The following is a 115,343-nucleotide window of genomic DNA, read 5'->3' as shown; positions in this document are numbered from 1 at the left end:
TCCCGCTTCGCGAAGTCGGTCACCATCGTCCACCGCCGTGACACGCTCCGCGCCTCCAAGGCGATGCAGGAGCGCGCCTTCGCCGACCCGAAGATCAAGTTCGCCTGGGACAGCGAGGTCGCCGGGGTCCACGGGGAGCAGAAGCTTTCCGGTCTGACCCTGCGCAACACCAAGACCGGAGAGACCTCCGAGCTGGCGGTCACCGGCCTCTTCATCGCTGTCGGCCACGACCCGCGGACCGAGCTCTTCAAGGGTCAGCTCGACCTCGACGAGGAGGGCTACCTCAAGGTGCAGGCCCCCTCGACCCGCACCAACCTCACGGGCGTCTTCGGTGCCGGCGACGTCGTCGACCACACCTACCGTCAGGCCATCACCGCGGCGGGCACCGGTTGCTCGGCCGCGCTCGACGCCGAACGCTTCCTGGCCGCCCTGGCGGACGAGAAGCTCGCCGAGCCGGAGAAGACCCCGGCCGTCTGAACTGCTCCACCCACACCCCACCCTGTAGTTAAGGAGGCCGCCGTGGCCGGCGCGCTGAAGACCGTTACCGACGCTACCTTCGAGGAAGAGGTCCTCAAGAGCGGCAAGCCCGTTCTCGTGGACTTCTGGGCCGCCTGGTGCGGCCCGTGCCGCCAGATCGCCCCTTCGCTGGAGGCCATCGCTGCTGAGTACGACGAGATCGAGATCGTGAAGCTCAACATCGACGAGAACCCCGAAACCGCTGCGAAGTACGGCGTGATGTCCATTCCGACGCTCAACGTCTACCAGGGTGGCGAGGTCGCCAAGACCATCGTCGGTGCCAAGCCCAAGGCCGCGATCATCCGCGACCTGGAGGACTTCATCGTCGCGAAGTAAGCACCACCCGCTCCGTGTGCACCCCAGTAGTACGCACGGAGCATGTTTCACGTGAAACGGGTCGGCCTCGTCAAGAGGCCGACCCGTTCTGCTGTACCCGTTTCGCTGTGCCGGACGCTCAATGCTGACGATCCCTCGGTCCTGACAATCCCTCGGCCGTCAGAGCGGCCGGAGCACGGGGTCCTTCTGCACCACTCCCAACAGCCGGTCCAACGCCAGCTCGACGTCTTCCCGCCAGGAGAGCGTTGTCCGCAGATCCAGCCGCAGACGCGGGTGGACGGGGTGAGGCCGGACCGTCTTGAAGCCCACCGCCAGAAGGTGATCCGCCGGGAGGAGACACGCGGGTTCCTTCCACCGCGCTTCGCCGAAGGCTTCGATCGCTTTGAAGCCCCGCTGCAGCAGGTCCTTTGCCACCGTCTGGACCATGACCCTTCCGAGCCCTTGCCGCTGGTACGCGGGGTCGATCCATCCGGTGATCAGCTGCACGGCGTCCGGCGACACCGGGCTGGTGGGAAAGGCGATGGAGCGTGGTACGTAGGCCGGCGGGGCGTAGAGCACATAGCCCACCGGCACCTCGTCGACGTAGACCAGGCGACCGCAGGAGCCCCACTCCAGGAGGACGGCGGAGAGCCAGGATTCCTTAGCCGTCTCCGACTCGCCCGCCTTGATCGCGGCGTCCGCCCTGACGGGGTCCAACTCCCAGAACACGCAGGACCGACAGCGCTGGGGGAGATCCGGAAGGTTGTCCAGGGTGAGCGGTACGAGCCGACGCCCCATGAAGGCGATCCCTCACTTCCTTGGATCCCGGGAGATACGCCCTTCCAGATCGCATCGTATCGACGCGGACAGAAAGCGCCTACCCGGGAACGAGCAAAGGACGGGTCCTGTTCCGCTGCCGGAACAGGACCCGTCCTTCCACGCGGTACCGGGACCGTCAGCCCGCCGCTTCGTCCTCGGCCGGTTTCGCGGGGGCGCCGCTCTCGAGCACCCGTCCCTCACCCGGTGCGAGGCTGCCGAGGATGCGGTTGAGATCTTCCATCGAGGCGAACTCGACGACGATCTTCCCCTTCTTCTGGCCGAGGTCGACCTTCACCCGGGTCTCGAACCGGTCCGAGAGCCGTGACGCCAGATCACTCAGCGCAGGTGAGACCAGACTTCCCGCCCTCGGCCCCTTCGGCTTCGCGGAGCGGGTGCTCTTCGACTCCATGACCTTGACGATCTCTTCGGTCGAACGCACCGAGAGTCCCTCGCGCACGATGCGACGGGAGAGGTCCTCCTGCTCCTGGGGGTCCTCCAGCGAGAGCAACGCGCGCGCATGGCCTGCTGAGAGAACTCCGGCCGCCACCCTGCTCCGCACGGAAAGCGGCAGGCGCAGCAGGCGCAGCGTGTTGGAGACCTGGGGTCGCGAGCGGCCGATTCGATCGGCCAGCTGCTCCTGGGTGCAGTTGAACTCCTTCAACAGCTGGGAATAGGCGGCGGCCTCCTCCAGCGGGTTGAGCTGAGCCCGATGCAGGTTCTCGAGGAGAGCGTCCAGCAGAAGCTTGTCGTCCTCCGTCTCCCGGACGATCGCGGGGATCCGTTCCAGGCCCGCCTCCCGGCTGGCCCGTAGCCGCCGCTCACCCATGATGAGCTCGTACTGGTCGGTCCCGACCTGACGCACCACGACGGGCTGGAGGAGCCCCACCTCCTTGATCGAGGTGACCAGCTCGTCGAGCGCCACCTCGTCGAACACCTCGCGAGGCTGCTGCGGGTTGGGGCGGATCGACTCCGGCAGCAGTTCGGCGAAGTACGCGCCGACCGGGCCCGGCTCCGACTGCTCCAGCGGCGGTTCCGGTGACTTCGGCTCGGGCACCAGAGGTCCGTCAGGAAGAGCGGACAGCTTCGCTGCCGGCACTCCCCGCTCGGCGGCCAGCACCTGTCCGGGCCCCTGGGGCACCACCTGCTTCTCCGTGGGAGCTGCCGGGATCAACGCAGCGAGGCCACGCCCCAGCCCTCGACGACGGTCACTCACTGGATGCCCTCCGAAATGCTCCGCTGGGTGCTCTGATTGCCCACGTGGGCGGGCTGGGGCTCGTACCGCACTCCGACGCCCCGCAGCGCAATCTCGCGCGCCGCTTCGAGGTACGACAGCGACCCGCTCGATCCCGGATCGTATGTCAGCACGGTCTGTCCGTAGCTCGGAGCCTCCGAGATGCGTACGGACCTCGGAATGCTCGTCCGCAGCACCTCCTTGCCGAAGTGGCTGCGCACCTCCTCCGCGACCTGGGACGCGAGCCGAGTCCTGCCGTCGTACATGGTGAGCAGAATCGTGGACACATGGAGATCAGGGTTGAGGTGACCACGCACCAGTTCGACGTTCCGCAGCAACTGCCCCAGACCCTCGAGTGCGTAGTACTCGCACTGAATGGGGATCAGCACCTCGGCTCCGGCCACCATCGCATTGACCGTCAGTAGCCCGAGGGAGGGCGGGCAGTCGATGAGGATGTAGTCGAGCGGCTGCTCGTACGCCTGGATGGCGCGCTGGAGTCGGCTCTCGCGTGCCACCAGGGAGACCAACTCGATCTCCGCACCGGCGAGGTCGATGGTGGCGGGGGCGCAGAAGAGTCCCTCTACGTCCGGGACGGGCTGCACGACTTCGGAGAGCGGCATGCTCTCCACCAGGACGTCGTAGACCGAGGGGACCTCGGCATGGTGGTCGATCCCCAGAGCCGTCGAGGCATTTCCCTGTGGATCGAGGTCGATCACCAGAACGCGGGCACCGTGCAGAGCGAGCGAGGCGGCAAGGTTGACGGTCGACGTCGTCTTGCCCACACCGCCCTTCTGGTTGGCGACCACCATGACGCGCGTCCGGTCGGGCCGTGGCAGACCCTCGCCGGCACGGCCCAGGGCCTCCACCGCCAGCTGGGCCGCACGGCCAATAGGGGTGTCATCCATCGGCGGCGGTGTTTCACGTGAAACACCGTCCCCCAAGGATTCGGTTCGGGGACCGGGGACCGGATCGGTCATCGGTCCCGCGATGTTGGCGTCGGACCGCAAGGATTCACTCTCCTCGACTTCAGGCTCGCAATGAACAGAGCCTGCCATGCTTTCGGGGTTGTGAACCAGCGAGGCCCGCTGTTCTGTGGATGGCTCCACCGATGTGGACAACTTGGTAGCTCGTTCGGGGTTGCGGTCCCGCGGCGTGGCAGCCGCACGGCCACGGCCGATGATTCCCTGCAACAGAGAGCGACGTTTCACGTGAAACACGATGCCTCTGCGGGGCAACTACCCAGCACCGACACTCCGCGTGGTGAGGTCAGGGCTACTTCTGTGGAGCATCGCTCCGCAAGCCACCAGACCGGACCTCGGCAAGGTTGCGCGTCGGCCGCTCCCCCGTCCCGTCCGTGAAAGGCGATTCAACGCCGACGGCGCGTACGCCCCACCCGGGCCGCCTTGGCCCTCTTTGCGGCGAACCTCACACCGCCCGGGCTCTCACCCACGACCACCCGGACCACCGTCGTCGTGGGGTCCACCACACCGGTCCCGGCGTGCAGCACCTCGGTCTCCACCACACCCAGCTTGCTCAGCGCAGCGCGCGCGCCGTTGATCTCCTCTTCGGCGGTGTCGCCCTTGAGCGCCAGCATCTCGCCGTACGGGCGCAGCAGCGGCACGCCCCAGCCGGCGAGGCGGTCCAGCGGTGCGACCGCCCGTGCCGTGACGACGTGGACCGGCTGAAGCTTTCCCAGCACCTCTTCGGCCCGGCCCCGGACGACCGTCACATGATCCAGGCCGAGCAGTTCCACGACCTCCTGGAGGAAGTTCGTCCGCCGGAGCAGCGGTTCCAGCAGCGTGATCTTCAGGTCGGGACGCACCAGCGCCAGCGGGATTCCGGGCAGCCCTGCCCCGGAGCCCACGTCGCACACCGTGACGTCCCGGGGGACCACCTCGGAGAGCACGGCGCAGTTCAGCAGGTGCCGCTCCCACAGACGTGGGACCTCACGCGGACCGATCAGTCCACGCTTGACACCCGCGTCCGCGAGCAGCTCCGCGTACCTGACCGCCTCCGGGAAGAACTCACCGAAAACCGCCTGGGCCGCCTCAGGTGCCTGAGGGAGCGCTGCTTCCTCCGTCACGGGGACCGTCCTTCCCTACCGCACTACCGCACTGTGGATGGCTGACTATCAGGCTGACAAAGATCGGCCCCGCCTGCGAACAGACGGGGCCGACAGAACACGTTCCGGTCAGGCCGGAAGGACGACGACGAAGCGCTGGGGCTCCTCGCCCTCGGACTCGCTCCGCAGACCGGCCGCCGCGATCGCGTCATGCACGACCTTGCGCTCGAACGGCGTCATCGGCTCCAGTCGCACCGGCTCGCCGGAGCTCTTGACCTCGTCCGCGGCCTTCGCGCCGAGCGCCGCCAGGACCTCGCGCTTCTTGGCCCGGAAACCCGCGATGTCCAGCATCAGGCGGCTGCGGTCACCGGTCTCCCGGTGCACCGCGAGCCGGGTCAGCTCCTGGAGCGCCTCCAGCACCTCGCCGTCGCGTCCCACCAGCTTCTGCAGTTCACGCGCCGACTCGCTGATGATCGAAACCGCTGCCCGGTCCGCCTCGACGTCCATGTCGATGTCGCCGTCGAGATCGGCGATGTCGAGGAGGCCTTCGAGGTAGTCAGCCGCGATCTCGCCTTCCTGCTCGAGGCGGGTCAAGGTGTCGCTGCCCTCAGCGGCCGTGGAGATGGTGCCTTCCGACACGGATGGACTCCCTTACTTCTTGGACGGGTGCTTGGGCCGCTGCGGGCCCTTGCGCGGTCCGGACTTTGCCTGGCGTGAGGAGCCCGACGCGGGCTTGGCCGCCGGCTTCGACTTGTCGTCCTGCTTCTGGAGCGAGGTCTTGGCCTCCGAGGTGTCACCGGAGTCCGGTTCCTTGGCCGCCTCGGTCTGACCGACGGTGGCCGTCCTCTGCGCCTTGCTCTGCCGCTTGGGCTGCTGCCGGCGCTGGGTGGTTCCCTCGGTCTCGGCCACGGACGACTCGCTCTTCGCCACGGTCCCGTCCTCCTGGGCGGCAAGGCCCAGCTTGGAGAGTCCGTTGATGAACTTGCGCTCGATGTCGTTGCGCTCCGTGCCCTTGGCGAAGATGCGCTTGACGGTGTTCCGACGCGTCCGGCCGCGTACCTCGCCGTGCTGGGTGATGCTCTTCAGCAGGCGTCCGAGGTACTGCTCCTGGGCCTTGCTGCCCGGTGTCGGGTTCTGGTTGATCACATACATCTGCTGACCCATGGTCCAGACGTTGGTAGTCAGCCAGTAGACGAGGACACCGACGGGGAAATTGATGCCCATCACGGCGAAGATCAGCGGGAAGACGTACATCAGCATCTTCTGCTGCTGCATGTACGGGGTCTTCACCGAGAGGTCGACGTTCTTCGTCATCAACTGGCGCTGGGTGAAGAACTGCGAGGCCGACATCATGATGATCATGACCGCGGTGACGACCCGGACGTCGACGAGCGAGGCACCGAGCGCCTGCACCTCGGCGGAGCTGTTCATGAACTTCGCCGCGAGCGGGGCGCCGACGATGTGGGCCTGCCGCGCACTGTCGAGCAGCGGCTGGTCGATGACGCCGATCGTCTTGCCGTTGGCGATGGCCGCGAGCACGTGGTAGAGGGCGAAGAAGAACGGGGACTGCGCCAGGATCGGAAGGCACGAGGAGAGGGGGTTGGTACCCGTCTCCTTGTACAGCTTCATCATCTCTTCGGACTGACGCTGCTTGTCGTTCTTGTAGCGCTCCTGGATCGCCTTCATCTTCGGCTGGAGCACCTGCATGTTCCGCGTCGACTTGATCTGCTTCACGAAGAGCGGGACCAGGCAGATGCGGATCAGGATCACGAGGGACACGATGGACAGGCCCCAGGCCCAGCCCGTGTCTGCACCGAAGATCGCCCCGTACACCTTGTGGAACTGGACGATCACCCATGAGACGGGTGTGGTGATAAAGCTGAACAGACTGGCAATCGTGTCCACTAATCAGGCTCCTTGAGCTTTGGGCGAGGTCTCTGTGGCCGGACCCGGTGTCACGGCTGCCGCAGCTGTCGCGGTCGTCGCGTCCCCGGGGGACACATCAGTGGCGGAGTCCCCGCCCTTGTCACCGCGCAGCGCGTTGCGCAGCAGTTCGTGCCAGCGCGGACGCTTGCGCGGCGGGACATGGTCCACACCGCCCGGCGACCACGGATTGCATCGCAGAATGCGCCAGGCGGTCAGCGCTGTTCCCTTGACCGCCCCATGCCGGTCTATCGCCGTGAATCCGTAGTGCGAGCACGACGGGTAGTAGCGGCAGACAGGGCCCAGCAGCGGGCTGATCGTCCACTGGTACAGCTTGATGAGAGCCAGCAGCGGGTACTTCATCGCGCGCCCCCTCCCAGCAGCCGCGCGAAGGCGGCGTCCAGGTCTCGGGTCAGCTGAGCGTGGTCGGCGTCACCCGAACCGGGCAACGCGCGCACCACGACCAGGCTACCGGGGGGCAGCTGAGCCAGCCGGTCTCGAACCAGGTGGCGTAGCCGACGCTTCACAGCGGTGCGGACGACCGCACCACCCACGGCTTTGCTGACGACGAAACCCGCACGCGGTGGGGGAGGGGTCTCCCCCGACACGTGCGGGTCCGTAGTACCGCTGCGTAGATGGACGACGAGCAGAGGGCGACCAGCCCTGCGTCCTCGTCGTACCGCGGTCGCGAAGTCCTCGCGCCGCCTCAGCCGATTCTCGGTAGGCAGCACGTCATGACCTGTTGATGATCAGGCGGACAGGCTGCTGCGACCCTTGCCACGGCGGTTCGCGAGAATCGCGCGGCCGGCACGGGTACGCATACGCAGCCGGAAGCCGTGGGTCTTGGCGCGACGGCGGTTGTTCGGCTGGAAGGTGCGCTTGCTCACTCGGGGGCTCCAGAATAAATCGGGTGGTGGCGAAACATCGCCTGGCTGTCACCGTGCGCCCACGAGGAACTCGCGTAAACGCCTTAGTGCACCGCTTCACGATCACAGATCGTGATCTTTGCCCATCGGAGGCAGGCGGCAGCAGCCATCGACAACTCGACCTGGTCACGGTACGCGCGGCTACGCCATCCGGTCAAACTGACCGCGAGCGACCCCCCGCTATGCACAGGCTGTGGACAACAACTTGAACCGGGCGGGTCGCCGTGACTACCGTGACTGAACTCCGGTTTCTTTTCGTTCCCCCCTGCCGGGCCCGACCCGACCCGACCCATTCCGTCCCGGGAGACACATTTTCGTGGGACATGCGAGAGAGCGTGCCTTGTGGCTGACGTACCTGCCGATCTTGCCGCAGTGTGGCCACGCGTGCTGGAACATCTCCTCGGGGAGGGCCAGCAGGGCATCGAGCCGAAGGACAAGCAGTGGATCGAGCGCTGCCAGCCGCTCGCGCTGGTCGCCGACACCGCGCTGCTCGCCGTACCGAACGAGTGGGGCAAGCGGGTCCTCGAGGGCCGGCTCGCGCCGCTCATCAGCGAGACGCTGACCCGCGAGTGCGGCCGGACCATCCGGATCGCGATCACGGTCGACGACTCGGCCGGTGAGCCGCCGACCCCTCCTGCGCCGCCCCTGCACCAGACCCAGCAGGGCCGGCAGAACCACCGGTACGCGAACCCGCCCCACGACGAGCAGCAGCACGGCGACCCGTACGACCCGTACGGTCACCGTCCGCAGGATGACGGGATGCCGACCGCCCGCCCCGCGTATCCGGAGTACCAGCAGCGCCCCGAGCCGGGTGCCTGGCCGCGTACCCAGGAGGACCTCTCCTGGCAGCAGCCACGGCACGGCGGCTACCAGGACCGGGAGCAGCAGGCCGACCAGTGGCGCGAGCCGTACGGCACCGGGCGTCCGCAGCAGCCCTCGCACGACTACCGGCCGCAGCCGCCGGAGCGTCAGGGGTACGAGTCCCAGCGGCCCGAACGGCACGACCTCCAGGACCAGCAGCACCGGCAGGGCCGGGCCGGCGGCGGGATGCCGGGTCCGGGTGCGCAGCCGTCCCCCGCGCCCGGTCCGGGCGAGCCGCACGCACGGCTGAACCCCAAGTACCTCTTCGACACCTTCGTCATCGGCGCGTCCAACCGGTTCGCGCACGCGGCGGCGGTGGCGGTGGCCGAGGCACCGGCGAAGGCGTACAACCCGCTCTTCATCTACGGGGAGTCCGGGCTCGGCAAGACCCATCTGCTGCACGCCATCGGGCATTACGCGCGGAGCCTCTACCCGGGGACCCGGGTGCGGTACGTGAGCTCCGAGGAGTTCACCAACGAGTTCATCAACTCGATCCGCGACGGCAAGGGCGACACCTTCCGCAAGCGCTACCGCGACGTGGACATCCTGCTCGTCGACGACATCCAGTTCCTGGCGAGCAAGGAGTCGACGCAGGAGGAGTTCTTCCACACCTTCAACACGCTGCACAACGCGAACAAGCAGATCGTGCTCTCCTCGGACCGGCCGCCCAAACAGCTGGTGACGCTGGAGGACCGGCTGCGGAACCGGTTCGAGTGGGGCCTCACCACCGACGTGCAGCCGCCCGAACTGGAGACGCGGATCGCGATCCTGCGCAAGAAGGCGGTGCAGGAGCAGCTGAACGCCCCGCCGGAGGTGCTGGAGTTCATCGCGTCCCGGATCTCACGGAACATCCGTGAGCTGGAAGGCGCGCTGATCCGGGTGACGGCGTTCGCGAGCCTGAACCGGCAGCCGGTGGACCTGGGGCTGACCGAGATCGTGCTGAAGGACCTGATCCCCGGTGGGGAGGACTCGGCACCGGAGATCACCGCGCCCGCGATCATGGCGGCCACCGCCGACTACTTCGGGCTGACGGTCGAGGACCTCTGCGGATCGTCGCGCAGCCGCGTGCTGGTGACCGCCCGGCAGATCGCCATGTACCTCTGCCGCGAACTGACGGATCTCTCACTGCCGAAGATCGGCGCGCAGTTCGGCGGTCGCGACCACACCACGGTCATGCACGCGGACCGCAAGATCCGCGCGCTGATGGCGGAGCGCCGCTCCATCTACAACCAGGTCACCGAGCTCACCAACCGCATCAAGAACGGCTGACAGCCCGCCGGTCCCGTTCGGGGGACGAGCGGCACACGGGCACCCGCCCCGGCGCGCTCCGCCCACAGGGAGTGGACAACGAGGCGCCCCGCCAGACCTTTTCACGGTCCGGTGGGGCGCCTTCCGTCGTTCCCGGGGCGCCTTCCGTCGTTCCCGGGGCGCCTGGGGAGCAGCGGTTCCGGGATGCACCGGCGGCGTCCGCGAGGCGCCATCGGCGGCGGGCCGACGACTGCTCGTCATTCCTTCCGGAGCTCGTGGAAACGCTCCAGGAGCAGCTCCGACGGGAGCGTCCACGGAGCCGAACGGAGCCGATTCGGGTCCGTGACGGCCCGGGGAGCCCTCGTTCCGGCCGCTCGCGGGGCTTGTCGCTGTTCGAACAGAAGGTCACAGAAGAGCGGACACGGTGCTTCTCCACAGATGTGCCGGAAATCTTCTCTCCACAGCCTGGGGACCACGAAGTTGTCCAGATTGCGTCCACAGGACCGACTGTCGATACTCCATCAGGCCAGGTCAACTGCCTGGGGATTTGTGGTCAACCTTGATCCACAGCCTGTGGATAAATATTCTGTCCACAGGACCTCATCCAGGTTGTCCACCGCCAACTCACAGGATCAGGTCTCTTGTCCCCAGGAGGAACCCTCTTCTCCACACCGCTGTCCACTGTTCGGCAACACGACACCCCTCCTCACTGCCGAGAGTGAAAGGCGTCACACCAAGGTGGCTGATTGGGCTGTGGGGAACCGGGGTAAAGCTGGGGACGGCCCTGGGGAGAAGTACCCCCGCCCTGTGCATCGGGTGTGCAGAACTTTCGTGTGTCCACAGAAGTGCCTGGTTATCCACTGACTGCACCCACAGGGTCGGTGGACAAAAAATTGGCTCTGACCTGCGCAAATGACGTTATCCACGGTTTCCACAGGGCCTACTACTACTACCCCTCAGAGTTAGCCAGGAATCAGCTTCGAAGTGGGGGCTGTGCACAACTTGGCTCGCTGGGCTCTCGGACCGCTGCGGGCGACTTGACCCCGAGCAGCGACGAGTGTCGGTGCCGTACGTCAGACTGGACCCCGGCGTCCTCCCCGGCCCCCCGGCCGACGGACCCGATCGACGACGAAGGCCAGCAGGGCGAGCGAGCAACAGCAGGAGGCGGTTCCGGTGAAGATCCGGGTGGAGCGCGATGTACTCGCGGAGGCGGTGGCCTGGGTGGCCCGCAGCCTCCCGGCCCGTCCGCCGGCGCCCGTCCTCGCGGGCCTTCTGCTGAAGGCCGAGGACGGTGCCCTCAGCTTCTCCAGCTTCGACTACGAGGTCTCGGCGAAGGTCTCCGTCGACGCGGAGATCGAGGAGGACGGCACGGTCCTGGTCTCCGGGCGCCTGCTCGCCGACATCTGCCGCGCTCTGCCCAACCGCCCGGTGGAGATCTCCACCGACGGGGTGCGCGCGACCGTGGTCTGCGGCTCCTCGCGCTTCACCCTCCACACACTGCCTGTGGAGGAGTACCCGGCGCTGCCGCAGATGCCGACCGCGACCGGCACGGTGCCCGGTGAGGTCTTCGCCTCCGCCGCAGCCCAGGTCGCCATCGCCGCAGGCCGCGACGACACCCTCCCGGTGCTCACCGGTGTGCGCATCGAGATCGAGGGCGAGACGGTCACGCTCGCCTCGACCGACCGGTACCGCTTCGCCGTCCGCGAGTTCCAGTGGAAGCCGGAGAACCCGGACGCCTCCGCGGTGGCCCTGGTGCCGGCCAAGACGCTCCTGGACACCGCAAAGGCGCTCACCAGCGGCGACACGGTCACCCTGGCGCTCTCCGGCGCCGGTGCGGGCGAGGGCCTGATCGGTTTCGAGGGCGCCGGCCGTCGCACGACCACCCGTCTGCTCGAAGGCGACCTGCCGAAGTACCGCACGCTCTTCCCGACCGAGTTCAACTCCGTCGCCGTGATCGAGACCGCCCCGTTCGTCGAGGCCGTCAAGCGCGTGGCCCTCGTCGCCGAGCGGAACACCCCGGTGCGGCTCAGCTTCGAACAGGGCGTGCTCATCCTGGAGGCCGGTTCCTCCGACGACGCACAGGCTGTGGAGCGCGTCGACGCGGTGCTGGAGGGCGACGACATCTCGATCGCCTTCAACCCGACCTTCCTGCTGGACGGGCTGAGCGCCATCGACTCCCCGGTCGCCCAGCTCTCCTTCACCACGTCCACGAAGCCCGCCCTGCTCAGCGGCCGTCCGGCCGTCGACGCCGAGGCGAACGACGCGTACAAGTACCTGATCATGCCGGTCCGCCTCTCCGGCTGACGCTGATCGGTACCCGTACCCACGACCAGGGATGCGGCGGGCAGGCTCGGCGCTGAGCTTGCCCGCCGCTCCGTGTTCCGGTGCCGGGCGTAGGCTCGGACATGGGAACGTATCGGCACAACGCTTAAGGAATCTCTGATGGAGCTCGGTCTCGTCGGCCTCGGCAAGATGGGCGGCAACATGCGCGAGCGCATCCGCCGCGCAGGCCACACCGTCATCGGTTACGACCGGAACCCGGACGTCGCCGATGTCCACAGCCTCGAAGAGCTTGTGGGCAAGCTGAAGGGCCCGCGTGTCGTCTGGGTCATGGTCCCGGCCGGCGCCGCGACGCAGTCCACCATCGACGAGCTGTCGGAGCTGCTCCAGCCCGGCGACATCGTCGTCGACGGCGGCAACAGCCGCTGGACCGACGACGAGAAGCACGCCGTCGAGCTGGGCATCAAGGGCATCGGCTTCGTCGACTGCGGCGTCTCCGGTGGTGTCTGGGGCCTGGAGAACGGCTACGCCCTGATGTACGGCGGCAAGCCCGAGGACGTCGCGAAGGTGCAGCCCGTCTTCGACGCCCTGAAGCCGGAGGGCGAGTTCGGTTCCGTCCACGCGGGCAAGGTCGGCGCCGGCCACTTCGCGAAGATGGTCCATAACGGCATCGAGTACGCCATGATGCAGGCCTACGCCGAGGGCTGGGAGCTCCTGGAGAAGGTCGACTCCGTCACCGACGTGCGCGAGGTCTTCCGCTCCTGGCAGGAAGGCACCGTCATCCGTTCCTGGCTGCTCGACCTCGCGGTCAACGCCCTGAACGACGACGAGCACCTCGACGGCCTGCGCGGCTACGCCGCCGACTCGGGCGAGGGCCGCTGGACGGTCGAGGCCGCGATCGACAACGCGGTGCCGCTGCCCGCGATCACCGCGTCGCTCTTCGCGCGCTTCGCCTCGCGCCAGGACGACTCGCCGCAGATGAAGATGATCGCCGCGCTGCGCAACCAGTTCGGTGGCCACGCGGTCGAGAACAAGAAGTAGTACGCACACGGAGCAGGACGGACGGAAGGCCCGCGACCATGCACGTCACGCATCTCTCGCTGGCCGACTTCCGCTCGTACGCCCGGGTCGAGGTACCTCTCGACCCGGGCGTCACCGTGTTCGTGGGGGCCAACGGGCAGGGCAAGACCAACCTCGTCGAGGCGGTCGGCTATCTCGCCGCCCTCGGCAGCCACCGGGTCTCCTCGGACGCCCCCCTGGTGCGCATCGGCGCCGAGCGTGCTGTCGTCCGGGCCGCGGTGACCCAGGGCGAACGCTCCCAGCTGATCGAACTGGAGCTCAACCCCGGGCGTGCCAACCGTGCCCGGATCAACCGGTCCTCGCAGGTCAGACCGCGGGACGTGCTGGGCATCCTGCGGACCGTGCTGTTCGCCCCCGAGGACCTTGCCCTGGTCAAGGGCGACCCGGGTGAGCGCCGCCGCTTCCTGGACGAGCTGGTCACCGCCCGCTCCCCCCGGATGGCGGGCGTCCGCTCCGACTACGACCGGGTGCTGAAGCAGCGCAACACCCTGCTGAAGTCCGCCGCGATGGCCCGCCGCCACGGCGGCCGTTCCATGGACATGTCGACGCTCGACATCTGGGACCAGCACCTGGCCCAGGTCGGCGCCGAGCTGCTCGCGCACCGGCTGGATCTGATCGCCGTGCTCCAGCCGCTCACCGACAAGGCGTACGGCGACGTCGCCCCGGGCGGCGGTCCGGTGGGCCTGGAGTACCGCGGCTCGGTGGGCGAGAACCCGGGGCGGACCCGTGAGGAGCTGTACGAACAGCTGCTGGCCGCGCTCGCCGGCGTGCGGAAGCAGGAGATCGAGCGGGGGGTGACCCTCGTCGGCCCGCACCGGGACGATCTGCTGCTGGGCCTGCGCGGGATGCCCGCCAAGGGGTACGCGAGCCACGGGGAGTCCTGGTCGTACGCGCTGGCGCTGCGGCTGGCCTCGTACGAGCTGCTGCGGGCCGAGGGCAACGAGCCGGTGCTGGTCCTCGACGACGTCTTCGCCGAGCTGGACGCGCGGCGCCGCGAGCGCCTCGCGGAGCTGGTGGCCCCGGCCGAGCAGGTGCTGGTGACGGCCGCGGTCGACGACGACGTGCCGGGGGTGCTCACGGGCACCCGGTACGCGGTCGCGGGGGGCGAGGTGACCCGGCTGTGAGCGCCTCCGGGGGCCGTGAGCCGGGCGCTGCCGACGGCGCCGCCGCCAGGGATGCGGCCGGTGGCGAAACGTCCGCCGGCAGGACGTCCTCCGGCCAGGCGCCCGAGCCGTCCGGGGTGGACCTGGCCCGGGTGGCGCTGCGGGCCGCGAAGGAGCAGGCCGCGGCGCGGGGCGCCGCCGCCCAGCAGCGTAAACAGGCCAGACGCGGCGGCGGCCTGCGCTCCGGCGCCCGGTCGGACGGCAGGGACCCGCTGGCGCTCGGCTCGGCGATCAACCGGCTGATCACGGAACGCGGCTGGGAGACGCCCGCCGCGGTGGGCGGGGTGATGGGCCGCTGGCCGCAGATCGTCGGCGAGGATCTGGCCAAACACTGTGTGCCCCTGAAGTACGACGAGGCCCCCGAGGCCCGGGTGCTGACCGTCCAGTGCAGTTCGACCGCCTGGGCGACGCAGCTGCGGCTGCTCGCGCCCCAGCTGGTGGCGCGGCTCAACGCCGATCTCGGGCAGGGCACGGTCCGCATGATCAAGGTGCTGGGGCCCGGCGGCCCGCAGCGCACGTACGGGCGGCTGCGCGCGCCCGGTTCGACCGGTCCCGGCGACACGTACGGCTGACCGGCCGCAGTCCAGCAGCGGAACGATCCCGCCCCTACCCCCTGTGAGCTGGGCTTTCTCCGCCCACCGCCCTGGAGTGACCACGTCCGCGGCACAGCCGTCGGGCCCTTTGGGCTGCCCGGGGCCCGTACTGCCCGGCTGGCTCCGGAGACCTGGAGGCTTCCGGCTTGTGCCGTTGTGCGGGGGTTGAAACCTCCGGGGGCCGAGCGGGTGTCCCTCACCGTAGCGGAGGGTTGACAGGCAGAAGCGCTCAATGCCCGCGTGAGCCTCTCAGAGCCCCGTCCTGAATATGGGGAGTCGTCAGCCGCTGGTTGAGGGCGGCACATGCGGACTCAGGTACCGCCAAACCCCCATTCGGGTCGGCGCTAGCGGTAGACTGATGAACAATCCCGCTACTGAGCGGGTGTCGTCGATTACCAGCCGAACGACGCAGCCGCTCCCGCCTGCCGGAGAACGGCCTGTGCTGTGCCAGAAAGGGCGCTTCGTGGCCGATTCCGGCAACCCCAACGAGAACAACCCGTCCACAGCCGGCGAACACGGCGAGGTCACCGCCTCGTACGACGCCAGCGCGATCACCGTCCTCGAAGGACTGGACGCGGTCCGCAAGCGACCTGGCATGTACATCGGTTCGACCGGTGAGCGTGGACTCCACCACCTGGTGCAGGAGGTCGTCGACAACTCCGTCGACGAGGCTCTCGCCGGGCACGCCGACACGATCGACGTCACGATCCTCGCCGACGGCGGCGTCCGGGTCGTCGACAACGGCCGCGGCATCCCGGTGGGCATCGTGCCCTCCGAGGGCAAGCCCGCCGTCGAGGTCGTCCTGACGGTCCTGCACGCGGGCGGCAAGTTCGGCGGCGGCGGTTACGCCGTCTCCGGCGGTCTGCACGGTGTCGGCGTCTCCGTCGTCAACGCCCTCTCCACCCGTGTCGCCGTCGAGGTGAAGACCGACGGCCACCGCTGGACGCAGGACTACAAGCTGGGTGTGCCGACGGCGCCCCTGGCGAAGCACGAGGCCACCGAGGAGACCGGCACCTCGGTCAGCTTCTGGGCCGACGGCGACGTCTTCGACACCACCGAGTACTCCTTCGAGACCCTCGCGCGCCGCTTCCAGGAGATGGCGTTCCTCAACAAGGGCCTCACGCTCAAGCTCACCGATGAACGCGAGTCGGCGAAGGCGACCGTGGGTGCCGACGAGGCCGAGGCCACCGCCACCGCGGAGGAACCGCCGGCGCGCACGGTCACGTACCACTACGAGGGCGGCATCGTCGACTTCGTGAAGTACCTGAATTCGCGCAAGGGCGACCTGATCCACCAGTCGGTGATCGACATCGAGGCCGAGGACAAGGACCGCCTTCTCTCGGCCGAGATCGCGATGCAGTGGAACACGCAGTACACCGAGGGCGTGTACTCCTTCGCGAACACGATCCACACGCACGAGGGCGGCACTCACGAAGAGGGCTTCCGCGCCGCGCTGACCTCGCTGGTCAACCGGTACGCGCGCGACAAGAAGCTGCTCCGCGAGAAGGACGACAACCTCACCGGCGAGGACGTCCGCGAGGGTCTGACCGCGATCATCTCGGTGAAGCTGGGCGAGCCGCAGTTCGAAGGCCAGACGAAGACCAAGCTGGGCAACACCGAGGCGAAGACCTTCGTCCAGAAGGTCGTCCACGAGCAGCTCACGGACTGGTTCGACCGGAACCCGAACGAGGCCGCCGACATCATCCGCAAGGGCATCGCCGCCTCGACCGCCCGGGTGGCGGCCCGCAAGGCGCGCGACCTGACCCGCCGCAAGGGTCTGCTGGAGTCGGCGTCGCTGCCGGGGAAGCTGTCCGACTGCCAGTCGAACGACCCCACCAAGTGCGAGATCTTCATCGTCGAGGGTGACTCCGCCGGTGGTTCGGCGAAGTCGGGCCGCAACCCGATGTACCAGGCGATCCTGCCCATCCGGGGCAAGATCCTGAACGTCGAGAAGGCCCGGATCGACAAGATCCTCCAGAACACCGAGGTCCAGGCGCTGATCTCGGCGTTCGGCACCGGGGTGCACGAGGACTTCGACATCGAGAAGCTCCGCTATCACAAGATCATCCTTATGGCGGACGCCGACGTCGACGGTCAGCACATCAACACCCTGCTGCTGACCTTCCTCTTCCGCTTCATGCGCCCGCTGGTCGAGGCCGGTCACGTCTACCTCTCGCGCCCGCCGCTCTACAAGATCAAGTGGGGCCGGGACGACTTCGAGTACGCGTACTCGGACCGCGAGCGGGACGCCCTGGTGGCGCTCGGCAAGCAGAACGGCAAGCGGATCAAGGAAGACTCGATCCAGCGCTTCAAGGGTCTCGGCGAGATGAACGCCGAGGAGCTGCGCGTCACCACGATGGACATCGACCACCGGGTGCTCGGCCAGGTCACCCTCGACGACGCGGCGCAGGCCGACGACCTCTTCTCGGTGCTGATGGGTGAGGACGTCGAGGCACGGCGCTCGTTCATCCAGCGCAATGCCAAGGACGTCCGCTTCCTCGACATCTGAGTCGGCCGTACAAGCAAGCCGCCGCTCGAAAGGACTTTGACCAGCAATGGCCGACGAGAACACCCCTGTGACACCGGAAGAACAGCCCGTCGTGGCCGGTGTGGGCATGCGTGTCGAGCCCGTGGGGCTCGAGACGGAGATGCAGCGCTCCTACCTCGACTACGCGATGTCCGTCATCGTCTCGCGTGCGCTCCCCGACGTACGGGACGGCCTCAAGCCCGTCCACCGCCGGGTGCTGTACGCGATGTACGACGGCGGTTACCGCCCCGAGAAGGGCTTCTACAAGTGTGCCCGCGTCGTCGGTGACGTCATGGGTACGTACCACCCGCACGGCGACTCCTCCATCTACGACGCCCTGGTGCGCCTCGCGCAGCACTGGTCGATGCGCATGCCGCTGGTGGACTCCAACGGCAACTTCGGTTCCCCGGGCAACGACCCGGCCGCCGCCATGCGGTACACCGAGTGCAAGATGATGCCGCTGTCCATGGAGATGGTCCGGGACATCGACGAGGAGACCGTCGACTTCCAGGACAACTACGACGGACGGAACCAGGAGCCGACGGTCCTGCCGGCGCGCTTCCCGAACCTGCTCGTCAACGGCTCCGCCGGTATCGCCGTCGGTATGGCCACCAACATCCCGCCGCACAACCTCCGCGAGGTCGCCGCGGGCGCCCAGTGGTACCTGGAGCACCCGGAGGCCTCGCACGAGGAGCTCCTGGACGCGCTGATCGAGCGCATCAAGGGCCCGGACTTCCCGACCGGCGCCCTGGTCGTCGGCCGCAAGGGCATCGAGGAGGCGTACCGCACCGGTCGTGGCTCCATCACGATGCGCGCGGTCGTCGCGGTCGAGGAGATCCAGAACCGGCAGTGTCTGGTCGTCACGGAGCTTCCGTACCAGACCAACCCGGACAACCTCGCGCAGAAGATCGCCGACCTGGTCAAGGACGGCAAGATCGGCGGGATCGCGGACGTCCGCGACGAGACCTCGTCGCGGACCGGCCAGCGCCTGGTCGTCGTGCTCAAGCGCGACGCGGTCGCCAAGGTCGTGCTGAACAACCTCTACAAGCACACCGACCTCCAGACGAACTTCGGCGCCAACATGCTGGCGCTCGTCGACGGGGTGCCGCGCACCCTCTCGGTCGACGCGTTCATCCGCCACTGGGTGACGCACCAGATCGAGGTCATCGTCCGGCGCACCCGCTTCCGGCTGCGCAAGGCGGAGGAGCGGGCGCACATCCTGCGTGGCCTCCTGAAGGCCCTGGACGCCATCGACGAGGTCATCGCCCTCATCCGGCGCAGCCAGACCGTGGAGGTCGCTCGGGAGGGCCTGATGGGCCTCCTGGAGATCGACGAGATCCAGGCGAACGCGATCCTGGAGATGCAGCTGCGCCGGCTGGCCGCGCTGGAGCACCAGAAGATCACCGCCGAGCACGACGAGCTCCAGGCGAAGATCAACGAGTACAACGCGATCCTGGCCTCGCCCGAGCGGCAGCGGCAGATCGTCAGCGAGGAACTGGCGGCGATCGTCGAGAAGTTCGGCGACGACCGGCGTTCCAAGCTAGTCCCCTTCGACGGAGACATGTCCATCGAGGACCTGATCCAGGAAGAGGACATCGTCGTCACGATCTCGCGTGGCGGCTATGTGAAGCGCACCAAGACGGACGACTACCGTTCGCAGAAGCGCGGCGGCAAGGGCGTGCGCGGCACGAAGCTCAAGGAAGACGACATCGTCGACCACTTCTTCGTGTCGACGACCCACCACTGGCTGCTGTTCTTCACGAACAAGGGCCGGGTCTACCGCGCGAAGGCGTACGAGCTCCCGGACGCCGGCCGGGACGCGCGCGGCCAGCACGTGGCGAACCTGCTGGCCTTCCAGCCGGACGAGCGGATCGCCCAGATCCTCGCGATCCGCGACTACGACGCGGCGCCCTACCTGATCCTGGCCACCAAGGGCGGCCTGGTGAAGAAGACGGCGCTCAAGGACTACGACTCGCCCCGCTCCGGCGGTGTCATCGCGATCAACCTGCGGGAGACCGCGGACGGCAGCGACGACGAGCTGATCGGCGCCGAGCTGGTGTCGGCCGAGGACGACCTGCTGCTGATCAGCAGGAAGGCCCAGTCGATCCGGTTCACCGCGACGGACGACGCGCTGCGCCCGATGGGCCGCGCCACTTCGGGCGTCAAGGGGATGAGCTTCCGCGAGGGCGACGAGCTCCTCTCGATGAACGTGGTCAGGCCCGGTACGTTCGTCTTCACCGCGACCGACGGCGGGTACGCGAAGCGCACCCCCGTCGACGAGTACCGCGTCCAGGGTCGTGGCGGCCTCGGCATCAAGGCCGCCAAGATCGTGGAGGACCGCGGGTCGCTCGTGGGGGCCCTGGTGGTGGAGGAGACGGACGAGATCCTCGCCATCACCCTCGGCGGTGGTGTGATTCGCACGCGAGTCAATGAAGTCAGGGAGACGGGCCGTGACACCATGGGCGTCCAACTGATCAATCTGGGCAAGCGTGATGCCGTCGTCGGCATCGCGCGCAACGCCGAGGCCGGCCGTGAGGCGGAAGAGGTCGATGGGACCTCCGAGGCGGACGGTTCGGACGAGGCATCGGTCGAGGTTCTGACCGAGGGCACTGTCGAGGGCACGGAGCCCTCGACCGGGGAGCACGAGGAGTAGAGCGTGAGTGGAGCCACGGGCGCCGATTCGGCCGCTTCTGGAGACGGAGCGAACGGTGCCCGTGGCCCTGCCACGGACTCCCAAGGGGGCACTGTGACGGACACTCGGGGCCCGCAGCCCCAGTACGAGGGCTACGCGAACGGGCCGCTGCCCGGGGAGCGGGAGCCCGCGCAAGGGACGGCGGGTCCCTACCACCCGCCGCAGGCGTACGAATCGCCGGCCGGAGGCCGAGGGGCCACCGGCGGGCAGGGCGTACGTCTGCCGCGGACGGGTGCGCGGACCACTCCGCGGACCCGTAAGGCACGGCTGCGTGTGTCGAAGGCCGACCCCTGGTCGGTGATGAAGGTGAGCTTCCTGCTCTCCATCGCACTCGGCATCTGCACCGTGGTCGCGGCCGCGGTCCTGTGGATGGTGATGGACGCCATGGGCGTCTTCTCCACCGTGGGCGGCACGATCAGTGAGGCGACGGGTTCCAACGAGAGCAACGGCTTCGATCTGCAGTCGTTCCTCTCGCTGCCGCGCGTCCTCATCTTCACGTCGGTCATCGCGGTGATCGACGTGGTGCTGGCCACCGCGCTGGCGACGCTGGGCGCTTTCATCTACAACCTGTCGGCGGGTTTCGTGGGCGGCGTGGAGCTCACGCTGGCCGAGGACGAGTAGCCCGCGGGCTATCGATTTTGGGACTGGCCCCGACGTGCGCTAATCTTCAGAAGTCAGCGCAGCAGCGCGGCGGGGCTATAGCTCAGTTGGTTAGAGCGCATCCCTGATAAGGATGAGGCCACAGGTTCAAATCCTGTTAGCCCCACCAGTACGAAGGCCCCCACCGGAAACGGTGGGGGCCTTCGGCGTATGCGGCCGGGTGGGGCGCCGGGGGTTCTGCCGGTCGTGGACGGCGTGTCGTCCCGCGCGGAAAGCGGTGGCGGAGCCCGCCGTCGCGGGCCTGGAGGCGCCCGGAGACCAAGGGGCATCCCCGAGCCGTGTCCGATACCTTGGACGGCACTGTCGCCATCCGGGCCGCCGTGGCCCGCCCCGCCGCGATCGCCGACCCCCGCTCGACCCGTGGGTGGCCCGCCCGGCCGTGCGTACGGGGGGCGGGGCTACCGGTGGGCGGCCAGGCTGGCGAGCAGGGCGGCCCCGGCGCCCAGGACGAGGAGCTGGACGGTGCCGCACGTACGCCAGCGCAGGAGATGGAAGCCACCGCCCGTGACGATCGCGGCGCCGAACAGGGTCCACGTCGCGCGCACGGCCTCGTGGGGGGCGTCGGGCGGGTTGCCGTCGTCGGCGGAGTCGGCCCACCCGGTCATTCCGTAGCGGAAGAGCAGCCAGCCGATGACGATCAGGTCGAGGACGAAGAGAACCACGCTGATGCCGGCCTGTTGGCCGGTCGACGGTCGACTCTGTCCCACAGCAACCCACCCCTTCGCTTGCCGAGTCCGCCTGCCGTACGCGTTCCAGCGTGCTCGGGCGGCGGATGGCGCGCATGAGCACGGCTACTCAGCTCCGGCCGGCCGTGCGGCTGCGGCGCCGGATCCGCAGGCCGCCGGGCGCCGGGCGCACGGGAAGGCCCCCGGCCGGTGGGTACCGGGCCGGGGGCCTGAAGTTCGGGGTGGTGCGGGGGCCGGTCAGGGCGGGGGGAGAGGGGACTCGCCTTCCGTGGCCGCGTAGTTGGTGCGGGCGGCTTCGGTTCCGGGGGCGTTCGCGGTGTCGGCGGGCAGGTGCCTGGTGGCGGGGGAGGAGCCGTGCGCCTCGGCGCGGATGCGCTGCTTCATCGTGGGTGGCAGTGCCCGGTCACGCGGAAGGGTCCATCGCACCGACGGGGTGGTCGCGGTTGCCGCGGTCGCACCCGTCTGCTTCTGGGTCGTGTGCGTCGGCTGCTGCTCCGTGGCCGAGGCGTTCGCCGCGGCGAGGCCGAGGGAGGCGAGGAGGGCGAAGAAGGCGGTGATGAAGGCTGTCCAGAGGTTCTTGACCTTGAAGGCGCTCATGGCCCCTCACTTTCAGGTGGTCCGGTTTGCTTACCTTTCTGATGATGTGGATGTGGAAGCGTATTTCTGGGACCGACGCCACCGGTGCGCCGATCTTCTGATGAACACCACTCGTATGGTGCAACCGGGCTGGTGGAAAGCCCCGGGGCCTCTCCGAGGGGCCCTCCGGAGGCTCTCCGGAGGGTGCTCCAAGAGGTCCGGCGGGCTTGCTGACCGCCCGGGGGAGGGGCCTGCGGCGGGGCCCGGGCAGGTCACCGATCGGTATCGGCCGGTGTGTATAGTCGGGCGGCAGAAGTCCCTTAAAACCTAGGAAAGACGAGGTCGCGCGGTGAAGAAGCTTCTCCTGGTCGCACTGGCCGCCATCGGCGGGCTCCTCGTGTACCGCCAGATCCAGGCGGATCGCGCCGAGCAGGATCTGTGGACGGAGGCGACCGACTCCGTGCCCGCAGGTTCGGGCGTGTGAGACGACGCAGTCCCTGAGAAGCCCCGGCCGCCGAGCGGCCGGGGCTTCCTGCTGTCCGGGCCCCGTGCCTCGACCACGTCCTGGGCCGGATACAGCACCGTCCGCACCGATCCGCTGTGGCCGCAGACAGCGGCGGGGCCCCCGGGGCAGGATGGACGCGCATCGCGACCGCCGCAGGGGAAAGCTCCGGTGGCGCCGGACACGGTTCCGTGCGGGGTACGGCTACGGGCCGGGGCGCGGGCGGTCGCCGGGACGACGAGGGGGAGCGCGTGAAGAGGCAGATCGGCAGGGGCGGCCGGGCGGCGTCGGCGGTCTTCGCCGCGATGTGTGCGGTGGTGGCGCTGTCCGGGCCGGCGTACGCGGCCGACCCGGCCCCGTACGCCTTCGACCCGGGCGCGAAGCGGGTGACCGGGACCGTGGCGAACGCCGACGCACCGCTCCTGGAGGCCGGTTCGGTCTATCGCAGTTCGATCGAGGCCGGGGAGAAGCTGTACTACCGGGTGAACCTGGACGCCGCCTCGGACGCGTACGTCTCGGCGGTCGCGGTGCCCCGAACGCCCGAGCAGGCGGTCGCCTACGGCGACGGGATCACCGTCTCCGTCCGCGACCGCAACGACGCGCAGTGCGGTTCGGGCGACGCCCTGGTCGGATCGGCGGAGTTCGCCCGTCCGCTGTCCGCCTACGCGGTCCGGACCGTCGAGGAGGGGAGTTCGTACTGCCAGGAGGCGGGCGCGTACGACGTCCTGATCGAGCGGGAGAGCAAGGAGACCTCCTCCCCCGAGGCGTGGGACCTGGAGATCCGCCACGACGTCGAGCCCGTGTTGAAGAAGGCCGGCTCCCAACCCACCTCCGCGCCCTCGGAGTTCGCCTCCGAGCCGCCCGCCCCGCTGCCCACGTCGGCGCCCCGGGCCGCCCGGTCCGGCGGCACCGGCTTCAACGACGCGACCGGGCTGGAACCGGGCGAGTGGAAGGACACCGTCTCGCCCGGCCAGACCCGCTTCTACCGGGTCCCGGTCGACTGGGGGCAGCAGCTCCACGTCACGGCCGAACTCAGCAACAACAACGCCTCGACCACCTTCCTCGGCAACGCCCTCTCGCTCTCACTGGCGAACCCCGCGCGCGGTCACGTGGAGGGGGAGGTCCTCTCGTACTCGGGACGGCCCGCGTCCGTCTCCCTCGACCCGCTTCCCCCGGTGGGCTGGAGCAATCGTTACGCCTCGGCGGCCGGTGTCTCCGGTATGCGGTTCGCCGGCTGGTACTACGTGGCGGTCGGGCTCAGCCCCAAGGTGGCGAAGGAGTACGGCGCCGGCCCGATCAAGCTGACGCTGACGGTGCAGGTGGAGAACGAGGCGCAGCCCTCCCCGTACGCCGGTGACGCGGGGATCTTCGGCGTCACCGACGCCGACCGGGACATGGCGCGCAGTGGACGGAGCGCGCCGCGGGCGGCGCGGAGCGCGACCATGCGGCTGGTCGGTGTGGCCGGGATCGGGGCGGGGACGGTGCTGGTGCTGGGGCTCGGCGTCTGGACGCTGCTGGCCCGCCGCCGGGCGGTAGCGCCGGTGGCCGGGGCGGCCGGGCGGCCGGCGCCGTACGGAGGGCCGCCGCAGGCTTGGTGACCGCAGCCCGGGCAGCGGTGGCGGGCATGCTGCCGTGGCCCGGCCCGGCGGGTGCGCTCGGCTCCGTTCAGGCCTGGGTGAGCGCCCAGATGCCGACGGCGAAGAAGAGCAGCGCGACCAGCAGCACCAAGGCCGCCACCCTCGGGGACGGACCCGGCCGGGCCGTACGGGCCGCAGGGCCCGGTGGTGCGGCGTGCGGGAGCGCGGCGGGTGCCGGGGCAGGGGCCACGCCTGCGGGGTGCCCGTGGGGCGCGGTGTAGCCGCGTGTCGGGGCCGGGCCGGGGTGCCCGGCGGCGGTGGCGGCGGTGGCCGGGGAGGGAACCTGGGCGGCCGGCTCCGGGCCGGTCGCCCAGGCGGCGGGCCTCGACGGCGGGACGGGGGGCGGGGCCAGATGGAAGCTGCCGGTCTCCGACATGGATACCGGGGGTGCCTGGTGCGGGAGTTGGCCGCCGGGAGGAGCGCTCCCGGGGGCGGCGGGCGAACCGGGGGGCGGGCCGCCGTACGGGTCGCGGAGCGCGCTGCCGAGCGGGCCGTCCGGGCCGAATCCGTCCGGCAGGGGACCGATCTGGTCGAACACCTCCACCGGCTCCTCGCCGGCCGGGGGGTCGGGCAGCATCTCCAGCGCCGCGGCGAGGGCCTTGCGCGCACCGGTCGCGGTACGGAACCGGGCCTGCGGGTCCGGCTGCAGCAGCCCGGCGAGCACCTGCCAGAGGGGCTCGGGAACGCCCTGAGGGGCGCCGGGGGTGCCGTGGGCGGCGAAGTGCTCGATGAGCGCCCGTGAGTCGGGTTTGCGGCCCTGCAGGAGGTACAGGGCGACGAGTCCCACCGCGAAGAGGTCGGCGGGGAAGTCCGGCTCGGCGCCCATCATCTGCTCCGGCGCGAAGTAACCCGGGGTACCCACCACGTAGTTGGTCTCGGTGAGCCGGGGTTCGCCCTTGCGCATCGAGATGCCGAAATCCGACAGCCGAAGGTGCGGACGTCCCGAACCGGTCGCCTCCATCAGGATGTTGGCGGGCTTGATGTCGCGGTGCACCACACCTTCGGCGTGCACGGTCGACAGCCCCGACAGCAGCTGGTCGAGCAGGAGGCAGACGAAGTGCGGCGGCAACGGGCCGTAGTCGCCGATGACATGGGCCAGTGAGCCGCCGCTGACCAGGTCCATGGTGAACAGGACCTTGTCGTCGTCGGCGGCCCAGCTGGCGGGCGCGAGGACGTGGGGATGCTCGATGCGCAGCGCCTGCTCGCGCACGAAGCGGAGCAGCGTGTGCGCGTCGCTCTGCTGGAGCACCTTGGCCGCGACGTACCTGCGGCGCCGGTGGTCCCAGGCGCGCCAGACGGCGCCCACGCCACCGCGTCCGATCGGATCGACCAGTTCGTACCGGCCGGCGAATACCTCACCCATTGCGCTCTGTCCGCTCCAGTCCTGTGCCGGATGGTGCCGGGTGCCGGAACCCCGGGTGCGGCCGGTGGCTCCCGGGTGTCCGGGGCGTCGAACGCGGCCCCGGCACCGCTCTGCGCCGTGCGGCCGGTGCTGCTCCCGTCCCGCCGGGAGCGACCCCAGTGCCGGGCGCGACCCCTAGTTCTGGTGTCCCTCGTAGTGCGCGACGGCGTCCGCGGTGCGACCGGCGCCGTACACCCGGAGAAACTCTGCCAGTTCGGGGTGGGTCGGGGCGAGGGAGTCGGCCGCTTCGATGATGTCTCCGGCCGCCGATACCGAGCGCAGCAGCGACTGGATCTCGCGGACGACACGGCGGACGGTGGGTGCTCCGCCGGTGGCGGTGGCCTGGCCGGTGCTCGACAGAACCGATCCTCCTTGGGACTTCTTGACCTCGTCCATCCGGTCGGCGGCCTCGCCCGCGCTGACACTGCCGTCCGCGACCTGGACCGCGAGTTCCTGGAGCGCCTGGACGCGCTGGACCACCGCGGGGTTGCCGATCTTGGCCCGCTGGCCGCTCATCAGCTGGGACAGCATGGGCGCGGACAGCCCGAGTACAGCCGCGAGCCGGGCCTGATTCAGGCCAAGATCATCTATCAGTCGGCGGAAGAGCGCGCCGAGCGGCTCCCCGTACCAACTGCGCTGGAGTTCCCTGGCTCTTGCGGTTGCCTCTTGCTGCGCTGCGTCCATCACGCCTCCCCTTCGCTGCTGCGAACCTAGTCGGACATCTTACGGAGAGTGGTCGTCCCCCGGGAGTCCCCATCTCTTTGCGGGAATCCCGCCGGGACCCGGTACTCTGGTCTGCGACGGGCGCTCCACGTGCGGATGGCGGGTGGTGGCGTGCGTTGTTCGGGGCCTTAGCTCAGTTGGTAGAGCGCTGCCTTTGCAAGGCAGATGTCAGGAGTTCGAATCTCCTAGGCTCCACATTCCCGAATAGCCCCTGACCTGTGGAAACCCAGGCCGGGGGCTTTTTGTGTGGTGGGCTCGGGCCGGGGAGCCGGCTGCCCGGTGGCCGGCATCCGGACCGGCATCCCGAAGACCTGCCGCAGCTCTGTCCGGTGTCGATCAGCTCGACGTCGGTGGCCTTCGGGCCCTCTTCCCCATCGGCGGCGCCCGCGAGGCAGGGGCGTCCAGCCGGAGTTCGGCCTCAACGGCGAGGAATGGCTGCACGCTGCGTTCCTTCGTCGGGCTCCACCAGCACGAACCGTCGCCGCCGGTGAATTCGTGAGCCCTTCACCGGACCGGACCGGACCGGACCGGACCGGACCGTCCCCGCCCCACGCCGATGCGCCGACTCGACGCGGTTGCGGTCCGCCGCAGTGGCCACATCGCGCTGTTCGGCGGTGCCGGGTGGCGCCGGTCGTGGCCTCGTCGCCGGCAGCGCCGGCGGTTTCCGGAATCCAGCCGTCCTCGCGGCACGGGCAGGCGGGCGCGCGGGCGGGCGCGCGGGTCGCGTACGCCCACCATGTGGTTCCCTCCCACGTGCGTTCCCGGCTCGTCCGCGCCGTCATCCGCAGCCCCGCCATCCGGAACCGGGTCTGCGCCATATGGCGTAGACGGATGCCTACCCGTGCCATAGGACATGGGTACCGGGATTCGACCGGTGGCCGGGGAGGGATTCCATGACGTCCGAAGCGCTGCATTACTGGATCTTGGTGTTGGACCTGGAGAGTTTCAGCACCAGGCCCGACCCCATTCAGCGGTCTCTGAGGGATGCCATGTACGAGGTGGTGGAAAGTGCCCTCGCCCAGGCGGGCATCGACCGGGGGGAGGTCGCCACCGAGGACCGGGGAGACGGAATCCTGATGTTGGTGGCGCCCACCGTCCCGCCGGTGAAGCTGGCGGGACCGCTGGTCCGCGCGCTCGACGACGGGCTGCGGGAGAAGGCTCGGATCTACAGTTCCGCGCACTCCCTGCGGATGCGGCTCGCGCTGCACCAGGGGCTGGTCGTCCGCGACGCACGCGGGTGGTCCGGTGACGCGGTGAACACCACGTTCCGCCTGGTGGACGCGGAGCCGCTGAGGGACACCCTGCGCGCCGCCGGTACGGCCTGTCTGGCCTTCGTGGTCTCGGACCAGGTGTACGAGGGCGTCGTACGACACGCGCCGCGCGGCATCGATCCGGCCGCCTACCTCCCCCTCCGCTTCACCACGAAGCACGGTGGGACGGTGGAGAGCTGGGTCATGGTGCCGGGCTTCAGCGCGCCTCCCGGCCTGGCCCTTCCGAGCCCGACTCCCCCTCCGGCCCCCGCCTCGCCGCCGACGAGCCCCGAGCGGGGCGACGGGGCCGCTGACGCCGGGGCACGGCCGGACGGGGCAGTCGGCGCGAGTGCCATCCATGTCGGCGTCGTCCGAGGTGACGTGGTGGGCCGCGACAAGGTCATCCACCAGCAGGGGACGGTCCGCCCGTGACAGTGCCCACACCGACGGGGGGCGCCGGTGCGGGGGCGGGAGCGTCGGGGGCCGCTCCCGCACCCGCCCCGGCCGCGACTCCGTCCACGGGTCCCACCGCTCCGGGCGGTACGGCCGGCGGACCTGGCGGCTCCTCCGCGGGCGGTACGGCTCCCCCCGCGGGCACCACCGGCACCGGCACGCAGAGCGAGGGGACCGGAAGGGGGGACGACGGCGCGGCACCCTCCGGTCGGCTCGGCGAGGGTTCGCAGCGCCACGGGCACCTGCGCGGCGCCTACGCGAACGTGGACGGCGACGTCGTGGGCCGGGACAAGTACGTCCTGGTGGTGGGCGGTGGCCGCGAGCGTCTGCGGCCCTTGTCACCCGTGCTGCGCGACCGGGCCCGGCACGCGTACGAGGAGGCGCCGGGCTACGAGGAGGCCCGCTCGGAGCTGGCCCGGCAGAGCATCGTCGTGCTGCGCGGCGCCGATGGCCTGGGCAAGACGGCCACCGCCGTACGGTTGCTGCTGCCGTGTCGCGGGCCCGTCTACCACCTCGACAGCCGTGTGGACTTCGCCTCGCTGGTCGACCGGATCGACGCACCGGCCGGCGACGGCAACGGCATCGGCATCGAACCGGGAGCGGGCTTCCTGCTGGACCGGCCGGTCGACGCGGCGAACCTGCGCGGCGAGATCTACGAACGGCTGCAGACCGCGCTGCTGGACGCGGGTGCGGTCATGGTCGTCACCCTCACCGACACCGACGTCTCCGACAGCGAACTGCTGTCCGGGGTGGTGGATCTGGTCCGGCCTCCCACGCACCTCGGGATCGTCAGACGCTATCTGCGCTGGCGCTTCGGAGTGCCGGAGGCGGAGCGCATCCTCGCCGACGCCGAGGTGGCGGCGCTGATCGACGAGCACCTCGACGCCAACGCGACCTGCCGGAGCGCCTCGGACCTCGCCACCTTCCTGCACGACGAGTACTGGTCCGGCGATCCGGAGCTGGGCCGGATCCGGACTCGTATGGCACGCAGGGGCGTCGAGACCTTCGAGATCTGGGCGGACGGCCTGACCGACCCCTTCGTGCGCTGTTTCTCGCTCGCGCTGGCGGTACTCAACGGTCTGCCCCAGGAGGAGATCGACGAGGCCGCCCGGAGGCTGGTACGCCGGCTCGACTCCGTTCGCTCGCCCGCCGTCGCGAAGGAAGGAGCGGGCCGCTACGCGCCGCTGACCGTCTTCGACCCGCTGGCCCTGCCGACGCGGAAACTGCTGGCCCGGCTGCGTGCCCGGCGGATCGACACAGCCGCAGCGCGCGGCTGCCTGGAGTACCAGGACCCGGAGTACCCGCGCCAGGTCATCGCCCACGCGTGGTCCGGGTATCCGATCCAGGACGTGCTGCTGGGCTGGCTCGGAGAGCTGATCACGGAGGGCTCGGACGAGGTGCGGGTGTACGCCGCGGTGGCTCTGGGCGGGCTGCTGCCCCCCTCCTTCCCCTACCTCAGCCGCAAGGTCCTGGAGAAATGGGCCTTCCACACGGACGCCCGGTTGCGTGAGGCGGTCGGATACGCGCTGGCCACCGGTATTCGTGACCCCGAGCTGCGTCCGAAGATCGAAGCGCTGGCCGCGGGGTGGTTCTCCGACCGGCAGCTACCGCTCGGTCAGGCGACGGCCGCGCGGATGTACGGGCTGACGTCGGCGACGGCGGGAGTGCGGGAGAACATCGCCCGGCTCGCCCGGCTGTCGACGGTGGACGTCGCGTCGGTCGCGACGGCGATCGGCGACGGCTACACCGATCTCGTCGCGCAGGACTACCACACGGCGCCGCTGGTGCTCGGCGCCCTGTGCGCGGGCATGACGCAGACCCAGTCCCGGCCCACCTGCCTGCCGGCCTTCCTCACGATCGCGACCGCCTTGGTCGTGGACAGCAAGGAACCGGAGTTCGACGGTTACGACGGCTGGCCCGCTCTGCTCTTCCTGAGAGAGGTCCGGGCCGAGGTGCGCGAGCCGATGGTGCTGCTGTGGCGCGAGGCACTGGCGCACCCGGCCTCCCACACGCAGGCACAGAGCACGCTGCGGACCTGGGCGACGCTCGCCGAGGCGGACAGCCGGCTGCGGGACACCCTCATGAGCATGCTCGGTGCCGTCGTTCGCGGGGACGCGCGCTCCGGCCACATCATCCGCCAGTACGCCGCCGAGTGGACCGACCGTGACGAACTCGCGCCGCTTCCGGTCACCGCGTGGGCCGTGACCAGAGTGCTCGACCGAGAGAGGGAATGACATGCCGTCGCATCTGCCGCTGACCTTCAGTGTGGACTCCGTGCCGAAGAACAAGCACCGACAGTGGTGGGACGATCACCGCAACGTGGCGATCGTGCACGTGGCCGCGGACGGCAGCTACACCGTCAGCACGCGAGCCACCCCGACGATCTGGGAGAAGGTGCTCAACTGGGGCGGAACCCGGCTGGCGGTGGACGTGGGCGACCACCGCCGTCAGGCGGCGGTGGTCAGTACCCCGCTTCCCTGCAGCGACCAGGCACACCGCTTCGAAGCCCGGCTGGACGTGGGTTTCCGGGTCCACGACCCGGAGGAGGTGGTCCGCAGGAACATCCCCGACGCGCTGCCCATCATCTACGGACACGTCACCCACCTCGTCCGGACCACCGTGCGCCGTTTCGCCATCGACGAGGCGGACCGGGCCGAGGCGGAGATCAACCGGGCCTTCCTGCAGCCGGTCCGGCTCCCCGAGGGGCTGACGATCTATCTGTGCCGGGTGCACATCGAGCCCGACGAGGCCGCCAGGGAGTACATCGAGTCGCTGGCCCGGTACCGCCGGGAGCGTGAGCTGGGGCAGCGGGAGCACGAGAAGCGGATGGCGCACACCGCGTCCGACGAGGCGGTGAAGGACGCCGCCCTCCACGCCTCACTGGAACGCGACAGGCTGCGGGCCGACGCGTTGTCCGGTACGACCTGGGACATCGACGGCCTGATCAAGCAGCACCTGACACAACACCCCGAGGACACCGACGGCGCGGCGCGGCTGCGCCTCGAATGGGAGAACACCCAGGCCGCGCGATGGGCGCTGGGAAATCAGCGGCACGACGAGATGCTCAAGTTCATGGTCGAGAAGGACCTGTTCCGCGCCCCCGACCTGATGTCGCTGCTGGGCGGTCAGGCGGCCGGCGCACTCCAGTCGCTCGGCCTGCAGGCGGCGGCGCCTTCGCCGCCCGCGCTGGGGCCCGCGCCCACGGCCCCCGTGATGTGGGGCGGCCCGGCCGCGGGAACGGCGGCGGGACCGGCGGCGGGACCCTCGTCCGCTCCTGGCGCGACCGGGGCGACGATGCCGGTCTACGTGGTGCTCGACGCTTCGCAGTCGGCGGCGCCGTTCACCGCCGGGCTGAACGACGCGCTGCGGTCGCTGCACACCGCGTTGACCCAGAGCCCCGACGTGGCCGCAGGGGTGCGGTTGTCGGTGATCGGGTACGCGGAACGGCCCGACATGCGCCTGCCGCTGACCAGGGTCGACTGGGGCACCGACGTACCCCACCTGACCGCCGGGGGCGAACTGCACCTGACCGCCGCCTTCGAGGGGCTGGTCGACCTCCTGCCCGGCGACGTCGACCAGCTCAAGCACGCCGGTGGACGCGTGCACCGGCCGGTCGTCTTCCTGGTGACCACCGCCCCGCCGCAGGACCACGCCCGATGGCCGGACGCGCAGCAGGTCCTCAGGGCACACCGCTACGCCCCCACGGTCGTCGCCTGTGGGCTGGGTTCGGCCGAGGCGCGCACCGTGCTGCGGATCGCTTCCAGCCCGGAGCTCGCTTTCGTCGCCGCGCCCGGCGTGCCCGTACCGGACCAGGCGGCGCAGTTCTCCGTCCTCCTGCAGAACACCCTGCTGCACCTGGGCCGGGGGGTCGTCGCCGGCCGTCCCGACCTGGTCACCGAGTGCCCGGCGGGCTTGATCCCGGCGCGCTCCGCGGGGTGATCCCCCACAGTCCGGGATCCGCGTCCGGTCCCACCCCCTCCGACAAGAAGGAATCACCGCAGTGTCCGAAAACCGTGGCTCTCTGCTGCCTGTCTACGTACTCGCCGACGAGTCCGGATCGATGACCAAGCACCTCGGCGAACTCAACCAGGGGCTCCAGTCGCTGCACCACACCCTGCTCGGCGAACCGATGGCCGCCGCCAAGGTCCGCTTCACCGTGCTGGGTTTCTCCGACGACGTCGTGACCCGGGTGGAACTGGCCGACCTGCGCAGGGAGAACGAGCTCCCGGAGCTGGCCACGCGGGGAACCACCAGCTACGAGGCGGTGTTCAACGCCCTGCTGAACCGGCTGCCCCACGACGTGTCCCGGTTGAAGTCGGAGGGGTACAAGGTCCTCCGCCCGGCTGTGTTCTTCCTCAGCGACGGGATGCCCAACTCCGGGGAGGACTGGAAGACGCCGCACGCCCGGCTGACCGACCGGGCCGTCACTCCCGCGGCGCCGAACGTCGTCGCGTGCGGAATAGGCCAGGCCGCCCCCGGAATGATGCTGGAGGTGGCGACCAAACGGGAGTTCGCCCTGGTGTCGGTGCCGGGTGCCGACCTCGGCAAGGCGATCTCGTCCTTCTTCATCGCGCTGACGAAGAGCATGGTGCAGACCGGCCGAAGCGTGGCGAGCGGCGAAGCCGAGCTGATCGTCACGAGGCCCGAGGGCTTCCACATGGCGATTGACGAGGTCTGACATGACCGGCCCGGACTCACCCGGCCGGCCGGGCAGGGACGTCGGAATCGACGAGTACGAGCGCTCGGACGGCTGGCGCGGGGACTTCGAACAGCCTGGTTCCCCTGCCGCACGGCCACCGGCCGTTCAGCACCTGTCCTCCCGCTCGGCGGTCAGGCCCACGCCGCGTCTCCCCGCGCCGTCGGACCCTCCCGCCGGTATTCCCGCCCTGCCTCCTGCGGTGGTGCGTCGGCCGGAGGTGTCACCGGCCGTCAGGCCGCCCGCTTCCGTCCGGCCGGCGCCGCCGGGGCCGTACCCCGACCCGGAGTGGGCCGTGATCCCGGTGGGAGAGCCCGGCTACGCGTTCGAGCCGAAGCCGCCCGTGGCGCCGTCCTACCGTCCGGACACCGTCCACGACGGGTGGTCGACGGACGAGGTGACGGTACGTCTGGCGTCCGTGCGCGGGTACGCGCACCGCTACGAGGGCAGGCCGCGCGAGGACGACGTGGCGGTCGCGGTGCACGGACCCACCCAGAACGTGGTCTTCGCCGTCGCCGACGGCGTCTCCTCGGCCGAGCAGTCCTCCATCGGCTCGGCCCTGGCCTGCCGGGGTGCCGTCAACGAGATTCTGAAGCAGCTCGATTCCGGTGCGTCCGCGCTGGACTGGCCGCACGTGGTGCGGACGGCCGCCTGGCAACTCGTCGCCCGTGCGGCAGGCGGGAGGGAACCCGAGGGGGCTTACAGCGCGGAGGCCGAGCGGAAGTACGCGACCACCCTGGTGACCGGCGTGGTCCAGGTGGACGGATACGGCGTCCCGGTGGTCACCCTCGTCCAAGTAGGCGACTCCGGGGCGTGGTTGCTCGACGGAGGCCGGGGGTCCTACGAGCGACTGCTGACGACCAAGGACTCGCACGGGGCCGAAGTGCTGTCCTCCGCCGTGACCCCGCTGCCCCGGGTCCCGACGCCGCTGCGCGTCCAGAAGGCCGTGCTGGGTCCCGCGTCCGTGCTTCTCGTCGGAACCGACGGCTTCGGCGACGCGCTGGGGGACGGGACGGGCAGTGTCGGGGCGCTCTTCCTCCGGCATCTGCGCACTCCCCCTCCCGCCCGTGGACTCGCCCATCTGCTGGATTTCTCCCGGGAGACCTTCGACGACGACCGCACCCTGCTCGCCGTCTGGCCGAAACACCTGCTGCGGGGGGCAGGCCGGTGACCGGGCGGACTCCGCGGGTGGACCTGCACACGCTGGTGAAGGACCGCCCCCTCGGCCAGGGCGGCCAGGGGGAGGTGTGGGCCATCAAGGAGCGGAAGATCAACAACGTGTGGCCCATCGCCTACAAGGAGTATTCGCCCGCTTCGCTGCGGGAGGCCGACTTCACCGCGTTGCAGAGCATGGTCGACTTCCTGCCGTCGCTCGAACGCTCGACGGGCCGCTGGCTGGCCGAGCACAGCGCGTGGCCGGCTGCGATCGTCGAGGACTCGGGCCGACCGCGTGGCTTCCTGATGCGCCAGGTGCCGGACGCGTTCCTGGTGGAGCTGGCGACAGCGCCGGGCGAACGGCGTGTCGCCGGCTTCCAGTTCCTGCTGAACGAGCAGCAGTACATCGAACGGATCGGCATCACCATCAGCGTCCGGCAGCGTCTGCTGCTGCTCAAGGACCTCGCGGATCTGCTCGACCGCCTTCACGGTCTGGACGTGGCGGTGGGAGACCTGTCCGCCAACAACCTCCTGTTCAGTCTGTCGCCGCGTCCGGCCTGCTTCTTCATCGACTGCGACGCCATGCGGCTGCGGGGACGCAGTGTGCTGGGGCAGGCGGAGACCGCGGGATGGAACGTGCCGGCCGGGGAGCCGTTGGCGACGGTGGAGAGCGACCGCTACAAGTTCACCCTGCTGGTGATCCGGCTGTTCCTGGGGGAGCAGGAGGGGACCGACACGACGCAAGTGGGCCTGGTCGCAACCGAGTTGATGAACCTGGCTGCTCGGGGCAGCTCGGCGGATGCCGCGGCGCGTCCGACCATGAAGGAGTGGGGAGGCGCGCTGGAGCGGGCGATCGCCCAGCCGCGACAGGACTCCCCGGCCGGCCGAAAGCCGAACCGGCCGCCCCGCTCACCGTCGTCGGGGCAGAGTCCGCCGCCGGGCCGGGCGCAGACCCCGCCACCTGCCCGGCCGCCCGCGTCGGGCACCCAGCACGTGCCGCAGCCCGGTGCCGGTCCCTGGACTGCTCCGCCGGCACCTCGGCGGGGGAATCCGGCCGGGAAGACGATCACGACGGTGGTCCTCGTCGTGCTCGCCCTGATCGCCGTGGCCTTCCTTGTCGAGAAGACGGGATCCGGCCATAGCGGCGGTTCGGGTTCGAGCTCCACCGACCGTCCGCCGGAGACGGAGAACGACGGAGAGTCCGCGGCGGACGACTCGGAATCCGAGGCGGAAAAACAGGCCACCGCGATCGACGGGCTGTTGCGGGCGAACGCCGGCACGCGCGGCGGAGTCGGCGACGCGGTCGCGTCCGTACAGCGGTGCGAGTCGCTCCCGGCCGCCGCCGATGTCTTCCGGCAGGCCGCGGACGCGCGCCGTGATCTGCTCGGCCGGCTGGAATCCCTGGATGCCGACGGGCTGACCGGCGGTGAGGAGGCTCTGGCGGATCTGCGGAGTGCCTGGTCCGCGTCGGCGGATGCCGACGACGCCTACCAGCTCTGGGCAGAGAACCTGTCCGGCAGTTGTCTGCCCGACAGTACGGCGGAGGCTTCGGAGTTCCAGGACGCCGCTGTCGCGAGCGAGCGGGCCACCTCGGCCAAGAAGGCGTTCGTCGGGGTGTGGAACGACATCGCCGCCGAGTACGGGCTGACCAGCTACGCGTGGGACGAGGTGTGATCCGCGGACCCTACTCCGGGTACGAGGTGTGGGGCGCAGCCCGGTCGCCCGGCCGGCGCGGGCTGTTCTCCTCCGGCCAGGCCGACCGGCTTCTCGCTGCCGCCGGGGCTCCGGCACGATGGCGCAGGGCCGACAGCGCGGCCAGTTCCATCGCCTGGCGCCCGGTGGTGAGCAGCTTCTCGCGGCGCCATTCCTCCAGGATCCTGCTGATCGTCCGCCGCGAGCTGAGCACCAGCCCTGCCAGATCGTCCTGGGACAGGGGAAGATCGATCCGGATCTTTCCCTCGGCAGTGCGCCTGCCGTAGCGCTCGGCCAGATCGAGCACCAGGACGGCCAGGCGCGCTTCGACCGGTACGGAGCCGATCGCGGCGCGCTGGCGGTCGGCTTCGCGCAGGCGCCCGGACAGGACCTGCTGCACCCCGTAGGCCACCGTGGGCAGGGTGCGCAGGAGGGTGCTGAACCTGCTGGCGGGAATGATCAGTGCCTCGGCGTCCATCAGCGCGCTTATCGACGCCGAGCGAGGCTGGCGGTCCAGGGCGGCCTGCTCACCGAGCAGGTCGCCGCTGTTGCGCAGCGCCAGGACGACCCGGTAGCCGGTGTCGGTCTCCGCGTACACCTTCACGCAGCCGCTGCGCAGCACCAGGACGTGGTCGGAGGGGGCGTCCTGCCTCAGCAGGTGGGCGCTCACCGGATACCTGCGCGTGTGGCCGGCGTCGATGAGGCGTCCCCTGGCCGTGTCGTCCAAGCGCGACCAGAAGGACTCGCCGGCAGGCCGTCGGCCCTCCGGGGACGAGACAACCGCACCGTGCGTCATCCTCAGCCTGTGATCACGGCGAGAGCGAGGAAGACCACTCCGGACACGGCCAGCGCCAGCGAGTGCTGCACCCTGCGGTGTTTGACCCAGGCGATGTCGCTCATGATCACCAGTTGGTTGGTCAGCGCGGACAGCGGGTCGGCCCGTGACAGGTGTTCGGCCAGATCGTGAGGGGTCCAACGGCGTATGTGGCCGTAGAAGAGGTAGTCGTCGGGTCCCGGCGGCTCCATGCGCCGCGTTCCCGCTCTCGGCACGACCGCCGACACGGCCGCGAGCGCGGCGAGCGCCAGTGCGGCCACTCCGATCCAGAGTGCTGCCCGAGCCCACCAGCCGGACAGGTCGCCGACACCGTGGTGCGTACCGGCCAGGGCCCCCACTCCCGCGAGGACCGCCGACTCGATGGTCAGGGCGAACGATGCCTTGGCATCGATCCTGCCGATCCAGTCGGCGAGCGAGGCGTGTAAGCGCCATGCGGTCGCCACCGCGTCGTCGTGCGCCATCGCAGACCTCTTCCCCCCGGAGCGCCCAGCTGACCAACCCATCGTAGTCGGGCGTGCCGTGCCGGGCAGGGGGATTGGAACGGCCGGGACGCCCGGGACCGGCGGCGAGGCCCGCGCGCGTCCTGCGGTTCCCCGTGGGCGCGCCGTGAGGGTGTTCCGGCGCGAGGGTATCGCCGCCGGGGCACCCCGCGCGAGGGCGGGAAGCCCGAGGGATCCGGAGGTCCTGGACGCAGGGGCGCCCCCGGCCTGCGGGCAGCAGACCGGGGGCGGCCGGGTGGAAGGGGGCCGGCCGCGGGCGGCGGCAGCGGTGCGGGCCGCCGCCCGGGAGGGCAGGAATCTCCCGCGGATCAGAACCCCGGTGGGATCAGTGTCCCGGGTGGCCCTTGTCGCGGCCGTCGCCGTTCGGACCGTGGCCGTCGTCGTGGCCCTTGCCGTCCGAGCCGTGGCTGTTGCCGGAGGAGGCCGTGGAGACCTTGCCCAGGTTCGCGGTGACCGCGGGCTCCAGGTTCTCGAACTGCGAGGTGTACGGGCCGACCTCGATGCCCTTCACGCCGTTCAGGCCGGCGAGCTCCTCGAACGACGAGCTCTGCGCGGCGGTGGTGAGGACGCGGATCGCGCTGCGCTGGAGGTCGCCGAGGCGCAGCGGGTAGCCCTGGGCGGGGTAGTCGCCCTTGATCGCGACGGTGTAGGCGACCACCGGGCTGCTGTCGTCACCGGCCGTGGCGTGCTGCACGTCGGTCAGGCCGATGCCGGCCTTCTGGGCGGCGGTCAGCCCGGCGGCGCTCGGGTCGAGCAGCGCGGCGACCGCCTTGTACGCGGCGTCGACCGAGGCGTACGTGGCGTTCGGGGTGAACACCTGGTTGTTGTACGCGTCCCGGACGGTCTCGCCGGACAGGGGGGTCTTCGACAGGTCGGTCCCGGCGTCGACGGTGGTGGTCAGGGTCGTACCACCGGTGGCCGACGGCGTGAAGCCGCCGAACTGCCAGGAGTAGCTGGTGCGGGTGGTGGTCACCGACTTGTTGTACACGGGCAGGCCCGTGACGTCGGTGGTCGGCGCCACCTGCTTGATGGCGTTGATGACCTCGGCCGGGTTGCCACCGGGCTCGATGAGGTCGTTGCCGGCGTACATCGAGGTCAGCGAGCCGTGGCTGCCGCCCCAGTCCGACATGACCGTGCCCTTGTAGCCCCACTCGCCGCGCAGCAGGTCGGTGAGCAGGTCGTAGTCGCTCGCCGTCCAGGTGCCGTTGATCTTGTTGTAGGAGCTCATCACGGACATCGGCTGGGCGGCCTTGACGGCGATCTCGAAGCCCTTGAGCTCGATCTCGCGCAGCGTGCGCTCACCGATCACCGAGTTGCTGGTGGTGCGGTTGGTCTCCTGCGAGTTCTCGGCGAAGTGCTTGATCGTCACGCCGACGCCGGGGATGGACTGGACGCCCTCGGTGGTGGCCGCGGCGGTCAGGCCGGAGACCAGCGGGTCCTCGGAGTAGTACTCGAAGTTGCGGCCGTTGAGCGGGTCACGGTGGATGTTCATGCCCGGCGCGAGCCAGAGCTGGACGCCGTACTCCTGCATCTCCTCACCGACGGCCGTACCGACCTCGGCGACCAGGCCGCGGTCCCAGCTCTGGGCGAGCAGGGTGCCGACGGGCCAGGCGGTGCCGAACTGGTAGGTGGTGGCGTCGCCCGTGCCGATCTGCTGCGTGAGGCGGAGGCCGGCGGGGCCGTCCGCGAGCGCCATGCCGGGGATGCCGAGCTTCTCGTAGTTCGGCGTGGTGTAACCGGCGGCGCCCTTGGCGGTGAGCGTGGTGCCCGCGGCGCTGGAGCCCTCGACGATGTCGGCGAGCTGGGAGACGCTCAGGCCGGCGACGAACTGCTCCATGGTCGCCTTGCCCTTGGCGACGTCGTACAGGGTGGTCGCCGTGCTCGTGGACACGTGGCTGACCTGCTCACCGGTCTTCGGGGCGTACGCCGAGCCGGTGCCTTCCCAGTTCTTCTGTTTCGGATCGAGGTAGACCGTGGTCGAGGAGATCTTGTCGCCGTCGAGCGCGTAGTACGGGGAGGAGGAGTCCACCGGGACGTTCTGCTGGTACGGCGACGCCTTCTTCTCCGTACGGAACGAGGAAGGGTTCAGCTTGATCCGGCCGGACCGCGCGATCTCCGACTTCTCACCCGGGTAGGTGTAGAAGTCCGCCGTTGAGCTGGTGAGCTCGGTGGCGGGCTTCTGGTCGTTCAGCTCGGTGTGGTCCTGCTCGGTGACCACGGACTTCGCGAGGTTCAGGCGGGCCGCGACGTGGGTGTTCCGGGAGGAGTTGCCGACGCGCACGACGTAGTCGCCGGCGTCCAGGACGTAGGCCGCGCGGGACTCGTCGTAGGCGGCGAGCGAGGTGGTGTCGAAGCTGATCGTCACCGTCTGGGACTGGCCCGGGGCGAGGTTGTCGGTCTTCGCGTAGCCGGTGAGCTGCTGGTACGCCTTGTCGAGCCCGGTCTGCGGGGCCGACACGTAGACCTGGACGACCTCCTTGCCGGAGTGGGCGCGGCCGGTGTTGGTGACCTTCGCGGTGACCTTCACGGTCTTGGCGTCGGCCTTGACCTGCTGCGCCTCGATGTCGAAGTCGGTGTACGACTGGCCGTAGCCGAACGCGTAGTTGACGACGCTCGACGGGTCGGCCGGGTTGATCTTCCTGTAGAGCGAGTCGAAGTAGCGGTAACCGACGTAGATGCCCTCGGTGTACTGCTCCGTCAGCGGGTCGTTGTCGTTCTTCCCGAAGGTGGTGGACGCCGGGTAGTACGAGTACTGCGAGGCCCATGTGTCGGTGAGCTTGCCCGACGGGGTCACGGTGCCGTTCAGCACCTCGGTGAGGGCGGCGCCGCTCTCCTGGCCGGCCTGGCTCATCAGCAGCAGCGCGTCGAGCGCCTGGCCGCCGGGAGCGTGCTTGACCTCGCTGTTGATCTGCTGGAAGAACGAGGTGTCCACGATGCCGCCGGTGTTGAGCACCACGACGACGCGCTTGTACGTCTGGCCGAGGAGCTTCAGGTTGGCGCGCTCGATGTCGGTGAGCTGGTAGTCGCCCTTGCCGGAGGTGCGGTCTGAGCCTTCGCCGGAGTTCCGTGCGAGGACGAAGACCGCGGTGTCGGTGGCGGCCGAGGGCGTCACGCCGGCGGCCGTCAGCGGCTGCTCGACGGAGGCGTAGTCGACGCTGGTGCCGTACGTGCTGCCCGCGGTGGACGGGTACTTGGTGTCGTACGCCCGGGTCATCGCGGACCAGTAGGCGTCGCTCGTGGTGACCTTGTAGCCGGCGTCGGTCAGGCCCTGGCGGGCGGAGATCGTGTACCGGTTGTTGACGTTGCCCGAGCCCGTACCGCCCTTGACGGTCTTGTAGGCGCCGACGCCGAAGAGCGCGATGTTGCCCTTCTTGGGCATCGGGAGCGCGTGGTCGTGGTTCTCGAGGAGGACCATGCCCTGGGCGGCGGCTTCCCGCGACAGTGCCGCGTTCTTCAGCTCCAGCGCGGCGGGGCTGGGGTTGGACGTGGCCGCGCCGGCTGCGGGGACTCCGGTGAGGACGACGCCGGCGACGACCGCGGTGGCGGCGGCGATCGCGATGGCCCGGCCCCGGCGGACACCTCTGGGCAGACGTGTGGTGTACATGTCAGTAAGTCCTCTCTCAACCGCATTGTCCAGATAGGAGGTTCATGCCGGACGGGCAAACCTCCAGCCCGGAGGTCCGCGGAAGGGTCGTCCGCTCGGCGTGAGCTGAGCTGACCCTAAGAGCGGCTTTTTCTGTGGTCAATGGCAAAAACATCGTGAGTTAGGGAAGGTTTTCAACTCTTCATTGACCAAAAAAGGGATGGGCTGTCCGGCTGTCAGACACCGTGACAGGAGCTGAACGGCCTGCTACAAGGGCACGTCAGAAGGGTTGCCGAGAGGTCCGGGCCCGGAACCGGTTCCGGAGGCACCCCTCGGAAGAGGGCGCCGAACCGCCTCGCACGAAACTTCATGCACCACGAACCCGGTTCACAGGTTGTCGGCACAGCGTTCCCGGTTGTGCCGGTCCCGGCGCTCGCGGCGCAGATCGCCCACACCCACCCCGGAGGCGTGTCCGGGCCGCGTTTTCTTCCGCAGGTGGACGACCCGGTGACCGACCGCATCCTGGACAGGGCGGGCCGGACGCTCGACGGCGTCCTCGCCGCGTTCTGCACCCTGCTCAACCCGTCGGCGCTGATCGTGGGCGGGGAGGTGGGACGTTCACCGGGGCGTTCGTCGCAGGCATCACCACGGCGATCCGTCGGCACGCCCGGCCGGCCATCGCGACCGGGCTGCACTCCTGGCCGCCGGGCTCGGTACCCGTGCCGAGCTGCTGGGCGCCCTCCGGCTGGGCACGACGCTCGTCCCGCACTGAGCGGGCCGCGGGTCGTCGCCCACGGCCGACCGGAGCCCTGCCGGGGCCGTCGTCAGCGAGGTGGTTCGGCGGAGTCCTGACGGCCGGGCAGGGCGGTGGCGGTCGGGGAGATCTCCGTCCATCGGGTGACGGACAGAGCCGGCTGGACCGGTCCCGCCGACGGTGGCGCCATGCGTACCGCGAAGATCGTGGTGTCGTCCTGGAGCCTTCCGTAGACGTGCCCCAGCATCCGGTCCCGTACGGCCCTGACCAGGCGGTACGGCGAGTCGGCGAGCCGCGGGTCCCGGGCCACGGCGGCCTCCAGCGCCTCGGCCAGCGGAAAGAAGTCGCCCGCCCGGTCGCGGGCCTCGGTCACCCCGTCCGTGGTGAGCAGCAAGGTCTCGTCCTCCGCGAGGCGCATCCGGTGGGGCACCGCGGACTGCTCCGACGCAGGAGCCAGCTCGTTGAGGCCGAGCGGGAGCCTCCCACTGCCGGCGTCCAGGCGGCGCACCCCGCGCGCGCTGACCGCGAAGGGCGGATCGTGCCCGAAGTTGATGACGTCGACGTACCCGCCGGGGGAACCGGGTGTCGGGAAGTCCAGCAGGACCGCGGTGGCGAACCGGTCGCCGTCCTTGTAGCCCATGGCCTGTTCGTACAGCCGGTTGCGTTCCATCCGGACTTCCATGCGCTCGCCCACCACCCGGAGGTCGGGCTGGTGGAAACCGGCCTCCCGGAAGGTGCCCAGCAGATTGGCGGCCACGGCCACGGCTCCGAGGCCCTTGCCCTGTACGTCGCCGAGGAGCGCGCGGGTACCCCAGGGGCTGGGCTGGATGTCGTAGAAGTCGCCGCCGAGCCGGGCTTCCGCGTCTGCGGGCAGGTAGATGTGCGCGTGCAGCAGCCCGCCCCAGCTGGGCGGGAGCGGCCGGATCACGGTGGCCCGGGTGGTGTCCGCGACGTTCCGGACGGAGAGTGAGCGCCGTTCGCCCCGGCGGCGGAGCCAGGCAGCCGCGACGGCGAGCAGGCCGCCCATGGAGACGAGGATGAAGTCGGGCAGCCCCGCGCGGTACTCGTGCTCCCACGCCTGGTCGATCACGCCGTACGCGGCCACGGCGGCGATCGCGAAAAGGGCGGTGGTACCGACCGGGCAGAGGGCGGCGGCCACGACCGGGACCACCACGAGCCAGGACAGCACCCGGAAGTCGCCCGAGGTGTTCCAGTCGGCGAAACAGACGACCACGAGCAGGACGAGCGGCAACAGCCAGCCGAGTCGGCGCCGGGGCCGTCCGAGGATCACCAGCAGTGCCCGGTCCAGCCAAGGCCGGCGCCGGAGGAGCCCGGTTCCGTGGGGAGCGGGCACCTGGTCGGACCCCGGCGGTGAGGAGCGTGGGGAGGGGCGGGAGGGCACCTGGCCAGCGAATCACGGTCTCCGGTGCCACGCATCCGCGCGTCCGAGGACGGTTTCCGGAGTTGGTTTTCAGGGCCGGACCACGGGGCGGGTTTCCGGAGCGCCGGATCAGGGACCCGGTGCCCGGAGCGCCGGAGTCAGTGGTCGGTCTCCTGAGGTGGCATCCGGAGAGTGCTCCCCGGATCGGTCTTCGGAGACGACCGAGGGGCGTGGGACGACGTTGCGGTCGTCCGACGCCCCTCGACGGTGGGGACGCGGTGGAAGCTGGGTGCCCACGGTGGGCGGACGCGGCTGTTTCACGTGAAACGCTGATCCGCCGGGCGGTCTTGTTTCACGTGAAACAGGGAGGGTGGGGCCGGTCCTCAGGGACGGTCGTCGCGGTTCGCGCCGTTCGGGTCGCCGGCCTCGGCGTCCGTCTGCTTGGCCCTGACCTCGGGGTCCAGGTCGGTGCCGTCGACGGAGGTCAGCGGCGCCCCGGGGGAGCCGACCGCCGTGGGCTCGGACGGCTCCACCAGCCAGTCCGGGTTGGCCTGCCGGTCCCACCAACGCCAGGCGGCACAGGCGCCGCCGGCGATTAGCGAGAAGATGAGGGCCCCCTTGACGAACCGGCCGGTCTTCGCCCGGCGCGCGTTCTTCCTGGCGAGCCGGTGAATGTCCTGGGCGGTGACCTGACCGCGCAGGGCGGCGAGGGCCGCCGCGCTGCGTACCTGGGCTTCCCCCGCGACCGGAGCGGCAGCGGCCATCGCGTACTCGAAGCGGGGCAGGGTGTAGTCGGCCGCGTTCTTGGCCGCCTTGCGGGTGTGTACGGCAGCGACCCGGGCGGCGTCGTCGACCTTCGGGGGTACGTGGGCGAGGGCCTGGTCGAGACGGGGGGCCACGCGTGCGACGTACTGCACGCGGGCCTGCTGCGCGGCCGCCGAAACCTTGGGCGCGAGGCGCGCCCGGGCCTCGTTGGCGTAGTGCGCGGCCTGGATCTTGGCTGTGTCGGCGTAAGGCGCCACCACTTCCGCGGCGTGCTGCGCGCTTTCCTTCGCCGAGTCGGTTGCGGCGCGCACGCTGTCGATGCGGGTCACGTGATCCTCCTCCTTGGTGGCGGGTAGGTACTCCGCCTGTCCGCCCATGCCGAAATCATGCCTGCGGGGCTTCTGCGGGGCATGCGGGGCGGGCATCCGGGTCATGGGACATATACGGTCAATCCGAATCATGGAGTGCGTGGACGACGATGCCACGGTTCGGGTGGAGGCGCGCCGTACGGGCATCTGCCCGGGCGGGTGTGTCCCGGTGAAGACGCCCGGACGGGGCACGGGGAGGTGTACCTCCGCAGCCGCCGCGCGCGGAGAGCCCGTCGTGCGAGGATCGGGGAGCTTTTCCGCGCAGACCGAGGATTGATGGAAGGCAGACCGTGGCCGAGCAGCTGTACGCCACCCTGAGGACCAGCCAGGGCGACATCGAGATCCGGCTTCTGCCGAACCACGCTCCCAGGACCGTCCGGAACTTCGTCGAGCTCGCCACCGGCGCCCGTGAGTGGACCCACCCGGCGACGGGGGCCCGATCCGCGGGCCGCCTCTACGACGGCACCGTCTTCCACCGGGTTCTGGAGAACTTCATGATCCAGGGCGGCGATCCGCTGGGGAACGGGACCGGCGGCCCGGGGTACGAGTTCGCGGACGAGTTCCACCCCGAGCTCGCGTTCACCCGGCCGTATCTGCTGGCCATGGCGAATGCCGGGCCGGGGACGAACGGTTCGCAGTTCTTCGTGACCGTCTCGCCGACTGCCTGGTTGACGGGCAAGCACACGATTTTCGGCGAGGTTCCCGGTGTGGCCGGTCGCAAGGTCGTGGACACGATCGCGTCGCTCCCGGCGAACCCGCGGACGAACCGCCCGTACCAGGATGTCGTGCTGGAGTCCGTCGTGGTCGAGCACCGCTGACCCGTTGGCCCGTCGCTTTCTGCGGTCCTGCCGATCCGCCGCTGCCGCGCTGTCGTCCGTGTGTGATGTTCCGCGCGGGGAACCCAGGGGAACGCGGGATCCCGGGGAACCATTCGGACCGACGGTCCGTACGGTTACATAACGGACCAGGACTGGCAGTGGCAGGACTGGCAGCGACAGGACCGAGAGGTCAGGACGATGGACCAGCAGCAGCCTCCGGCAGACCGCGACCCGTCCGGAGAGGGCGGGGCGGCGCGGTTCTGCTACCGCCATCCGGACCGTGGGACCGGGATCAGCTGCACCCGCTGCGACCGGCCGATCTGCAGCGAGTGCATGATCAGCGCCTCCGTGGGTTTCCACTGTCCGGAGTGCGTACGGAGCGGGGGCGGTACGGGCCACCACCCGGCGGCCTCGCGGCCTCGTACGCTCACCGGCGGCGCGGTGGCGGCCGACCCCCGGCTGGTCACGAAGATCTTGCTCGCGATCAATGTGGCGGTCTTCGCCGCCGTGTGGCTGACCGGCCGGTCGTGGCTGGTCCAGGACCTGATGCTGGTCGGCCGTGCCTGGGATCCCCAGCCGTTTCCCGGCGGCTGGACGGGGGTTGCCGAGGGGCAGTGGTACCGGCTGCTCACCTCGATGTTCCTCCACGAGGAACTCCTGCACATCGCCTTCAACATGCTGGGGCTGTGGTGGCTGGGCGGGCCTCTGGAGGCCGCACTGGGCCGGGTCCGCTTCCTCGCGCTGTATCTGCTGTCGGGGCTGGCGGGCAGTGCGCTCACCTACTGGCTCAGCGCGCAGAACCAGGGCTCCCTGGGGGCCTCCGGGGCCGTCTTCGGTCTGCTGGGCGCCACCGTCGTGCTCATGCGGCGGATGAACTACGACCTGCGGCCGGTTCTCGTCATCCTGGCGTTGAACGTGCTCTTCAGCCTGCGGTCGGGCATCGCGTGGCAGGCCCATCTCGGTGGTCTGGTCGCCGGCACGCTCATCGCCGTCGCCCTGGTGCACGCGCCGCGCGGACGGCGGAACGCGGTGCAGTTCGGAGCCTGTGCGCTGGTGCTCCTGATGACCGTTTTGATCGTTTGTGCTCGTACCGCCGCGCTGACCTGACGGATTCTGTCCACTCCTGGAGCGAAGTTATCCACAGTGTGACATCGAGAGGCGACGGAGAGTGGGGTACGCGTGTTCGGCTTGTCGCTGAACAGGGCCTTCTTGGCTCAGGTGGTCACTACAGCCTCCCCGGATGAGGGAGGCTGTAGTCACATCGGCGTCAACCACGGTGTAGTTATCCACAGATCGTCCGACCTTTTCCCCCGCCTGTGGATAACTCTGTGGGTAACTTCAGGGCAGGACGTGCGAAGGACCCGCACACGGTACGAACGCCGCCCCGCACATGGCCCCGTCCCCGGCCCGGAACCCCGTCGTCCGCGCAGGACCGGGCGCCCGGAAGGCCGGCCGGACTCCGTGCGCGCACGGGTTCCGCCGGTATCTCGGGTGAAGCGGTCCTTCTGGGTCGGGCGGTTGTCGCACATGCCGCGGGAAAGGGACGGCAGGAGCGGAGGGCAGCGGGGTCAGCGGGCTACTTCCACTGCGTGGAGACGGCGAAGCCGCCGCCGATGAGCCCGAAGCCCACCACGATGTTCCAGTTGTGGAGCGCCTCGATGGGGAGCGAGCCGTCGGTCACGTAGAACAGGACGATCCAGGCCAGACCGATGAGGAAGAGCCCCAGCATCACCGGAGCGATCCAGCCGCGGTTTCCCAGCTTGATGGTGGTCGCCTGGTTCGCCGCGAGGGGCGTGAAACCGGCCTTCTTGCGGATACGTGACTTCGGCACGAGGAACGCTCCTGTCGATGCGCTGCGTGACCGCGCAGTGATCTTTGGCTGGCGCCCGAGGGCGCTGGGGGGAAGCTGCCTCCCCCGGGCGTCCGTTAGCGTAGTGCTTCCATGGCGCCTGATGAGATAAGGGTACGTTGAGCAATCTCGCGGACTCCTCCGAAGAGGCGGCCCGGCGCACCTCGAAGTGGCCGGTCCGGGTGCTCACGGCTGCCGTTTTCGCGCTCGCCGGACTGATCTTCGTGACCAGTGCCAACACGGCCAAGGGCACCAACATCCGCAGCGACTCCTCCCTGCTCAAGCTCTCCGACCTCATCGGTGAGCGGAGCGACAAGAACGGGTTGCTGACCGACTCGAACGCGGCCGTGCGCGCGCAGATCGACGCGCTCGTCCAGCGCGACGACGGCAGCACCGAGGCGGAGGACGCCCGGCGCAAGGCGCTGGAGAAGTCGGCCGGGACCACCGCGATCACCGGGAAGTCCGTCAGCGTGACGCTCGACGACGCCCCGCCGGACGCCACCGCGAACCCCGGATACCCGGAGCCGCAGCCCAACGACCTGGTGATCCACCAGCAGGACCTGCAGGCCGTCGTCAACGCGCTGTGGGACGGCGGTGCCCAGGGCATCCAGGTCATGGACCAGCGGCTCATCTCCACCAGCGCCGTCCGCTGCGTCGGCAACACCCTGATCCTCCAGGGCCGGGTCTACTCGCCGCCGTACAAGGTGACCGCGGTGGGCGACCCGGACGAGCTCCGCAAGGCGCTGGGCGCCTCCACGGCCCTGCAGAACTACCAGCTGTACGTGAAGGCCTACGGCCTCGGCTGGAAGCTCGACGAGGACGACAGGACGCGCCTGCCCGCGTACGCCGGCACGATCGACCTCCACTACGCGCGGCCCGTCGGGTAGCGGCGGCGGGAGCCGTACCGGAGGGCGGGCTTCCCCCCGCTCGCTGTGGCTTTCCACAGCTGCCCCACGCCCGGGCCACCGACCTTTAGTCTGGTCCCGAACCGAATGGAGGGGCAGCATGTACGGCTGGATCTGGCGGCATCTGCCGGGCAACGCGTGGGTGCGGGGAGTCATCTCGCTCGCGCTCGTCCTGGCGGTCGTCTACGCACTGTTCCAGTACGTCTTCCCCTGGGCGGAGCCACTGCTCCCGTTCGGTGACGTGACGGTGGACGGCCAGAGCGCCGGAGCGGAGACAGGGCAGTGAGCGCACGCATTCTGGTCGTGGACAACTACGACAGCTTCGTTTTCAACCTCGTGCAGTACCTCTACCAGCTCGGCGCGGAGTGCGAGGTGCTGCGCAACGACGAGGTCACCACCGCCCACGCCCAGGACGGTTTCGACGGGGTCCTGCTCTCGCCCGGCCCCGGTGCCCCCGAGCAGGCGGGCGTCTGCATCGACATGGTGCGTCACTGCGCGGCCACGGGCGTGCCCGTCTTCGGTGTCTGCCTCGGCATGCAGGCGATGGCCGTGGCGTACGGCGGGGTGGTGGACCGGGCCCCCGAGCTGCTGCACGGCAAGACCTCGCCGGTGAGCCACGACGGGCAGGGCGTCTTCGCGGGACTGCCGTCCCCCTTCACCGCCACCCGCTACCACTCGCTGGCCGCCGAACCCTCGGCGTTCCCGGCCGAGCTGGAGGTCACCGCGCGGACCGCCGACGGCATCGTCATGGGGCTGCGCCACCGTGATCTGCCGGTCGAGGGCGTGCAGTTCCACCCCGAGTCGGTGCTCACCGAGCACGGACACCTGATGCTGGCCAACTGGCTCGTCCGGTGCGGGGACGCGGGCGCGGTCGACAGATCGGCGGGGCTCACGCCGGTGGTGGGCAAGGCCGTCGCGTGACCGCACTCCGTCCCGGGCACGACGCCGGTGAGGAGTACCCGCCGAGGCGCGGGACGGGCGGTTCGTTCGAGGACGCGGTGGGCCGGCTGGCGGATCCGCTGAACGACCCGCTGCCGGGGAGCTACGCCCCGCCTCCGGGGCGCCACGCAGGGGACGGACCGTTGGAGAGCGCACCGGGCAGCCCGCCCGCCGAACGTCCGCCCGCGGGCGGACGCGTCGTGGAGGGCGTGGTCGTGGAGAGCTCCCTGAGAGCCCGTACGGCGCGACCACGGCCGCCACAGCAGCCCGCGGGAGTCCAGCAGCGCCAGGACCCCCAACAGCCCCTGTACGGCCCGCAGGAGGGCCTCCGGCAGCCCGGCGAGCCCGGCGAGTGGTACGACCCCGAGGGCTACCGCCGCGACTGGTACGGCGGACAGGACCGGCGGACGCCGGCGCCCGGGCCGACCGGGGCCACCGAACGGACCGCGGCTCCCGGGAGCACCGATGCGACCGGCGTGACCGGCGTGACCCGCCCCATGGGACGGTCCGGGCCGGCCGTACCGCCCGGCCCGGCTGTACCGTCCGGGCCGGCCGGGCCCACCGTCTCCGGCTACGGCACGCGCGCCGGCGCCGGGCCGGGTGGCGGGGCGCAGGCGTTCTCCGGCGCGGTCGCGGACGAGCCGGCGACCGCCGTCCTCCCCGCGCTGGACGTGCCCGACCACGGCCGACTCCCGCCGCACGACGAGACCGTCGCCCTGCGGACGCTCCGGCCCGCCGGGACGGACGGGCCCGTAAGCACCGGGGATCCCGAGGACGGCCCGGCTCCGGGCGGACGGGCGGAGCGGCGCCGGGCGGCCAAGGCGGGCGGTCGCCGCCGTCCGCCCCGGCCCGCGCCGTCCGGGGGGAGCGGCCCCGGGGCCGGGGCGGGGGGCGCGGAGACCGCCCGGCCGATGTCGCGGGTGGAGGCCCGCCGGGCGGCCCGCGCGGCCAAGGACAGCCCGGCGGTCGTGGCCAGCCGGGTCGTCGGTGAACTCTTCATCTCGCTCGGCGTGCTGATGCTGCTGTTCGTCGGGTACCAGCTCTGGTGGACCAACGTCCGGGCCGACCGGATCGCGGGCCAGGAGACCCACAAGATCCAGGACCAGTGGGCGGCCGGTGCCCGGGACCCCGGAGTCTTCGAGCCCGGTCAGGGCTTCGCGATCATCCACATCCCGAAACTCGACATCGTCGCGCCCATCGCCGAGGGCACCAGCAAGGAGAAGGTGCTCGACCGGGGCATGGTCGGCCACTACGGCGAGGGCGCGCTGAAGACCGCGATGCCCTCGGCCCGCCAGGGCAACTTCGCGTTGGCCGGCCACCGCAACACCCATGGTGAGCCGTTCCGTTACATCAACAGGCTGAGTCCGGGCGACAAGGTCGTGGTCGAGACCCAGGACGCGTACTACACGTACGAGATGACGAAGACGCTCGCGCAGACCTCGCCGTCCAACGTGTCGGTGATCAGTCCGGTGCCTGCCGGGTCCGGCTTCACGGCGCCCGGCCGCTACATCACCCTGACGACCTGTACGCCGGAATTCACCAGTACCTACCGCCTGATCGTGTGGGGCAAGATGGTCGACGAGCGGCCTCGGAGCAAGGGCAAGCCCGACGCTCTCCTGGACTGACGACAGCGCGCTCGCGGGCGATCCTCCCGGCGGCGGACAACCCCACGACAAGGGACGGTTGCGGTGGTAGCGAGGACCGAGCACGAGGCGCGGGCCGGCGAACCGGCTCCGCCCCGCGCGGCGGAGCCGGTTCGGCGCCATGTGGTCGCGGCGGCCGTCAGCGTCGTGGGTGAACTCCTCATCACCGCGGGGCTGGTGCTCGGTCTCTTCGTCGTGTACTCGCTGTGGTGGACGAACGTGGTCGCCGACCACGAGGCCGACCAGCAGAGCCACGCCGTCCGTGACGGCTGGAAGGCGGCCGACGGACCGGGCGCGCTGGATACGGAGGGCGGCATCGGCTTCCTGCACGTGCCCGCCATGAAGAACGGTGAGGTGCTGGTCAGGAAGGGCACCGACACCAAGATCCTCAACGACGGCGTCGCCGGCTACTACACCGACCCGATCCCGGCCGCGCTGCCGTCCGCGGCCCGGGGGAACTTCACGCTCGCCGCGCACCGGGACGGCCACGGCGCGAAGTTCCACAACATCGACAAGGTGCACACCGGTGACGCGATCGTCTTCGAGACGGAGGACACCTGGTACGTCTACAAGGTGTTCAAGACGCTCCCGGAGACCTCGAAGTTCAACGTGGACGTGCTCCAGCAGGTACCGAAGGAGGCCGGTGTGACCAAGCCAGGCCGCTACATCACCCTGACGACCTGCACGCCGGTCTACACCTCGAAGTACCGCTACATCGTCTGGGGCGAGCTGCAGCGTACGGAGAAGGTCGACAGCGACCGTACGCCCCCGGCCGAGCTGCGCTGACCGCAGTCGGCCGCAGGCGGGGTGACCGCCGGTCCGGCGTACCACCCGTAGAACATATGAAGGGGCCCGGACCGCCGTGAGGTGGTCCGGGCCCCTTCGTCGTGGTGCGCGAGGGACGTGCGCCGGGGTCGGATCAGCCGAAGAGGCCGTTTCCGCCGGCCCCGTTGCCGCCCCCGCCCCCGTTGCCGCCCAGCGTCTTCACGTTGACCGCACTGCCCTTGTCGACCTGCTGGCCGGGGCCCGGATCGGCGTTGAAGACCATGGCGTTGTCGTCGGAGGAGCCGTCGACGCTGCCGAGCACCAGTCCGCTCTGGGCGAGCAGGGCCTTGGCGGCTGCCAGCGTCTGGTTCCGGATCTCCGGGACGGCCACCTTCTCGGGCTGCGGCGGTCCCTTGGAGACCTTCAGCACGATCTGGACGTCCTTGGCCTGCTCGGTACCGGCCTTGGGGGTCTGCTCGACCACGGTGCCCGCCGGGGCCGTCGAGTCGGTCTCCGCCTGCGAGACGTTGGAGAACCCGAGACCGTTCAGCTGGCTCTGGGCCTGCTCGAACGTACGGCCCGACGTCGAGACGTCCGGCACGGAGATGAGCTTCTCCGTGGCGACGGTGATCGTCACCTCGGACTCCTTCTCGGCCTGGGCGCCGCCCTCGGGGCTCTGCTTGGTGACCGTGCCGGGGGTCGCGTCGGATTCCTCGCTCTCCACCTTGACGGAGAAGCCCTTCTCCTCCAACTGCTCGCGGGCGCTGTCCTTGGACTTCTCCGTGACGTCCGGGACCTCGACCTTGGGGGCGCCGGAGGAGACGTGGACCGTGACGGTGTCGTGCTTCTGCAGCTCACCCCCGGACGGGTCCTGGTCGCAGATCTTGCCCTTCTCCTGGTCCTCGCACGGCTTCTCGTCGCCGACCTTGAGGACCAGCTCGGAGTTGTCCGCGAGCCGTTGGGCCTCCGTGACCGTCGATCCGACCATGTTCGGAACGGGGACCGCGCCGGTGTCCTCGGTGTCGCTGAAGACGTAGCGGCCGATCAGGATGGCCCCGATCAGCACGAGGACGCCGCCCAGGACGAGGAGGATCGTCGAGGTGTTGCTCTTCTTCTGGTTCTGGCGCCGCCGGCCGGGGCGGTCGTCGTAGCCGTAGCCGCCGTCGTCGGGGTTGAGCGGCGGCATCATCGACGTCTGCGGACCGCCGCCGCCGTCCGTGGCGCGCAGGGCGGTGGTGGGCTGGTCGCCGCCGTAGCCGCCGTCGTAACCGCCGTAGGCGCCGTACCCCGCCGCGCCCATGGCGGCGGCCGCGGCGACGGGGCGGCCGTCGAGGCAGGCCTCGATGTCGGCGCGCATCTCGTCGGCGGACTGGTAGCGGTAGTCGGGGTCCTTGGTGAGCGCCTTCAGCACGATCGCGTCCATCTCGGGCGTGATCTCGGGGTCGAAGTTGCTCGGCGGCTGAGGCTCTTCCCGGACGTGCTGGTAGGCCACCGCGACGGGCGAGTCCCCGATGAAGGGCGGCCGCACCGCGAGCAGTTCGTACAGCAGGCAGCCGGTGGAGTACAGGTCGGAGCGGGCGTCGACCTGCTCGCCCTTGGCCTGCTCCGGGGAGAGGTACTGGGCGGTGCCGATGACCGCGGCGGTCTGCGTCATCGTCATGCCGGAGTCACCCATCGCACGGGCGATGCCGAAGTCCATGACCTTGACCTGGCCGGTGCGCGTCAGCATGACGTTGGCCGGCTTGATGTCGCGGTGCACGATCTGGGCGCGGTGCGAGTACTCCAGCGCCTGGAGGATTCCGACCGTCATCTCCAGGGTGCGCTCGGGCAGCAGTCTGCGGCCGGAGTGCAGGAGCTCCCGGAGCGTGGAACCGTCCACGTACTCCATCACGATGTACGGGATCGAGACCCCGTCCACGTAGTCCTCGCCGGTGTCGTAGACGGCGACGATCGCGGGGTGGTTGAGCGAGGCCGCAGACTGGGCCTCTCGGCGGAACCGGGCCTGGAAGGACGGATCGCGGGCCAGATCGGCCCGGAGCGTCTTCACGGCTACGGTGCGGCCGAGCCGGGTGTCGTGCGCGAGGTAGACCTCGGCCATGCCACCACGGCCGAGCACCGAGCCCAGCTCGTACCGGCCGCCGAGGCGACGCGGCTCTTCCATCACTGTTCCAGCCCTCTCCGTCAGTCCCGACCGCACCCGTGTGTGGTCCGGCGGTGCGCTGTTCGCGCATACGCTACCGGGCACACGCGACGCGTTCGGCCCGCACCCGTCAGCCGATATCCGACCGGTATCCCGATGTCCGGTATGGCGGTCGGGCGTCGGGGCCTTGCCCGGGGCCGTCCCGCCCCTACTTGCTGTCGATGACCGCCTTCATGATGGCCTTCGCGATCGGGGCGGCCAGACCGCCACCGGAGATGTTCTCGCGGTTGGCCTTGCTGTCCGCGACCACGACCGCGACGGCGACCGGGGTGCCCTTGTCGGTCTTCGCGTACGAGATGAACCAGGCGTACGGCTTCTTGCTGTTGTTCAGGCCGTTCTCGGCGGTACCGGTCTTGCCGCCGACGGTGACGCCGTCGATCCGGGCGGTGGTTCCCGTGCCCTTCTCGACGACGGTCTCCATCATCTGCTGGATCTTCTGGGCGTTCTCGGCCGAGACGGGACGGCTCATCTCCTTCGGCTCGGCCGTGTCGATGGTGTCCGTGTTCGGCGCCTGGCGGGAGGCGATCATGTACGGCTGCATGAGCTTGCCGTCATTGGCGATCGCCGAGGCCACCATGGCCATCTGGAGCGGGGTGGCGCGGTTGGACGCCTGGCCGATGCCCGCCATGGCGCTCTGCGACGGGATGTCCTCGGGGAAGACGCTCTTGTCGGCGCGGACCGGTGTGAAGATCTCCTGGTTGAAGCCGAACTTGTCGGCCTCCTCGATCATCTTCTTGTTGCCGAGGTCGGCGCTCACCTTGCCGAAGACGCTGTTGCAGGACCAGCGCAACGCCTCACGGAGCGAGGCGTTCTCGCAGGGGATGTTGCCCTCGTTCTTGAGCGGGAGGGTGGTTCCGGGGAGTACCCAGGGGAGCGGGGACTTGGTCGGGTCGTCGATGTTGTCGTAGAGCCCGTTCTCCAGGGCGGCGGCGGCGGTGACGACCTTGAACGTCGAACCCGGCGGGTAGGTCTCGCGCAGGGCCCGGTTGAGCATGGGCTGGTCCTTGTCCGCGAGGAGCTTCGCGCGGGCCTCGGAGTCCTTGTTGGAGTTGCCGGCGAAGACCGAGGGGTCGTAGGACGGCGTGCTGGCCAGGGCCAGGATGGCGCCGGTCTCCGGGTCGAGCGCGACGGCCGCGCCCTTCTGGTCGCCGAGCCCCTCGAATGCGGCCTTCTGAGCGGCACCGTTGAGGGTGGTGACGACGTTGCCGCCCTTCTTCTGGTCCCCGGTGAACATCGACAGGGTGCGGTTGAAGAAGAGCTGGTCGTCGTTGCCCGTGAGGATGCCGTCCTCGATGTTCTCCAGCTGCGTGGAGTCGAAGGCCTGCGAGGAGTACCCGGTGACGGGGGCCCACATGGGTCCGTCCTTCCAGACCCGCTTGTACTTGAAGTCGCTGCCGTCCGTCTCGACCGAGCCGGTGATGGCCTTGCCGTCGACGATGATGTCGCCGCGCTCGTGGGCGTACCGCTCGATCCGGACGCGCCGGTTCTCGTCGCGCGAGTTCAGCTCGTCGGCGCGGACGTACTGGAGGTAGTTCGTACGGACCAGCAGGGCCAGGATGAGGACGCCGCAGAAGATCGCGATCCGGCGCAGGGGCTTGTTCACGGACGGACCACCTGAGTCATCTCGGCGTCGGGCGAAGGGGCGGGGGCGGGCGCCGGGCGGCGCGCGGTGTCGCTGATCCGGATGAGGACGGCGATCAGCGCCCAGTTGGCGAGCACGGACGAACCGCCGTACGCCAGGAACGGCATCGTCATGCCGCTGAGCGGGATGAGACCCATCACACCGCCGGCGACGACGAAGACCTGGATGGCGAAGGCGCCGGAGAGGCCGACCGCGAGGAGCTTGCCGAACGGGTCGCGGGCCGCGAGTGCCGTACGGATGCCGCGCTCGACGATCAGGCCGTAGACCAGCAGGACCGCCATCATTCCGGCCAGCCCGAGCTCCTCGCCGACGGTGGAGAGGATGAAGTCGGCGTTGGCGGCGAACATGATCAGGTCCGAGTGGCCCTGGCCGAGGCCGGAGCCGAGGGTGCCTCCGGAGCCGAACGACATCAGGGACTGGGCGATCTGCTCGCTCGCGCCGCTCCCGCCCTGACCGAAGCCCTTGAACGGGTCGAGCCAGGCGTCCACGCGCTGCTGGACGTGCGGCTCGAAGGTCGCGACACCGACCGCGCCCGCCGCGGACATCAGCAGACCGAAGACGATCCAGCTGGTCCGCTCCGTCGCCACGTAGAGCATGACGATGAAGAGGCCGAAGAAGAGCAGGGAGGTACCGAGGTCCGTCTCGAAGACCAGGATCAGGATCGACAGCGCCCAGATCGTCAGGATCGGACCGAGGTCACGGCCGCGGGGCAGGTACATCCCCATGAACCGGCGGCTCGCCAGGGCCAGCGCGTCCCGCTTCACCATGAGATAGCCCGAGAAGAAGATCGCGATGAAGATCTTCGCGAACTCCCCCGGCTGGATGGAGAAGGGACCCAGGCTGATCCAGATCTTCGCGCCGTTCACCTCGGGGAAGAAGATCGGGCTGATCAGCAGGATCAGCGCCACGACCATGGAGATGTACGTGTAGCGCTGGAGCACGCGGTGGTCCTTGAGGACCATCAGCACGGCGACGAAGAAGGCGACCCCGATCGCCGAGTACAGCAACTGCTTGGGCGCGTCCGGGCTGTACGTGTACCCCATCTGTTCCGCGCGCTGGATCAGCCGCTGCGACTGGTCGAGGCGCCAGATCAGCACCAGCCCCAGACCGTTGAGCAGGGTGGCCAGCGGCAGCAGCAGCGGGTCGGCGTACGGCGCGAACTTGCGCACCACGAGGTGGGCGACGCCGCCGAGCAGGACGAGCCCGGCGCCGTAGCCCAGCATTCCGGACGGCAGCTTGCCGTCGATGGCGAGACCGACGTTGGCGTACGCGAACACCGAGATGACGATGGCGAACACCATCATCATCAGCTCGGTGTTGCGGCGGCTCGGTGCGTCGATCGCGCCGATGGTGGTCGTGTTGGTGACAACGCTCATGGTGCTGTGGGCCCCCTACGGCCTTACTGCTTACCGCACTGCGGGACCAGCTTCTGCTCTTCCTCCGAGAGGCTGGGGCCGGGAGTGGGGGTCGCTGCGGTCGGCTTCGTCTCCTTGGCGGTCTCCTTGTCGGAGCCCGCTTCGGAGGTCTTGTCGGCGGAAGCGGCGTTGCTCTCCGCGGCCTGCTTCTCGGCCGCTCGGCGCTGAGCGTCCTTCTTGCAGGCGCTGGCCAGGGTCGACAGCTGGTCGACCTTCTTGCGGGCGTCGCTGAGGTTCCCCTCGGCGATCGTCTCCTCGACCTGCTTGCGCTGGTACGGCGGCAGGTACTTGAGTTCGATCTCCGGGTGGTCCTTCTCGACCTTCGAGAGCGAGACCCAGCCGAGGTCCTGGCTGATGCCGCGGAACAGGGCGACGTTGTCGTTCTGCGCACCCACGTAGAACTGCGTCTGCGTCCAGCGGTAGCCGCCGTACAGACCGCCGCCGACGATCGCCAGGGCGAGCACGCAGTACAGCGACCGCTTGAGCCACCTGCGCCCGCCGGGCTTGACGAAGTCGTCCTCGGTGTACGAGTCGAAGGAGCCGTGCGGTCCGTCGCCGTAGCCGGAGTCGGTGCCGCTGCCGGGAGGGCCGAAACCGCCGGCCGGCGGCGGCACGGAGCGGCCGAGGCCGGCCGCGCGGCCGGCCGGGGTCTGCATGGCCCCGCCGTCGCTGAGCTGCGCCTGGTTCTCCGCGACCGCGCCGACGATCACCGGGGTGTCGTTGAGGTGGCCGGCCAGGGTGTCGTTGCTGTCGACGTCCAGGACGTCGGCGACGATGCAGGTGATGTTGTCGGGTCCGCCGCCGCGCAGGGCGAGCTGGATGAGCTCCTGGATGGTCTCCTGGGGGCCCTGGTAGCTGGCGAGCGTCTCTTCCATCGTCTGGTGCGAGACGACGCCGGAGAGGCCGTCGGAGCAGATGAGGTAGCGGTCGCCGGCCCGGACCTCGCGGATGGAGAGGTCGGGTTCGACGTGGTCGCCACTGCCCAGGGCCCGCATCAGCAGGGAGCGCTGCGGGTGGGTGGTGGCCTCCTCCTCGGTGATCCGGCCCTCGTCCACCAGACGCTGCACCCAGGTGTGGTCCTGGGTGATCTGGGTCAGGAGTCCGTCGCGCAGCAGGTATGCGCGGGAGTCCCCGACGTGCACCAGGCCGAGGCGCTGGCCCGTCCAGAGCAGGGCGGTGAGCGTGGTGCCCATGCCCTCCAGCTGGGGGTCCTCCTCGACCATGACGCGGAGCTGGTCGTTGGCACGCTGCACGGCGGTGCCGAGCGACGTGAGGATGTCCGAGCCGGGGACGTCGTCGTCGAGCTGGACGAGCGTGGAGATCACCTCGGAGCTGGCGACCTCACCGGCGGCCTGGCCGCCCATGCCGTCGGCGATCGCGAGGAGGCGGGGACCGGCGTAACCGGAGTCCTCGTTGCCCTCCCGGATCATGCCCTTGTGCGATCCGGCGGCGAAACGCAGGGACAGACTCATGCGCACCTCGCCCGTCGGTTCGGGGTACAGCCGGTCTTGTCGAGCCACACTGCCCACCCTCCGGTCGGGAACCGGGCCGCGTCCTTCGTCAGGACCGCCGCGGCTCGCTCGCTCCGCTCGCTCATTGTCGTACTACTTCCGCAGCTCGATGACGGTCTTGCCGATACGGATCGGCGCACCCAGCGGAACAGGCGTCGGGGTGGTGAGACGGGTCCGGTCGAGATACGTGCCGTTGGTGGACCCGAGATCCTCGACGATCCACTGGCCGTCCCGGTCGGGGTAGATCCTGGCATGCCGGCTGGACGCGTAGTCGTCGTCCAGCACGATCGTTGAATCGTGGGCCCGGCCGAGCGTGATGGTCTGGCCCTGGAGCGCGACCGTGGTGCCCGTGAGGGAGCCTTCGGAGACGACCAGCTTGGTGGGTGCGCCGCGGCGCTGACGCGCCGGCTGCTGGCGCTGCTGCGGCGGTGCCGCAGCCTGTTGACGTGCCTGCTGCGGACGCGTCTCGGTGCCCGTGCGGCGTGAGCCGCGCTGGGTGACGCGCGTTCCGAACAGATCGCTGCGGATGACCTGTACGGCCACGATCACGAACAGCCACAGAACGGCTAGGAAACCTAGCCGCATGACCGTCAGGGTCAGCTCTGACATTGCCCCCGCTTCACCCTTCGGCTTGCCGGTAAACGATGGTGGTACTGCCCACGACGATCCGCGAGCCGTCGCGGAGCGTAGCGCGGGTGGTGTGCTGCCCGTCCACCACGATGCCGTTGGTGGACCCGAGATCCTGGATCGTCGAGGGCGTTCCGGTCCGGATCTCACAGTGCCGGCGGGAGACGCCGGGGTCGTCGATCCGCACGTCGGCTTCGGTGCTGCGTCCCAGCACCAGCGTCGGGCGGGAGATCTGATGGCGGGTGCCGTTGATTTCGATCCAGCGCCTGACCTGTGTCTCTGGCAGGGGGCCGGAGGGCACGGGCGGTCGGCGCCGGTCGCTCGCGGGGCCCGCTCCGCGTCCGCCCGGCGGCGGGGCCGCGGGCATCGGAGGGGCGGCGGCGGGCGGGTAGCCGTAGCCGCCGGGGGGCTGCTGCCCCTGCGGGGCCGCGGGCCTGCCCGGTGCCTGGCGCTGGGCGCCGTAGGGGTCGGGGCGTCCGCCGTGGAGCTGGTCGGGCCTGCCCTGGGGATCGGCGGGGTCCTGCTGCGACGTACTGGACGCGAGGGTGCGGCTGCGTACGCGGTAGAGGCCCGTGTCCAGGTCCTCGGCCTTCTCCAGGTGGACCTTGATCGGTCCCATGAAGGTGTAGCGCTGCTGCTTCGCGTAGTCCCGTACGAGTCCGGACAGCTCGTCGCCGAGCTGTCCGGAGTACGGGCTGAGCCGCTCGTAGTCGGGAGCGCTCAGTTCGACGATGAAGTCGTTGGGGACGACGGTCCGCTCGCGGTTCCAGATCGTCGCGTTGTTGTCGCACTCGCGCTGGAGCGCACCCGCGATCTCGACCGGCTGGACCTCGGACTTGAAGACCTTGGCGAAGGTGCCGTTGACCAGACCTTCGAGACGCTGCTCGAAACGCTTCATGACTCCCATGGGGCACCTCCTCCGGTGTCATCGTCCCTGTACTGCTTACTGATCGTATCCACGCCCGGGGAAAACAGGTGGTTCCCCTTGTCTGCCCGGTGGGCGAGTGTCCCCCCTCACACGGATCGTAGAGGTGGCCACATCACAGTGTCCCGCACACGGGGTGCTCTCGGCAGGACTGGGGAGAGGGTTCCGCGTTCCCGCTTCCCGCTCGGGGGTCACCGAAACAACGGATGTGAATCCTCCCCGATCAGCGTGCTAATCTTCGTTTGTCGCCAGGGAGAAGCGCCGAAACGGCGGGACGAACTGGAAACACCACTCTTGCGCGAGTGGCGGAACGGCAGACGCGCTGGCTTCAGGTGCCAGTGTCCTTAGGGACGTGGGGGTTCAAATCCCCCCTCGCGCACAACGAGTAGCTGGAAACAGCTGCTGGGTTGGTTCGACGGAACCCCCGCACCGGAGAGATTCGGTGCGGGGGTTTTTCGTCGTGCCCGTATCCGTACGCGTGACCGTACGCGTGACCGTGGCCGAACCCGCTTCCGTGGCGGGTGGCGGCTCGGGGCGCGTGTGATGGCTGTGCTTTGTTTCACGTGAAACAGGGCGGTTGGCTCGCTCGACGGAGTTCTCGGGTCGGCCGGACAGCGCCGGCCTACTCGTCCGTGGAGTTGCTCGCGACGTTGTAGCGCAGCAAATACCGGGCGAAGGCGGCGAGATCCTCGGTGGTCCACTCGGCGAGGCGTTCCTGGTACGCCGCGCGGCGACTGGCCTGGGTCGAGACCAGCGCTCTGAGCCCGGCCGGCGTGGGATGCAGGACGTGGATCCGCTGGTCTTCGGGGTCCGGGTGGCGTTCGATCAGTCCGAGCCTCTCCAGGGCGGTGACCTGGCGGCTGACCGTCGACTTGTCCAGCATGTAGTGGGCGGCGAGGTCGGTGGCCCGGCAGCCCTGCTGTTCGTGGATGTGCGAGAGCAGGGACTGGGAGACCAGGGGCAGTTCGGGATGGAGCCGGGCGGCCGTGGCCCTGGCCCGGCGCGAGAAGGCGGTCAGCTCACGCTGGATGATGTCGAAGGATTCCGCGCGCCCGCCGGTCTCTTGCGCCGCGGTGTCGTCCGTCACGGGGTCCGCCTCTCTGTGTGTATCCCCACGTGTTTCTGTCGCGCTGTCGCCGTGTTCGCTCCAGCACCCGAAACAAGTTGTAGGATACAACTTAAGTAGAAGTTGTAAAACGCAACCATGAGAGAGCGTGCTGATGTCCACAGGACCGACTGCCGCCGGAGGTCCCTCCGCCGGCGCCAACGCCGCAGCGCTGCGGCATGTACTGACCCACCTGGTCACCCCTCTGCTGATGTGCGTCGGTATGGGGCTCGCCTATCTGGGGGCCTTCCACGCGCCGGAGCCGCACGACCTCCGCGTCGACGTCGTGGGCTCGGGCCCGAGCGCCCAAGTGCTGGCGCAGACCCTTCAGGACAAGGGGGACGGCGCGCTCGACGTGCGTACGGTGCCGGACCGGGCCGTCGCGGCGGAGCACCTGCGGACCCAGGACAGCTTCGGTGCCTTCCTGCCGGGAGCCCGCCCCGAACTCATGGTGGCCTCGGCGTCCTCGGACACCACCGCCACGGTGGTCCAGAAGGTCTTCACCGAGGTGGCGGCCGACCAGGGTGCGCCGTTGAAGGTCACGGACGTCGCTCCCACGGCGGCCGGTGACCCGACCGGGCAGGGCATCTTCTTCCTCCTCGTCGCCGTCAGCATCGGTTCGTACGCTTCCGTGGCGGTCGTGGGCGGCGTCGGCGGGGTGCTGCCGTTGCGGCTGCGGGCCGCGCTGGTGGCTGGAATGTCGCTGCTGGTGAGTCTGATCGGAGTGGCCTTCGCCGGACCGGTGTTCGGGCTGGTGGACCACGGTTTCGGCGGGCTCTGGGCGATGGCGTGGCTGTACTCGGCGGGCATTTTGCTGATCGGCGTCGGGCTGCACACCTTCCTCAAGCGGTGGACGACGCTCGGGGTGATGGTCCTCTTCGTCATGCTCAACTTCACCAGTTCGGGCGGCATCTTCCGGCCCGAACTCCAGCCCGGCTTCTTCGGCGCGCTGCACTCCTTCTGGAACGGTGCGGGCTTCGTCGAAGGGGTGCGCAGCCACGTCTACTTCGGGGGCCACGGCCTCGGACGCGACGTGCTGGTGCTGGTGCTCTGGCTGGTGGCCGGAGCTGCGGTCATGGGCGTCGCGGGAGCGGCGGAAGCACGGCGGCGCCGGGCGGTCGCGGCCGTGCCCGCGTCGGTGGCCCCGAGTCCGTCGGCCGCTGCCGACGGGAACGACGTCCCGGCCGGGGACGCGCGGACGGCGGCGGAGCGCGAGGAGGCGGAGGAGGAGATGGAGGAAGCCGTGGGCGTGTAGGCCCTTCGTCGAGAGTCCCGCCCGTCCGGAGGATCGAAAGTCCCGCCCGTCCGGCGGGCGAAGAGTCCCGCCGGTCCGGCGGACCAAGGCCGGACAGGGCACGAGGCCCGGCACGGCACCTCGTGGCTTTACTCGCTCTTTGGCCTGTTCAGCGACTTGTCCACAGTGTGGAGCGGTAGTTGTCCACAGGGACCGACGGGTCGGGACGAACGGCGGTACGGTCATGGCCCATCGAGGACGTACGGGGACCGCCGGTGGGCGGGGGAGGCGGTTTTCCATGAGAGCGACCGATGCCGGATTCGGTGCCGGGACCGAGGTCCGGGGCCCGTCGGTGGTGACCCTGACGGGCGCTCCACTGGCCGTGGACGGCTTGGACGGCTTGGACGGCGTGGACGGCGTGGACGGCGTGGACGCGGCCGGGGCTTCGGCTGCGGGCCGCCTGGAGGCGGCCGTTCCGGTCCCGGTGGTTCCGGTTCGTCGTGCGCCCGGTCCGCGCATTCCGGTGGTCCCGGGGTTCGCGCGGCGGGCGGAGGAGTCGTCGCGCAAGGAGGCGGGCCGGGCGTTGCGGAAGCGGGTGCCGCGTCGCGCCCACGCTTCGCTGGTGCTACCGGCGGGGCGGCCCGACGCGGTACGGGCGGTCGAGGAGTCGAACAGGGGCCGGGTGGCCGGTCTGACCCCGATACGGGTGGGGCGCATGGCGGCCACCCCCTTCGCGTTCCTGCGCGGTGCGGCGGGACTGATGGCCCAGGACCTCACGGGGACTCCCGTCACCGGGGTGGGCGCGCAGCTCTGTGGCGACGCGCACGCGGCCAACTTCGGTCTGTACGGCGATGCGCGCGGCAATCTCGTCATCGACCTCAACGACTTCGACGAGACCGTCTTCGGCCCCTGGGAGTGGGACCTCAAGCGGCTGGCCACCTCCTTCGTGCTCGCGGGCCGGGCGGCCGGCGCCGACGAGGACACCTGCCGCAAGGGTGCGTACGACGCCGTGGGCGCGTACCGGCGGACGATGCGGCTGCTCGCCCGGCTGCCCGCGCTCGACGCCTGGAACGCCATCGCGGACGAGGCGCTCGTCTCGCACGCGGACGCGCGGGACCTCCTCGGGACGCTGGAGCGGGTCTCGGCGAAGGCGCGGAAGAACACGAGCGCCCGGTTCGCCGCCCGGTCCACGGAGGAGTCGGAGGACGGCGGGCGCCGGTTCGTGGACGCCCGGCCGGTACTGCGCCGGGTTCCGGACGCGGAGGCGGCGGCGGTCGCGGCGGGACTGGGCGGCTATCTGGAGACCCTCCCGGAGGACCGGGTGCCGCTGCTCGCCCGCCACGCCATCCAGGACGTGGCGTTCCGGGTGGTCGGGACGGGCAGCGTGGGCACCCGTTCGTACGTGGTGCTGCTGCTGGACCACCGGGGGGAGCCGCTGGTGCTCCAGGTGAAGGAGGCCCGGCCGTCGGCCCTGACGCCTCACCTGCCGGCGGTCGGTTTCGACGTTCCGGTGGTGGAGCACGAGGGGCGTCGGGTGGTGCTCGGGCAGAAGCGGATGCAGGTCGTCAGCGACCATCTGCTCGGCTGGGCCGAGGTCGAGGGCCGGCCCTACCAGGTACGGCAGTTCCGGAATCGCAAGGGCAGCGTCGATCCGGCGGCACTCGCCCCGGACGAGGTGGACGACTACGCGCGGATGACCGGTGCCCTGCTCGCGCGGGCCCACGCGCACAGCGCCGATCCGCGTCTCGTTGCCGGGTACTGCGGGAAGAACGACGAACTGGAGGAGGCGGTGGCGGACTTCGCCGTGACGTACGCGGACCGGACCGAGGCGGACCACGCCGTACTCCTCAAGGCCATCAGGTCCGGCCGCGTGGCTGCCGAGCTGGGGGTCTGAGCGCCGGGGCGGCCCCCGCCGGGTCCTCGCCCCGCCCGCCGGGGCCATACGCTGGACGGGTGACCGACGAAGCCGCCGGGGTGGACACCACCCGGAACGACGATGACCGGCAGAGCCCCGACCACGTCCAGGACCTGGGGAGTCCGGGCGGCGAGCCCACCACGGAGGGAGAAGCGCCCGGCGCGGAGTCTTCCGCTGCTCCTTCCGGAACTCCTTCTGCGGCTCCCTCCGGAACGCCTTCCGGAGAGGACGGGGCGTCCGGTGCGGAGGAGGCCGCCGCACGGCCGGAGGCGCGTCTCGCCAAGGCCGTCCAGGCGGCCGAGCAGGCGCTGATCGAGTTCGAGATCGCGGTGGAGACCTTCCGGGTCGAGGTGGAGAACTTCTCCCGGCTGCACCACCAGAAGCTCGGCCCGATGTACGCCCGCCTCGACGAGCTGGACGCGCTCATCGCGGAGGCCACGGCCGCCCGCACCGGCGACCCCGAGGATGCCCGCAGGGCCCGGGAGAAGCGTGCCGCCGTCATGCCGATGCCGGGGGTGGAGGAGCTGTTCCACGGCTGGATGGATTCGGACGGGCTCTACCCCGAGGCCGTCGCCATGCTCACCGAGCAGACGGTCCAGCCGCCGAAGCGGGTGCGGCCCAGCGACGAGGCCCGCAAGCTCTACCGCGAGATGGCCCGCAAGGCCCACCCCGACCTGGCTCGGGACGAGCCCGACCGCCAGCGGCGGGACGAGTTCATCGCCCGGGTCAACGCGGCGTACGGCCGGGGCGACGTGCCGTTGATGCGGGAGCTCGCCGACGAGTGGGCGGCGGACCCGGTGCGCCCGCCGGTGCTGCTGAGCGAGAGCGAGGAGCTCTACGCCCGGCTGGAGTGGCTCAGCCGGCGCAAGGAGCTGCTGACGGTGCTCGCGCAGGAGCTGGAGCAGAGCGCGATCGGCTCGATGCTGCGGATGGCGCCGGACGACCCGGACCAGCTGCTGGTGGACATCGCCGACCAGTTGCTGGGCGAGGTGTCCCGGCGGGAAGCCGAGCTCGCGGAGCTGGTGCAGTAGCGTTTCGGTAGACGGTGTCGCGATGCGCGTATGTACGAGAGAAGGCATGACCCATGAATTTCGCCCCGCTGCCCTCGGTGGACGTCGCTGCGGTGCCGTCGGACGGCTTCGTGCTCGACGTCCGTGAGAACGACGAATGGGCGGCCGGTCACGTCGAGCGTGCCCTGCACATCCCGATGAGCGACTTCGTCGCCCGCTTCGGCGAGCTGACGGAGGCGGCCGAGGACGGCCGCCGCGTGCACGTGATGTGCCGCGTCGGCGGGCGGTCCGCGCAGGTCACCCAGTACCTCGTCCAGCAGGGCATCGACGCGGTGAACATCGAGGGCGGCATGCTCGCCTGGGACGGGGCCGGCCGTCCGATGGTTGCGGACGGCGGCGCGTCGCCCTTCGTCCTCTGAGAGCGGCTGACGACCGGGACCGACGGCTGACGACCGGGACCGACGGCTGACGACCGGGACCGACGGCAGGGGCGGCCGGCGGTTCGCGGCCCGCCCCCGTGCTCGCAGCGGGGTGCCCCCAGCCGGATGCTCCCAGCCGGGTGCTCGCCGCCGGTCAGCGGTCGAAGTCGATGGCCACCTCGGGGGTGAGCGGGTGCGACTGGCAGGCCAGGACGAAACCAGCCTCGGTCTCCTCCGGTTCCAGCGCGTAGTTCCGGTCCATCCGCACCTCGCCCCGGACGAGGAAGGCGCGGCAGGTGCCGCAGACTCCGCCCTTGCAGGCGTAGGGCGCGTCCGCACGACTGCGGAGCACCGTCTCCAGCAGTGAATCGCCGTTCTCCACCGGCCAGTTGCCCGACCGCCCGTGCAGGGTCGCCGTCAGCGTGGTGGCCTCCGCGGGGACGGCGGCCCCGGCCGCACTTCCGGTGGCGGCCGTGTCCGGAGCAGCCGCCGTAGGAGCAGGGGCGTCCGCCACGTGGAAGATCTCCTGGTGGACACGGCCGCGGTCGACGTCCAGCGCGCGCAGGGCCCGTTGGGCTTCCCGGACCAGTCCGAGGGGTCCGCAGAGGAACCACGCGGCCACCTCCGGCACCGCCAGCAGGGCGGGCAGCAGTGAGGTCAGGCGTTCCTGGTCGAGGCGTCCGGCGGGCAGCCCCGCCGCCTGCTCCTCCCGGGAGAGCGCGGTGACGAGGTGGAAGCGGTCCGGGTAGCGGTCCTTGAGGTCGGCCACCTCGTCGAGGAACATCGTCGACGCCACCGTCCGGTCGCCGCGCACGAGACAGAACCGGGCCAGCGGCTCCCGTGCGAGCAGGGTCGAGGCGATCGACAGGACCGGGGTGATGCCGCTCCCGCCGACCACCGCCGCGAAGAGACCCGGCCGGGGCTCCAGCGTGAAGCGCCCGGTCGGGGGCATGGCCTCCACCCGGTCGCCGACCGCGAGCTCCTTGAGTGCGTACGTCGAGAAGGTGCCGCCGTCCACCAGGCGGATGCCGACCCGGAGCACCGGCGGGTCCGGTGGGGCCACGGCGGGGGAGCAGAGCGAGTAGGACCGCCGGATCTCCTCGCCGCCCGCTTCGTAGCGCACGTTGAGGTGCTGGCCGGGAACGTGGCGGAAGGTCTCCCGCAGGGCGTCCGGGACCTCGAACGTCACGGCCACAGCGTCGTCCGTGATGCGTTCGACGGCGCCGACCCGGAGCGGATGGAACATCTACAACTCCTTGAAGTGGTCGAAGGGTTCGAGGCAGTCGGCGCAGCGGCGCAGCGCCTTGCAGGCGGTGGAGGAGAACCTGCTGAGCAGCTCGGTGCGGGTCGAGCCGCAGTGCGGGCAGCGCACGGCGAGGGCGAGCGGCACCGGTCCTCCGGCGGCGGGTACGGGGCGCGGAGGCGCTATGCCGGAGGCGGCGAGCTTGCGGCGGCCCTCCTCGCTGATGTCGTCCGTGGACCAGGCCGGGGTCAGCACGGTGATCACCGAGACCTGGTCCATTCCGCGGTCGCGAAGGGCGCGTTCGATGTCGTGGGCCATGGTTTCCACGGCGGGGCAGCCGGTGTAGGTCGGGGTGAGGGTGACGGTGACGCGGTCGGGTCCCTCGATCCGGACGCCGCGCAGGACGCCGAGTTCCCCGAGGGTGACCACCGGCAGCTCCGGGTCGGGTACGGCTCCGGCGACGGCGCGCAGCTCCTCCTCCAGCGGGGTCGTGGTCACCATGTCGCCCCCGGGTGGCTGCGGTGGAGGTGCTGCATCTCGGCGATCATCCGCCCGAAGGGTTCGGTGTGCAGCCCCTGGCGGCCGGCGCCCGCGGTCCACGCGCCGCTCCGCGGGCCGGTGGGCAGGGAGAGGGTGGCGCGCTCGACCACGTCCGTGACCGAGGCGAGCCAGTCGTCGCCGAGGGCCGCCCAGTCGACGTCGACGCCTTCGACGGGCTGGACGAGCTCACCGGTGAACTTCCAGAGTCCGTCCAGTCCTTCGCGCATCCGGCGGTGGCTCTCCTCGGTGCCGTCGCCCAGGCGCAGGGTCCACTGCTCGGCGTGGTCCTGGTGGTAGGCGACCTCCTTCACGGCCTTCGCCGCCAGCGGCCGGAAGGCGCTCGTTCCGGCAGCCAGCCGCTCGTACAGGAGGCGCTGGTAGACGGAGAAGTAGAGCTGGCGGGCGATGGTGCGGGCGAAGTCGCCGTTCTCCTGCTCGGCCAACTGGGTGTTGCGGAAGGCGCGTTCCTCGCGGAGGTAGGCGAGTTCGTCCTCGTCGCCCACGAGGGAGAGGAGGACGCGGGCCTGGCCGAGGAGGTCCAGCGCGATGTTGGCGAGGGCGACCTCCTCTTCCAGCACCGGGGCGTGACCGGCCCACTCTCCCAGCCGGTGCGACAGCACCAGCGCGTCGTCTCCCAGGGCGAGGGCGCCGGCCAGGAGTCCGGGTGCCGGCGAGGTCGCGGGGCGCGGCGTCGCGTCGTGCGGGGCGGCGGTCACAGGTGCTTCACCCCTTCCGGGATCTCGTAGAAGGTGGGGTGTCGGTAGGGCTTGTCGGCGGCCGGCTCGAAGAAGGAGTCCTTCTCGTCGGGGGACGAGGCGGTGACCGCGGTGGAGGGCACCACCCAGATCGAGACGCCCTCCGCGCGGCGGGTGTAGAGGTCGCGGGCGTTGCGCAGGGCCATGGTGGCGTCGGGGGCGTGCAGGCTGCCCGCGTGGGTGTGGGAGAGCCCTCGGCGGGAGCGGACGAACACCTCCCACAGCGGCCAGTCGGTCGAGTCGCTCATGCCGTCGCCTCCGCGTTCCGGGCCGGGGTGGTGGATGGGTCCGCGGGGCTGCCCGCACCGGGGGAGCTCGGGGCTTGCGGGGGCTCGGGCCGCGCGTGCTTCGTGGCGTACGCGGCCGCGGCGTCGCGGACCCAGGCGCCCGCCTCGTGGGCGTCGCGGCGCTGGGCGAGCCGCTGGTCGTTGCACGGGCCGTTGCCCTTGAGCACCTCCTGGAACTCCGTCCAGTCGATGGCGCCGAAGTCGTGCCGGCCCCGGGCGTCGTTCCACCGGAGGTCGGGATCGGGGAGCGAGAGGCCGAGGGCCTCGGCCTGGGGCACGCAGATGTCCACGAACCGCTGGCGGAGTTCGTCGTTCGAGTGACGCTTGATCTTCCAGGCCATCGACTGCGCGGAGTGCGCGGAGGCGTCGTCCGGCGGACCGAACATCATCAGCGAAGGCCACCACCAGCGGTCCACCGCGTCCTGCGCCATGGCGTGCTGGGCGGGGGTGCCCCGGCTCAGCGCCAGCAGGAGTTCGTACCCCTGGCGCTGATGGAAGGACTCCTCCTTGCAGATGCGGACCATCGCGCGGGCGTACGGGCCGTACGAGCAGCGGCAGAGCGGCACCTGGTTGGTGATGGCGGCGCCGTCCACCAGCCAGCCGATCGCGCCCACGTCCGCCCACGTCAGTGTCGGGTAGTTGAAGATCGACGAATAGCGCTGGCGGCCCGCGTGCAGCTTGTCGAGCAGCTCCGCCCGGCTGGTGCCCAGAGTCTCCGCGGCGCTGTAGAGATACAGGCCGTGGCCCGCCTCGTCCTGCACCTTGGCCATCAGGATGGCCTTGCGGCGCAGGGAGGGGGCCCGGGTGATCCAGTTGGCCTCGGGCTGCATCCCGATGATCTCGGAGTGCGCGTGCTGGGCCATCTGGCGGACCAGCGAGGCGCGGTACGCGTCCGGCATCCAGTCGCGGGGCTCGATCCGCTCGTCCGCCGCCAGGGTGGCGTCGAACGCCGCCGCACGGCCGTCCGTCTCCGCTGTCGCGGCATCCGCACCGTCCGGTGTCTGCCGACCCGCGGTCACTGTCGCCATGACCACTCCGTCCCGACCGATCGTTCGGTCCATCGGCTTCAATGGTCGGTCGGCGGACCGTAGGGTGTCAACCCTGTGGATGGCCGAGTGATGATCGACGACGATCGGGGCGGTATGCAATCGGATCACAGGGGGCGCCCGGAGCGTCGGTTGGCCGACGAGGGCGAGGGATCGGACGAGGCACACGCGGACGCGGCACCCCAGGAGGCGTCGGGGCTCTCCACGGAACGCACGGAACGGCCCGGTGGGCAGCGGAGCGGTGCGCCCGCCGAGGAGTTCTCTGCCGAGGGGCGCATACCGGAGCGAGCCGGTGGCGACGCGGTCGGCGGCGACCGGGCCGACGCCGAAGAAGCCGCTGGTGAAGAGACCGGTGGCGACGGGACCGACGCGCAGGAAACCGCTGGTGAAGAGACCGGTGGCGACGGGACCGACGCGCAGGAAACCGCTCGTGAAGAGACCGGTGGTGAAGAGGCTGCCGCCGGGGTCTCCGCGTCCTGGCCTCCCGGGACGGACGGGCACGAGCCCGCGCCGGGGCCCGACGGGCTCGACGCGGGACGTGACCACGACGGGGACGCCGCCGCTTCCGGTGCCGCACCGGACGCCCCGGGCGAGGAGGGCGACCGGCCCGGCGCAGCGGGTGTCGGGCGTGAGGGCGGCGACGACGGTACGGGCGGACCCGGTACCGCCTCCGGGGCGCCGTCCGGCGCGGCCCCGGGCCCGGCGCGCGTCGGGATGGCCGGGCTGTCGACCGGGTACCGGGTCGTCGCGGGGCTGGTGATGGTCGGAATCGGCCTGCTCGCCTGCGTCCACCTGGGCATGGTCTTCCTGCATGTCGCACCGTCGAACACGCTCTCCAAGGAACACGCGGAGAGCGTCAACGAGTGGATCTATCCGGAATTCGAGCAGAACTGGAAGCTTTTCGCTCCGAATCCGCTCCAGCAGAACATCTCCGTGCACGTCCGGGTCGAGGTCGTCAGCGCCGACGGGGATCGCCGCACCTCCCGCTGGATGAGTCTCACCGCGGAGGACACCGACGCGATCCGGAGCAACCCGCTGCCCAGCCACGCCGACCAGAACGAGTTGCGCAGGGCCTGGGACTTCTTCGTCAACAGCCATGACGAAAAGAGCCGTTCGACCGGAATGCGCGGAAGCCTCTCGGAGGCCTATCTGCGGCGCATCGTGATGCTGCGTCTGGACGGGCACGACTACGGCGGGACCGTCGAACGCATCCAGCTGCGTTCGTCGTCGCGCCGGGTCGCGGCGCCCCCGTGGAGCACCGAGAAGATCAGTACCCGTCCGACGTACCGCGAGCTCGGGTGGTGGAACGTGTCCACCGACGATCTGCCCGGAGACAGCGCGGCGGCCCGGGCGGCAGCGACGTCCGGCGAGGAGGCCGACCAGTGAGCACCGCCCCCACGGCACCTGACACCGGCCCCGTCGGCCCCACCGGCCCCCGCTGGCTCGCGGGGCCGATCGGCCGTTCCGTCCAGCGGATCACCGCGTCCGCTCTCGGCCCGTACCAGAGCGCCGTGATCCGGATCGGGTTCACCGCCACGTATCTGCTGTTTCTGCTGCGGGAAGTGCCCTACCGTCAGGAGCTCTACGGGCCGGACGCCCCCTGGCAGTGGGAGCTGGCGCACCGGCTGATATCCGACAACCACGCCTTCACCGTCCTGATGTGGTCGGACAGCTCCGCGTGGTTCGAGGCGGTCTACGCGCTCACCCTCGCGGCGGCGTTCTGCACGATGATCGGGTGGCGTACCCGGACGATGTCCGTCCTGTTCATGGTCGGGGTCCTCTCGATCCAGAACCGCAACGTCTTCATGGGCGACGGCGGCGACAACGTCGTCCATCTGATGGCCATCTACCTCGTGCTGACCCGCTGCGCCCAGGTCTGGTCGCTCGACGCACGGCGGGCCGCACGGGACGCCGCGCGCCGGGCGGAGGGCCTGCGGCCGGGCCGGGACGTGGTCGGTCCAGTGCTCTGGGCCGTGCTCGGCCCGGTTCTGGTGATCGCCGGCGCGCAGGGCGGACTGGGCGGCACCTGGTGGCTGCCGACGCTGCTGTGGGTGCTCTGGCTGGGGGCCGCCGCCCAGTGGGTCGCGAACCGCAGAGCGCCGGACGGGGAGGGCCGGGTGCTGCTGGACGTGGTGGCCAACCTCGCCCACAACGCGGCCCTCGTGGTGATCATGGCCGAGGTCTGCCTGATCTACGCCACCGCCGGCTGGTACAAGATCCAGGGTTCGCGCTGGCAGGACGGCACTGCGCTGTACTACCCGCTCAACCTGGACTACTTCACCCCGTGGCCCGAGCTGTCGAACCTGCTCGCGGGCAGCGCGGTGATGGTGATGGTGGTGACGTACGCGACGGTGATCGTGCAGGTGGCGTTCCCGTTCACGCTCTTCAACCGGCGGGTCAAGAACGTCCTGCTCGTCCTGATGATGGGCGAGCACGCGGGGATCGCGGTCCTGCTGGGCCTGCCCTTCTTCTCGATGGCGATGATCTCCGCGGACGCGGTCTTCCTGCCCACCGTGTTCCTGATGTGGCTCGGCGGCCGGGTCGGCGCCGGCCGGGACCGGCTGCTGGCCCGGGGCGGCCGTCGTACGGGCGCGGGCCGCGTGCCAGGCCCGCGGGGGCCTGCCGGGTCCGGTGCCGCCGGGCCGGGCGGGGAGGCCGCGCACCGTCCCGCCGACGGGGGCCATACGCTCGTCGGGTGAGCAGTGAGACCGGCAGTACAGAGGAATGCGGGCCCTTCGTGGCCGAGGGGCCCGATCCGGCCACGGAACCGGCGCAGTACGACGACGGGTTCGGGGACGGGATCGGTGTCGGACCGCACCCGTCCCCCTGGCCGGAGGGCGAGCGGTACGACCCCGAGCTGCTGGCGGGCGGCGACCGGCGCAACGTGGTGGACGAGTACCGCTACTGGACCCGCGAGGCGATCGTCGCCGACCTGGACCTGCGGCGCCACGACTTCCACGTGGCGGTGGAGAACTGGGGCCACGACTTCAACATCGGGTCGGTCGTCCGCACCGCGAACGCCTTCCTCGCGAAGGAGATCCACATCGTCGGCCGGCGGCGCTGGAACCGGCGCGGTGCCATGGTCACCGACCGCTACCAGCATGTGCGCCACCACCCCGACACCGCCGACCTGACCGCCTGGGCGGCGTCGGAGGGGCTGCCGATCATCGGGATCGACAACCTCCCCGGGGCCGTACCGCTGGAGCGGACCGTGCTGCCCAGGCGCTGTGTGCTGCTCTTCGGTCAGGAGGGTCCGGGCCTCACGGAGGAGGCCAGGACCCACGCCTCGATGGTCTGCTCGATCGCCCAGTTCGGTTCGACGCGGTCGATCAACGCGGGGGCCGCCGCCGCCGTCGCCATGCACGCGTGGATCCAGCGGTACGCGGACGTGCCGGACCCCTCGGCCTGAGCCCGGCACCGTACGAAGAGACCCCGGGGCCCGGCGGCCTCGGGCCCGGCGTCCTCAGGCCTGGCTTCCTCAGGCCTGGCGGCGTACCTCGATGGTGCGGAAGCGGCCCGAGACGAAGGCGCCGTCGCAGAGGGCCGCGTTGGCCGCCGGGTTGCCGCCCGAACCGTGGAAGTCGGAGAAGGCCGCCGTCTGGTTGACGTAGACCCCGCCGGTCAGGTTCAGCGACAGCTGGGCGGACTCCTCCAGGCAGACCTCCTCGATCGCCCGCTCCACCTCGGGCGAGGTGGTGTAGGCGCCGACCGTCATCGCGCCCTTCTCCCGGATCGTGCGGCGCAGCAGGTCCACCGCGTCGTCGACGGAGTCCACCGAGACGGCGAAGGACACCGGTCCGAAGCACTCGGAGAGGTGGACGGGGTCGCCGCCGTCCGGGCCGGGTTCCTTGGCGAGGACCTTGACGACGACCGGCGTGCGCACCACCGCGTCGGGGAACTCCGGGTGCGGTACCGCCCGCGAGGCCAGGGCCACTTCGCCGAGGTCCGGGGCGGCTTCGAGCCGGCTCCGCACGTCCGGGTTGACCAGTGCGCCGAGGAGAGCGGTGGCGCGCGTGTCGTCGCCGAGGAGCCCCTCGACCGCCCCCGCCAGATCGGCGACCACCTCGTCGTACGTCCGGGGCCCCTGGTCGGTGCTGATGCCGTCGCGGGGGACGAGGAGGTTCTGCGGGGTGGTGCACATCTGGCCGCTGTAGAGGGAGAGCGAGAACGCGAGGTTGGCGAGCATTCCGGCGTAGTCGTCGGTGGAGTCGATCACCACCGTGTTGACCCCGGCCTTCTCGGTGTAGACCTGGGCCTGGCGGGCGTGGGTCTCCAGCCAGTCCCCGAAGGCGGTGGAGCCCGTGTAGTCGATGATCCGGACCTCCGGGCGCACCGCCAGATCCTTGGCGATTCCCTCGCCGGGGCGCTCGGCCGTCAGTGCGACGAGGTTCGGGTCGAATCCGGTGTCGGCGAGCACCTCGCGCGCGATCCGGACGGTGAGCGCGAGCGGCAGCACGGCGCGCGGGTGCGGCTTGACGAGGACGGGGTTGCCGGTGGCGAGCGAGGCGAAGAGGCCCGGGTAGCTGTTCCAGGTGGGGAAGGTGTTGCAGCCGATCAGCAGTGAGACACCGCGCCCCACCGCGGTGAACGACTTGTGCAGCCGGAGCGGGTCGCGTTTGCCCTGCGGCTTGGACCAGTCGGCCCCGGCGGGAGTGCGGAGCTGCTCCTCGTACGCGTACGCCACCGCTTCCAGGCCGCGGTCCTGGGCGTGCGGGCCGCCCGCCTGGAACGCCATCAGGAAGGCCTGTCCGCTGGTGTGCATGACGGCCTGCGCCAGCTCGTGCGTGCGGGCGGCGACGCGCGCCAGGATCTCCAGGCAGACCAGCGCCCGCGCCTCGGGGCCGGCGTCCCGCCAGGCGGCCGTGGCGGCGCGCATCGCGGGCAGCAGGACGTCGGGGTCGGCGTGCGGGTACTCGATGCCCAGCTCGGGGCCGTACGGGGAGATCTCGGCGCCCGTCCAGCCGTCGGTGCCGGGCTGGCCGAGGTCGAACCGGCTGTGCAGGAGCGCGTCGAACGCCGCCTTGCCCTCGGCCATGCCGAGGCTGCCGGGCGCGCCGCCCTCGCCGTACGCCTTGGGGTGCTCCGGGTGGGGCGACCAGTAGGCGCGGGTCCGGATGGCGTCGAGGGCCTGGTCGAGCGTGGGCCGGTGGGTCTCGGACAGCTTCTGGAGGGAGAGCGCGGCGGCCATGGCGGACCAACTCCTCATCGAGCCGGGCGGGGACGTGCTGACGGAGTTAGAGTAACCGAACGATCGGTCGGGACAAGGGGGCCCGGGCAACCTGTGGACAACTCATGGGGGAGGATCGCGTCCATGACCACGGCCAAGCGGGACACGTACACCCCGGAGACGCTGCTGGCCGTCGCCGTGCAGGTGTTCAACGAGCGCGGATACGACGGCACGTCCATGGAGCACCTCTCCCGGGCGGCGGGCATCTCCAAGTCGTCGATCTACCACCATGTGGCGGGCAAGGAGGAGCTGCTGCGCCGTGCGGTGAGCCGGGCGACCGACGGTCTCTTCCGGATTCTCGACGAGCCGGGCGCGGACCGGGGGCGCGCGGTCGAACGGGTCGAGTACGTCACCCGCCGCACGGTCGAGGTGCTGATGGCCGAGCTGCCGTACGTCACTCTGCTGTTGCGCGTCCGGGGCAACACGAAGACCGAGCGGTGGGCGCTGGAGCGGCGCCGCGAGTTCGACCAGCGGGTGGCGGCCCTGCTGAAGGCGGCCGTCGCGGACGGGGACCTCCGGGCCGACGTGGACATACGGCTGGCCACCCGGCTGCTGTTCGGCATGGTGAACTCGCTGGTCGAGTGGTACCGCCCGCAGCCCGAAGGCGCCGCCGGGGGTACCGGCGGCGCCCCGGACGGGGTCCCCGGGGCGGACGACCTGCCGGGGACCGTCGTACGCCTGGCCTTCGACGGGATGCGCTCCGCCGGCCGGTAGCTGGTAGCCGGTGACCGGCCGCCCGGGGCCTGCGTGCCGGGCGACGCCCGGCCGACGGCGGTCCGACGGGACGCCCCGAGCCGGTGCGGAGGGGGTCAGCCGAGGTCGGTGGGGCGGTTGGTTCGGCCGTGGCCGAGCTCGGTCTCTTCGAACACCAGCAGGGTGCGGGTGGAGAGCACCTCGGGAATGGCCTGGATGCGGGTGAGGACGAGCTCGCGCAGGGCCCGGTTGTCCGGTGCGTGCACCAGGAGCAGAACGTCGAAATCGCCGCTGACCAGCGCGATGTGGGTGGCGCCCGGGAGTGCCTGGAGCTCCTCGCGCACGGTCCGCCAGGAGTTCTGCACGATTTTGAGCGTGATGTAGGCGGACGCCCCCTGCCCGGCCCGCTCGTGGTCGATCCGGGCGCTGAATCCGCGGATGACCCCGTCCTCGACCAGCCGGTTGATGCGGGCGTAGGCGTTGGCCCGCGACACGTGCACCTGCTCGGCGACGGCCCGTATCGAGGCCCGGCCGTCGGTGCGGAGGATGCGCAGGATGGCCCGGTCGACGGCGTCCAGCGGGCGGGCCGGGGGCGTCGTCCCGAGCCCCTCGGCCATTCGTTCAGCTGCCATGCCCCCGCGCCTCCCTGTTGTGGACGAGCTGCCTCCATCCCAGGCTGTGGACAACCGTTTGTCCACAGGGCGAGGGGGGCTGTAGCCAGAATGCGTCCGCGACCGAACAATCGGTAGGTGTGGGACGCGTCACCCGGGCCCGCCCCGGGCCGCGTCCGCGTGCGACCGATCCGACTCCGACGTACACCCCGACGTAGGGCGCGGGGCCCGGTGGGATTCCGTTCTCCGCCGGCCCGTGTCCGCCTCGTTGCCAAGGAGGTGCCTCTCATGACGGTCCAAGAGTTGCCCGGCGCGGGCTACCGGCCGGTGCCGCCCCCGGCCTGGAAGCCGCTCACCGACCCCGCCCCGCTGCTTCCGGACGCGGAGCCGTACCGGGTGCTGGGCACGGACGCGGCGGCCGGAGCGGACCCGCGGCTGCTGCTGAGACTCCACGCCGAGCTCGTGCGGGGCCGCCGGTACAACGCTCAGGCGACGGCGCTGACCAAGCAGGGGCGCCTTGCCGTGTATCCGTCCAGCACCGGCCAGGAGGCCTGCCAGGTGGCTGCGGCGCTGGTGCTGGAGGAGCGGGACTGGCTCTTTCCGAGCTACCGGGACACCCTCGCCGCGGTGGCCCGGGGGCTCGATCCGGTCGACGCGCTGACGCTGCTGCGGGGCGACCGGCACACCGGTTACGACCCCCGAGAGCACCGGATCGCGCCGCTCTGCACCCCGCTGGCCACGCATCTCCCGCACGCGGTGGGGCTGGCGCACGCGGCGCGGCTCAAGGGCGACGACGTGGTGGCGCTGGCGATGGTCGGGGACGGCGGGACCAGCGAGGGGGATTTCCACGAGGCGCTGAACTTCGCGGCCGTGTGGCGGGCGCCGGTCGTCTTCCTCGTGCAGAACAACGGATTCGCCATCTCGGTGCCGCTGGCCAAGCAGACGGCGGCTCCGTCCCTCGCCCACAAGGCGGTCGGTTACGGCATGCCCGGCCGGCTGGTCGACGGCAACGACGCCGCCGCGGTGCACGAGGTGCTCGCCGAGGCGGTGGCGCGCGCCCGCCGCGGTGGCGGGCCGACGCTGGTGGAGGCGGTGACCTATCGCATGGACGCCCACACCAACGCCGACGACGCGACCCGCTACCGCTCCGGGGACGAGGTGGAGTCCTGGCGGGACCACGACCCGGTGCTCCTCATGGAGCGTGAGCTGACCGGGCGCGGCCTGCTGGACGAGGCCACCGCCGAGGCGGTGCGCGAGGCGGCGGAGCGGATGGCCGCGGCGCTGCGGGAGCGGATGAACGCCGATCCGGTGCTCGACCCGATGGACCTGTTCGCGCACGTCTACGCGGACCGGACCGGACCGTTGCGCGAGCAGGAGGCCGCGCTGCGCGCCGAGCTGGAGGCCGGGAGCGAGGACGAGGACGCCGACGGACAGCGGGACGGCCACCAGCCGCACGGCCGGGAGCGGTCCGGCCACGAGCGGTCCGGCCACGAGCGGGGCACGGAGGGCGGACGATGACCACGGCGGTGCGGGCGCGGGCGGGTCGTACGGGCCCGGTCACGATGGCTCAGGCTCTGGGGCGGGCGCTGCGGGACGCCATGGCGGAGGACCCGTCGGTGCACGTGCTCGGCGAGGACGTCGGCACGCTCGGGGGCGTCTTCCGGGTCACCGACGGGCTGGCGGCGGAGTTCGGCGACGAGCGGTGCACGGACACGCCGCTCGCGGAGGCGGGGATTCTCGGCGCCGCGGTCGGGATGGCGATGTACGGCCTGCGGCCGGTGGTGGAGATGCAGTTCGACGCGTTCGCCTATCCGGCGTTCGAGCAGCTCGTCAGCCACGTGGCCCGGATGCGGAACCGCACCGGGGGCGCCCTGCCGATGCCCCTGACCGTGCGGATTCCGTACGGCGGCGGGATCGGCGGGGTCGAGCACCACAGCGACTCCTCGGAGGCGTACTACATGGCCACCCCGGGGCTCCACGTCGTCACCCCGGCCACCGTGGAGGACGCCTACGGGCTGCTGCGGGCGTCGATCGCCTCGGACGATCCGGTGGTGTTCCTGGAACCGAAGCGGCTGTACTGGTCGAAGTCCGACTGGTCGCCGGAGGCCCCGGCGGAGGTCGAACCCATCGGCCGGGCGGTGGTCCGCAGGCCGGGGACGAGCGCGACGCTGATCACCTACGGCCCGTCCCTGCCGGTCTGCCTGGAGGCGGCCGAGGCGGCGGTGGCGGAGGGGTGGGACCTGGAGGTCGTCGATCTGCGGTCGCTGGTGCCGTTCGACGACGGGACGGTCGCCGCGTCCGTGCGGCGGACCGGGCGTGCGGTGATCGTCCACGAGTCCGCCGGGTTCGGCGGGCCGGGGGGCGAGATCGCCGCTCGGGTGACCGAGCGGTGCTTCCACCACCTGGAGGCGCCGGTGCTGCGGGTTGCCGGCTTCGACATTCCGTATCCGCCGCCGATGCAGGAGCGGCACCATCTGCCGGGGGTGGACCGGGTGCTCGACGCGGTCGCCCGGCTCCAGTGGGAGGCGACGCGCTGATGCCCACGGTGCTCGAATTCAGGTTGCCCGACCTCGGCGAGGGGCTGACCGAGGCGTTGATCGTGCGGTGGCTGGTGGAGATCGGCGAGGTCGTCGCCGTGGACCAGCCGGTGGTCGAGGTCGAGACGGCCAAGGCCCTGGTGGAGGTGCCCTGCCCGTACGGGGGTGTGGTGACGGCCCGCTTCGGCGAGGAGGGTGCGGAACTCCCGGTCGGCGCCCCGCTGATGACGGTCGCGGTCGCACCGGGCCCGGCGTCGGGTTCCGCGTCGGCTCCGGGTTCTGCCTCGGCCGCTCCGGCGCCGGTTCCGGTGTCGGGTTCTGCCTCGGCTCCGGTCTCCGCCTCGGCCGCTACGGCGTCGGCCTCCGCGTCGTCGGACGCTTCGGGGAACGTACTGGTCGGGTACGGCACCGCCGCCCCGGCAGCGCGGCGGCGGCGGGTCCGTCCCGCGCACGCGCCGGCCGCCGCCACCGTCGGCGCCGGTCCGGTGGATCCGGTGTCTTCGGTGTCCCAGGTGGATCAGGCGTCTCCGGATGCTCCGGTCGTGGAGGCCGCTCCGGCTGGTCCCTCCGCTCCGGTCGCGGTCATCTCTCCGCTCGTCCGCCGACTGGCCCGGCAGCACGGACTGGACCTCCGGGAGCTGGTCGGCTCCGGTCCGGACGGGCTGATCCTGCGGTGCGACGTCGAGGCGGTGATCGAGCGGGCGTCCGCGGTGGGCGGTGAGCACGCCGTCGGCGCGGAGGCTGCCGCGTCCCCGCAGGCACGTGCCGTGACCGGCGAGCGGACCGCGTTGCGCGGGGTACGGGGCGCGGTCGCCGACAAGATGGCGCGCAGCCGGACCGAGATCCCCGACGCGACCTGCTGGGTGGACGCGGACGCGACCGAACTGATGGCGGCCCGCGCGGCGATGAACAGGACGGCGGGTCCGAAGGTCTCGGTCCTCGCCCTGCTGGCCCGGATCTGTGCGGCGGCGCTGGTGAAGTACCCCGAGTTGAACTCCACGGTGGACACCGCCGCCCGGGAGATCGTCCGGCTGCCGTCCGTCCACCTCGGGTTCGCCGCGCAGACGGACCGGGGGCTGGTCGTCCCGGTGGTCCGCGACGCGCACGCGCGGTCCGTGGATTCACTGGCGGCCGAACTCGCCCGGCTCACCGAGGCGTCCCGGGACGGGAAGCTGACCCCGGCGGAGCTGACGGGCGGCACCTTCACCCTGAACAACTACGGCGTATTCGGGGTGGACGGCTCCACCCCGATCATCAACCACCCCGAGGCCGCCATGCTCGGAGTCGGCCGCATCGTGCAGCGCCCCTGGGTCCACGGGGGCGAACTGGCGGTACGTCAGGTGGTGCAGCTTTCGCTCACCTTCGACCACCGGGTCTGCGACGGCGGCACGGCGGGCGGCTTCCTGCGGTACGTCGCCGACTGCGTGGAGCAGCCGGCCGTCCTGCTGCGGAGCCTGTAGGCCCGGCCTGGGCTGCCCGGCTCTCGCGCACGGCCCGCCCGGCGGTCCGACGTCCGAGGCGGGCACCCATACTCGTCGCATGACCGCCTATGACGCCATCGTTCTTGCCGGAGGGGCCGCCCGGCGGCTCGGGGGAGCCGACAAGCCCGGGATCGGCGTCGGGGGACGGGCGCTGCTCGACCGGGTGCTCGCGGCGTGCGCCGGTGCCGCGAGCACGGTGGTGGTGGGGCCCCGCAGACCCACGGTCAGGCCGGTGATCTGGACCCGCGAAGCGCCCGCGGGAGGTGGTCCGGTGGCGGCGCTGGGCGCGGGCGTGCGCGAGACCGCCTCGCCCTGGCTCGTGGTGCTCTCGGCGGATCTGCCGTTTCTCGGGGCCGCCACCGTCGGAACCTTGCTGGCCGCCGCCGAGGAGGGCGGCCGGGAGGGCGCCCTGTGTATCGACCCCGACGGACGACGGCAGCCGCTGGTCGCCGTCTACCGTGCCGAACCGCTGCGGCGCGAGCTCGCCCTGCTCGCGACGGAACACGGAGGCCTCGGCGGACTGCCGCTGCGCCTGCTGACGGCCGAACTCGACCTGGCCGCCGTGGCCACACCGGGCCTCGCCTCCTTCGACTGCGACACTTGGGACGACATCAGGGTGGCAAGGGCACACATCAGGGAGCATGAGGCCGTGCTGGACGAATGGATCACCGCAGTCAGGGCCGAACTGGGCCTCGAACTCGACGTCGACACCGATCTTCTGCTCGACCTGGCGCGCGACGCCGCGCACGGTGTCGCGCGGCCCGCCGCCCCGCTCACCACCTTCCTCGTCGGATACGCGGCGGGTCTGGCGAGCGCGAACGCCGAACCCGGCGACGGCCCCCGTGCCGTGGCCGAGGCGGCCCGCAAGGCGACCGCGCTCGCCCTGCGCTGGGAAGCGGAATCGGGCGACGGCAAGGGAGCCGGAGCCTCGTGACCGGCCGGGAGCCGCTCCCGGCGGCGGAGGCCCCGACCGTGCGGCTCTCCGGCATGGGAGGCCCCGGGGACTTCTTCGTGCTTCCGGAGCTGGACGACTGCCCGGTGCCCGTACGGAAGACCTCCTCGGCGGAGGACGAACGGGCCGTGGAACAGGCCCTGGCCCTGGCCAACCGGGTTGCCCCGCAGGAGCCTTCGCCCTCCTCGCAGCCTGAACCCTCGCGCCGAGAGCCCTCGGCTCAGGGGCCGCCGGAGCCGTCCGTACCCGCCAAGGACTCAGCAGCCGCAGAGTCCGTCCGTGGGGGTGCGCCCGCGCACCGCTCCCCCGCCGCGACCTGGGAGCGGGCCCGTGCGCTGGCCGTGCGCGCGGGGCGGAGGGGCACGCATCCCGCGATCCGGCTGCCGCTCGACCGTTCTCTGGGCCATGTGCTGGCCGAGGGGCTCGCGGCGCTGACCGACCTGCCGTCCTTCGACACCTCGGCCATGGACGGCTGGGCCGTCACCGGGCCGGGCCCCTGGCACTTCCACGGGGGCTCGGGGCTGCTCGCCGGGGACGGCGGCCTCGGCCGGCTGCCGGACGGCGAGGCGGTACGGATCGCCACCGGGGCCCGCATGCCCGTGGAGGCGACGGCGGTCATCCGCTCGGAGCACGCGGAGGTGGACGAGGCCAAGGGGATGCTGCACGCCCGGCGCGCGGTCGTTCCGGGCCAGGACATCCGGCCTCGTGCCCAGGAGTGCCGGACGGGCGAGCAACTGCTGTCGCCCGGAACGCTGGTGACCCCTGCGGTGCTCGGACTGGCCGCTGCCGCCGGGTACGACGCGCTCGTCGTCGTACCGCGTCCCCGCGTGGAGATCCTGGTGCTCGGTGACGAGCTGCTCACCTCGGGGCTCCCGCACGGCGGATTCATCCGGGACGCGCTCGGGCCCATGCTCGGCCCGTGGCTGAACGCTGCGGGCGCCGATGTCGCCGAGCCGCGTCGGCTGGGCGACGACCCGGCGGCCTTGCGGCAGGCGCTCACCACGACCGCCGCGGACCTGGTGCTGACGACCGGCGGCACGGCTGCCGGTCCGGTCGACCACGTGCACCCCATCCTCGCGGAGATCGGTGCCGAACTGGTGGTGGACGGAGTGGCGGTACGCCCGGGGCACCCCATGCTGCTGGCCAGGCTGGCGCCGGACGGGCCGTGGCTGGTAGGGCTGCCGGGCAACCCGCTCGCGGCGGTCTCCGGGCTTCTCACGCTCGCCCTTCCCCTGCTCGGCGGGCTCGCGGGGCGCGTCGAGCAGGAGCCGTACCGGGCACCCGTGCAGGAGGAGGTACAGGGGCACCCGCACGACACCCGGCTCGTGCCCGTGGTGCATCGGGCCGGGCACGGAGCGATCCGGGACCACGCGGTACCGCTGCGCTACAACGGCCCCGCGATGCTGCGGGGGATCGCTACCGCCGACGGTATGGCGGTCGTGCCGCCGGGCGGAGTGAGGCCCGGTACCGAGGTGGAGATCCTGGATCTGTCCTGGGCTTAGGGGGCGTATCCCGGGGCGTATCCCGGGACGCGCCCCGGGACGCGCCCCGGGTGACGTCCTGGGTGACGCCCCGGGTACGTCCCGCGACCGTTTCACGTGAAACGGTCGCGGGACGGCGCCGTTCGGGTGTTTCACGTGGAACGCGCGGGCCCCTTCATGAGGCCGGACAGGGGCTCAGTGGGCCGGGCCCGAACGGCTGATGGTGATGAGACGGTCCTCGCGCCGGAGGCTGGTGAGCGTGGGGTCCGTGTAGTCGAGCAGCCTCCTGTTGCGGAGCACTGCGACGATCAGATCGGCGCAGGCGCGGGGCGGGCGGCCGATCTCCTCCTCGGTCACCGCGCGTTCACCGAGGTCCAGCCCACTGCCGTGGGTCATCAGGTCCTCGAGGGTCCTGGCCACGGGCGGGCTGGCCATGGAGACCCCGAGCAGGCGGCCGGCCGAACTGGAGCTGGTGACCACGGTGTCGGCGCCGCTCTGCTTGAGCAGCGGGACGTTCTCGTCCTCGCGGACCGCGACGACGATGGTGGCGTGCTTGTTGAGCTGGCGGGCGGTCAGGGTGATCAGGGTGGCCGTCTCGTCGCGCTGAGGGGCGATGATGACCCGGCTGGCGGTCGGCACCTCTGCCTTGAGCAGCGTCTCGGAGCGCGTGGCGTCGCCGACCACGGCCACCAGCCCGTCGTCGCCGGCCGCGTGTGCGGCCTTCTGCTGCGGGTCGACCACGACGATCTTGTCCTTGGTGATGCCTGTGGAGATCAACGACTCGATGGCATGACGGCCCTTGGTGCCGTAGCCGACCACCACGACGTGGTCGCGGGTGCGGGAGCGCCACCGGTGGATGCGTACCTGCTGACGGGTCCGCTCGGTGAGGACTTCGAGGGTGGTGCCGACCAGGATGATCAGGAAAAGCACCCGAAGGGGTGTGATGACCAGGACGTTGATGAGGCGGGCGCCGTCGCTGACCGGGGTGATGTCGCCGTAACCGGTGGTGGAGAGGGTGACGGTCGCGTAGTAGACCGCGTCGAGCAGGTCGACGCTGCTGTCAGAGGTGTCGTTGTAGCCGGCGCGGTCGGACCAGACGATCACCACCGTGACCGCCAGCACCAGCAGCGCCATCGCCAGACGGCGGAGCACCTGTTGGAGCGGCGGCAGCGCGCCCTGCGTCGGCATGGTGATGGCGCGGCTGGCCTCGGCGTCCTCCCGTGCGTCCGAGCGCGAGCGGTGCCAGAGGGTCCGCAGGATGGAGAACCTGCCCATCCTGGCTGCTGGTTGGTTCTCGTCCTTCAAGGCATGTCCTCTGGCGGCGGCGGGCAGGTGGTCACGTCGTGGCCCATGGTCGTGGATCGACGACGGGGACGGTGGCCGAAGTGCGTCGCACGTGCCGTGTCTCCACCAGTCGTGCACCGTCACCGGCGGAGAGAAGCGTAAAGGGTTCCGTGCGGCGGTTGGGTCCCTCGTCCTTCCGTACCCTGAGAGCTGCGCCGTACCGCGCAGCCCACCGGTCGGGGCAGCCCGCCGCACACCCGGACGCCCGAGCAACCGAGTTCCTGCATCGCTGAATCGCTGAATCGCTGAATCGCTGAATCGCTGGAGAAGCAACGTGCGTGATCACAGTGTGGTCGTCGGTTTCGGTACGAAGGGCCGTTCGGCCGTGCAGACGCTCTGCGCGACCGGCCAGCGGAAGGACCGGATCGTCATCGTCGATCCGTCCGGCAAGGTGGTCGACGCGGTCAACGCCCAGGGGTTCACCGGGGTGCAGGGTGACGCCACGCGCAGCGAGGTACTCCTGCGGGCAGAGGTCCAGAAGGCGCGTCAGATCATCATTGCCACCCAGCGCGACGACACCGCCGTCCTGGTGGCGCTGACGGCACGGCAGTTGAACCAGAGCGCGAAGATCGTCGCTGCGGTGCGCGAGGAGGAGAACGCCCCGTTGCTCCGGCAGTCCGGTGCGGACGCCGTCATCACCAGTGCCAGCGCGGCCGGCCGTCTGCTGGGTCTCTCGGCGCTCAGTCCCAGCGCGGGCACGGTGCTGGAGGATCTCATCCAGCACGGCAGCGGCCTGGATCTCATCGAGCGGCCGGTCATGAAGAGCGAGGTGGGACGGAGCGTCCGGGAGACCGACGACCTGGTGGTGAACGTGGTGCGGGGTCACCGGATGCTCAGTTACGACGATCCCGCCGCGAGCCCCTTGCAGATGACGGACCGGGTGGTGGTGGTCGTGCGTGCCTCGCCGCTGCCCTCTCCGTTGATCCCGAACCGACCGCCCCAGGGGCCGCAGCGGATGTAACGGCTGTAACGGCCGTAACGGGCAGGTACGGAGTAGCCTCGCCGCCATGTATGCGATCACGATCCCGGAACCCGGTGGCCCCGAGGCGCTCGTATGGACCGAGGCGCCAGATCCCGTACCCGGCGAGGGCGAAGTCCTCGTGGAGGTGCTCTCCAGCGCGGTGAACCGCGCCGATGTCATGCAGCGCCAGGGCTTCTACGAGCCGCCGCCCGGCGCCCCCGTGTATCCGGGGCTCGAATGCGCGGGGCGCGTCGCCGCGCTGGGCCCCGGGGTGAGCGGCTGGGCGGTGGGTGACGAGGTCTGCGCGCTCCTCGCCGGCGGTGGGTACGCGGAGAAGGTCGCGGTGCCGTCCGGGCAGCTGCTGCCGGTGCCCGCGGGGCTCGACGCGGTGTCCGCGGCGGCGCTTCCCGAGGTGACGTCGACCGTCTGGTCCAACGTCTTCATGGTGGCCCACCTGCGCCCTGGCGAGACCCTGCTCGTGCACGGCGGTTCCAGCGGCATCGGCACCATGGCGATCCAGCTGGCCAAGGCGGTCGGCGCCCGGGTCGCGGTGACCGCGGGCAGCGCGGAGAAGCTGGCGAGCTGCGCGGAGCTCGGCGCGGACATCCTGATCAACTACCGCGAGCAGGACTTCGTGGAGGAGATCCGCAAGGCGACGGACGGAGCGGGCGCGGACGTCATCCTCGACATCGTCGGCGCGAAGTACCTGGCGAAGAACGTCGAGGCACTCGCGACCAACGGACGGCTCGCCATCATCGGTCTCCAGGGCGGCGCGAAGGCCGAACTGAACCTGGGCGCCCTGCTGACCAAGCGGGCCGCCGTCACCGCGACGTCGCTCCGGGGCCGCCCGCTCGCCGAGAAGGCGGCGATCGTGGCGGCGGTGCGTGAGCACGTCTGGCCGCTGATCGAGGCCGGAGTGGTCCGCCCGATCGTGGACCGTACGGTGCCGATGGCCGAGGCCGCCGAGGCGCACCGGGTGATGGAGTCCAGCGCGCACATCGGCAAGGTGCTGCTCCTGGCACCCGCCGCGAACTAGGCCTGACCGCGCAAACCAGGCCTGACCGCGCAAACCAGGCCTGACCGCGCGGATCGGGCCTGACCGCGCGCACCAGATCCGACCGCGAGACCGAGAAGCCCGGAGCTCATGACGAGAGCCCGGCCCGCACACCCGATGGTGTGGGGGCCGGGCTCTTCCGGGCTCTGTGTGTGGTCGCGTTGTCCGGTGAGGTCCGGGCCTACAGGTACGGGCCGGAGCGGAGCGCTCCGTGCGGGTCTCCGGCGGGCCCTTCCTCGTCGCCGGAACCGGGGGGCAGGGCGCGCCGCATCTGCTCCAGCTGGGCGCGGGCTGCCATCTGCTGGGCGAACAGGGCGGTCTGGATGCCGTGGAACAGGCCCTCCAGCCAGCCCACCAGCTGGGCCTGCGCGATCCGCAACTCGGCCTCCGAGGGGACCGACTCCTCCGTGAAGGGCAGCGAGAGGCGTTCCAGCTCCTCCACCAGCTCGGGCGCGAGGCCGTCCTCCAGCTCCTTCACGGAGCTGGCGTGGATCTCCTTGAGCCGGACGCGGCTCGCCTCGTCGAGAGGTGCCGCTCTGACCTCCTCCAGGAGCTGCTTGATCATGCTGCCGATGCGCATGACCTTCGCGGGCTGTTCGACCATCTCCGTCACTGGGACCTCGCGGGACTCGTCGCCACTGGCACCGCCGCCGACAGCCATTCCGTCCTGTCCTACGACGAGGACCTGGGGGTGCTCCTGCGACCGGTCATTCCTCGGCATCTCCATGCCGCCATTGTCTCGCACATGCGCCGTACAGAAGGGTGGTGCCCCTTGTTGAGCTTGATCCACCGTCCCCTACGTACCTGAATGCGTGATCGGTCCCCCGGGATGTCCCCGGTATCTGCGGGCGCCGGGCCGGACGCGGATCCCGTTCCGCCCCGTACGTACCGTCTGTCCCCTCGGCCCACACGGCGCAGTCCGCGCGGCGCACATCGAGTCCGCGCGGCGCCCATCAGTCCGCGCGGCGCCCATCAGTCCGCGCGGCGCATCCGGGCTCCGAGGAAGGCCAGTCCGATACCGGCCAGGGCGATTCCGCTGCCCAGGGAGAGGCTACGGAGCCCTTCGGTCGCGCGGGCGCCCAGCGCGTGCGGGCGCGTGGTCGGGACGGGCTCCGAGGAGGGGAAGGGCAGCGCGTCGGAGGCGGGGGCGGACGGGGGGGCCGGGGTCTCCTCGTTCTCCAGGGCGGCGATGGCCTCGGCGAGTTCCTGGGGCGACAGCGACCGGCCGGGGCGCACGCGGCCCTCCCCCGCGGGCCGCCCGGCGAACGGCTGCTCATTCTGGGAGGGCGTGGCGAACGGTGTGGCGGACGGGTCGAGAGGCGGAGTGAGGGACGGGGTGAGGGGCGGCGGGACGACGGGCGGGGTGGTGGCCGGAAGCGTGAGCGCGGCCTGTCCTGCCGGAGCGGGGGCGATCCTGGGGGGTGAGGCATCCGGCGGGGACGGGGAGAACGGCGACGGCGACGCGACCGGCGAGGGAAGGACCCGGTGGGGGAGGTGCGTCCCCGGAGCGCCGGAGAAGGTGGGGTCCACCGCCGGGAAGTCGGTGCCCGAGGGCGCTGCGGCGCTCGTACGGGGAGACGGGGAGGCGGCTGCGCCGGCTGCCGGGCCCAGCGCGGCGGTCATGGCGAGCAGGAGGGAGACGACCGGCCTCGACGTCCACGGAGACCGCGGGGGAGGAGGACCTGGAGCCATGGGATCAGCGTCACACGCCCGCACATTCCCGGCATCCCGGATGGGGGGATGTCATCCGCCACGGTGACGGCGGACCCGCCTCCCACCCGAACGGCCGATCCGGTCCACGCACGGACGGCCGGCCCGGCCCACGCACGGACGGCCGGCCCGGCCCGGTCGATGGAGCGCGGAGCGGGCATCCGACCCAGGGAGGTCGACCCAGGGAGGCCGACTCAGGGAGGCCGACTCAGGAAGGGTCCCCCGTGGAGACGCTCAGCTCGATGTGGGCGTTGACCGGATCGATGGCCGTACCGGCGGTCGGGAACTGCTTGACGACCTGGTCCTCGGCGTAGGTGTTGCCGGGCTCCTCGATCACCTTGAGGGTCCACCCGGCGGCGTCGGCGCAGGCCTTCGCGGACAGCAGGTCCTTGTAGACGAAGTCCGGCGCGGCGACCTTCTCGGTGTCGCGGACGTCCGTGTTCGGGTCCGTGCAGTCCTGGGTGTCCATGGTCCGGTTGCGCTCGGGGCCCTTGTGCTCCCCGGCGATCGCCGGTGCGCTGCTGCCGGAGGCGTCGGTGGGCCCGGGCGTCGGGTCGTCGCCGTCGCCACCGCTGAGCAGGAGCGTCGCCACCACGCCGAGGACGACGATGCCGACGACGGCGACCGAGCCCATGACCACCGGGTTCCGCCGGGATCTGCCGTCGCCGCCCCCGATGCCCGTCGCCCCGATGCCCGTACTCCCGGAGCCCGTGCCGCCGTGGCCCAGCGGTCCGGCGGCCGGGGAGGTCTGCGCCACCGCGTACGGCGGCGGGGTCTGCTGGTACGCCGGAGGAGCGGACTGCGGGTAGCCGTAGCTCGGCACCGGGGTCGGGGCTCCGTACGGGCCGGGCTGCTGGTGGTGCGGGTGCGCCGGGTACGGGGTCTGGACGCCGTACGGGCCGGGCGCGGCCTGCTGGTCGACCGGCGGGAAGACCGTCGCGCCGACGCCCGAACCGCTGTTGGTGGGGCCCTGGGCGACGATCACCGGGGCGGCGGCCTGGCCCGAGGCGTTCAGTACCCGGAAGATCTCGTCGCGCATCGCGGCGGCGCTGGGGAAGCGTTCGTTCGGGTTCTTCCGGAGCGCGCGGGCGACGAGCGCGTCCACCGCGGGGGTGACCGCCCGGTTGATCGTGGACGGGACGGGCGGCTGCTCCTGCACGTGCGCGTACGCGATGGCGAGCGGCGACTCCGCGTCGAAGGGGAGGCGCCCGGTGAGCAGCTGGAAGAGCATGATGCCGACCGAGTAGAGGTCGGAGCGGGCGTCCACGCCGCGGCCGAGGGCCTGCTCGGGGGAGAGGTACTGGGGTGTGCCGACGACCATGCCGGTCTGGGTCATCGAGGTGACGCCGGACTGCATGGCTCGGGCGATGCCGAAGTCCATGACCTTGACGACGCCGCGCTTGGTGACCATGACGTTGCCGGGCTTGATGTCGCGGTGGACGAGCCCCATCTCGTGGCTGGTCTCCAGGGCGGCCAGCACGTCGGCGGTCACCTTGAGGGCCTTGTCGGCGGGCATCGCGCCCTGGGTGGCGATGTCCTGGCGCAGCACCGAGCCGAGCGGCAGGCCCTCCACGTACTCCATGACGATGTACGGCATCAGGGCGCCGCCGAGTTCGTCCTCGCCGGTGTCGAAGACGGAGACGATGTTGGTGTGCTGGAGCTTCGCGACGGCCTGGGCCTCGCGGCGGAACCGTTCGCGGAAGGACTGTTCGCGTCCGAGTTCGGTGTGCAGCGTCTTGATCGCCACCTGGCGGTCGAGCGCCGCGTCGTAGGCGAGGTAGACGGAGGCCATGCCGCCTTCGCCGAGCAGATCACGGAGCTGGTACCGGCCGCCGGCGACGGCTCCGCCCGCATAGCGGCCCTGCGAACCGTCCTGGCTCATGACGTGCTCCCCCTCGGCGCGCCGATGGCGCGTCACCCCGATGTCGCGGCAATCGCGGAAATCTGTTCCGGAGCTTCGGCGACCGAGGCTTCGGCGAACCGAATCTTCGGTGAACAGAGGGCGCCGGGCCCCCGGAATCCGCGAAGATCCGTACTACGTGCCAAGTCTGCCCGAGGGGTGGGACACGTCAAGCCAGGTGCCGGTTCCGTGACCCTGACCACACGAACCGTCTCGGAAGCGTTACAGGAACCACCCAGAATGTGCGCGTGCGCCACGCCCGCCGATCGGATGACCGCTTTCGCACCGGACCGAGGCGCGCGGCGGAGGCTGTAGCGTGGCGTGGCAGTACAGCCGTCCATGCGGCTGATGGCAGGAACCAGGCACCGTGAGGACCCGCGGACGCGCGGACAGATACGACGGCGAGGACTGATGGCACCCGATTCCGAAGCAAACGGCGGCGGAGTCTCGGATGGCACCGACTCCTGGGGCGTCGGCGGCGTCGTCGGGGACGGCCGTTACCGGATGACCCACCGCCTCGGCAGGGGCGGAATGGCGGAGGTCTACGCCGCGGAGGACGTCCGTCTGGGACGGACCGTCGCGGTGAAGCTGCTCCGCTCCGATCTCGCCGAGGACCCGGTTTCCAAGGCGCGGTTCACTCGCGAGGCGCAGTCGGTGGCCGGGCTCAACCACCACGCGATCGTCGCCGTGTACGACTCCGGCGAGGACGTCGTGGGCGGCCAGACCGTCCCCTACATCGTGATGGAGCTGGTCGAGGGCCGCACCATCCGCGACCTGCTGATCAGCGCGGAGGCGCCGCCGCCCGAGCAGGCGCTCATCATCGTCTCCGGTGTGCTGGAGGCGCTGGCCTACTCGCACCAGCACGGCATCGTGCACCGGGACATCAAGCCCGCGAACGTCATCATCACCAACTCCGGCGCGGTCAAGGTCATGGACTTCGGCATCGCCCGCGCGCTGCACGGCGCGCAGTCGACGATGACGCAGACCGGCATGGTCATGGGCACCCCGCAGTACCTCTCTCCGGAGCAGGCGCTCGGCAAGGCCGTCGACCACCGCTCCGACCTGTACGCGACGGGCTGTCTGCTGTACGAACTGCTGGCGCTGCGGCCCCCGTTCACCGGTGAGACGCCGCTCTCCGTGGTGTACCAGCACGTCCAGGACATTCCGGTCCCGCCGTCCGAGGTCTCGGACGGGGTGCCGCCGGAGCTGGACGGTCTGGTGATGCGCTCGCTCGCGAAGGAGCCGGACGACCGGTTCCAGAGCGCGGAGGAGATGCGCGGGCTGGTCCAGTACGGCCTGCAGATGCTCCAGGTGCAGGGCGGTCACACCGGTACGTGGAACACCGGCCCGGTCGCCGGGTACGACGGCGGCCACACCCCGTCGCAGGGTTTCGCCGGGTCCACCCAGGTGATGGGGGCCGGCGGCTACGCGGCGCACGGGGACACCTCGCAGGGGCCGATCCTGCCTCCGATGAACCCGGACGACGGCGGCTACGGCGGTTACACCAACGGCGGTTACAACGGCGGCCAGGGCAACGGCGGTGGCAAGAGCAGGATGTGGCTCTTCGCGGTGCTCGCGCTCGTAGCGATCGGCGTCGGAATCGCGATCGCCGTCAACGCGGCGGGCGGCGACGACCCCGGCAAGGGGAAGGTGGAGCAGACCACCACGACTTCGCCGTCCCCGGACGAGACCTCGGCCGAGCCGAGCGACGAGCCGACCAAGGAGTCGCAGGCGCCCGAGGATTCCTCGGGCGGGCAGTCGCAGTGGTCCGAGGATCCGACCTGGACGCCGACGCCGACCGAGACGCAGCAGTCGTACACCCCGAAGCCGACCGCGACCACGGAGGCGCCCGCCACGTCGAACGGCGGGGGCGCCGGGGAGCCGACGGGCGACACGTCCACGGCGCCGACGACGGACCCGACGGACGACGGTACGGGCGGAGACCCGGCGGGCGGTACGGGCGACACCGGTACCACCACCGAGCCCACCGGCTCCGCCGAGTCCGCCGGCGCGGACGGGCTCATCCCCTGACCGACCCGCGCCGGCCGATTCCGGGTACCCGTCGGGCGCCCCGCCCGGTGCGGGGCGCTCAGCCCGTGAACGCCTCGTTCACCGCCTCGTACTCCCGGGTCCACCACACCACCAGGGCCGACACCGCAGGGAACTGCGGGTCGGCCCTTCGGTCTCCCAGGGCGTAGCGCCAGCGCAGTATCCAGAAGTCGTTGAGCCGCTCCCACCAGACCCGGTGGACCGCGGCGGCGAGCTCCGCCGAGCTGACTCGGGCTGCCTCGCGGTAGGCGCGGGCGTACGCCTTGACCTTGTCGAGTTCGAGTTTTCCGGCGGGCTGGACGAAGAAGATCGCCGCGGCGCGTACCGCCTCCTCGGCGCGGGGCTGGACGCCGAGCCGGTCCCAGTCGACGATCGCGACGGGGTCGCTGCCCCGGTAGAGCAGGTTCAGCGGGTGGAAGTCGCCGTGCACCCAGCCGTGGGCGGGGCCCACGGGGGTGGGCGGGCGGCGGTGGGCGTGGCGTTCCAGCAGGGCCCGGCGTTCGACGAGCCGGTGTACGGCGAGTTCGTCGAAGGCGTCCAGCGGGGTGTCGCGGGGGCGTACGCCCCGGGCGGCGTCGAGCAGTTCGTCGATCAGGGCGAAGGTGTCGGCCGGGTCCGGGCTGCCGTGTCCGCGTCGCGTGGCCGGCGTACCACCGCCGGGGCCCATGACCTGTTCGAGCCCGGTGTGTACGGCTCCGAGGAGCGCCCCGAGACGCTGGGACTGGTCGGGGGTCAGCTGGGCGCCGATGCGGTGGCGGCCGTCGACCCAGGGGTGCAGGGCGAAGCAGTGGCCGTCGATGACGGTGACGGTCTCGCCGTCGGCGTCGGCGAGCGGGGGTGCGACGGGGACGCCGATCGACTGGAGGCGCATGGTGGCGCGGTGCTGTCGGGCGATGAGGGAGCGTTCGCCGGTGGCGTCGTCGAGGTGCTGCTTGTCGAGGTGGTGCTTGAGGAAGTACGCGCCGCGCGTGGTGGAGACGCGGTATCCGTGGTTGAGCAGGCCCTTGGTGATCGGCTCGCAGGCGAGCGGTTCACCGACCGCGGGATAGCGGCGCATGACCTCGCCGACCGGAGGCTGGGGAGGGTGGGTTACATATGAGCGCGGCACTTACCAGATGGTAGATCACCCCACGTGCCCCGGATGCGGACTTGAATTCCAGCCCAGAGTGTGCACCGAGGCGAACTGCGGACGCAGCCGGAGGTAGACCGGAGCGAAGGTCTCGCCGTCGACTTCGGCGGGCAGGGCGCCGAATCGGGCGCGCTGGGCGCGGGAGGGTTCGAGGAGCTCGGCGGTGCCGGTGAACTGCACGGCCCACAGGTCCCGGTCGCCCGGGGCGGCGGTGTTCAGGTTGTCGGCTCCGTAGGCGACGACGCTGCCGTCGCAGGCCTCGTGGTGGCCGAGTCCGCCGTGCATGCGCAGCACGAGGTGCCCGTCGTGGACGATGTGGCGGGCGGGGGCCAGCAGCGGGAGGGCATGCCTGCTGGTCGCCAGCCGGCCGTACGGGACCCGGTACAGCAACGCGATGGCCTGCGATTCCTCTGGAGACATTCCTCCACTGTCCGATGCGGCCCGGCGCGTCCGTAAGGGTCCGGGGCCCCGGGGCACCGGGACGAAGGTCCCCGGTCCGGTTCGGTCCGGCCGGTCCCGGTCCCGGTGGTGGTCCCTCGGTGCCGGTTCCTCAGCGCTCGCCCTCGGCCTGGATCCGGGCGACGTACGCGGCGGCCTGCGAGCGGCGCTCCATGCCGAGCTTCGACAGGAGGCTGGAGACGTAGTTCTTGATCGTCTTCTCCGCGAGGTGCAGGCGCTCGCCGATGACCCGGTTGGTGAGCCCCTCGCCGATCAGGTCGAGGATCTTGCGTTCCTGGTCGGTGAGGTTGGCGAGCTTGTCGTCGCCCTTGCTGTCCTTGCCGTCGCGGAGCCGGGCCAGCACGCGGGCGGTGGCCGCGGGGTCCAGCAGCGACTTGCCGGCCGCCACGTCGCGTACCGCGCCGAGCAGTTCGTTGCCGCGGATCGCCTTCAGTACGTATCCCGAGGCACCGGCCATGATCGCGTCGAAGAGGGCCTCGTCGTCGGCGTACGAGGTCAGCATCAGGCATTTGATGTTCTCGTTCCGGGAGCGGATCTCCCGGCACACCTCCACCCCGCTGCCGTCGGGCAGTCGCACGTCCAGCACCGCCACGTCCGGGCGGGTGGCGGGGATGCGGACCAGGGCGTCGGCGGCGGTCCCGGCCTCGCCGACGACCTCGATGTCGTCCTCCACCGCGAGCAGGTCGTGGACGCCCCGGCGTACTACCTCGTGGTCGTCGAGTAGAAATACGGTGATTTTTCCATCTTCGGACACATTCGCAGTCTCACACACTCCGCTCCGCTCCGCCCTTCCCTGCGCCGGTCCCCCGGGATAACGTGCCGTTGTTCCGGCTGCCTGCGAGGCTGTTACCAGTGCTGTGACCAGCGAGAGTTCGGGTTTTCCGCGATTTACTTGGAAATCCAAGCAAAATCGCAGGTCAGAGAGGGTTTCGCGTATATGCGACCCACTGGGTAACGTGCCTGTGACAGGGCGCTCGCCGGGGCACCTGTCACGCCTGTTCCCGGCCGAGCGGCACCCACCCCGTGCACGGGTCCGGACACAGGCGAGCCGCACTGGTATCCCGGCAGACCCCGGGGTCCGGACCGACGGAGGAGCACGCACGTGACCGTGGAGAGCACTGCCGCGCGTAAGCCGCGACGCAGTAGCAGCAGGCGCACCAGCGCCGCGAAGGCACCGCAGAGTTCCGAGCCTCAGCTCGTACAGCTCCTGACGCCCGAGGGCGAGCGGGTGGAGCACCCCGACTACAGCATCGACATCTCCCCCGAGGAGCTGCGCGGGCTGTACCGGGACATGGTGCTGACCCGTCGTTTCGACTCCGAGGCGACCGCCCTGCAGCGTCAGGGCGAGCTGGGCCTGTGGGCCTCGCTGCTGGGCCAGGAGGCCGCGCAGATCGGCTCCGGCCGGGCGCTGCGCGACGACGACTACGTCTTCCCCACCTACCGCGAGCACGGTGTCGCCTGGTGCCGGGGCGTGGACCCGACGAACCTGCTCGGCCTGTTCCGCGGTGTGAACCACGGCGGCTGGGACCCGGCCACCAACAACTTCCACCTGTACACGCTGGTCATCGGCTCGCAGACCCTGCACGCCACCGGCTATGCCATGGGTGTCGCCAAGGACGGCGGTGACTCCGCCGTGGTCGCGTACTTCGGTGACGGCGCCACCAGCCAGGGCGACGTGGCCGAGGCGTTCACCTACGCCGCTGTCTACAACGCCCCCGTGGTGTTCTTCTGCCAGAACAACCAGTGGGCGATCTCCGAGCCCACCGCGCGCCAGACCCGCGTGCCGCTCTACCAGCGCGCCCAGGGTTACGGCTTCCCCGGCGTCCGGGTCGACGGCAACGACGTGCTCGCCTGCCTCGCGGTGACCAAGGCTTCGCTGGAGCGGGCCCGCAGCGGTGAGGGCCCCACCCTCGTGGAGGCGTTCACCTACCGCATGGGCGCGCACACCACCTCCGACGACCCGACGAAGTACCGGGCCGACGAGGAGCGCGCCGCGTGGGAGGCGAAGGACCCGATCCTGCGGCTGCGCACGTACATGGAGAAGCAGAAGTTCGCGGACGAGGCCTTCTTCACCGCCCTGGAGGCGGAGAGCGAGGCCCTCGGCAAGGGAGTGCGTGAGGCCGTCCGCGCCATGCCGGACCCCGGTTCCATGGCGATGTTCGACCACGTCTACGCCGACGGCTCCTCGCTCGTCGACGAGGAGCGGGCCGAGTTCATCGCCTACCAGGCATCGTTCGTCGAGGAGGGGAACTGACCGTGGCCGCGGAAAAGATGTCCATCGCGAAGGCGCTCAACGAGTCGCTTCGCCATGCACTCGACACCGATCCCAAGGTCCTGATCATGGGTGAGGACGTCGGCAAGCTCGGCGGCGTCTTCCGGATCACCGACGGGCTCCAGAAGGACTTCGGCGAGGGACGGGTGATCGACACCCCGCTCGCCGAGTCCGGCATCGTCGGAACGGCGATCGGTCTGGCCCTGCGCGGCTACCGGCCCGTCGTCGAGATCCAGTTCGACGGCTTCGTGTTCCCCGCGTACGACCAGATCGTCACGCAGCTCGCGAAGATGCGCGCCCGTTCGCTCGGCAAGATCAAGCTGCCCGTCGTGATCCGCATCCCCTACGGCGGCGGCATCGGCGCGGTCGAGCACCACAGCGAGTCGCCCGAGGCGCTGTTCGCGCACGTCTCCGGTCTGAAGGTCGTCTCGCCGTCGAACGCGCACGACGCCTACTGGATGATGCAGCAGGCTCTCCAGAGCGACGATCCGATCATCTTCTTCGAGCCGAAGCGGCGTTACTGGGACAAGGGCGAGGTCGACACCGAGGCCATCCCGGTCCCGCTGCACCGTGCCGTCACGGTCCGCGAGGGCAGCGACCTCACGCTCGTCGCGTACGGGCCGATGGTGAAGGTCTGCCTGGAGGCCGCCGCGGCTGCCGCCGAGGAGGGCAAGTCGGTCGAGGTCCTGGACCTGCGGTCGATGTCCCCGATCGACTTCGACGCCATCCAGACCTCGGTCGAGAAGACCGGGCGGCTGGTCGTCGTGCACGAGGCCCCGGTCTTCTACGGCTCCGGCGCGGAGATCGCCGCCCGGATCACCGAGCGCAGCTTCTACCATCTCGAAGCACCGGTCCTGCGTGTCGGTGGCTACCACGTGCCGTACCCGCCGGCCCGGCTGGAGGACGAGTACCTGCCGGGTCTCGACCGGGTGCTCGACGCCGTCGACCGCTCGCTGGCGTACTGAGGAGAGGGGTCGTGACGATGACCGACACATCGGTCCGTTTCCGTGAGTTCAAGATGCCCGACGTGGGCGAGGGCCTCACCGAGGCGGAGATCCTCAAGTGGTTCGTCCAGCCCGGCGACACCGTCACCGACGGCCAGGTCGTCTGCGAGGTCGAGACCGCGAAGGCCGCCGTGGAGCTGCCCATCCCGTTCGACGGGGTGGTGCACGAGCTGCGCTTCCCCGAGGGCACCACGGTCGACGTGGGCCAGGTGATCATCGCGGTGGACGTGGCGCCCGGTTCGGCCGCCGACGCGCCCGCTCAGGAGGCGGTGACCGCTCCGGCGGAGCCCGCTGCCGCGCCTGCCCCGGCCCCCGCCCCGGAGGAGGAGCCCAAGGGCCGCCAGTCCGTGCTGGTCGGTTACGGCGTCTCCGAGAGCTCCACCAAGCGCCGCCCCCGCAAGGGCGCCCAGCAGCCGGCGGCTGCCGCGGTCCAGGCGGTCCAGGGCGAGCTGAACGGCCAGGGCACCGCAGCCGCGCAGGCGGTGGCGAAGAGCCGTCCGCTCGCCAAGCCCCCGGTCCGTAAGCTCGCGAAGGACCTCGGCATCGACCTGGCGGCGGTCACCCCGACCGGCCCGGACGGTGTCATCACCCGCGACGACGTGCACGCCGCCGCCGCTCCGGCCCCTGCGGCCACCGCCCCGGCCCCCGTGTCCGTCAACGGCACGGCCGCGGTCCGGGCCGCGGCGGCGGAGTCGCTCGACGAGAACGCGCCGTACGACACCGCTCCGGCATCGGCGCCGCAGCCGGTCGCTCCGGTGCCGGGTGCGCGGGAGACCCGTATCCCGGTCAAGGGGGTACGGAAGGCCATCGCGCAGGCGATGGTCACCAGCGCCTTCACCGCGCCGCACGTCACCGAGTTCGTCACGGTCGACATCACCCGGACGATGAAGCTCGTCGCGGAGCTGAAGGAGGACAAGGACCTCGCCGGGGTCCGGGTCAACCCGCTGCTCCTCATCGCGAAGGCCCTGCTCGTCGCGGTCAAGCGGAACCCGGGCGTCAACGCGGCCTGGGACGAGGCGAATCAGGAGATCGTCCAGAAGCACTACGTGAACCTGGGCATCGCCGCCGCCACCCCGCGCGGACTGATCGTGCCGAACATCAAGGACGCGCAGGACAAGACCCTGCCCGAACTCGCCTCCGCGCTCGGCGATCTGGTCGTCACCGCCCGTGAGGGCAAGACCTCCCCGGCGGCGATGGCGGGCGGCACGCTCACCATCACCAACGTGGGTGTCTTCGGAGTCGACACCGGCACGCCCATCCTCAACCCGGGGGAGTCCGCGATCCTCGCGGTCGGCTCGATCAAGCTCCAGCCGTGGGTCCACAAGGGCAAGGTGAAGCCCCGTCAGGTCACCACGCTGGCGCTGTCGTTCGACCACCGTCTGATCGACGGCGAGCTGGGTTCGAGGTTCCTGGCGGACGTCGCCGCGATCCTGGAGCAGCCGAAGCGCCTGATCACCTGGGCCTGACGGCCGGTACGTGTACGAGGGGTGGGCCCGCGCGCAGCAGTGTGCGGGCCCGCTTTCCGTTTCCGGGGGCGGGAGGCGGCGCGGCCCGGCGGTACGCGGAGTCAGGGGAGGAAGAGAGGCCCGGTCTTTCCTGCGAGGGACACCTCGGCGAACACCGTCTTGCCGACCGTGCGGCGCTCGATGCCCCACTTGTCGGCGAGGTTCGCCACGATCAGCAGTCCCCGCCCGAAACAGTCGGTGTCCACGGGCTTGCGGGTGTCCGGCAGCCGCTCCGCCCGCGCGTCACTGACCTCGATCCGCAAGGTGGTCGCGGTGAGCAGGAGGCGTACCCGGAAGAGGCGGCCCTTTACTCCGCCGTGCAGCACCGCGTTGGTGGTCAACTCGCTGACCATCAACGCCACGTCGTCGGCCAGCCGGTCATGCCCCCACTCCGCGACGAGCCGCGCGGCCCGGCGGCGGCTGAGCCTGACGCCGGCGGGCGTGGGCGTGTAACTGAGCACGTCCTCGCGGAGAACGGGTTCGGGGGCGGGGATTTCCTGGGCGGGCGTCATGGACACGTACCTCCGTGGAAACGGGCGGTGGCGATACCGCGCCGGCGACCGGGCCGGTACGTCTCCGGCGCAGGGGCAGGACGGTGCACTTCCGCCGATTGGCTTCGCTGTGCGAGCGGTGTGATACAGACGGTAGTGGTTAAGGTGATCGGGCAGCAAGTCGCTTAGGCAGAGAAATTTCTGCCCCAATTTGGTGTTCGAAGAAGCTGAGTTACACACTGAGGCGAGTCGCGGGGACGGGGAGGAGCTCGATATGGCAGGTACCAGCCCGGACCGGGGGCGGACGGTCTCGACCGTGCTCGGTCGGCGCCTCGGCGGTGAGTTGCTGCGGTTGCGGGAAGCGCGCTCTTTGCGCCAGTCACATGCCGCAGAAGCGCTGACGGCTTCGGTCGCCAAGGTGGCGAAGATCGAACGAGGGCTGGTGCCGATCCGGGATCCGGATGTCAGAGCGCTTTGCCACCTGTACGGCGAGGACGACGCCACTGTGATCGCGCGGATGCTGGCGCTTGCGAAGGCGGACCGCGAGCGGCGTAGAGCGAGTGGCTGGTGGAATCAGTACCCGGGGCTCGGGGCCATGGTCGAGTACGTCGCGTTGGAAGACATCGCCACCAGCCTGCGTACATGGCAACTGTCGATGGTGCCAGGCCTGCTTCAGACGCCCGACTATGCCAGGGCACTCGCGGTAGGCAACGGGTCGTGGGAGGACCCGGACGAGATCGAACCGTTTGTCGAGTCCCGGATGGTCCGGCAGGCTCGGCTCGGTGGTGAACGTCCGCTTGAGCTTTGGGCTGTGGTGCACGAGGGAGCGCTGCGGCAGATGGTGGGCGGGCGAGAGGTAATGCGAGAGCAGCTCGCGCACTTGGTTGACCTTGCGCGCCAACCGAACGTGAAACTGCAGGTGATGCCCTACATGGCTGGGGCGCATCCGGGCCTGACAAGCGCCTTCACCATCGTGTCGTTCGCCGAGCCGGGCGCTCTGGACGTGGTTCACATGGATACCACCTCGTCAACGCTCTGGCTTGAGAGCGATACTGATGCTGACCGTCACGGCAGGCTCTTCGACCGCATGGTTCGTCTCGGGCTCGACCAGAACAACTCGGTCAGACTCATCGCTGGAATCCTCAAGGAGCTGTAGAACGCGTGCCCGCATACGAGTTCGTGACATCCAGCTACACCGGCGGGAACAACGGCCAGGAGTGCGTCGAGGTCGCCCGCAACGTCCCCGGCTCCGTAGCCGTGCGCGACTCCAAGCGCCCCCACGGCCCCGTCCTCGTCGTCGCGCCCGCAGCCTGGGCGGCCTTCAGCGCCGAGTTGTGCCGCGCGGAGACCTCCGCGTCCTGATCGAGCGGCCGTCCGGGACAGCTCCGACGCCCTGGGCGGGCCCCGTGCGTAAGGGCGGACCCGCCGGCGTGCGTCAGTCCTACCGATCGGCGGGAGCCACCGGCCCCCGGGCGATCAGGACGTCGGCCTCGTGGCGCCAGCCGAGGGAGGAGTAGAGACGCTGGCCTTCCTCGCTGGCGATGAGGAGGCCGGTACGCGCGCCTTGGGCCACGGCGGCTTCCGCCAGTGCGCTCATCACGGCGCTGCCCAGGCCGCGTCGCTGGTGTGCCGCGTACGTCTCGATGCGATCGGCGATCGCATCGGCGCCGACCACGGCGATGGTGCCGTTCGCCGCCGGCTCTCCGGAGGGTGTGCGGAGGGTGACGACCGTGACCGGTCCCTCCGTGCGGATCTCGCGCTCGTACGGCTCCGTGGGCGCGTGCTGCGGGTGCGTCGTCAGGTCGGTCGTCATGAGCCACTCCGATCGCTGGAGCACCACGAGTCCGGCGGCGGTGACGAGGGCCTCGACGGCGTCCGGGTGGGACGTGGGCACCGTGAGCCAGGTGGACTGCCCTGCGGCGGCGACGACGTCCGCCAGCCGCGACACGGATTCGGGCTCTTCGTCGGCGCGCAGCGCGAACACCTCCGCCTCGCGGCTGCGTTGGCCGCACTCGGACCGCAGGCCGTCGCCGTCCCCGGCGGACCCGACCGGCTCGGCCTCGGGCAGGGAGCGCGCCACGGACCAGCCGTTCAGCCAGCGTCGTATCAGGTCTGATGCGGTGTTCGTCATCGGGTGATTAGAGCACGACCTCGATCGGCGGAGGGGCGAGCCCACCGGCTCCCGTCGTCCGTTGCCCCAGGGCGTCGTGGGGCTTCCGGGAGGGGCGAATCCCGCGAACCGAGGCTCTAAACCGGGATCTCCGGTGCAACCGCCGTCGGTAGGGTGGGACGTGAACTCCAGGGTCTGCGTCAATCCCTGATCGAAGGGCCGTGATCGGAGAGTCCCGGAATGCTGCTGCCGCTCACCCGTGGGAAGACCGAGCTCATCGAGGTCGTCCGTATCACCGATCCCGCCAGGCACCTCACTTCGAAGGACCTGGCGGGCGACACTGCCGCTTTCTGGGAGGGCGACCAAGCCCAGCAGGTCCTGTCTCTGATCGCCGGTCTGCCGGGCGGTGAGCTGCACCGCTGCTTCCTCCCGGGCTGGGGAATCCGTGCGTACGACTCCGCCGATCAGCTCTTCGAGATCGCGTTCTGCTTCCGCTGTCACGGTGCCCGGATGTGGGGGCCGGATCTTCCTGCCGGGCAACGAGCCCAGAACTTCGACGGGGAGAGCCCTGCCGCACAGGAACTGCTCCTGCGGTTTCGCTCCTGCCTGCCGGAGTGAGGTGCGGTTCCCGCAGGCACCCGTGCGGACGTGCCGGTCCAGCACTCGACGCAGGACACCCGAGGCGCTCCCGCGAGCGGTCGTAAGGCTGGTGACCAGGTCCGCTGCCCGCCGGGCACCCGATCACCTCGGAGAACCTTGAGGCGGCCGAGGCCCGCCAGGGTGTACGGCTGGAGTCCGGGGACGCCCTGGTGGTGCGCTGCGGGTGGTCTGCGTCATCGACCCGGAGAAGCCGATGCCGGGCATCAGCCTGGACGTGGTGCGGTGGATGCGCCGGCGCGGGGTGTCCCGGTACACCGGTGACCTCGGCGACGCGTATCCGCCGCTTGACCCCGCCGTGCCCGGACCACTGCACCGCGTCGCGCTGCCCCTGCTGGGCATGCCCCTGCTCGACGTGACGGATCCGGATGAACCTGCGGCTTTCCGTGCGGAGTTGAACCGTACGCGTTTCCGCTCCCGGTGGTGCCCCCGCGTATCCACGGATGGACCGGCATCCCGGTCCATCCGCCGGCGATCCTCTGACCCGGAAGGTGTGACGGAAGGAGTGACGGACGGCGGTCACCCGGCGACGGCCGAGGCGAGCCGCGCGATCGGGTCGCCCTGGACCTGGTGCTGCGAACGGCCGGTGGGCCAGGTCGAGAAGCCGTCGTCGTGCCACCGGGGGATCACGTGGAAGTGCAGGTGGGGCACGGACTGCTCCGAACCGGGGCCGCCGGCGTTGAGGACGTTGACCCCGTCGGCCCGCAGCGCCGACCGCATCGTGTCGGCGACCCGCCGCACCAGCGCCACCGTCTCGGTGAGGACCTCCGGCGGGGTGTCGAAGAGGTCGGCGAAGTGGGAGCTCGGGACGACCAGGGTGTGGCCAGGGGCTATCGGTGCGAGCGGGGCGAAGGCGGAGGCCACCGGCCCGCGAGCGACCCACCGGGCCGAGCCGGCCTCGACGAGGGCGCAGAAGACACAGTTCATGGGTCCGACCCTGGCAGACGCGACCGAGGAGGCCCGCCCGGCGATCTGTTGGACGGTGTCCGGTACGAGCGCGGACCAGCGGTGAGCTGCAGGGAGTGGGGAGGCTGCTCGCCCCTCCTCTTCCACCGCCCCCTCCCTTCCACCGCCCCTTCTCTTCCACCGCCCCACTCCGACCCGGTTCGCTCCTGGGGCGGCGCGCTCTACGGTGATGGGCATGGAACCGGTACCGACCCTCGTCCACTCGGACAGCCCCTTCGTCAACTTCCGCCATTTCGACTTCGCCGAGGGCGGCCACGGGTACCGCGGGGTCGACATCAAGCGTTTCCGGCTGCCCGCCGAGGCGCCCGACGACCGGGAGGTGCTGGCGGCCCTGATCGCGCATCCCCGGTTCCGGGACACGTACGACGGAGCGGGCGTCCAGGACCCGGGCGTGCAGGACCGGCCCCGGCACGGCCAGTGGTGGCTCGACCGCATCACCCCCGACACCTACGCGGTGGTGGACGACGCGACTGCGGTCGGTCTCGTCCACGCCTGGGCGGCCCAGCACGGCGACCTCCCGGAGGAACTCGCCACGCGCCTGAGGGAGGACGTCTACGGCCCGATCCGCACGGCGACCACCCGGTACCTGCTGGGGCAGCTCCCCAGAGACGCTTTGCACGACTACGGCCCGCTCCACATCGACTCCTACGAACTGGTCCTGATCGACCGCCCCGGAGCCGTGCTCACCCTGCTCGTGGCAGCCGACGACTGATCCCGGGCGACCCCGGCCCGGCATCACGCCGACCACACGCGGGGCGCGGTTGGCCCGTCCGCCTCCCGGCCACGCCCCCTGTCGCCCGTACGGGCTGGGCCGGATGGCCGGTCGCCTCACCGGTGCGGGGGCAGGGCCGTTTCCGATTCTGCGACGGGGTTACTCGTGATGCATGGCACCGACCCCCGAATCACCCGATGACCAGGAAGAACCCGGCGGGCACCACCTCGCGGGACACCACCTCGCCGGCAGGGACCAGGACGCGGAGGCGTCCTCGCGAAAGCGCGCGTCCGAGCCCGAGGATGTGGGCCCCGGCCCGGAGGTGGAGGCCAACGCCCCCGACAGCCCGACCGGCATGCCCAAGCGGTCGTGGGGGGCGGTGCTGAAGCGGACGGGCAGGGAGTTCAAGGACGACGAGCTGACCGACCGGGCGGCCGCCCTGACCTACTACGGCATCCTCGCGCTCTTCCCGGCCCTGCTGGTGCTGGTCTCGATCCTCGGCCTTGCCGGGGAGTCGACCACCCAGAAGGTCATGGACAACCTGAAGAAGCTCGCGCCCGGTCCGGCCCGCGACATGCTGACCGACGCCGTGGAGCAGCTGCAGAACAACGGCGGCGTCGGGTCGGTCATGGCCGTCGTGGGCCTGGTGCTGGCGGTCTGGTCGGCCTCCGGCTACGTCGCGGCGTTCATCCGTTCCTCCAACGCCGTCTACGACCTGCCCGAGGGCCGCCCGGTGTGGAAGGTGCTGCCGCTGCGCTTCGTGCTGACCGTGGTCCTGATGGTGATGGCGGTGATCAGCGCGCTGATCGTCGTCTTCACCGGCCCGCTCGCCCGCCGTGCGGGCGAGACGCTCGGCGTCGGGGACACCGCGCTGACGGTGTGGTCGATCGCGAAGTGGCCCGTACTCGCCGTGCTCGTCATCCTGATGATCGCGATTCTCTACTGGGCCGCGCCCAACGCCCGTGGCCGGGGCTTCCGCTGGATCACCCCCGGCAGCTTCCTGGCGCTCCTGATCTGGCTGGTCGCCTCGGCGGGGTTCGCGCTGTACGTCGCCAACTTCGCCTCGTACAACAAGACGTACGGCACCCTCGCCGGGGTAATCGTGTTCCTGGTGTGGTTGTGGATCACCAACCTCGCGATGCTTCTCGGCCTCGAATTCGATGCCGAGTTGAGCCGGGAGCGGGCCATCGTCGGTGGCCTTCCCGTGACCGAGGAGCCGTACGTCGAACCGCGCGACACCTCCAAGTGGTCCGACGAGGACCGTCGACGGCTCGGCTGAATCCATGACCCGGGCCCCGGCCGACCCGGCCGGGACCCCTGGACGCACGGGAGAGGGACGGGGCACCGGTGTACAGGACAGCGGACGACGGTACGGACTGGAGCCGCCTGAGCGGGATGGACGCGCTGCGGCGGGGGGACCGGCTGCTGACCCACTGGGTGGCGCGCCGGCGGTCGCCGGTGACGCGGGAGGTGCTGCCCGCCGTGGAGTCGGCGGCCGAGCGCACCAAGCTGTGGTGGGCCGCCGCCGGGATCATGGTCGCCGTCGGCGGCGGCCGGCAGCGGAAGGCGGCGGCCTGTGGACTGGCCGCCATGGGGCTCGCGGAACTCCTCTCCAACGGTGTGGGCAAGCAGCTCTACGAGCGCCGGAGGCCGCCAGCCGAGCTGATCCCGCACGACGGCGTCCACGACCGGCCCGACAGCTCGTCGTTCCCCTCGGGCCACACCGCCGCCGCCGTCGGGTTCACCGCCGGAGTCGCCGCCGTCTCCCCGGTCGTGGGGGCGTTCTGCGCCGTACCGGCAGCGGCGGTGGCGGTCGAGCGGGTGCAGTCCGGGGCGCACTACCCGAGCGATGTGGCCGTGGGCGCCGCCCTCGGCCTGGCGAGCGCCTGGCTGGTCCACCGCGCTCCGAAGCTCTGGTGGCGCAGGCTGCTCTGAACGGGGACGGCGACCGCGACGGGCGGCACGCGCATACGGCGTTCCGCCCGGGGTACCCGCGATGCGACCCATTCATGACAATCCAGCGATATGCGGCGAATGGTTTCTCCTTCCCGGGTGCCGGCGCCGCAGGGGAAGGTGGCGAACGGCCATGAGCACGGTTGAGTACCCTGCCGGGCCGCGCGGTTCCGGAGACGGCACCCGGACCGGCGCCGGCGGACCGGACGGCGCGCGGCGCGCCCCGGCGGATGCGTCCGTGGGGGCGCTGGTGAGCCAGGCGTCCCAGCAGCTGTCACAGCTGGTGCGGGACGAAATGCGCCTGGCGCAGGCGGAGATGACACAGAAGGGCAAGCGGCTCGGCCTGGGCGGCGGGCTGTTCGGTGGCGCGGCCGGCGTGGGTTTCCTCGCGCTGGCCGCGCTGGTGGCCGCCGCGATCGCCGGTCTGGCCACCGCGATGCCGGTGTGGGCTTCGGCCCTGATCGTGGGCGCCGTGCTGGCGGCGGTCACGGCGGCCCTGGCGATGAAGGGCAAGAAGGAGATCGCCCTGGCCACTCCCCCCAAGCCCGAGCGGGCCATCGACGACGTCAAGGCCGACATGGCAGAGATCAAGGAGAAGGCGCACCGATGAACGACATGCCCCAGTCCCGGCCCACGCACGACGAACCCCTGACCCCCGAGGAGTTGCGGGCGAAGGCGGAGGCGACGCGCGAGCAGCTCGGGCAGACCGTCGAAGCACTGGCGGCGAAGGCGGACGTGAAGGCACAGGTCCAGCGGAAGGCCGAGGACGCCAAGGTCCAGGCCCAGGCCAAGGCGACGCAGGCCAAGGTCCAGGCGCGGCTGACCGCGATGGACGCCAAGGCGCAGGTACGGGAGAAGTCCGCCGACGCCAAGGCCCAGGTGCGGGAGAAGGCGGCGCTGGCCAAGGACCGGGCCGCCCGGATCGCCCGGGACGCGCAGGAGAAGCTTCCGCCCCCGGTGGTGGACAAGGCGGCGCGGGCCAAGGACCGGCTCGGCGCGGCTGCCACGTCCCTTGCCGCGAGGGTCGAGGAGAAGACCCCGGACACGTTCGCGGAGCGGGCCGGGCGTGCCCAGCGGGCGGTCGGCCGCCGACGCGGCCCGCTCCTCGCCGGGGCCGCCGCCGCGCTGGTGCTCGTGGTGGTGAGGAAGCGCCGCGCCGGAAAGCGCTGAGGCGGCGTGCGGCGGTGAGGGCTGCTTGAGGCGACGGCCGGAGGGCGGGGTGACCGGGGTTCCGGTCGCCCCGCCCTCCGGTCGTCCCCCGCGCCCGGGCAGCCGCCGGGCGTGCCGGGCGCGGGTGCGGGGGCGGTGGCCGGGCAGGGGTAGCAGAGGCGGCGGAAGCAACCGTGCGTCCGGGCCCGGGTGGAGGAGAGCGGCGATGACAGCGGAGAACGGGACGCACGACGGCACGGAGTGGTGGAAGTCGTCGGTCGTCTACCAGGTCTACCCCCGCAGCTTCGCGGACTCGGACGGCGACGGGATCGGCGATCTGGACGGCATCACCCGCCGCTTGGACCACATCGCCGGCCTGGGGGTGGACGTGCTGTGGCTCTCCCCGGTGTACCCGTCGCCCCAGGCCGACAACGGCTACGACATCAGCGACTACCAGGACATCGACCCCGTCTTCGGCGACCTGGACGCCTTCGACCGCCTGCTGGCCGCCGCGCACCGGCGGGGCATGAAGCTGATCATGGACCTGGTGGTCAACCACACCTCGGACGCCCACCCCTGGTTCCAGGAGTCGCGCGACCCGGACAGCCCCAAGCGGGACTGGTACTGGTGGCGTCCGCCGCGCGAGGGGCGCGAGGACGGCGCCGGGAGGCACGAGGACGGCACCGCGAAGGGTGGGGGCGACACCGCAGCCCACGAGGACGGCACCGCGAAGGGCGGGGGCGGGGAGCCGAACAACTGGGGTTCGTTCTTCTCGGGACCCGCCTGGACGTACGACGGGGCGAGCGGGGCGTACTACCTCCACCTGTTCGCTCCCGGGCAGCCCGACCTCAACTGGGAGAACCCCGAGGTGCGTCAGGCGGTGTACGCCATGATGCGGTGGTGGCTGGACCGGGGCGTGGACGGCTTCCGGATGGACGTCGTCAACCTCATCTCGAAGGACCCGGCCCTCCCCGACGGCGAACCGTCCGCCGAGGGCCTGTTCGGTGACGGCTCACCCCACTACGTCTGCGGCCCGCGCATCCACACGTACCTCCAGGAGATGCACCGCGAGGTGATGGGCCGCTACCCGGGACGGTTGCTCAGCGTCGGCGAGATGCCCGGGGTGACCGTCGAGCAGGCGAGGCTGTTCACCGATCCGGAGCGCGCCGAACTCGACATGGTCTTCCAGTTCGAGCACGTCGGTCTCGACCACGGGCACGGCAAGTTCGATCCGCGCCCGCTGCTGCTGACGGACCTGAAGGCGTCCCTCGGCCGCTGGCAGGAGGGCCTCGCCGACGTCGGCTGGAACAGCCTGTACTGGAACAACCACGACCAGCCGCGCGTGGTCTCCCGGTTCGGCGACGACAGCCCGCCGCACCGCACCCGGTCCGCGACGATGCTGGCGACCGTGCTGCACCTGCACCGGGGCACCCCGTACGTCTACCAGGGCGAGGAACTCGGCATGGCCAACGCCCCGTTCGCCACCATCGAGGACTTCCGGGACATCGAGTCGCTGCACCACTACGCGCGGGCGCTGGAGGCGGGTGCCCGGCCCGAGGACGTGCTGCCCGGCCTGCGGGCGATGGGCCGGGACAACGCCCGTACCCCCATGCAGTGGGACGCGTCCCCGCACGCAGGGTTCACCACGGGGACCCCCTGGCTCCCGGTCAACCCCGATCACGTCGAGTTCAACGCCGAGGCCCAGTACGCGGATCCGCGCTCCGTCTACCACCACTACTGCCGTCTCATCGCCCTGCGCCGACGTGAACCCGCCGTCGTGCACGGCGACTTCACCATGCTGCTCCCCGACGACGAGCGGATCTACGCGTTCACCCGCCGCCACGGCGGGACGGCGCTGCTGGTCCTGGGCAACTTCACCGGTGGGACGGTGGCCGTGGAGCCCGCCGACCTCGCGCCCTGGTACCAGGAGTGGGAGGGCGCCGAGCTCGTCCTCGGCAACGGCCCGTCCGCGCCCTCCGGGCCCGGCCGGCTGGTCCTCGCCCCCTGGGAGGCGCGGGTGCACCGCCTCGTCCGGTGAATACGGCCGGTGAGGGCGGACGGGGAGGGCGGCCGGTGAATACGGCCGGGGAGGGCGGCCGGTGAGGGCGGCCGGGGGTGGCCGGTGAGCGCGGCCGGCGGGGTGCCGGGCCGATGATCCGGGTATCCCCGGGTACTCGCGCCCCATGACCGTCTACGGATTCCACGCATCGCACGAACAGGTGCCGCCGGGCGCCCTGTTGGCCGCCGTCGTCCGCGCCGAGCAGGCCGGTTTCACCGCCGCCATGTGCTCCGACCACTTCTCGCCCTGGAGCGTTCGGCAGGGCGAGTCGGGCTTCGCCTGGTCCTGGCTGGGGGCCGCGCTCCAGGCCACCGACAGCATCCCGTTCGGTGTCGTCAACGCCCCGGGACAGCGCTACCACCCCGCGATCGTCGCGCAGGCGATCGGCAGCCTGGCGGCGATGTACCCGGGCCGTTTCTGGGCCGCCCTGGGCAGCGGCGAGGCGTCCAACGAGCACATCACCGGCGAGGGCTGGCCGCGCAAGGACGTACGCAACGCACGGCTGCGGGAGTGCGTCGACGTCGTCCGGGCGCTGCTGCGCGGCGAGGAGGTGAGCCACGAGGGGCTGGTGACCGTGGACCGGGCCCGGCTCTGGACGCTCCCCGAGGCGGTGCCGCCGCTGATCGGAGCCGCGTGCAGCGAGGAGACGGCGCGGTGGTGCGCCGACTGGGCGGACGGCCTGATCACCGTCAACGCCCCGCACGCGACCCTGCGGCGGATCGTGGACGCCTACCGGTCGGCGGGCGGCAACGGTCCGCTGACCCTCCAGGTCCACCTCAGCTGGGACCCCGACCACGGCACCGCGCTCGCCCTCGCGCACGACCAGTGGCGCACCAACGTGCACGGCCCGCCCGCGAGCTGGGACCTCGACTCGGCGGAGCTCTTCGACAGCGTCAGCGAGCACGTCACACCGGAGCGGGTCGCCGAGAGCGTCCGCGTCTCCGCCGACCTCGGCCGACATGCCGCCTGGCTCCAGGAGTACGCGGACCTGGGCTTCGACCGGATCATGCTGCACCACGTGGGCGTCGAACAGAGCGCCTTCATCGACGCCTTCGGGGAGAAGGTGCTGCCGCGCCTCGACGTCACCCGGCCCGCCCCCGCCGTGGCGGGCGGTGTCCGATGAGGCTGACCCGTACCTCCGACGTGTGGTGGAAGAACGCCGTCGTCTACTGCCTGGACGTGGAGACGTACCAGGACGGCGACGGTGACGGCACCGGCGACTTCGCGGGGCTCACCCAGCGGATCGACCACCTGGTGCGCCTGGGCGTCACCTGCGTGTGGCTGATGCCCTTCTATCCGACCCGGGAGCGTGACGACGGCTACGACATCACCGACTTCTACGGTGTCGATCCCCGGCTGGGCACGCTCGGCGACTTCACCGAGTTCGTGCGGACCGCCCGTGACCGGGGCATCCGGGTCATCGCCGACCTGGTGGTCAACCACACCTCCGACCACCACCCCTGGTTCCTGGACGCCCGGTCCGGCCGGGACTCCGCCCACCGCGACTGGTACGTCTGGTGCGACACGCCTCCGGAGGACGGTCCGCGGGGAGTCGTCTTCCCCGACGAGGAGAAGAGCGTCTGGGAGTACGACGAGAAGACCGAGCAGTACTACCTGCACCGGTTCTACAAGCAGCAGCCGGACCTCAACGTCGCCAACCCCGCCGTGCGGGACGAGATAGCCCGGATCATGGGCTTCTGGACCGAGCTCGGACTGTCCGGCTTCCGCGTGGACGCGGTGCCCTTCCTGCTGGAGACCGACGGGCAGCAGGACGCGGACGGCCTCCCCGACCCGCACGCGTACCTCGCCGACCTGCGGGCCTTCCTCGGCCGCCGCAACGGTGAGGCGATCCTGCTGGGCGAGGTGAACCTGCCGTACCCCGACACCGCCCGTTTCTTCGGCGGCGCGCAGGCCGGGGAGGGCGACGAACTGACCCTCTGCTTCGACTTCATCGGCATGCAGCGGATGTACCTCTCGATGGCCCGGGAGGACGCCGGGCCCCTGGCGGCGGCTCTGCGCGAGCGCCCGGTGCCGCCCCGTGACGCGCGCTGGGCGACCTTCGTCCGCAACCACGACGAGCTGACGCTCGACAAGCTCGACGAGGACGAACGCGCCGAGGTCTTCGCCGCCTTCGGCCCGGACGAGGACATGCAGGTGTACGGCCGGGGTCTGCGCCGCAGGCTGCCGCCGATGGTCGACGGCGACCGCCGCCGCGTCGAGCTGGCCTACAGCCTGCTCCTCAGCCTGCCCGGGACCCCCGTGCTCTTCTACGGCGAGGAGATCGGGATGGGGGAGAACCTGGCCGCACCGGGGCGCCAGGCGGTACGGACCCCGATGCAGTGGACCCCCGACAAGGGCGGCGGCTTCACCTCGTCCGACGAAGGGCCCCTGCCCAATCCGGTGGTCGAGGGCGCCTTCGGGCCGAAGCGGGTCAACGTGCACGACCAGATGCGCGATCCCGACTCGCCGCTCTCCCGGATGCGGAGCCTGATCGAGCGGTACCGCGAGGCGCCCGAACTGGCGTGGGGCCGCTGCGAGGTGCTCGACACCGACGACCCCGGGGTGATGGCGCACCTCAGCTCGCTGCCGGAGGGAGCGGTGCTGGCCGTGCACAACTTCTCCGGCCGGCAGCTCACCGCGGCCGTGGAGGTCCCCGGCCTGCGGGGCGGCCGTCTCCTCACCGACCTGGCCGACGGCGGGTCGGTGAAGGCGGCGGCCGGAGGGCGGATCGGCGTCGGTCTGGAACCGTACGGCTACCGCTGGCTGCGGGTGAACACCCCGCTGGACGACCCGGACCGCGCGGTCGCGGAGTGACCCCCTGACGTCCACGGAGTGACCCCTGACGTCCACGGAGTGATCCTCTGACGTCCTCGGGCCCCGCGCGATCCTCCGCGCGGGGCCCGTCGGGCTGTCGGTACCGTCCGGTGGTCAGCTCACGCGGCCGGGGCCAGCACCACGTGGGCGGTGCCGGGGACGGACGCGGTGCCGTCGGCGTAGAGGGCGGCCACGCGGTAGAAGTGCGTGGTGCCCGAGGCGGCGGACGTGTCCGTGACGCTGGTGCCCGAGTACGGCGAGGGAGCTGCCGCGAGCGGCTCGTACGCCCCGGTCGCCGGGTTCCAGCGCTCGACCGTGTAGCCCGTGGCGTCCGTGACCGGCTGCCAGGTGAGCTCGGCGCCGCCGGTGGGGGCTGCGTCGGCGGTGACGGTGACCGGGGAGCCCTCCGGGGTCGTCACGGTGGGGGTCAGGTCCCGCTCGGTGACGATCACGACCGGGTTGGCCTCGGGGTCGCCCATGCTGGTGTTGCCGGAGGTGTCCTGCACGTCGACGAAGTAGCAGCGTTCCTCACCGTCGGGCAGCCGGACGTCGGTGTACGAGGTGACGGTGGGGCCCACGTACGCGGAGTCCACCGCGTAGCAGACCGAGGTGCCCTCCTCCTCGTCGGTGACCAGCTCGCCGATGAGGACCCGCTGGCGTGCGATGTCGGGCTCGCCACCGTTCTTCCAGCGCAGCTCGACGCCGTAGTCGGTCGGCTCGGCGGTGAGGCCGGTGACCGGGGCCGGTGCCGTCAGGTCCTCGTACAGCGTCCTGGTGGTGACGCTCGCCGAAGCCGCCGACTCCTTGCCGGAGGCGTCGAACGCCTTGACCACGTAGTGGTACGTGGTGCTCCCCACCGGATAGCTGTCCTCCCAGGTGAACCGGCGGCTGCCGTCCGACAGCAGAACCGATGCGACGACGTCGGCGGCGGGTGCGGCCTTCGTGTCGACGGGCAGGGTCGTGGAGCGGTAGACGTGGTAGCCGGCGACCGAGCCGTCCGTCGTCGCCCGGAGCCAGGAGAGCGTGACCGAGCTCGTGGCCGGGACCGCCGTCAGGCTGTGCGGGGCGGCGACGGTCCGGTGGGCGGAGCCGGCCGCGTACGTCGCCGGGGTGTAGGCCGAGGTGCGCCCGGCGCCGTCCACGGCGGCCACCCGGTACTGCCACTGCGCGGACCGGGCGACAGCGGTGTCGTTGAAGGAGGTTCCGGCCACCGACACGGTGGTGGCGGTACCGGAGCCGCTGCGGTTCAACAGATAGCGGGTCGCGCCCGCCACCGGCTTCCAGGTCACCGCGATGCCCGCGTCCGTACCCGTGGCGGTGAGACCGGTGGGCGTGGTCATGAGCGGCGACACCACGGGGACGTCGGCCGAGCCGGTGGAGACGTTCCCGGCCTTGTCGACGACGCGGATCTCGTAGTAATAGGTCTTGCCGGGCGCGGGGTTGAGGCCGGTGTAGCCGGTGGCCCCGCCCGCGGCGACCTGGGTGTACGCGGTGGTGCCGGCCAGGCGGCGGTAGACGCGGTAGCCGGCGAGATCCATCTCCACGCTCGCCGGCCAGGTCACCTTGACCTTGCCGGACGCGGTGTCGTGGACGGCCTTCACACCGGCCGGGGTGCGGGGCCTGACCTTGTCGACCGTCTTCGACGTGCGGGGCGCGTAGCTGAACTTGACGTTGGCGGCGCCCGTCCAGTTCACGTAGTCCACGCGCAGGGTGTGCTTGCCGGACGGGACGGTGAGGTTGACCGACTTCGACACGGTGGCCGAGCCGTTCTTCCAGATGTCGATCTTCCGGACGCCGTCCAGGTAGACCCGCACCCCGTCGCGGGCCGACGCGGCGAAGGTGAAGGGGCCGCCTCCGCCGAAGTCGCGGGTGACGGAGTAGCGGACGGCGAAGTTGTCCTTCGGCAGACCGGACACGGGCGCGTTGGTGCCCCAGTTCTGGTCCATCGCGTCGTCGCAGTCGGTCTTCTTCGGCGTGCCGGCGAACGTGGTGTTCGCGTAGAAGGTGCGCGTGAAGTAGTTCGTCCTGCAGACCACCGTGGCCGCCGCCGCCGGAGTGGCGCCGAGGGCCGAGAGCAGCGTGCAGGAGGTCGCCGCGACGGAGAGGGCCGCGACGGAACGGAGCCCTGCGCGGGAACGGGATATCACGTGGGAAGGCCCTTTCGGACAAGGGTCGTCGGGCACAACGGGAGGGGAGCACGGAGGAGGGGCCCGGTGCGCGGAGCGCGCGCGGCCCGGACCCCTCCCGTGGCACCGGTGCGGTGCCGGGGACTACTTCTTGAAGCCGTAGTCCAGGAGCTTCTTGACGTCGGTCGTGCGGGTGGCCTCGGTGGAGGAGGCCAGGACGGCGCCGATCACCGTCTTGCCGTTGCGGGTCGCGGCGAAGACCAGGCAGTACTTGGCATTGCTGCCGGAGCCGGTCTTGATACCGATCATGCCGCTGTAACTGCTCAGCAGCTTGTTGGTGTTGGTCCACGACATGTAGCGGTAGCCGCCGCTCTTCGTGGTGACCTTCTGCTTCGTCGACTTGGTCTTGACGATGGAGCGGAAGGTGGAGTTCTTCATGGCGCTGCTGGCGATCTTCGTCAGGTCGCGCGGGGTCGAGTAGTTCGAGCCATTGCTTATGCCGTCGAACGAGTCGAAGTGCGTGTTCTTCAGGCCGAGGGTCTTCGCGTCGGCGTTCATCTTGCCGAGGAAGGACTTCACCCGGGCCGCGCGGGTCGTGCCGGTGCCGAACTTGTCGGCGAGCGCGTACGCAGCGTCGCAGCCGGACGGCAGCATCAGGCCGTACAGCAGCTGGCGCACGGTGACCTTGTCGCCGACGATCAGGTGCGCCGAGGAGGCGCCCTTGGAGACGATGTAGTCGCTGTACGCCTTCTGGATCGTGACGGTGCTGTTCAGGTTGAGGTTCTTCTGGGCCAGCACCACCTTGGCGGTCATGATCTTGGTGGTGGAGCCGGTGGCGCGGCGGGTGTCGGCGCCCTTGGAGTAGAGCGTCGCGGAGTTCGCGTTGTTCATCACGAACCCGCCGGGCGCGACGACGGTGGGCGTCGGGACCGTGGCCGCCTGCGCGGTGGTGGCGAGCGCCCCACCGGCGATGACGGCACCGGCCGTCAGGGTTACGGTCGCCGCGACGGACGTGCGGCGAATGCCCCTCATGCGGATCTTCAAGATAAATGCTCCAAATGCCACTGGAATGCGACTGCATGGGAGCCGCTGATGGTGAGACTCCTGGGACGGCCGCTTGGATGTGCTGGCGCCGGGGCGCGTTTGAAACGGCGTGCGGAGCGCTGCGCATCGTAGCGCGCGGGGCGGACAACCCGGTCACCCCCGGTGCGGGCGTTCTTCCTGGGGCGGGAGGGGCCCACGGTGTCGCCGGGGCGTCCGGATCACGGACGGTTTCCCTCATGCGTCCATGTTGTATCTATGCTGTGTGCATGCCTGTCGCACCTCCCGCTTCCGCTGCTGCCCACCGGGCGCGACCCAAGCCGCCTCCCGCCGCCGAACGCGTCTACTCCCACGTCAAGGAGGCGGTGCTCGACCGCCGTTACGAGGGCGGGACGCTCCTCACCGAAGGGGACCTCGCCGAAGCGGTCGGCGTCTCCCGGACCCCCGTACGCGAGGCGCTGCTCCGCCTCGAAGTGGAAGGGCTGATCAAGCTCTATCCGAAGAAGGGCGCGCTCGTCCTCGCGGTCTCCGCCCAGGAGATCTCCGATGTCATCGAAACCCGGCTGCTGGTCGAGGAGTTCGCCGCCCGCAAGGCGGTGCCCGCCTCCCCGCGGTTGATCGGCAGGCTGGAGGAGCTGCTCGCCGAGCAGAGCACCCTCGCGCGGGCCGGGGACCTGGCGGCGGTCTCCGTCGCCGACCGCTGCTTCCACGCGGAGATCGTGCGCAACGCGGGCAACCAGATCCTCTCCCGCCTCTACGACCAGCTCCGCGACCGGCAGTTGAGGATGGGCGTCGCCGTGATGGAGGCGCATCCCGGCAGGATCGCCGCCAACATCACCGAGCACACCGAGCTGTTGGAAGCCATTCGATCGGGTGATGCCGAGGCGGCCGCAGGGGTCGTCCGGCGGCACGTCGGCCGGGTCAAGGTGCTGGTGCGGGGTGAGGACCGATGAGCTCGGCAGCCGCGCCCACCCTCTCGCTGCCCGGAGATCCTCCCGGCGGCCGGCGGGCCGTGTGGATATGGGGCATCGGGGTCGCCGTCTACTTCGTCGCGATCATCTTCCGTACGAGTCTCGGGGTCGCCGGGCTCGACGCCGCGACACGCTTCGACGTCAACGCCTCGGCCCTGTCGACCTTCTCCATCCTCCAGCTGCTGGTGTACGCGGGGATGCAGATACCCGTCGGCCTGATGGTCGACCGGCTCGGCACCAAGAAGGTCCTCGCCCTCGGCGCGGTCCTCTTCACCGCGGGTCAGCTCGGCTTCGCGCTCTCCCCGTCGTACGGCACCGCGCTCGCCTCGCGCGCGCTGCTCGGCTGCGGCGACGCCATGACGTTCATCAGCGTGCTGCGGCTCGGCAGCCGGTGGTTCCCGGCCCGGCGCGGACCGATGATCGGGCAGATCGCCGCGCTCTTCGGGATGGCGGGCAACCTCGTCTCCACCCTCTTCATCGCGCGCGCCCTGCACGGCTTCGGCTGGACGAAGACGTTCGTCGGCAGTTCGCTGGCCGGCGTGCTGGTGCTGGTCCTGATGCTGCTCTTCCTGAAGGACCACCCGGAGGGCCACGAACCGCCGCCCGTGGAGCACGCGGGGGCCGCGTACGTACGCCGTCAGATCGCCGCGTGCTGGCGTGAGCCCGGCACCCGGCTCGGGATGTGGGTCCACTTCACCACGCAGTTCCCGGCGATGGTCTTCCTGCTGCTGTGGGGGCTGCCGTTCCTCGTGGAGGACCAGGGGCTGAGCCGGGGCACCGCCGGCAGCCTGCTCACCCTGGTGGTGCTGGCCAACATGTCGGTGGGCCTCGTCTACGGACAGGTCATCGCCCGCCACCACGCGGCCCGGCTCCCGCTCGCCCTCGGCACGGTCGGGGCGACGGCGGTGCTCTGGGCGGCCACCATCTTCCACCCGGGCCACGCGCCGATGTGGCTGCTGATCGTGTTGTGCGTGGTGCTGGGCGCCTGCGGCCCCGCGTCGATGATCGGCTTCGACTTCGGCCGGCCCGCCAATCCGCCCGAGCGTCAGGGCACCGCTTCCGGCATCGTCAACATGGGCGGCTTCATCGCCTCGATGACCACGCTGTTCCTGGTCGGGGTGCTGCTCGACGCGACCGGCGACGACTACACGATCGCGTTCTCCTCGGTGTTCGTCCTGGAGGCGCTCGGCCTCGTACAGATCCTGCGCCTGCGCAAGCGCGCGGCGGCACGGGAGCGCGAGCACCACGTGGTCAGCCGGGTGGAGGCGGTGCACGTAC

General features: G+C 70.9%; 102 protein-coding genes, 3 tRNA genes and 1 pseudogene (2 of these 106 cut by a window edge). 61 read left to right on the top strand and 45 right to left on the bottom strand.

Translation table 11 applies throughout. From position 1 onward, the window contains the following. Positions 1-477 carry the 3' end of a thioredoxin-disulfide reductase gene (gene trxB / locus ACFZAX_RS05165; protein WP_390959201.1) on the top strand. 495 nt of this gene lie to the left of the window's left edge, so 477 of the gene's 972 nt are visible here — the last part of the coding sequence; its start codon lies beyond the left edge, outside the window; the stop codon is at positions 475-477. A gap of 42 nt (positions 478-519) precedes the next feature. Next, positions 520-852: a thioredoxin gene (gene trxA / locus ACFZAX_RS05160; protein ID WP_390959199.1), complete on the top strand. Its 333-nt coding sequence runs from the start codon at positions 520-522 to the stop codon at positions 850-852. A gap of 159 nt (positions 853-1,011) precedes the next feature. On the opposite strand, the gene ACFZAX_RS05155 is transcribed toward trxA, so the two are convergent. From ACFZAX_RS05155 to rpmH, 9 genes are all read right to left on the bottom strand, one after another. Next, positions 1,012-1,629, bottom strand: coding sequence for a GNAT family N-acetyltransferase (locus ACFZAX_RS05155; RefSeq protein ID WP_390959197.1), 618 nt, complete (start codon positions 1,627-1,629; stop codon positions 1,012-1,014). Between the two features lie 157 nt (positions 1,630-1,786). After that, on the bottom strand, positions 1,787-2,863 hold the full coding sequence (locus ACFZAX_RS05150; protein ID WP_390959195.1) for a ParB/RepB/Spo0J family partition protein: 1,077 nt from the start codon (positions 2,861-2,863) through the stop codon (positions 1,787-1,789). Then, the gene (locus ACFZAX_RS05145; RefSeq protein ID WP_390959193.1) at positions 2,860-3,936 is read right to left on the bottom strand and encodes an AAA family ATPase; all 1,077 of its coding nucleotides are present in this window, start codon (positions 3,934-3,936) and stop codon (positions 2,860-2,862) included. Before ACFZAX_RS05145 ends, ACFZAX_RS05150 begins: the two co-directional genes overlap by 4 nt. 311 nt (positions 3,937-4,247) lie before the next feature. Then, entirely contained in the window at positions 4,248-4,964 is a 717-nt protein-coding gene (gene rsmG / locus ACFZAX_RS05140; protein WP_390959192.1) for a 16S rRNA (guanine(527)-N(7))-methyltransferase RsmG, read from the bottom strand. 108 nt (positions 4,965-5,072) lie between these two features. Further along, on the bottom strand, positions 5,073-5,582 hold the full coding sequence (locus ACFZAX_RS05135; RefSeq protein ID WP_266706608.1) for a R3H domain-containing nucleic acid-binding protein: 510 nt from the start codon (positions 5,580-5,582) through the stop codon (positions 5,073-5,075). A gap of 12 nt (positions 5,583-5,594) precedes the next feature. Beyond that, complete coding sequence (gene yidC, locus ACFZAX_RS05130) at positions 5,595-6,848, bottom strand: membrane protein insertase YidC (protein WP_390959189.1); 1,254 nt, start codon at positions 6,846-6,848, stop codon at positions 5,595-5,597. Between the two features lie 3 nt (positions 6,849-6,851). After that, positions 6,852-7,229 carry a membrane protein insertion efficiency factor YidD gene (gene yidD, locus ACFZAX_RS05125; protein ID WP_390959188.1) on the bottom strand — a complete coding sequence of 126 codons (378 nt, stop codon included), beginning with the start codon at positions 7,227-7,229 and terminating at the stop codon, positions 6,852-6,854. Beyond that, on the bottom strand, positions 7,226-7,597 hold the full coding sequence (gene rnpA / locus ACFZAX_RS05120) for a ribonuclease P protein component (RefSeq protein ID WP_390959186.1): 372 nt from the start codon (positions 7,595-7,597) through the stop codon (positions 7,226-7,228). The genes yidD and rnpA overlap by 4 nt, the downstream gene beginning before the upstream one ends. 18 nt (positions 7,598-7,615) lie before the next feature. Then, on the bottom strand, positions 7,616-7,753 hold the full coding sequence (rpmH, locus tag ACFZAX_RS05115) for a 50S ribosomal protein L34 (protein WP_003967884.1): 138 nt from the start codon (positions 7,751-7,753) through the stop codon (positions 7,616-7,618). Between the two features lie 381 nt (positions 7,754-8,134). Between rpmH and dnaA the strand changes: the two genes are divergently transcribed. The 9 genes from dnaA (at position 8,135) to ACFZAX_RS05070 (ending at position 21,005) form a co-directional block, all read left to right on the top strand. Further along, positions 8,135-9,922: a chromosomal replication initiator protein DnaA gene (gene dnaA / locus ACFZAX_RS05110; protein WP_390959184.1), complete on the top strand. Its 1,788-nt coding sequence runs from the start codon at positions 8,135-8,137 to the stop codon at positions 9,920-9,922. A 1,152-nt stretch (positions 9,923-11,074) separates the two neighbouring features. Beyond that, positions 11,075-12,205, top strand: a complete 1,131-nt coding sequence (gene dnaN, locus ACFZAX_RS05105; protein ID WP_386885238.1) for a DNA polymerase III subunit beta — start codon at positions 11,075-11,077, stop codon at positions 12,203-12,205. Between the two features lie 138 nt (positions 12,206-12,343). Next, positions 12,344-13,222 (top strand): phosphogluconate dehydrogenase (NAD(+)-dependent, decarboxylating), encoded by an 879-nt coding sequence (gnd, locus tag ACFZAX_RS05100; protein ID WP_390959181.1) that lies wholly within the window; start codon positions 12,344-12,346, stop codon positions 13,220-13,222. A gap of 38 nt (positions 13,223-13,260) precedes the next feature. After that, on the top strand, positions 13,261-14,385 hold the full coding sequence (recF, locus tag ACFZAX_RS05095; protein WP_390959179.1) for a DNA replication/repair protein RecF: 1,125 nt from the start codon (positions 13,261-13,263) through the stop codon (positions 14,383-14,385). A 116-nt stretch (positions 14,386-14,501) separates the two neighbouring features. Further along, positions 14,502-14,996: a DciA family protein gene (locus ACFZAX_RS05090; RefSeq protein ID WP_390959259.1), complete on the top strand. Its 495-nt coding sequence runs from the start codon at positions 14,502-14,504 to the stop codon at positions 14,994-14,996. Between the two features lie 460 nt (positions 14,997-15,456). Then, positions 15,457-17,526 (top strand): DNA topoisomerase (ATP-hydrolyzing) subunit B, encoded by a 2,070-nt coding sequence (gene gyrB, locus ACFZAX_RS05085; protein ID WP_390959176.1) that lies wholly within the window; start codon positions 15,457-15,459, stop codon positions 17,524-17,526. 46 nt (positions 17,527-17,572) lie between these two features. Beyond that, the gene (gene gyrA, locus ACFZAX_RS05080; protein ID WP_390959175.1) at positions 17,573-20,197 is read left to right on the top strand and encodes a DNA gyrase subunit A; all 2,625 of its coding nucleotides are present in this window, start codon (positions 17,573-17,575) and stop codon (positions 20,195-20,197) included. 93 nt (positions 20,198-20,290) lie between these two features. After that, on the top strand, positions 20,291-20,857 hold the full coding sequence (locus ACFZAX_RS05075) for a DUF3566 domain-containing protein (RefSeq protein ID WP_387368196.1): 567 nt from the start codon (positions 20,291-20,293) through the stop codon (positions 20,855-20,857). Between the two features lie 71 nt (positions 20,858-20,928). Beyond that, positions 20,929-21,005: transfer RNA gene (locus ACFZAX_RS05070), tRNA-Ile, on the top strand. A 289-nt stretch (positions 21,006-21,294) separates the two neighbouring features. Here ACFZAX_RS05070 and ACFZAX_RS05065 read toward each other — a convergent pair. Further along, positions 21,295-21,603, bottom strand: a complete 309-nt coding sequence (locus ACFZAX_RS05065; RefSeq protein ID WP_390959173.1) for a DUF6234 family protein — start codon at positions 21,601-21,603, stop codon at positions 21,295-21,297. Between the two features lie 216 nt (positions 21,604-21,819). Further along, positions 21,820-22,179, bottom strand: coding sequence for a DUF6344 domain-containing protein (locus tag ACFZAX_RS05060; protein ID WP_390959171.1), 360 nt, complete (start codon positions 22,177-22,179; stop codon positions 21,820-21,822). 328 nt (positions 22,180-22,507) lie between these two features. On the opposite strand from ACFZAX_RS05060, the gene ACFZAX_RS05055 reads away from it, so the two are divergent. Further along, on the top strand, positions 22,508-22,642 hold the full coding sequence (locus ACFZAX_RS05055) for a DLW-39 family protein (RefSeq protein WP_003958712.1): 135 nt from the start codon (positions 22,508-22,510) through the stop codon (positions 22,640-22,642). Positions 22,643-22,911: 269 nt separating this feature from the next. Then, positions 22,912-24,258, top strand: coding sequence for a hypothetical protein (locus tag ACFZAX_RS05050; RefSeq protein ID WP_390959166.1), 1,347 nt, complete (start codon positions 22,912-22,914; stop codon positions 24,256-24,258). A 67-nt stretch (positions 24,259-24,325) separates the two neighbouring features. Here ACFZAX_RS05050 and ACFZAX_RS05045 read toward each other — a convergent pair whose 3' ends face one another. Together ACFZAX_RS05045 and ACFZAX_RS05040 are read right to left on the bottom strand one after the other, a co-directional pair. Then, positions 24,326-25,660, bottom strand: coding sequence for a protein kinase (locus ACFZAX_RS05045; protein WP_390959164.1), 1,335 nt, complete (start codon positions 25,658-25,660; stop codon positions 24,326-24,328). Positions 25,661-25,834: 174 nt separating this feature from the next. Further along, entirely contained in the window at positions 25,835-26,383 is a 549-nt protein-coding gene (locus ACFZAX_RS05040; protein ID WP_390959162.1) for a helix-turn-helix domain-containing protein, read from the bottom strand. A gap of 161 nt (positions 26,384-26,544) precedes the next feature. Here ACFZAX_RS05040 and ACFZAX_RS05035 point away from each other — a divergent pair. The 7 genes from ACFZAX_RS05035 to ACFZAX_RS05005 all read left to right on the top strand — a co-directional run bounded on the left by ACFZAX_RS05035 (position 26,545) and on the right by ACFZAX_RS05005 (position 35,650). Next, positions 26,545-26,617 (top strand) — tRNA-Ala (locus ACFZAX_RS05035). 698 nt (positions 26,618-27,315) lie between these two features. After that, entirely contained in the window at positions 27,316-28,104 is a 789-nt protein-coding gene (locus ACFZAX_RS05030) for a hypothetical protein (RefSeq protein ID WP_390959160.1), read from the top strand. Beyond that, complete coding sequence (locus ACFZAX_RS05025; RefSeq protein WP_390959158.1) at positions 28,101-30,359, top strand: hypothetical protein; 2,259 nt, start codon at positions 28,101-28,103, stop codon at positions 30,357-30,359. Before ACFZAX_RS05030 ends, ACFZAX_RS05025 begins: the two co-directional genes overlap by 4 nt. A 1-nt stretch (position 30,360) precedes the next feature. After that, positions 30,361-32,064 (top strand): hypothetical protein, encoded by a 1,704-nt coding sequence (locus tag ACFZAX_RS05020; RefSeq protein WP_390959156.1) that lies wholly within the window; start codon positions 30,361-30,363, stop codon positions 32,062-32,064. 61 nt (positions 32,065-32,125) lie between these two features. Then, positions 32,126-32,803 (top strand): hypothetical protein, encoded by a 678-nt coding sequence (locus ACFZAX_RS05015; protein WP_390959154.1) that lies wholly within the window; start codon positions 32,126-32,128, stop codon positions 32,801-32,803. A gap of 313 nt (positions 32,804-33,116) precedes the next feature. Continuing rightward, the gene (locus ACFZAX_RS05010; RefSeq protein WP_390959152.1) at positions 33,117-33,992 is read left to right on the top strand and encodes a protein phosphatase 2C domain-containing protein; all 876 of its coding nucleotides are present in this window, start codon (positions 33,117-33,119) and stop codon (positions 33,990-33,992) included. 17 nt (positions 33,993-34,009) lie between these two features. Beyond that, a complete protein-coding gene (locus tag ACFZAX_RS05005; protein WP_390959150.1) occupies positions 34,010-35,650 on the top strand; it encodes a hypothetical protein in 1,641 nt (546 codons plus the stop codon). 10 nt (positions 35,651-35,660) lie between these two features. Here the strand turns inward: ACFZAX_RS05005 and ACFZAX_RS05000 are convergent, their stop codons facing one another. From ACFZAX_RS05000 to ACFZAX_RS04980, 5 genes are all read right to left on the bottom strand, one after another. Continuing rightward, the gene (locus ACFZAX_RS05000) at positions 35,661-36,338 is read right to left on the bottom strand and encodes a cyclic nucleotide-binding domain-containing protein (RefSeq protein WP_390959148.1); all 678 of its coding nucleotides are present in this window, start codon (positions 36,336-36,338) and stop codon (positions 35,661-35,663) included. Positions 36,339-36,466: 128 nt separating this feature from the next. Continuing rightward, positions 36,467-36,964: a Pycsar system effector family protein gene (locus tag ACFZAX_RS04995; RefSeq protein ID WP_390959146.1), complete on the bottom strand. Its 498-nt coding sequence runs from the start codon at positions 36,962-36,964 to the stop codon at positions 36,467-36,469. Between the two features lie 364 nt (positions 36,965-37,328). Continuing rightward, entirely contained in the window at positions 37,329-40,607 is a 3,279-nt protein-coding gene (locus ACFZAX_RS04990; protein ID WP_390959144.1) for a glycoside hydrolase family 3 C-terminal domain-containing protein, read from the bottom strand. Positions 40,608-41,410: 803 nt separating this feature from the next. Further along, on the bottom strand, positions 41,411-42,694 hold the full coding sequence (locus tag ACFZAX_RS04985) for a SpoIIE family protein phosphatase (protein ID WP_390959142.1): 1,284 nt from the start codon (positions 42,692-42,694) through the stop codon (positions 41,411-41,413). Positions 42,695-43,104: 410 nt separating this feature from the next. After that, a complete protein-coding gene (locus ACFZAX_RS04980) occupies positions 43,105-43,815 on the bottom strand; it encodes a DUF5324 family protein (RefSeq protein WP_390959257.1) in 711 nt (236 codons plus the stop codon). A 329-nt stretch (positions 43,816-44,144) separates the two neighbouring features. Between ACFZAX_RS04980 and ACFZAX_RS04975 the strand changes: the two genes are divergently transcribed. Both ACFZAX_RS04975 and ACFZAX_RS04970 read left to right on the top strand, forming a co-directional pair. Further along, a complete protein-coding gene (locus tag ACFZAX_RS04975) occupies positions 44,145-44,672 on the top strand; it encodes a peptidylprolyl isomerase (RefSeq protein WP_390959141.1) in 528 nt (175 codons plus the stop codon). A 198-nt stretch (positions 44,673-44,870) separates the two neighbouring features. Then, on the top strand, positions 44,871-45,779 hold the full coding sequence (locus ACFZAX_RS04970) for a rhomboid family intramembrane serine protease (protein ID WP_390959139.1): 909 nt from the start codon (positions 44,871-44,873) through the stop codon (positions 45,777-45,779). 469 nt (positions 45,780-46,248) lie between these two features. Here the strand turns inward: ACFZAX_RS04970 and crgA are convergent, their stop codons facing one another. Next, a complete protein-coding gene (crgA, locus tag ACFZAX_RS04965; protein ID WP_327176833.1) occupies positions 46,249-46,503 on the bottom strand; it encodes a cell division protein CrgA in 255 nt (84 codons plus the stop codon). 137 nt (positions 46,504-46,640) lie between these two features. Between crgA and ACFZAX_RS04960 the strand changes: the two genes are divergently transcribed. From ACFZAX_RS04960 to ACFZAX_RS04940, 5 genes are all read left to right on the top strand, one after another. Beyond that, on the top strand, positions 46,641-47,408 hold the full coding sequence (locus ACFZAX_RS04960; RefSeq protein WP_390959138.1) for a DUF881 domain-containing protein: 768 nt from the start codon (positions 46,641-46,643) through the stop codon (positions 47,406-47,408). A gap of 118 nt (positions 47,409-47,526) precedes the next feature. Beyond that, positions 47,527-47,712 carry a hypothetical protein gene (locus ACFZAX_RS04955; protein ID WP_390959136.1) on the top strand — a complete coding sequence of 62 codons (186 nt, stop codon included), beginning with the start codon at positions 47,527-47,529 and terminating at the stop codon, positions 47,710-47,712. Next, on the top strand, positions 47,709-48,347 hold the full coding sequence (locus ACFZAX_RS04950; RefSeq protein ID WP_390959134.1) for an aminodeoxychorismate/anthranilate synthase component II: 639 nt from the start codon (positions 47,709-47,711) through the stop codon (positions 48,345-48,347). The genes ACFZAX_RS04955 and ACFZAX_RS04950 overlap by 4 nt, the downstream gene beginning before the upstream one ends. Before the next feature lie 323 nt (positions 48,348-48,670). Beyond that, complete coding sequence (locus ACFZAX_RS04945) at positions 48,671-49,990, top strand: class E sortase (RefSeq protein WP_390959255.1); 1,320 nt, start codon at positions 48,671-48,673, stop codon at positions 49,988-49,990. A 63-nt stretch (positions 49,991-50,053) separates the two neighbouring features. Continuing rightward, entirely contained in the window at positions 50,054-50,794 is a 741-nt protein-coding gene (locus ACFZAX_RS04940; protein WP_390959132.1) for a class E sortase, read from the top strand. A gap of 133 nt (positions 50,795-50,927) precedes the next feature. Here ACFZAX_RS04940 and pknB read toward each other — a convergent pair whose 3' ends face one another. The 6 genes from pknB to ACFZAX_RS04910 all read right to left on the bottom strand — a co-directional run bounded on the left by pknB (position 50,928) and on the right by ACFZAX_RS04910 (position 59,075). Beyond that, positions 50,928-52,934: a Stk1 family PASTA domain-containing Ser/Thr kinase gene (gene pknB, locus ACFZAX_RS04935; RefSeq protein WP_390959130.1), complete on the bottom strand. Its 2,007-nt coding sequence runs from the start codon at positions 52,932-52,934 to the stop codon at positions 50,928-50,930. A 187-nt stretch (positions 52,935-53,121) separates the two neighbouring features. Beyond that, on the bottom strand, positions 53,122-54,576 hold the full coding sequence (locus ACFZAX_RS04930) for a penicillin-binding transpeptidase domain-containing protein (protein ID WP_390959128.1): 1,455 nt from the start codon (positions 54,574-54,576) through the stop codon (positions 53,122-53,124). Then, complete coding sequence (locus tag ACFZAX_RS04925) at positions 54,573-55,991, bottom strand: FtsW/RodA/SpoVE family cell cycle protein (protein ID WP_390959126.1); 1,419 nt, start codon at positions 55,989-55,991, stop codon at positions 54,573-54,575. Before ACFZAX_RS04925 ends, ACFZAX_RS04930 begins: the two co-directional genes overlap by 4 nt. A 23-nt stretch (positions 55,992-56,014) precedes the next feature. Next, on the bottom strand, positions 56,015-57,502 hold the full coding sequence (locus ACFZAX_RS04920) for a Stp1/IreP family PP2C-type Ser/Thr phosphatase (RefSeq protein ID WP_390959125.1): 1,488 nt from the start codon (positions 57,500-57,502) through the stop codon (positions 56,015-56,017). Between the two features lie 132 nt (positions 57,503-57,634). Then, positions 57,635-58,150: an FHA domain-containing protein gene (locus tag ACFZAX_RS04915; RefSeq protein WP_266706652.1), complete on the bottom strand. Its 516-nt coding sequence runs from the start codon at positions 58,148-58,150 to the stop codon at positions 57,635-57,637. A 10-nt stretch (positions 58,151-58,160) separates the two neighbouring features. Further along, positions 58,161-59,075: an FhaA domain-containing protein gene (locus ACFZAX_RS04910; protein WP_390959123.1), complete on the bottom strand. Its 915-nt coding sequence runs from the start codon at positions 59,073-59,075 to the stop codon at positions 58,161-58,163. Between the two features lie 314 nt (positions 59,076-59,389). On the opposite strand from ACFZAX_RS04910, the gene ACFZAX_RS04905 reads away from it, so the two are divergent. Continuing rightward, positions 59,390-59,472: transfer RNA gene (locus ACFZAX_RS04905), tRNA-Leu, on the top strand. A 243-nt stretch (positions 59,473-59,715) separates the two neighbouring features. Here the strand turns inward: ACFZAX_RS04905 and ACFZAX_RS04900 are convergent. Continuing rightward, positions 59,716-60,180 carry a MarR family transcriptional regulator gene (locus ACFZAX_RS04900; protein WP_390959121.1) on the bottom strand — a complete coding sequence of 155 codons (465 nt, stop codon included), beginning with the start codon at positions 60,178-60,180 and terminating at the stop codon, positions 59,716-59,718. Between the two features lie 133 nt (positions 60,181-60,313). Between ACFZAX_RS04900 and ACFZAX_RS04895 the strand changes: the two genes are divergently transcribed. From ACFZAX_RS04895 to ACFZAX_RS04880, 4 genes are all read left to right on the top strand, one after another. Further along, positions 60,314-61,453 carry a hypothetical protein gene (locus ACFZAX_RS04895; RefSeq protein WP_390959120.1) on the top strand — a complete coding sequence of 380 codons (1,140 nt, stop codon included), beginning with the start codon at positions 60,314-60,316 and terminating at the stop codon, positions 61,451-61,453. A 502-nt stretch (positions 61,454-61,955) separates the two neighbouring features. Further along, complete coding sequence (locus ACFZAX_RS04890; RefSeq protein ID WP_390959253.1) at positions 61,956-63,326, top strand: DUF2252 family protein; 1,371 nt, start codon at positions 61,956-61,958, stop codon at positions 63,324-63,326. Positions 63,327-63,385: 59 nt separating this feature from the next. Continuing rightward, positions 63,386-64,378 (top strand): J domain-containing protein, encoded by a 993-nt coding sequence (locus tag ACFZAX_RS04885; RefSeq protein ID WP_390959118.1) that lies wholly within the window; start codon positions 63,386-63,388, stop codon positions 64,376-64,378. A 53-nt stretch (positions 64,379-64,431) separates the two neighbouring features. After that, positions 64,432-64,776 (top strand): rhodanese-like domain-containing protein, encoded by a 345-nt coding sequence (locus tag ACFZAX_RS04880; protein ID WP_390959115.1) that lies wholly within the window; start codon positions 64,432-64,434, stop codon positions 64,774-64,776. Between the two features lie 154 nt (positions 64,777-64,930). On the opposite strand, the gene ACFZAX_RS04875 is transcribed toward ACFZAX_RS04880, so the two are convergent. From ACFZAX_RS04875 to paaA, 5 genes are read right to left on the bottom strand one after another with little or no spacing between them, the layout of a single operon-like run. After that, on the bottom strand, positions 64,931-66,022 hold the full coding sequence (locus tag ACFZAX_RS04875; protein ID WP_390959113.1) for a 2Fe-2S iron-sulfur cluster-binding protein: 1,092 nt from the start codon (positions 66,020-66,022) through the stop codon (positions 64,931-64,933). Then, positions 66,023-66,520 carry a 1,2-phenylacetyl-CoA epoxidase subunit PaaD gene (paaD, locus tag ACFZAX_RS04870; RefSeq protein ID WP_390959111.1) on the bottom strand — a complete coding sequence of 166 codons (498 nt, stop codon included), beginning with the start codon at positions 66,518-66,520 and terminating at the stop codon, positions 66,023-66,025. Then, a complete protein-coding gene (gene paaC / locus ACFZAX_RS04865) occupies positions 66,514-67,215 on the bottom strand; it encodes a 1,2-phenylacetyl-CoA epoxidase subunit PaaC (RefSeq protein WP_390959251.1) in 702 nt (233 codons plus the stop codon). Before paaC ends, paaD begins: the two co-directional genes overlap by 7 nt. Before the next feature lie 56 nt (positions 67,216-67,271). Continuing rightward, entirely contained in the window at positions 67,272-67,562 is a 291-nt protein-coding gene (paaB, locus tag ACFZAX_RS04860; protein ID WP_390959109.1) for a 1,2-phenylacetyl-CoA epoxidase subunit PaaB, read from the bottom strand. Beyond that, positions 67,559-68,629, bottom strand: coding sequence for a 1,2-phenylacetyl-CoA epoxidase subunit PaaA (gene paaA, locus ACFZAX_RS04855; protein WP_390959107.1), 1,071 nt, complete (start codon positions 68,627-68,629; stop codon positions 67,559-67,561). Before paaA ends, paaB begins: the two co-directional genes overlap by 4 nt. A 150-nt stretch (positions 68,630-68,779) precedes the next feature. Here paaA and ACFZAX_RS04850 point away from each other — a divergent pair, with 150 nt between their 5' ends. The 3 genes from ACFZAX_RS04850 to ACFZAX_RS04840 are packed head-to-tail and all read left to right on the top strand — an operon-like array spanning position 68,780 to position 72,056. Further along, positions 68,780-70,033, top strand: coding sequence for a DUF5819 family protein (locus ACFZAX_RS04850; protein WP_390959104.1), 1,254 nt, complete (start codon positions 68,780-68,782; stop codon positions 70,031-70,033). Then, on the top strand, positions 70,030-71,346 hold the full coding sequence (locus tag ACFZAX_RS04845; RefSeq protein ID WP_390959103.1) for an HTTM domain-containing protein: 1,317 nt from the start codon (positions 70,030-70,032) through the stop codon (positions 71,344-71,346). Before ACFZAX_RS04850 ends, ACFZAX_RS04845 begins: the two co-directional genes overlap by 4 nt. Then, a complete protein-coding gene (locus ACFZAX_RS04840) occupies positions 71,343-72,056 on the top strand; it encodes a TrmH family RNA methyltransferase (protein WP_390959101.1) in 714 nt (237 codons plus the stop codon). The genes ACFZAX_RS04845 and ACFZAX_RS04840 overlap by 4 nt, the downstream gene beginning before the upstream one ends. Before the next feature lie 69 nt (positions 72,057-72,125). On the opposite strand, the gene paaN is transcribed toward ACFZAX_RS04840, so the two are convergent. Further along, positions 72,126-73,835, bottom strand: coding sequence for a phenylacetic acid degradation protein PaaN (gene paaN, locus ACFZAX_RS04835; protein ID WP_390959099.1), 1,710 nt, complete (start codon positions 73,833-73,835; stop codon positions 72,126-72,128). A gap of 123 nt (positions 73,836-73,958) precedes the next feature. Between paaN and ACFZAX_RS04830 the strand changes: the two genes are divergently transcribed. Beyond that, positions 73,959-74,588: a TetR family transcriptional regulator gene (locus ACFZAX_RS04830; RefSeq protein ID WP_390959098.1), complete on the top strand. Its 630-nt coding sequence runs from the start codon at positions 73,959-73,961 to the stop codon at positions 74,586-74,588. A 95-nt stretch (positions 74,589-74,683) separates the two neighbouring features. Here the strand turns inward: ACFZAX_RS04830 and ACFZAX_RS04825 are convergent, their stop codons facing one another. Then, entirely contained in the window at positions 74,684-75,199 is a 516-nt protein-coding gene (locus ACFZAX_RS04825; RefSeq protein WP_390959096.1) for an Lrp/AsnC ligand binding domain-containing protein, read from the bottom strand. Between the two features lie 267 nt (positions 75,200-75,466). Between ACFZAX_RS04825 and pdhA (ACFZAX_RS04820) the strand changes: the two genes are divergently transcribed. From pdhA (ACFZAX_RS04820) to ACFZAX_RS04800, 5 genes are all read left to right on the top strand, one after another. Next, positions 75,467-76,696: a pyruvate dehydrogenase (acetyl-transferring) E1 component subunit alpha gene (pdhA, locus tag ACFZAX_RS04820; protein ID WP_390959093.1), complete on the top strand. Its 1,230-nt coding sequence runs from the start codon at positions 75,467-75,469 to the stop codon at positions 76,694-76,696. After that, the gene (locus tag ACFZAX_RS04815) at positions 76,693-77,715 is read left to right on the top strand and encodes a transketolase C-terminal domain-containing protein (RefSeq protein WP_390959092.1); all 1,023 of its coding nucleotides are present in this window, start codon (positions 76,693-76,695) and stop codon (positions 77,713-77,715) included. The genes pdhA (ACFZAX_RS04820) and ACFZAX_RS04815 overlap by 4 nt, the downstream gene beginning before the upstream one ends. Further along, on the top strand, positions 77,715-79,175 hold the full coding sequence (locus tag ACFZAX_RS04810) for a 2-oxo acid dehydrogenase subunit E2 (RefSeq protein WP_390959091.1): 1,461 nt from the start codon (positions 77,715-77,717) through the stop codon (positions 79,173-79,175). Before ACFZAX_RS04815 ends, ACFZAX_RS04810 begins: the two co-directional genes overlap by 1 nt. Positions 79,176-79,254: 79 nt before the next feature. Next, positions 79,255-80,130, top strand: a complete 876-nt coding sequence (locus tag ACFZAX_RS04805; RefSeq protein WP_390959089.1) for a DUF6457 domain-containing protein — start codon at positions 79,255-79,257, stop codon at positions 80,128-80,130. Continuing rightward, entirely contained in the window at positions 80,127-81,650 is a 1,524-nt protein-coding gene (locus ACFZAX_RS04800; RefSeq protein ID WP_390959088.1) for a molybdopterin-binding protein, read from the top strand. Before ACFZAX_RS04805 ends, ACFZAX_RS04800 begins: the two co-directional genes overlap by 4 nt. Positions 81,651-81,824: 174 nt before the next feature. Here ACFZAX_RS04800 and ACFZAX_RS04795 read toward each other — a convergent pair whose 3' ends face one another. Beyond that, on the bottom strand, positions 81,825-82,904 hold the full coding sequence (locus ACFZAX_RS04795) for an NAD-binding protein (protein WP_390959249.1): 1,080 nt from the start codon (positions 82,902-82,904) through the stop codon (positions 81,825-81,827). A 322-nt stretch (positions 82,905-83,226) separates the two neighbouring features. On the opposite strand from ACFZAX_RS04795, the pseudogene ACFZAX_RS04790 reads away from it, so the two are divergent. Next, positions 83,227-83,934: pseudogene (locus tag ACFZAX_RS04790) on the top strand (potassium channel family protein); the annotation flags it as partial. Positions 83,935-83,980: 46 nt separating this feature from the next. Continuing rightward, entirely contained in the window at positions 83,981-84,970 is a 990-nt protein-coding gene (locus ACFZAX_RS04785) for a zinc-binding dehydrogenase (RefSeq protein WP_390959086.1), read from the top strand. Positions 84,971-85,169: 199 nt separating this feature from the next. Here the strand turns inward: ACFZAX_RS04785 and ACFZAX_RS04780 are convergent, their stop codons facing one another. The 3 genes from ACFZAX_RS04780 to ACFZAX_RS04770 all read right to left on the bottom strand — a co-directional run bounded on the left by ACFZAX_RS04780 (position 85,170) and on the right by ACFZAX_RS04770 (position 88,580). After that, positions 85,170-85,715 carry a proteasome activator gene (locus ACFZAX_RS04780; RefSeq protein ID WP_390959084.1) on the bottom strand — a complete coding sequence of 182 codons (546 nt, stop codon included), beginning with the start codon at positions 85,713-85,715 and terminating at the stop codon, positions 85,170-85,172. 245 nt (positions 85,716-85,960) lie between these two features. Beyond that, the gene (locus ACFZAX_RS04775) at positions 85,961-86,611 is read right to left on the bottom strand and encodes a hypothetical protein (RefSeq protein ID WP_390959082.1); all 651 of its coding nucleotides are present in this window, start codon (positions 86,609-86,611) and stop codon (positions 85,961-85,963) included. A 295-nt stretch (positions 86,612-86,906) separates the two neighbouring features. Then, the gene (locus tag ACFZAX_RS04770) at positions 86,907-88,580 is read right to left on the bottom strand and encodes a protein kinase (protein ID WP_390959080.1); all 1,674 of its coding nucleotides are present in this window, start codon (positions 88,578-88,580) and stop codon (positions 86,907-86,909) included. Between the two features lie 429 nt (positions 88,581-89,009). Here ACFZAX_RS04770 and ACFZAX_RS04765 point away from each other — a divergent pair, with 429 nt between their 5' ends. Then, the gene (locus ACFZAX_RS04765; protein WP_390959078.1) at positions 89,010-90,629 is read left to right on the top strand and encodes a protein kinase; all 1,620 of its coding nucleotides are present in this window, start codon (positions 89,010-89,012) and stop codon (positions 90,627-90,629) included. A gap of 58 nt (positions 90,630-90,687) precedes the next feature. Here ACFZAX_RS04765 and ACFZAX_RS04760 read toward each other — a convergent pair whose 3' ends face one another. From ACFZAX_RS04760 to ACFZAX_RS04750, 3 genes are all read right to left on the bottom strand, one after another. Then, positions 90,688-91,704 (bottom strand): phosphotransferase, encoded by a 1,017-nt coding sequence (locus ACFZAX_RS04760; RefSeq protein WP_390959247.1) that lies wholly within the window; start codon positions 91,702-91,704, stop codon positions 90,688-90,690. A gap of 66 nt (positions 91,705-91,770) precedes the next feature. After that, positions 91,771-92,196 carry a pyridoxamine 5'-phosphate oxidase family protein gene (locus ACFZAX_RS04755; RefSeq protein WP_390959076.1) on the bottom strand — a complete coding sequence of 142 codons (426 nt, stop codon included), beginning with the start codon at positions 92,194-92,196 and terminating at the stop codon, positions 91,771-91,773. A gap of 130 nt (positions 92,197-92,326) precedes the next feature. After that, positions 92,327-92,989, bottom strand: a complete 663-nt coding sequence (locus tag ACFZAX_RS04750; RefSeq protein WP_390959074.1) for a response regulator — start codon at positions 92,987-92,989, stop codon at positions 92,327-92,329. Between the two features lie 348 nt (positions 92,990-93,337). Between ACFZAX_RS04750 and pdhA (ACFZAX_RS04745) the strand changes: the two genes are divergently transcribed. The 3 genes from pdhA (ACFZAX_RS04745) to ACFZAX_RS04735 are packed head-to-tail and all read left to right on the top strand — an operon-like array spanning position 93,338 to position 96,977. After that, positions 93,338-94,489 (top strand): pyruvate dehydrogenase (acetyl-transferring) E1 component subunit alpha, encoded by a 1,152-nt coding sequence (gene pdhA / locus ACFZAX_RS04745; protein ID WP_390959073.1) that lies wholly within the window; start codon positions 93,338-93,340, stop codon positions 94,487-94,489. Between the two features lie 2 nt (positions 94,490-94,491). Then, complete coding sequence (locus ACFZAX_RS04740) at positions 94,492-95,472, top strand: transketolase C-terminal domain-containing protein (protein WP_390959071.1); 981 nt, start codon at positions 94,492-94,494, stop codon at positions 95,470-95,472. Positions 95,473-95,489: 17 nt separating this feature from the next. Further along, positions 95,490-96,977, top strand: a complete 1,488-nt coding sequence (locus tag ACFZAX_RS04735; RefSeq protein ID WP_390959246.1) for a 2-oxo acid dehydrogenase subunit E2 — start codon at positions 95,490-95,492, stop codon at positions 96,975-96,977. A 101-nt stretch (positions 96,978-97,078) separates the two neighbouring features. Here ACFZAX_RS04735 and ACFZAX_RS04730 read toward each other — a convergent pair whose 3' ends face one another. Then, positions 97,079-97,528 carry an ATP-binding protein gene (locus tag ACFZAX_RS04730; RefSeq protein WP_390959069.1) on the bottom strand — a complete coding sequence of 150 codons (450 nt, stop codon included), beginning with the start codon at positions 97,526-97,528 and terminating at the stop codon, positions 97,079-97,081. Positions 97,529-97,781: 253 nt separating this feature from the next. Between ACFZAX_RS04730 and ACFZAX_RS04725 the strand changes: the two genes are divergently transcribed. Further along, positions 97,782-98,663: a Scr1 family TA system antitoxin-like transcriptional regulator gene (locus ACFZAX_RS04725; protein ID WP_390959067.1), complete on the top strand. Its 882-nt coding sequence runs from the start codon at positions 97,782-97,784 to the stop codon at positions 98,661-98,663. 5 nt (positions 98,664-98,668) lie between these two features. Beyond that, positions 98,669-98,869 (top strand): DUF397 domain-containing protein, encoded by a 201-nt coding sequence (locus ACFZAX_RS04720; protein ID WP_390959065.1) that lies wholly within the window; start codon positions 98,669-98,671, stop codon positions 98,867-98,869. Between the two features lie 79 nt (positions 98,870-98,948). On the opposite strand, the gene ACFZAX_RS04715 is transcribed toward ACFZAX_RS04720, so the two are convergent. Beyond that, a complete protein-coding gene (locus ACFZAX_RS04715) occupies positions 98,949-99,638 on the bottom strand; it encodes a GNAT family N-acetyltransferase (protein ID WP_390959063.1) in 690 nt (229 codons plus the stop codon). 219 nt (positions 99,639-99,857) lie between these two features. Between ACFZAX_RS04715 and ACFZAX_RS04710 the strand changes: the two genes are divergently transcribed. After that, complete coding sequence (locus ACFZAX_RS04710; RefSeq protein WP_390959062.1) at positions 99,858-100,235, top strand: hypothetical protein; 378 nt, start codon at positions 99,858-99,860, stop codon at positions 100,233-100,235. A gap of 104 nt (positions 100,236-100,339) precedes the next feature. Next, complete coding sequence (locus ACFZAX_RS04705) at positions 100,340-100,633, top strand: cyclase family protein (RefSeq protein ID WP_390959245.1); 294 nt, start codon at positions 100,340-100,342, stop codon at positions 100,631-100,633. 160 nt (positions 100,634-100,793) lie between these two features. Here ACFZAX_RS04705 and ACFZAX_RS04700 read toward each other — a convergent pair whose 3' ends face one another. After that, complete coding sequence (locus ACFZAX_RS04700) at positions 100,794-101,201, bottom strand: HIT domain-containing protein (RefSeq protein WP_390959061.1); 408 nt, start codon at positions 101,199-101,201, stop codon at positions 100,794-100,796. Between the two features lie 214 nt (positions 101,202-101,415). Here ACFZAX_RS04700 and ACFZAX_RS04695 point away from each other — a divergent pair, with 214 nt between their 5' ends. The 8 genes from ACFZAX_RS04695 (at position 101,416) to ACFZAX_RS04660 (ending at position 109,927) form a co-directional block, all read left to right on the top strand. After that, on the top strand, positions 101,416-101,952 hold the full coding sequence (locus ACFZAX_RS04695) for a hypothetical protein (RefSeq protein WP_390959059.1): 537 nt from the start codon (positions 101,416-101,418) through the stop codon (positions 101,950-101,952). Positions 101,953-102,124: 172 nt separating this feature from the next. Further along, entirely contained in the window at positions 102,125-103,231 is a 1,107-nt protein-coding gene (locus ACFZAX_RS04690; protein ID WP_390959057.1) for a YhjD/YihY/BrkB family envelope integrity protein, read from the top strand. A 68-nt stretch (positions 103,232-103,299) separates the two neighbouring features. Then, the gene (locus tag ACFZAX_RS04685) at positions 103,300-103,887 is read left to right on the top strand and encodes a phosphatase PAP2 family protein (protein ID WP_390959056.1); all 588 of its coding nucleotides are present in this window, start codon (positions 103,300-103,302) and stop codon (positions 103,885-103,887) included. A 151-nt stretch (positions 103,888-104,038) separates the two neighbouring features. Then, positions 104,039-104,515, top strand: a complete 477-nt coding sequence (locus tag ACFZAX_RS04680) for a phage holin family protein (RefSeq protein ID WP_390959055.1) — start codon at positions 104,039-104,041, stop codon at positions 104,513-104,515. Beyond that, positions 104,512-105,075, top strand: coding sequence for a DUF3618 domain-containing protein (locus ACFZAX_RS04675; RefSeq protein WP_390959053.1), 564 nt, complete (start codon positions 104,512-104,514; stop codon positions 105,073-105,075). Before ACFZAX_RS04680 ends, ACFZAX_RS04675 begins: the two co-directional genes overlap by 4 nt. 205 nt (positions 105,076-105,280) lie before the next feature. Further along, positions 105,281-107,092, top strand: a complete 1,812-nt coding sequence (locus ACFZAX_RS04670; protein WP_390959051.1) for an alpha-amylase family glycosyl hydrolase — start codon at positions 105,281-105,283, stop codon at positions 107,090-107,092. 145 nt (positions 107,093-107,237) lie between these two features. Next, positions 107,238-108,236 carry a TIGR03885 family FMN-dependent LLM class oxidoreductase gene (locus ACFZAX_RS04665; RefSeq protein WP_390959049.1) on the top strand — a complete coding sequence of 333 codons (999 nt, stop codon included), beginning with the start codon at positions 107,238-107,240 and terminating at the stop codon, positions 108,234-108,236. Further along, the gene (locus tag ACFZAX_RS04660) at positions 108,233-109,927 is read left to right on the top strand and encodes an alpha-amylase family glycosyl hydrolase (protein ID WP_390959047.1); all 1,695 of its coding nucleotides are present in this window, start codon (positions 108,233-108,235) and stop codon (positions 109,925-109,927) included. Before ACFZAX_RS04665 ends, ACFZAX_RS04660 begins: the two co-directional genes overlap by 4 nt. Before the next feature lie 119 nt (positions 109,928-110,046). Here the strand turns inward: ACFZAX_RS04660 and ACFZAX_RS04655 are convergent, their stop codons facing one another. Further along, a complete protein-coding gene (locus ACFZAX_RS04655) occupies positions 110,047-112,074 on the bottom strand; it encodes a PA14 domain-containing protein (protein WP_390959045.1) in 2,028 nt (675 codons plus the stop codon). A gap of 123 nt (positions 112,075-112,197) precedes the next feature. Next, positions 112,198-113,085 carry a D-alanyl-D-alanine carboxypeptidase family protein gene (locus ACFZAX_RS04650; protein WP_390959043.1) on the bottom strand — a complete coding sequence of 296 codons (888 nt, stop codon included), beginning with the start codon at positions 113,083-113,085 and terminating at the stop codon, positions 112,198-112,200. A gap of 278 nt (positions 113,086-113,363) precedes the next feature. Between ACFZAX_RS04650 and ACFZAX_RS04645 the strand changes: the two genes are divergently transcribed. Continuing rightward, positions 113,364-114,047, top strand: coding sequence for an FCD domain-containing protein (locus ACFZAX_RS04645; protein ID WP_390959041.1), 684 nt, complete (start codon positions 113,364-113,366; stop codon positions 114,045-114,047). Next, on the top strand, positions 114,044-115,343 hold the 5' portion of the coding sequence (locus tag ACFZAX_RS04640) for an MFS transporter (RefSeq protein ID WP_390959040.1). 8 nt of this gene lie beyond the right edge of the window; 1,300 of the gene's 1,308 nt are visible here — the first part of the coding sequence; its start codon is at positions 114,044-114,046; its stop codon lies off the right edge, out of view. Before ACFZAX_RS04645 ends, ACFZAX_RS04640 begins: the two co-directional genes overlap by 4 nt.

This window comes from Streptomyces sp. NPDC008125, assembly GCF_042957125.1.
In the GTDB taxonomy this organism is placed as follows: Bacteria; Actinomycetota; Actinomycetes; order Streptomycetales; family Streptomycetaceae; genus Streptomyces.
The sequence above is the reverse complement of the archived record's forward strand: the minus strand, read 5'-3'. Positions and strand labels throughout refer to the sequence as shown.

Coding starts and splice junctions, on each gene's coding strand:
- ACFZAX_RS04735 (WP_390959246.1), top strand. CDS start 95,490: ATGACCGACACATCGGTCCGTTTCCGTGAGTTCAAGATGCCCGACGTG.
- ACFZAX_RS04995 (WP_390959146.1), bottom strand. CDS start 36,964: ATGGCGCACGACGACGCGGTGGCGACCGCATGGCGCTTACACGCCTCG.
- ACFZAX_RS04955 (WP_390959136.1), top strand. CDS start 47,527: ATGTACGGCTGGATCTGGCGGCATCTGCCGGGCAACGCGTGGGTGCGG.
- ACFZAX_RS04730 (WP_390959069.1), bottom strand. CDS start 97,528: ATGACGCCCGCCCAGGAAATCCCCGCCCCCGAACCCGTTCTCCGCGAG.
- ACFZAX_RS04810 (WP_390959091.1), top strand. CDS start 77,715: ATGCCCACGGTGCTCGAATTCAGGTTGCCCGACCTCGGCGAGGGGCTG.
- ACFZAX_RS05030 (WP_390959160.1), top strand. CDS start 27,316: ATGACGTCCGAAGCGCTGCATTACTGGATCTTGGTGTTGGACCTGGAG.
- ACFZAX_RS05020 (WP_390959156.1), top strand. CDS start 30,361: ATGCCGTCGCATCTGCCGCTGACCTTCAGTGTGGACTCCGTGCCGAAG.
- ACFZAX_RS04660 (WP_390959047.1), top strand. CDS start 108,233: ATGAGGCTGACCCGTACCTCCGACGTGTGGTGGAAGAACGCCGTCGTC.
- ACFZAX_RS04645 (WP_390959041.1), top strand. CDS start 113,364: ATGCCTGTCGCACCTCCCGCTTCCGCTGCTGCCCACCGGGCGCGACCC.
- ACFZAX_RS04780 (WP_390959084.1), bottom strand. CDS start 85,715: ATGGAGATGCCGAGGAATGACCGGTCGCAGGAGCACCCCCAGGTCCTC.
- paaD (WP_390959111.1), bottom strand. CDS start 66,520: ATGGTGACCACGACCCCGCTGGAGGAGGAGCTGCGCGCCGTCGCCGGA.
- ACFZAX_RS05060 (WP_390959171.1), bottom strand. CDS start 22,179: ATGAGCGCCTTCAAGGTCAAGAACCTCTGGACAGCCTTCATCACCGCC.
- ACFZAX_RS04910 (WP_390959123.1), bottom strand. CDS start 59,075: ATGGGAGTCATGAAGCGTTTCGAGCAGCGTCTCGAAGGTCTGGTCAAC.
- ACFZAX_RS04880 (WP_390959115.1), top strand. CDS start 64,432: ATGAATTTCGCCCCGCTGCCCTCGGTGGACGTCGCTGCGGTGCCGTCG.
- ACFZAX_RS04695 (WP_390959059.1), top strand. CDS start 101,416: ATGGAACCGGTACCGACCCTCGTCCACTCGGACAGCCCCTTCGTCAAC.
- ACFZAX_RS04710 (WP_390959062.1), top strand. CDS start 99,858: ATGCTGCTGCCGCTCACCCGTGGGAAGACCGAGCTCATCGAGGTCGTC.
- ACFZAX_RS04665 (WP_390959049.1), top strand. CDS start 107,238: ATGACCGTCTACGGATTCCACGCATCGCACGAACAGGTGCCGCCGGGC.
- yidD (WP_390959188.1), bottom strand. CDS start 7,229: ATGAAGTACCCGCTGCTGGCTCTCATCAAGCTGTACCAGTGGACGATC.
- ACFZAX_RS04670 (WP_390959051.1), top strand. CDS start 105,281: ATGACAGCGGAGAACGGGACGCACGACGGCACGGAGTGGTGGAAGTCG.
- ACFZAX_RS04815 (WP_390959092.1), top strand. CDS start 76,693: ATGACCACGGCGGTGCGGGCGCGGGCGGGTCGTACGGGCCCGGTCACG.
- ACFZAX_RS04920 (WP_390959125.1), bottom strand. CDS start 57,502: ATGAGTCTGTCCCTGCGTTTCGCCGCCGGATCGCACAAGGGCATGATC.
- ACFZAX_RS04990 (WP_390959144.1), bottom strand. CDS start 40,607: ATGTACACCACACGTCTGCCCAGAGGTGTCCGCCGGGGCCGGGCCATC.
- ACFZAX_RS04895 (WP_390959120.1), top strand. CDS start 60,314: ATGTCCACAGGACCGACTGCCGCCGGAGGTCCCTCCGCCGGCGCCAAC.
- ACFZAX_RS04805 (WP_390959089.1), top strand. CDS start 79,255: ATGACCGCCTATGACGCCATCGTTCTTGCCGGAGGGGCCGCCCGGCGG.
- ACFZAX_RS04915 (WP_266706652.1), bottom strand. CDS start 58,150: ATGTCAGAGCTGACCCTGACGGTCATGCGGCTAGGTTTCCTAGCCGTT.
- ACFZAX_RS04700 (WP_390959061.1), bottom strand. CDS start 101,201: ATGAACTGTGTCTTCTGCGCCCTCGTCGAGGCCGGCTCGGCCCGGTGG.
- ACFZAX_RS05145 (WP_390959193.1), bottom strand. CDS start 3,936: ATGGCAGGCTCTGTTCATTGCGAGCCTGAAGTCGAGGAGAGTGAATCC.
- ACFZAX_RS04925 (WP_390959126.1), bottom strand. CDS start 55,991: ATGAGCGTTGTCACCAACACGACCACCATCGGCGCGATCGACGCACCG.
- ACFZAX_RS04825 (WP_390959096.1), bottom strand. CDS start 75,199: ATGGCAGCTGAACGAATGGCCGAGGGGCTCGGGACGACGCCCCCGGCC.
- pknB (WP_390959130.1), bottom strand. CDS start 52,934: ATGGAAGAGCCGCGTCGCCTCGGCGGCCGGTACGAGCTGGGCTCGGTG.
- ACFZAX_RS05040 (WP_390959162.1), bottom strand. CDS start 26,383: ATGGACGCAGCGCAGCAAGAGGCAACCGCAAGAGCCAGGGAACTCCAG.
- ACFZAX_RS04690 (WP_390959057.1), top strand. CDS start 102,125: ATGGCACCGACCCCCGAATCACCCGATGACCAGGAAGAACCCGGCGGG.
- ACFZAX_RS04755 (WP_390959076.1), bottom strand. CDS start 92,196: ATGTCTCCAGAGGAATCGCAGGCCATCGCGTTGCTGTACCGGGTCCCG.
- ACFZAX_RS04715 (WP_390959063.1), bottom strand. CDS start 99,638: ATGACGAACACCGCATCAGACCTGATACGACGCTGGCTGAACGGCTGG.
- ACFZAX_RS04770 (WP_390959080.1), bottom strand. CDS start 88,580: ATGAGCCAGGACGGTTCGCAGGGCCGCTATGCGGGCGGAGCCGTCGCC.
- recF (WP_390959179.1), top strand. CDS start 13,261: ATGCACGTCACGCATCTCTCGCTGGCCGACTTCCGCTCGTACGCCCGG.
- ACFZAX_RS04775 (WP_390959082.1), bottom strand. CDS start 86,611: ATGACCGCCGCGCTGGGCCCGGCAGCCGGCGCAGCCGCCTCCCCGTCT.
- ACFZAX_RS04970 (WP_390959139.1), top strand. CDS start 44,871: ATGGACCAGCAGCAGCCTCCGGCAGACCGCGACCCGTCCGGAGAGGGC.
- ACFZAX_RS04830 (WP_390959098.1), top strand. CDS start 73,959: ATGACCACGGCCAAGCGGGACACGTACACCCCGGAGACGCTGCTGGCC.
- ACFZAX_RS04765 (WP_390959078.1), top strand. CDS start 89,010: ATGGCACCCGATTCCGAAGCAAACGGCGGCGGAGTCTCGGATGGCACC.
- ACFZAX_RS04680 (WP_390959055.1), top strand. CDS start 104,039: ATGAGCACGGTTGAGTACCCTGCCGGGCCGCGCGGTTCCGGAGACGGC.
- ACFZAX_RS04875 (WP_390959113.1), bottom strand. CDS start 66,022: ATGTTCCATCCGCTCCGGGTCGGCGCCGTCGAACGCATCACGGACGAC.
- ACFZAX_RS04675 (WP_390959053.1), top strand. CDS start 104,512: ATGAACGACATGCCCCAGTCCCGGCCCACGCACGACGAACCCCTGACC.
- gyrA (WP_390959175.1), top strand. CDS start 17,573: ATGGCCGACGAGAACACCCCTGTGACACCGGAAGAACAGCCCGTCGTG.
- ACFZAX_RS04725 (WP_390959067.1), top strand. CDS start 97,782: ATGGCAGGTACCAGCCCGGACCGGGGGCGGACGGTCTCGACCGTGCTC.
- ACFZAX_RS05045 (WP_390959164.1), bottom strand. CDS start 25,660: ATGGGTGAGGTATTCGCCGGCCGGTACGAACTGGTCGATCCGATCGGA.
- paaA (WP_390959107.1), bottom strand. CDS start 68,629: ATGGCGACAGTGACCGCGGGTCGGCAGACACCGGACGGTGCGGATGCC.
- paaB (WP_390959109.1), bottom strand. CDS start 67,562: ATGAGCGACTCGACCGACTGGCCGCTGTGGGAGGTGTTCGTCCGCTCC.
- pdhA (WP_390959093.1), top strand. CDS start 75,467: ATGACGGTCCAAGAGTTGCCCGGCGCGGGCTACCGGCCGGTGCCGCCC.
- ACFZAX_RS05155 (WP_390959197.1), bottom strand. CDS start 1,629: ATGGGGCGTCGGCTCGTACCGCTCACCCTGGACAACCTTCCGGATCTC.
- paaN (WP_390959099.1), bottom strand. CDS start 73,835: ATGGCCGCCGCGCTCTCCCTCCAGAAGCTGTCCGAGACCCACCGGCCC.
- ACFZAX_RS04650 (WP_390959043.1), bottom strand. CDS start 113,085: ATGAGGGGCATTCGCCGCACGTCCGTCGCGGCGACCGTAACCCTGACG.
- ACFZAX_RS04760 (WP_390959247.1), bottom strand. CDS start 91,704: ATGCGCCGCTATCCCGCGGTCGGTGAACCGCTCGCCTGCGAGCCGATC.
- ACFZAX_RS04785 (WP_390959086.1), top strand. CDS start 83,981: ATGTATGCGATCACGATCCCGGAACCCGGTGGCCCCGAGGCGCTCGTA.
- gnd (WP_390959181.1), top strand. CDS start 12,344: ATGGAGCTCGGTCTCGTCGGCCTCGGCAAGATGGGCGGCAACATGCGC.
- ACFZAX_RS04795 (WP_390959249.1), bottom strand. CDS start 82,904: ATGGGCAGGTTCTCCATCCTGCGGACCCTCTGGCACCGCTCGCGCTCG.